Annotated in this window: 111 protein-coding genes, 1 tRNA gene and 1 pseudogene (2 of these 113 cut by a window edge); 59 read left to right on the forward strand and 54 right to left on the reverse strand. The window is 61.3% G+C overall.

Annotated elements, in window-relative coordinates; translation table 11 throughout:
* Positions 1-1332, reverse strand: partial view of an exopolysaccharide transport family protein gene (locus G9X68_RS00860; protein WP_171600903.1) — the 5' portion only. The gene continues 843 nt to the left of window position 1, outside the view; the window shows 1332 of its 2175 coding nt (coding positions 1-1332); its start codon is at positions 1330-1332; its stop codon lies beyond the left edge, outside the window.
* 188 nt (positions 1333-1520) lie between these two features.
* Between G9X68_RS00860 and G9X68_RS00865 the strand changes: the two genes are divergently transcribed.
* The 4 genes from G9X68_RS00865 to G9X68_RS00880 are packed head-to-tail and all read left to right on the forward strand — an operon-like array spanning position 1521 to position 6129.
* Entirely contained in the window at positions 1521-2096 is a 576-nt protein-coding gene (locus tag G9X68_RS00865) for a polysaccharide biosynthesis/export family protein (protein WP_017959905.1), read from the forward strand.
* 3 nt (positions 2097-2099) lie between these two features.
* The gene (locus G9X68_RS00870; protein ID WP_171600904.1) at positions 2100-3269 is read left to right on the forward strand and encodes a glycosyltransferase; all 1170 of its coding nucleotides are present in this window, start codon (positions 2100-2102) and stop codon (positions 3267-3269) included.
* Positions 3270-3325: 56 nt separating this feature from the next.
* Positions 3326-4888 carry an undecaprenyl-phosphate glucose phosphotransferase gene (locus G9X68_RS00875; RefSeq protein WP_171600905.1) on the forward strand — a complete coding sequence of 521 codons (1563 nt, stop codon included), beginning with the start codon at positions 3326-3328 and terminating at the stop codon, positions 4886-4888.
* Positions 4885-6129 (forward strand): O-antigen ligase family protein, encoded by a 1245-nt coding sequence (locus tag G9X68_RS00880; RefSeq protein WP_171600906.1) that lies wholly within the window; start codon positions 4885-4887, stop codon positions 6127-6129. Before G9X68_RS00875 ends, G9X68_RS00880 begins: the two co-directional genes overlap by 4 nt.
* Positions 6130-6154: 25 nt before the next feature.
* Here the strand turns inward: G9X68_RS00880 and G9X68_RS00885 are convergent, their stop codons facing one another.
* The 3 genes from G9X68_RS00885 to G9X68_RS00895 all read right to left on the reverse strand — a co-directional run bounded on the left by G9X68_RS00885 (position 6155) and on the right by G9X68_RS00895 (position 9343).
* Positions 6155-6988: a carbohydrate ABC transporter permease gene (locus G9X68_RS00885; RefSeq protein ID WP_171600907.1), complete on the reverse strand. Its 834-nt coding sequence runs from the start codon at positions 6986-6988 to the stop codon at positions 6155-6157.
* On the reverse strand, positions 6988-7881 hold the full coding sequence (locus G9X68_RS00890) for a carbohydrate ABC transporter permease (RefSeq protein ID WP_171600908.1): 894 nt from the start codon (positions 7879-7881) through the stop codon (positions 6988-6990). The genes G9X68_RS00885 and G9X68_RS00890 overlap by 1 nt, the downstream gene beginning before the upstream one ends.
* A gap of 124 nt (positions 7882-8005) precedes the next feature.
* The gene (locus G9X68_RS00895; RefSeq protein WP_171602125.1) at positions 8006-9343 is read right to left on the reverse strand and encodes an extracellular solute-binding protein; all 1338 of its coding nucleotides are present in this window, start codon (positions 9341-9343) and stop codon (positions 8006-8008) included.
* A gap of 177 nt (positions 9344-9520) precedes the next feature.
* Between G9X68_RS00895 and G9X68_RS00900 the strand changes: the two genes are divergently transcribed.
* The 4 genes from G9X68_RS00900 to G9X68_RS00915 all read left to right on the forward strand — a co-directional run bounded on the left by G9X68_RS00900 (position 9521) and on the right by G9X68_RS00915 (position 12440).
* Positions 9521-10135 (forward strand): GNAT family N-acetyltransferase, encoded by a 615-nt coding sequence (locus G9X68_RS00900; protein ID WP_171602126.1) that lies wholly within the window; start codon positions 9521-9523, stop codon positions 10133-10135.
* 548 nt (positions 10136-10683) lie between these two features.
* A complete protein-coding gene (locus G9X68_RS00905) occupies positions 10684-11865 on the forward strand; it encodes an ROK family transcriptional regulator (RefSeq protein WP_171600909.1) in 1182 nt (393 codons plus the stop codon).
* Positions 11866-11938: 73 nt separating this feature from the next.
* Complete coding sequence (locus tag G9X68_RS00910; protein ID WP_171600910.1) at positions 11939-12232, forward strand: helix-turn-helix domain-containing protein; 294 nt, start codon at positions 11939-11941, stop codon at positions 12230-12232.
* A 58-nt stretch (positions 12233-12290) separates the two neighbouring features.
* Complete coding sequence (locus tag G9X68_RS00915; protein WP_168316305.1) at positions 12291-12440, forward strand: hypothetical protein; 150 nt, start codon at positions 12291-12293, stop codon at positions 12438-12440.
* A 3-nt stretch (positions 12441-12443) separates the two neighbouring features.
* On the opposite strand, the gene G9X68_RS00920 is transcribed toward G9X68_RS00915, so the two are convergent.
* The gene (locus G9X68_RS00920; protein ID WP_003574001.1) at positions 12444-12659 is read right to left on the reverse strand and encodes a hypothetical protein; all 216 of its coding nucleotides are present in this window, start codon (positions 12657-12659) and stop codon (positions 12444-12446) included.
* Positions 12660-12852: 193 nt separating this feature from the next.
* On the opposite strand from G9X68_RS00920, the gene G9X68_RS00925 reads away from it, so the two are divergent.
* Complete coding sequence (locus G9X68_RS00925) at positions 12853-13086, forward strand: DUF982 domain-containing protein (protein ID WP_017990989.1); 234 nt, start codon at positions 12853-12855, stop codon at positions 13084-13086.
* A 5-nt stretch (positions 13087-13091) separates the two neighbouring features.
* Here G9X68_RS00925 and G9X68_RS00930 read toward each other — a convergent pair whose 3' ends face one another.
* Positions 13092-13313 (reverse strand): hypothetical protein, encoded by a 222-nt coding sequence (locus tag G9X68_RS00930; RefSeq protein WP_171600911.1) that lies wholly within the window; start codon positions 13311-13313, stop codon positions 13092-13094.
* Positions 13314-13868: 555 nt separating this feature from the next.
* On the opposite strand from G9X68_RS00930, the gene G9X68_RS00935 reads away from it, so the two are divergent.
* Positions 13869-14501: a class I SAM-dependent methyltransferase gene (locus tag G9X68_RS00935; protein ID WP_168316304.1), complete on the forward strand. Its 633-nt coding sequence runs from the start codon at positions 13869-13871 to the stop codon at positions 14499-14501.
* A gap of 184 nt (positions 14502-14685) precedes the next feature.
* On the opposite strand, the gene G9X68_RS00940 is transcribed toward G9X68_RS00935, so the two are convergent.
* The 7 genes and pseudogenes from G9X68_RS00940 to bcsN all read right to left on the reverse strand — a co-directional run bounded on the left by G9X68_RS00940 (position 14686) and on the right by bcsN (position 24700).
* Positions 14686-14762, reverse strand: a tRNA-Pro gene (locus G9X68_RS00940).
* Between the two features lie 98 nt (positions 14763-14860).
* Entirely contained in the window at positions 14861-15529 is a 669-nt protein-coding gene (locus G9X68_RS00945) for an HAD-IA family hydrolase (protein WP_171600912.1), read from the reverse strand.
* Positions 15530-15605: 76 nt separating this feature from the next.
* Positions 15606-17975, reverse strand: coding sequence for a cellulose synthase (locus G9X68_RS00950; RefSeq protein WP_342355309.1), 2370 nt, complete (start codon positions 17973-17975; stop codon positions 15606-15608).
* On the reverse strand, positions 17972-19018 hold the full coding sequence (locus G9X68_RS00955; protein ID WP_171600913.1) for a family 8 glycosyl hydrolase: 1047 nt from the start codon (positions 19016-19018) through the stop codon (positions 17972-17974). The genes G9X68_RS00950 and G9X68_RS00955 overlap by 4 nt, the downstream gene beginning before the upstream one ends.
* On the reverse strand, positions 19015-21471 hold the full coding sequence (locus G9X68_RS00960; RefSeq protein WP_171600914.1) for a cellulose biosynthesis cyclic di-GMP-binding regulatory protein BcsB: 2457 nt from the start codon (positions 21469-21471) through the stop codon (positions 19015-19017). Before G9X68_RS00960 ends, G9X68_RS00955 begins: the two co-directional genes overlap by 4 nt.
* Complete coding sequence (bcsA, locus tag G9X68_RS00965; protein WP_171600915.1) at positions 21468-23660, reverse strand: UDP-forming cellulose synthase catalytic subunit; 2193 nt, start codon at positions 23658-23660, stop codon at positions 21468-21470. The genes G9X68_RS00960 and bcsA overlap by 4 nt, the downstream gene beginning before the upstream one ends.
* A 59-nt stretch (positions 23661-23719) precedes the next feature.
* A pseudogene (bcsN, locus tag G9X68_RS00970) lies at positions 23720-24700 on the reverse strand (cellulose biosynthesis protein BcsN).
* 322 nt (positions 24701-25022) lie between these two features.
* Here bcsN and G9X68_RS00975 point away from each other — a divergent pair.
* Positions 25023-25337, forward strand: coding sequence for a DUF1236 domain-containing protein (locus G9X68_RS00975; protein ID WP_171600916.1), 315 nt, complete (start codon positions 25023-25025; stop codon positions 25335-25337).
* A 39-nt stretch (positions 25338-25376) separates the two neighbouring features.
* Here G9X68_RS00975 and G9X68_RS00980 read toward each other — a convergent pair whose 3' ends face one another.
* Positions 25377-27023, reverse strand: a complete 1647-nt coding sequence (locus G9X68_RS00980) for an ATP-binding protein (protein ID WP_171600917.1) — start codon at positions 27021-27023, stop codon at positions 25377-25379.
* A 377-nt stretch (positions 27024-27400) separates the two neighbouring features.
* On the opposite strand from G9X68_RS00980, the gene G9X68_RS00985 reads away from it, so the two are divergent.
* Positions 27401-27748: a response regulator gene (locus G9X68_RS00985; protein WP_171600918.1), complete on the forward strand. Its 348-nt coding sequence runs from the start codon at positions 27401-27403 to the stop codon at positions 27746-27748.
* Between the two features lie 7 nt (positions 27749-27755).
* On the opposite strand, the gene G9X68_RS00990 is transcribed toward G9X68_RS00985, so the two are convergent.
* The 6 genes from G9X68_RS00990 to G9X68_RS01015 form a co-directional block, all read right to left on the reverse strand.
* Positions 27756-28295 carry a MerR family transcriptional regulator gene (locus G9X68_RS00990; RefSeq protein WP_003558354.1) on the reverse strand — a complete coding sequence of 180 codons (540 nt, stop codon included), beginning with the start codon at positions 28293-28295 and terminating at the stop codon, positions 27756-27758.
* 151 nt (positions 28296-28446) lie between these two features.
* Positions 28447-28785: an integration host factor subunit alpha gene (locus G9X68_RS00995; protein WP_047616420.1), complete on the reverse strand. Its 339-nt coding sequence runs from the start codon at positions 28783-28785 to the stop codon at positions 28447-28449.
* A 105-nt stretch (positions 28786-28890) separates the two neighbouring features.
* Entirely contained in the window at positions 28891-29862 is a 972-nt protein-coding gene (locus G9X68_RS01000; RefSeq protein ID WP_011651317.1) for a beta-ketoacyl-ACP synthase III, read from the reverse strand.
* 20 nt (positions 29863-29882) lie between these two features.
* The gene (gene plsX, locus G9X68_RS01005; protein WP_130743515.1) at positions 29883-30929 is read right to left on the reverse strand and encodes a phosphate acyltransferase PlsX; all 1047 of its coding nucleotides are present in this window, start codon (positions 30927-30929) and stop codon (positions 29883-29885) included.
* A 98-nt stretch (positions 30930-31027) separates the two neighbouring features.
* Complete coding sequence (locus G9X68_RS01010) at positions 31028-31582, reverse strand: YceD family protein (protein WP_171600919.1); 555 nt, start codon at positions 31580-31582, stop codon at positions 31028-31030.
* Positions 31583-31593: 11 nt separating this feature from the next.
* On the reverse strand, positions 31594-32250 hold the full coding sequence (locus G9X68_RS01015) for a ubiquinol-cytochrome C chaperone family protein (protein WP_171600920.1): 657 nt from the start codon (positions 32248-32250) through the stop codon (positions 31594-31596).
* A gap of 137 nt (positions 32251-32387) precedes the next feature.
* On the opposite strand from G9X68_RS01015, the gene G9X68_RS01020 reads away from it, so the two are divergent.
* A complete protein-coding gene (locus tag G9X68_RS01020) occupies positions 32388-32921 on the forward strand; it encodes an outer membrane protein assembly factor BamE (RefSeq protein WP_171600921.1) in 534 nt (177 codons plus the stop codon).
* A 100-nt stretch (positions 32922-33021) separates the two neighbouring features.
* On the opposite strand, the gene G9X68_RS01025 is transcribed toward G9X68_RS01020, so the two are convergent.
* From G9X68_RS01025 to ribH, 3 genes are all read right to left on the reverse strand, one after another.
* The gene (locus G9X68_RS01025) at positions 33022-35160 is read right to left on the reverse strand and encodes a sodium-translocating pyrophosphatase (RefSeq protein ID WP_171600922.1); all 2139 of its coding nucleotides are present in this window, start codon (positions 35158-35160) and stop codon (positions 33022-33024) included.
* Positions 35161-35358: 198 nt separating this feature from the next.
* On the reverse strand, positions 35359-35841 hold the full coding sequence (nusB, locus tag G9X68_RS01030; protein ID WP_018241520.1) for a transcription antitermination factor NusB: 483 nt from the start codon (positions 35839-35841) through the stop codon (positions 35359-35361).
* Between the two features lie 3 nt (positions 35842-35844).
* Positions 35845-36300, reverse strand: a complete 456-nt coding sequence (ribH, locus tag G9X68_RS01035; protein WP_003558337.1) for a 6,7-dimethyl-8-ribityllumazine synthase — start codon at positions 36298-36300, stop codon at positions 35845-35847.
* A gap of 347 nt (positions 36301-36647) precedes the next feature.
* On the opposite strand from ribH, the gene G9X68_RS01040 reads away from it, so the two are divergent.
* The 3 genes from G9X68_RS01040 (at position 36648) to G9X68_RS01050 (ending at position 38259) form a co-directional block, all read left to right on the forward strand.
* Complete coding sequence (locus G9X68_RS01040; protein ID WP_171600923.1) at positions 36648-37007, forward strand: hypothetical protein; 360 nt, start codon at positions 36648-36650, stop codon at positions 37005-37007.
* A 206-nt stretch (positions 37008-37213) separates the two neighbouring features.
* Entirely contained in the window at positions 37214-37717 is a 504-nt protein-coding gene (locus G9X68_RS01045) for a cupin domain-containing protein (RefSeq protein WP_171600924.1), read from the forward strand.
* A gap of 26 nt (positions 37718-37743) precedes the next feature.
* On the forward strand, positions 37744-38259 hold the full coding sequence (locus G9X68_RS01050) for a GNAT family N-acetyltransferase (protein ID WP_171600925.1): 516 nt from the start codon (positions 37744-37746) through the stop codon (positions 38257-38259).
* Between the two features lie 31 nt (positions 38260-38290).
* On the opposite strand, the gene G9X68_RS01055 is transcribed toward G9X68_RS01050, so the two are convergent.
* From G9X68_RS01055 to G9X68_RS01085, 7 genes are all read right to left on the reverse strand, one after another.
* On the reverse strand, positions 38291-38902 hold the full coding sequence (locus G9X68_RS01055) for a riboflavin synthase (protein ID WP_171600926.1): 612 nt from the start codon (positions 38900-38902) through the stop codon (positions 38291-38293).
* Positions 38902-40239, reverse strand: coding sequence for a bifunctional diaminohydroxyphosphoribosylaminopyrimidine deaminase/5-amino-6-(5-phosphoribosylamino)uracil reductase RibD (gene ribD, locus G9X68_RS01060; protein ID WP_171600927.1), 1338 nt, complete (start codon positions 40237-40239; stop codon positions 38902-38904). Before ribD ends, G9X68_RS01055 begins: the two co-directional genes overlap by 1 nt.
* 3 nt (positions 40240-40242) lie before the next feature.
* A complete protein-coding gene (nrdR, locus tag G9X68_RS01065) occupies positions 40243-40719 on the reverse strand; it encodes a transcriptional regulator NrdR (protein ID WP_003547190.1) in 477 nt (158 codons plus the stop codon).
* 9 nt (positions 40720-40728) lie between these two features.
* Positions 40729-42027, reverse strand: coding sequence for a serine hydroxymethyltransferase (glyA, locus tag G9X68_RS01070; RefSeq protein ID WP_171600928.1), 1299 nt, complete (start codon positions 42025-42027; stop codon positions 40729-40731).
* 216 nt (positions 42028-42243) lie between these two features.
* Positions 42244-43545: a L,D-transpeptidase family protein gene (locus G9X68_RS01075; protein ID WP_168309846.1), complete on the reverse strand. Its 1302-nt coding sequence runs from the start codon at positions 43543-43545 to the stop codon at positions 42244-42246.
* Positions 43546-43988: 443 nt separating this feature from the next.
* Positions 43989-44504 carry a transcriptional regulator LdtR gene (gene ldtR, locus G9X68_RS01080; RefSeq protein WP_003547156.1) on the reverse strand — a complete coding sequence of 172 codons (516 nt, stop codon included), beginning with the start codon at positions 44502-44504 and terminating at the stop codon, positions 43989-43991.
* Positions 44505-44632: 128 nt separating this feature from the next.
* Entirely contained in the window at positions 44633-45070 is a 438-nt protein-coding gene (locus G9X68_RS01085; RefSeq protein WP_130694244.1) for a DUF6163 family protein, read from the reverse strand.
* Positions 45071-45301: 231 nt separating this feature from the next.
* On the opposite strand from G9X68_RS01085, the gene hemB reads away from it, so the two are divergent.
* The 6 genes from hemB (at position 45302) to G9X68_RS01115 (ending at position 49412) form a co-directional block, all read left to right on the forward strand.
* Positions 45302-46315: a porphobilinogen synthase gene (gene hemB, locus G9X68_RS01090; protein ID WP_171600929.1), complete on the forward strand. Its 1014-nt coding sequence runs from the start codon at positions 45302-45304 to the stop codon at positions 46313-46315.
* A gap of 92 nt (positions 46316-46407) precedes the next feature.
* Positions 46408-46866, forward strand: a complete 459-nt coding sequence (locus G9X68_RS01095; protein ID WP_171600930.1) for an RDD family protein — start codon at positions 46408-46410, stop codon at positions 46864-46866.
* Between the two features lie 205 nt (positions 46867-47071).
* Positions 47072-47848, forward strand: a complete 777-nt coding sequence (locus tag G9X68_RS01100; RefSeq protein ID WP_018241509.1) for an arginyltransferase — start codon at positions 47072-47074, stop codon at positions 47846-47848.
* Positions 47849-48736, forward strand: coding sequence for a DMT family transporter (locus G9X68_RS01105; RefSeq protein ID WP_171600931.1), 888 nt, complete (start codon positions 47849-47851; stop codon positions 48734-48736).
* 59 nt (positions 48737-48795) lie between these two features.
* A complete protein-coding gene (locus G9X68_RS01110) occupies positions 48796-49017 on the forward strand; it encodes an AbrB/MazE/SpoVT family DNA-binding domain-containing protein (protein ID WP_129418678.1) in 222 nt (73 codons plus the stop codon).
* Positions 49017-49412: a type II toxin-antitoxin system death-on-curing family toxin gene (locus G9X68_RS01115; protein ID WP_171600932.1), complete on the forward strand. Its 396-nt coding sequence runs from the start codon at positions 49017-49019 to the stop codon at positions 49410-49412. Before G9X68_RS01110 ends, G9X68_RS01115 begins: the two co-directional genes overlap by 1 nt.
* Here the strand turns inward: G9X68_RS01115 and G9X68_RS01120 are convergent.
* Both G9X68_RS01120 and parC read right to left on the reverse strand, forming a co-directional pair.
* On the reverse strand, positions 49396-49854 hold the full coding sequence (locus tag G9X68_RS01120; protein WP_129418676.1) for an SRPBCC family protein: 459 nt from the start codon (positions 49852-49854) through the stop codon (positions 49396-49398). The two genes, G9X68_RS01115 and G9X68_RS01120, sit on opposite strands and share 17 nt — an antisense overlap.
* Before the next feature lie 156 nt (positions 49855-50010).
* Positions 50011-52266 (reverse strand): DNA topoisomerase IV subunit A, encoded by a 2256-nt coding sequence (parC, locus tag G9X68_RS01125; protein ID WP_171600933.1) that lies wholly within the window; start codon positions 52264-52266, stop codon positions 50011-50013.
* A 235-nt stretch (positions 52267-52501) separates the two neighbouring features.
* On the opposite strand from parC, the gene G9X68_RS01130 reads away from it, so the two are divergent.
* A complete protein-coding gene (locus tag G9X68_RS01130) occupies positions 52502-53689 on the forward strand; it encodes a hypothetical protein (RefSeq protein WP_171600934.1) in 1188 nt (395 codons plus the stop codon).
* Between the two features lie 57 nt (positions 53690-53746).
* Here G9X68_RS01130 and G9X68_RS01135 read toward each other — a convergent pair whose 3' ends face one another.
* Positions 53747-54388 (reverse strand): TetR/AcrR family transcriptional regulator, encoded by a 642-nt coding sequence (locus tag G9X68_RS01135; RefSeq protein ID WP_171600935.1) that lies wholly within the window; start codon positions 54386-54388, stop codon positions 53747-53749.
* Between the two features lie 66 nt (positions 54389-54454).
* On the opposite strand from G9X68_RS01135, the gene G9X68_RS01140 reads away from it, so the two are divergent.
* Positions 54455-55621 (forward strand): serine hydrolase domain-containing protein, encoded by a 1167-nt coding sequence (locus tag G9X68_RS01140; RefSeq protein ID WP_171600936.1) that lies wholly within the window; start codon positions 54455-54457, stop codon positions 55619-55621.
* 62 nt (positions 55622-55683) lie between these two features.
* Here G9X68_RS01140 and aspS read toward each other — a convergent pair whose 3' ends face one another.
* A complete protein-coding gene (gene aspS / locus G9X68_RS01145) occupies positions 55684-57474 on the reverse strand; it encodes an aspartate--tRNA ligase (RefSeq protein WP_171600937.1) in 1791 nt (596 codons plus the stop codon).
* A gap of 86 nt (positions 57475-57560) precedes the next feature.
* Between aspS and G9X68_RS32140 the strand changes: the two genes are divergently transcribed.
* The 5 genes from G9X68_RS32140 (at position 57561) to G9X68_RS01165 (ending at position 63178) form a co-directional block, all read left to right on the forward strand.
* Positions 57561-57695: a hypothetical protein gene (locus G9X68_RS32140; protein WP_280526502.1), complete on the forward strand. Its 135-nt coding sequence runs from the start codon at positions 57561-57563 to the stop codon at positions 57693-57695.
* 32 nt (positions 57696-57727) lie between these two features.
* Positions 57728-59119 carry a multicopper oxidase family protein gene (locus G9X68_RS01150; protein ID WP_171600938.1) on the forward strand — a complete coding sequence of 464 codons (1392 nt, stop codon included), beginning with the start codon at positions 57728-57730 and terminating at the stop codon, positions 59117-59119.
* 162 nt (positions 59120-59281) lie between these two features.
* Positions 59282-60427: a ribonuclease D gene (gene rnd, locus G9X68_RS01155; RefSeq protein ID WP_017959852.1), complete on the forward strand. Its 1146-nt coding sequence runs from the start codon at positions 59282-59284 to the stop codon at positions 60425-60427.
* Positions 60428-60603: 176 nt separating this feature from the next.
* Positions 60604-61665 (forward strand): adenylate/guanylate cyclase domain-containing protein, encoded by a 1062-nt coding sequence (locus G9X68_RS01160; RefSeq protein WP_171600939.1) that lies wholly within the window; start codon positions 60604-60606, stop codon positions 61663-61665.
* Between the two features lie 154 nt (positions 61666-61819).
* Positions 61820-63178 carry an esterase-like activity of phytase family protein gene (locus tag G9X68_RS01165; RefSeq protein WP_171600940.1) on the forward strand — a complete coding sequence of 453 codons (1359 nt, stop codon included), beginning with the start codon at positions 61820-61822 and terminating at the stop codon, positions 63176-63178.
* Positions 63179-63466: 288 nt separating this feature from the next.
* On the opposite strand, the gene ppx is transcribed toward G9X68_RS01165, so the two are convergent.
* From ppx to G9X68_RS01185, 4 genes are all read right to left on the reverse strand, one after another.
* Positions 63467-64987, reverse strand: a complete 1521-nt coding sequence (ppx, locus tag G9X68_RS01170; protein ID WP_168309832.1) for an exopolyphosphatase — start codon at positions 64985-64987, stop codon at positions 63467-63469.
* Between the two features lie 12 nt (positions 64988-64999).
* A complete protein-coding gene (locus G9X68_RS01175; protein WP_171600941.1) occupies positions 65000-67204 on the reverse strand; it encodes an RNA degradosome polyphosphate kinase in 2205 nt (734 codons plus the stop codon).
* A gap of 66 nt (positions 67205-67270) precedes the next feature.
* Complete coding sequence (gene hdaA / locus G9X68_RS01180; protein ID WP_018241492.1) at positions 67271-67984, reverse strand: DnaA regulatory inactivator HdaA; 714 nt, start codon at positions 67982-67984, stop codon at positions 67271-67273.
* The gene (locus tag G9X68_RS01185) at positions 67977-69101 is read right to left on the reverse strand and encodes an AI-2E family transporter (RefSeq protein WP_171600942.1); all 1125 of its coding nucleotides are present in this window, start codon (positions 69099-69101) and stop codon (positions 67977-67979) included. Before G9X68_RS01185 ends, hdaA begins: the two co-directional genes overlap by 8 nt.
* Before the next feature lie 245 nt (positions 69102-69346).
* Between G9X68_RS01185 and purM the strand changes: the two genes are divergently transcribed.
* Complete coding sequence (gene purM, locus G9X68_RS01190) at positions 69347-70420, forward strand: phosphoribosylformylglycinamidine cyclo-ligase (RefSeq protein ID WP_171600943.1); 1074 nt, start codon at positions 69347-69349, stop codon at positions 70418-70420.
* Positions 70417-71088 (forward strand): phosphoribosylglycinamide formyltransferase, encoded by a 672-nt coding sequence (purN, locus tag G9X68_RS01195; protein ID WP_171600944.1) that lies wholly within the window; start codon positions 70417-70419, stop codon positions 71086-71088. The genes purM and purN overlap by 4 nt, the downstream gene beginning before the upstream one ends.
* Here purN and G9X68_RS01200 read toward each other — a convergent pair.
* A complete protein-coding gene (locus tag G9X68_RS01200; protein ID WP_171600945.1) occupies positions 71085-72254 on the reverse strand; it encodes an alpha-D-ribose 1-methylphosphonate 5-triphosphate diphosphatase in 1170 nt (389 codons plus the stop codon). The genes purN and G9X68_RS01200 overlap by 4 nt on opposite strands.
* Before the next feature lie 181 nt (positions 72255-72435).
* Between G9X68_RS01200 and G9X68_RS01205 the strand changes: the two genes are divergently transcribed.
* Positions 72436-72675, forward strand: coding sequence for a type II toxin-antitoxin system Phd/YefM family antitoxin (locus G9X68_RS01205; RefSeq protein ID WP_171600946.1), 240 nt, complete (start codon positions 72436-72438; stop codon positions 72673-72675).
* Entirely contained in the window at positions 72675-73079 is a 405-nt protein-coding gene (locus tag G9X68_RS01210) for a type II toxin-antitoxin system VapC family toxin (protein WP_171600947.1), read from the forward strand. The genes G9X68_RS01205 and G9X68_RS01210 overlap by 1 nt, the downstream gene beginning before the upstream one ends.
* Here the strand turns inward: G9X68_RS01210 and G9X68_RS01215 are convergent.
* Positions 73076-73666 (reverse strand): NUDIX domain-containing protein, encoded by a 591-nt coding sequence (locus G9X68_RS01215; protein ID WP_171600948.1) that lies wholly within the window; start codon positions 73664-73666, stop codon positions 73076-73078. The genes G9X68_RS01210 and G9X68_RS01215 overlap by 4 nt on opposite strands.
* On the reverse strand, positions 73663-75867 hold the full coding sequence (locus tag G9X68_RS01220; protein WP_171600949.1) for a molybdopterin-containing oxidoreductase family protein: 2205 nt from the start codon (positions 75865-75867) through the stop codon (positions 73663-73665). The genes G9X68_RS01215 and G9X68_RS01220 overlap by 4 nt, the downstream gene beginning before the upstream one ends.
* Before the next feature lie 16 nt (positions 75868-75883).
* On the opposite strand from G9X68_RS01220, the gene G9X68_RS01225 reads away from it, so the two are divergent.
* Both G9X68_RS01225 and G9X68_RS01230 read left to right on the forward strand, forming a co-directional pair.
* A complete protein-coding gene (locus tag G9X68_RS01225; RefSeq protein ID WP_168309823.1) occupies positions 75884-76753 on the forward strand; it encodes a 23S rRNA (adenine(2030)-N(6))-methyltransferase RlmJ in 870 nt (289 codons plus the stop codon).
* A gap of 59 nt (positions 76754-76812) precedes the next feature.
* Positions 76813-77409: a glutathione S-transferase gene (locus G9X68_RS01230; protein WP_171600950.1), complete on the forward strand. Its 597-nt coding sequence runs from the start codon at positions 76813-76815 to the stop codon at positions 77407-77409.
* Between the two features lie 85 nt (positions 77410-77494).
* On the opposite strand, the gene G9X68_RS01235 is transcribed toward G9X68_RS01230, so the two are convergent.
* Positions 77495-78130, reverse strand: a complete 636-nt coding sequence (locus tag G9X68_RS01235) for an outer membrane protein (RefSeq protein WP_171600951.1) — start codon at positions 78128-78130, stop codon at positions 77495-77497.
* A gap of 364 nt (positions 78131-78494) precedes the next feature.
* On the opposite strand from G9X68_RS01235, the gene G9X68_RS01240 reads away from it, so the two are divergent.
* The 5 genes from G9X68_RS01240 to G9X68_RS01260 all read left to right on the forward strand — a co-directional run bounded on the left by G9X68_RS01240 (position 78495) and on the right by G9X68_RS01260 (position 82996).
* Positions 78495-79262: an SDR family oxidoreductase gene (locus G9X68_RS01240; RefSeq protein ID WP_171600952.1), complete on the forward strand. Its 768-nt coding sequence runs from the start codon at positions 78495-78497 to the stop codon at positions 79260-79262.
* Positions 79259-81301: an excinuclease ABC subunit UvrC gene (gene uvrC / locus G9X68_RS01245; RefSeq protein ID WP_171600953.1), complete on the forward strand. Its 2043-nt coding sequence runs from the start codon at positions 79259-79261 to the stop codon at positions 81299-81301. The genes G9X68_RS01240 and uvrC overlap by 4 nt, the downstream gene beginning before the upstream one ends.
* Before the next feature lie 192 nt (positions 81302-81493).
* Positions 81494-82084, forward strand: coding sequence for a CDP-diacylglycerol--glycerol-3-phosphate 3-phosphatidyltransferase (gene pgsA, locus G9X68_RS01250; protein WP_003547103.1), 591 nt, complete (start codon positions 81494-81496; stop codon positions 82082-82084).
* Positions 82081-82335 (forward strand): molybdopterin converting factor subunit 1, encoded by a 255-nt coding sequence (moaD, locus tag G9X68_RS01255; protein WP_168316275.1) that lies wholly within the window; start codon positions 82081-82083, stop codon positions 82333-82335. Before pgsA ends, moaD begins: the two co-directional genes overlap by 4 nt.
* A 199-nt stretch (positions 82336-82534) precedes the next feature.
* Complete coding sequence (locus G9X68_RS01260) at positions 82535-82996, forward strand: molybdenum cofactor biosynthesis protein MoaE (protein WP_171600954.1); 462 nt, start codon at positions 82535-82537, stop codon at positions 82994-82996.
* 1 nt (position 82997) lies between these two features.
* Here the strand turns inward: G9X68_RS01260 and G9X68_RS01265 are convergent, their stop codons facing one another.
* Complete coding sequence (locus G9X68_RS01265; RefSeq protein WP_171600955.1) at positions 82998-83894, reverse strand: branched-chain amino acid ABC transporter permease; 897 nt, start codon at positions 83892-83894, stop codon at positions 82998-83000.
* 65 nt (positions 83895-83959) lie between these two features.
* On the opposite strand from G9X68_RS01265, the gene G9X68_RS01270 reads away from it, so the two are divergent.
* Both G9X68_RS01270 and G9X68_RS01275 read left to right on the forward strand, forming a co-directional pair.
* Positions 83960-84505 carry a CGNR zinc finger domain-containing protein gene (locus G9X68_RS01270; RefSeq protein ID WP_171600956.1) on the forward strand — a complete coding sequence of 182 codons (546 nt, stop codon included), beginning with the start codon at positions 83960-83962 and terminating at the stop codon, positions 84503-84505.
* Positions 84502-85005 (forward strand): hypothetical protein, encoded by a 504-nt coding sequence (locus tag G9X68_RS01275; protein ID WP_171600957.1) that lies wholly within the window; start codon positions 84502-84504, stop codon positions 85003-85005. The genes G9X68_RS01270 and G9X68_RS01275 overlap by 4 nt, the downstream gene beginning before the upstream one ends.
* Positions 85006-85089: 84 nt before the next feature.
* Here the strand turns inward: G9X68_RS01275 and ndk are convergent, their stop codons facing one another.
* Together ndk and G9X68_RS01285 are read right to left on the reverse strand one after the other, a co-directional pair.
* On the reverse strand, positions 85090-85512 hold the full coding sequence (gene ndk, locus G9X68_RS01280; RefSeq protein WP_004680549.1) for a nucleoside-diphosphate kinase: 423 nt from the start codon (positions 85510-85512) through the stop codon (positions 85090-85092).
* Between the two features lie 81 nt (positions 85513-85593).
* Complete coding sequence (locus tag G9X68_RS01285; RefSeq protein WP_171600958.1) at positions 85594-86283, reverse strand: glutathione S-transferase family protein; 690 nt, start codon at positions 86281-86283, stop codon at positions 85594-85596.
* A gap of 140 nt (positions 86284-86423) precedes the next feature.
* Between G9X68_RS01285 and G9X68_RS01290 the strand changes: the two genes are divergently transcribed.
* The 6 genes from G9X68_RS01290 to G9X68_RS01315 all read left to right on the forward strand — a co-directional run bounded on the left by G9X68_RS01290 (position 86424) and on the right by G9X68_RS01315 (position 93976).
* Entirely contained in the window at positions 86424-86933 is a 510-nt protein-coding gene (locus G9X68_RS01290) for a DinB family protein (RefSeq protein WP_171600959.1), read from the forward strand.
* 198 nt (positions 86934-87131) lie between these two features.
* A complete protein-coding gene (locus tag G9X68_RS01295; RefSeq protein ID WP_171600960.1) occupies positions 87132-88181 on the forward strand; it encodes a GGDEF domain-containing protein in 1050 nt (349 codons plus the stop codon).
* A gap of 117 nt (positions 88182-88298) precedes the next feature.
* Positions 88299-90182, forward strand: coding sequence for an ABC-F family ATP-binding cassette domain-containing protein (locus G9X68_RS01300; RefSeq protein WP_171600961.1), 1884 nt, complete (start codon positions 88299-88301; stop codon positions 90180-90182).
* A gap of 150 nt (positions 90183-90332) precedes the next feature.
* On the forward strand, positions 90333-92375 hold the full coding sequence (locus G9X68_RS01305) for a prolyl oligopeptidase family serine peptidase (RefSeq protein ID WP_171600962.1): 2043 nt from the start codon (positions 90333-90335) through the stop codon (positions 92373-92375).
* Positions 92376-92473: 98 nt separating this feature from the next.
* Positions 92474-93400 (forward strand): Gfo/Idh/MocA family protein, encoded by a 927-nt coding sequence (locus G9X68_RS01310; protein WP_171600963.1) that lies wholly within the window; start codon positions 92474-92476, stop codon positions 93398-93400.
* A gap of 72 nt (positions 93401-93472) precedes the next feature.
* Complete coding sequence (locus tag G9X68_RS01315) at positions 93473-93976, forward strand: hypothetical protein (RefSeq protein ID WP_168316265.1); 504 nt, start codon at positions 93473-93475, stop codon at positions 93974-93976.
* 116 nt (positions 93977-94092) lie between these two features.
* Here the strand turns inward: G9X68_RS01315 and G9X68_RS01320 are convergent, their stop codons facing one another.
* Positions 94093-94542, reverse strand: a complete 450-nt coding sequence (locus G9X68_RS01320; RefSeq protein ID WP_171600964.1) for a DNA polymerase III subunit chi — start codon at positions 94540-94542, stop codon at positions 94093-94095.
* Positions 94542-96032 (reverse strand): leucyl aminopeptidase, encoded by a 1491-nt coding sequence (locus G9X68_RS01325; RefSeq protein ID WP_171600965.1) that lies wholly within the window; start codon positions 96030-96032, stop codon positions 94542-94544. The genes G9X68_RS01320 and G9X68_RS01325 overlap by 1 nt, the downstream gene beginning before the upstream one ends.
* 144 nt (positions 96033-96176) lie before the next feature.
* Between G9X68_RS01325 and G9X68_RS01330 the strand changes: the two genes are divergently transcribed.
* From G9X68_RS01330 to rsmA, 7 genes are all read left to right on the forward strand, one after another.
* Positions 96177-96950 carry a phosphatase PAP2 family protein gene (locus G9X68_RS01330; protein ID WP_171600966.1) on the forward strand — a complete coding sequence of 258 codons (774 nt, stop codon included), beginning with the start codon at positions 96177-96179 and terminating at the stop codon, positions 96948-96950.
* Positions 96951-97050: 100 nt separating this feature from the next.
* Entirely contained in the window at positions 97051-98232 is a 1182-nt protein-coding gene (lptF, locus tag G9X68_RS01335) for an LPS export ABC transporter permease LptF (protein ID WP_171600967.1), read from the forward strand.
* Positions 98229-99317, forward strand: coding sequence for an LPS export ABC transporter permease LptG (gene lptG, locus G9X68_RS01340; RefSeq protein ID WP_171600968.1), 1089 nt, complete (start codon positions 98229-98231; stop codon positions 99315-99317). Before lptF ends, lptG begins: the two co-directional genes overlap by 4 nt.
* A complete protein-coding gene (locus G9X68_RS01345) occupies positions 99317-101644 on the forward strand; it encodes an LPS assembly protein LptD (RefSeq protein WP_171600969.1) in 2328 nt (775 codons plus the stop codon). Before lptG ends, G9X68_RS01345 begins: the two co-directional genes overlap by 1 nt.
* A gap of 184 nt (positions 101645-101828) precedes the next feature.
* Positions 101829-102773 carry a SurA N-terminal domain-containing protein gene (locus tag G9X68_RS01350; protein WP_168309802.1) on the forward strand — a complete coding sequence of 315 codons (945 nt, stop codon included), beginning with the start codon at positions 101829-101831 and terminating at the stop codon, positions 102771-102773.
* A 6-nt stretch (positions 102774-102779) separates the two neighbouring features.
* Positions 102780-103808 (forward strand): 4-hydroxythreonine-4-phosphate dehydrogenase PdxA, encoded by a 1029-nt coding sequence (gene pdxA / locus G9X68_RS01355; protein WP_171600970.1) that lies wholly within the window; start codon positions 102780-102782, stop codon positions 103806-103808.
* A complete protein-coding gene (rsmA, locus tag G9X68_RS01360) occupies positions 103808-104635 on the forward strand; it encodes a 16S rRNA (adenine(1518)-N(6)/adenine(1519)-N(6))-dimethyltransferase RsmA (protein WP_171600971.1) in 828 nt (275 codons plus the stop codon). The genes pdxA and rsmA overlap by 1 nt, the downstream gene beginning before the upstream one ends.
* Positions 104636-104682: 47 nt before the next feature.
* On the opposite strand, the gene gmk is transcribed toward rsmA, so the two are convergent.
* From gmk to fabD, 7 genes are all read right to left on the reverse strand, one after another.
* On the reverse strand, positions 104683-105345 hold the full coding sequence (gene gmk, locus G9X68_RS01365) for a guanylate kinase (RefSeq protein ID WP_171600972.1): 663 nt from the start codon (positions 105343-105345) through the stop codon (positions 104683-104685).
* Positions 105346-105348: 3 nt separating this feature from the next.
* Entirely contained in the window at positions 105349-106236 is an 888-nt protein-coding gene (locus G9X68_RS01370) for a YicC/YloC family endoribonuclease (RefSeq protein WP_171600973.1), read from the reverse strand.
* Between the two features lie 18 nt (positions 106237-106254).
* Positions 106255-107472 carry an endolytic transglycosylase MltG gene (gene mltG, locus G9X68_RS01375; RefSeq protein ID WP_171600974.1) on the reverse strand — a complete coding sequence of 406 codons (1218 nt, stop codon included), beginning with the start codon at positions 107470-107472 and terminating at the stop codon, positions 106255-106257.
* A gap of 182 nt (positions 107473-107654) precedes the next feature.
* Positions 107655-108917, reverse strand: coding sequence for a beta-ketoacyl-ACP synthase II (gene fabF / locus G9X68_RS01380; protein ID WP_018447415.1), 1263 nt, complete (start codon positions 108915-108917; stop codon positions 107655-107657).
* Positions 108918-109010: 93 nt separating this feature from the next.
* Entirely contained in the window at positions 109011-109247 is a 237-nt protein-coding gene (locus G9X68_RS01385; RefSeq protein WP_003547058.1) for an acyl carrier protein, read from the reverse strand.
* Positions 109248-109533: 286 nt separating this feature from the next.
* Positions 109534-110271: a 3-oxoacyl-[acyl-carrier-protein] reductase gene (gene fabG / locus G9X68_RS01390; RefSeq protein ID WP_171600975.1), complete on the reverse strand. Its 738-nt coding sequence runs from the start codon at positions 110269-110271 to the stop codon at positions 109534-109536.
* Between the two features lie 30 nt (positions 110272-110301).
* Entirely contained in the window at positions 110302-111246 is a 945-nt protein-coding gene (gene fabD, locus G9X68_RS01395) for an ACP S-malonyltransferase (protein ID WP_171600976.1), read from the reverse strand.
* 213 nt (positions 111247-111459) lie between these two features.
* Here fabD and G9X68_RS01400 point away from each other — a divergent pair, with 213 nt between their 5' ends.
* The 4 genes from G9X68_RS01400 to G9X68_RS01415 all read left to right on the forward strand — a co-directional run.
* Positions 111460-112503: an aldo/keto reductase gene (locus G9X68_RS01400; protein WP_171600977.1), complete on the forward strand. Its 1044-nt coding sequence runs from the start codon at positions 111460-111462 to the stop codon at positions 112501-112503.
* Between the two features lie 315 nt (positions 112504-112818).
* Positions 112819-113286 carry a 30S ribosomal protein S6 gene (gene rpsF / locus G9X68_RS01405; RefSeq protein WP_003547040.1) on the forward strand — a complete coding sequence of 156 codons (468 nt, stop codon included), beginning with the start codon at positions 112819-112821 and terminating at the stop codon, positions 113284-113286.
* Between the two features lie 14 nt (positions 113287-113300).
* Positions 113301-113549, forward strand: a complete 249-nt coding sequence (gene rpsR, locus G9X68_RS01410) for a 30S ribosomal protein S18 (RefSeq protein WP_168309793.1) — start codon at positions 113301-113303, stop codon at positions 113547-113549.
* A 157-nt stretch (positions 113550-113706) separates the two neighbouring features.
* A protein-coding gene (locus G9X68_RS01415; RefSeq protein WP_171600978.1) for a DUF2232 domain-containing protein crosses the window boundary here: on the forward strand, positions 113707-113911 show its beginning. 782 nt of this gene lie beyond the right edge of the window; 205 of the gene's 987 nt are visible here — the first part of the coding sequence; the start codon lies at positions 113707-113709; the stop codon falls past the right edge of the window.

Here is a 113911-nt window from a genome sequence, read left to right on the forward strand (position 1 = left end):
CGCGACGGCAGCGACGACGACGATCGGCACCACCTTGGGGAAATAAGGATCGACCGGCTCGACGGCCCTCGAAACGATACGGGCATCGGCTGGGCTCGAATTGCTGTCGGCGCGGGAGGCAGCCTCGCGGTAGCGCACCAGATAGGTTTCAAGCAACTGGCGCTGGGCGTTCGCCTCGCGCTCCAGCGCATTGAGGCCAACCTCATCCTCACCGGCGCGGGCACTGGTGGCCTGCACCGTGTCCGACTGGCGTTCGAGTTCACTTGCCCTCAAATCCGCGACCTTGGACTCATTCTCGATGCTCGCCAGGATCTTCTGCGTCTCCTGGCGGATCTGAGTGCGGATATCGGAAAGCTGGGCGCGCAGGCTTTTCAGCCGCGGATGGTTGTTGAGTAGGCTGGTCTGCAGATCGGAGATCTGCGACTGCAGGCCGGATTCCGTCGCCTTCAACCGCTGGATCGCCTGGGAGGACATGATGTCGGGCAACGTATCGGAGGCTTCGCCCGAAGACAGTGCATTGCGCACAGCCTGTGCCCTCGCCTCGGCATTGGCCTTGTCGCCCCGCACGCGGGTCAACTCAGCGGAAATATCGTTCAGTTGCTGGGCCGGAAAAGTGGTCGTGCCGTTCGTCTGCAGCAGCCCGTGCGAGGTGCGGTATTCGGCAACCTTCTTCTCCGCTTCGCTGACCTTCTGGCGCAGGCCCTCGATCTCCGGCTCCAGCCAACGGGTCGCCTCGGAATTGGAATCGAGCTTGGCGCCGCTCTGGGTCGAAAGATAGACATTCGCCATGGCATTCGGGATGGCGGCGGCAAGCTTCGGGTCCTTGGAGGTGAAAGTGATGCCGATGACGCGGGAACCCGGCACCTGATAGACCTGCAGGCGTTCGACGAAGGCGTCGATGACGCGCTCTTCCGGCGGATTTTCCAGCGGGTTCTTCTTCAGGTGCAGCTTCACCAGGATACTGCTCATCGCCGAGCCGCTGGCGGCATCGTCGAATTCCGGCAGGTTATAAAGCTTCAGATCGTTGATGACTTTCTTGAGGAGATCGGCCGATTGCAGAAGCTGCACCTGGCTGGCGATGTTCAGTTCGTCCATCAGCGGACCGGCGCTGGCGTCATTGGCCTGCTGCGTGCTGGCGAAAGCCGGCGCACGGGGTTCGATGAGTATGCGCGTTTCGCTGCGATATTGCGGCGACATGATCTTGGCGCCGGCAAAGGCGACGCCTGCCCCCACGAGGGTGATTGTCAAAATCCGCAGACGGCGCGCCCAGACCGCACGGACCAACTGGCCGAGGTCGATGTCCACATCCTGATCACGAGCTACGCCGGACATGCTCTTACTCCACTACAAAGGTGCCGTAAGTGTAAACGACCATGGTAACTCAACGGTTAATGGCGATCTCGCCGGGAAAGGGCGATGATCGATGAAGGAAACCGGGAAATTGCGGGCGTCCTTTACCGGGCATTAACCCTAACGGATCGATAACGACTGCACCGAGTTCATTTTGTGAGCACAAGCGGATGTCTGTCGTCCAGCCCAAAATCCTTTTGGCCCTGAGCCTTGCAGCCATGACGGCAGCACTGAGCGGCTGCACGACGTACAGGCCTGCGCCGAAGGCCTTCAACGAGGCCACCATCCAGCCCTACACGCTGGACAGCGGCGATCGGCTGCGCATTACCGTCTTCGACCAGCAGAGCCTGACCAATACCTATACGGTGGATCAGGCCGGCTATGTTGCCTTCCCGCTCATCGGCCAGGTCCCTGCCCGCGGCCGAACCCTGCAGCAACTCTCGGGACAGATCGCCCAGAAACTGCAGCAGGGCTATCTTCGCGATCCCGACGTCACCATCGATGTCGATCGCTACCGTTCGGTCTTCATCATGGGTGAAGTCGGCCAGCCCGGCCAGTATGCCTATGTTCCCGGCATGACGGTGCAGAATGCCATCGCGGTTGCCGGCGGTTTCACCAGCCGCGCCAACCAACGCATGGTCGATGTCACTCGCAAGATCAATGGACAGGTGCTGACCGGCCGCATCAATATATCGGGGCCGATCATCGCAGGTGATACGATCTACGTTCGCGAACGGCTTTTCTGAGCGATGGCAAAACAGCAGCCGCTCCGCATCCTTCACTGCTTCAGGTCGCCGGTCGGCGGAATTTTCCGCCATGTCCGCGATCTCGTCGAGGAGCACAGCAAGGCCGGCCATGAAATCGGCATCCTCTGCGACAGCTCGACCGGCGGCGAATACGAGGACAGCCTGTTCGACGATATCCGTCCCTATCTCTCGCTCGGCCTGACGCGCGTGCCGATCCGGCGCTCGATCAGCCCGTCCGATATTGCGACGATGTGGGATACATACAAGAAAATCAAAAGTTTGCGGCCGGATGTGCTGCACGGACACGGCGCCAAGGGCGGCGTGCTCGCGCGACTTGCCGGCTCAGCGTTGCGGGTGAACAGGTATCGCGTAGCCCGCCTCTATACCGCGCATGGCGGAAGCCTGCATTATTCGCGCTCCTCGCTCAGCGGACAGTTCGTCCTCAGGATGGAGCGCCTGCAGGAATATTTCACCGATGCGCTGGTCTTCATCTGCGAATATGAGCGCGACACCTATGCGCGCAAGGTCGGACGGCCGCGGACGAAGACGAGACTGATCTACAACGGCATCGGCGAGCGCGATTTCGAGCCGATCCCGACCCGCTCGGATGCCGTGCATTTCATCTATGTGGGAATGCTCCGGGACCTCAAGGGTCCCGATCTGTTTGTCGATGCCTTCGCCAAGACCGAACGGCTGCTCGGCAGGCCGCTGTCGGCGTTGATGATCGGCGACGGGCCGGATCGCGACCGCTACCGTGAAATGATGGTTGAACGCGGCCTTGGCAAACGCATCGGCATGCTGCCGGCAATGCGGGTCCACGAAGCCTTCTCCATGGCGCAAAACCTCGTCGTTCCCTCGCGCGCCGAAGCCATGCCCTATATCGTGCTCGAGGGGCTCGGCGCCGGCAAGACGATCATTGCAAGCCGTGTCGGCGGCATTCCCGAGGTGCTCGGCGCGGACAGCGCAGCACTGGTGGAGCCCGGCAATTCCGACGATCTCGCCCGCGTCATGGCGGAAACGCTGAGCACGCCCGGCTGGCACGCCAGGACGATGCCGAGGCCCGAGGCGGTGAAGGCGGTGTTTTCCTCCGCCGTCATGGCGCGTGATGTCCTGAAATTGTACCATGAACTCGTCGATCCCGCTGCCGGCCAAGCAGTGCCCGCCGCTTCGTAAATATTTCTTAGGGGCTTTCTGGTATTTCGCTTGATGTCAACGAGCGAAAAGCCCCCATGAACAAGCTGGAAAAAGGCGATCAATTCGACGTGGAGGCCCTGCGCAAGCAGGTCTCCGACATCGAGGCGCGCGGCGACGCGGGTCAGGAAAAGCCTTCCGACCCGACCGAAATCAACCCCTATGCCCGGCAGATCGCCGAACAGTTCCGCGACGGAACCAATTCGCCTGTGATCATCATCGGGCAATTGCGGCTGCTGGAATCCCTGGCGCTCTTCGCGATCGCCCTGATCATCCACTATTTCTGGCCCGGTGACGGCAGTGACTCCACCTGGATGCGGACGGGCATGGCAGCGATGGCTTCGGCCCTGACCGTCATCGGCCTGGAGCTTGCCGACACCTACACCATTCCCGCCCTGCGGGCGAAGCTGCGGCTGATGCCGCGCATCGTCGCCGCCTGGACGATCGCGCTTCTCCTGACCGTCGGCCTGTTCGCGCTCATTCGCGGCACCACATGGGCCATGGTCGATGCCTATATCCCGTGGTTCGTCGCAGGCGCGCTCTTCCTTGCGGCCGAGCGTTTCCTGGTTGCCTACGGCATCCGCAACTGGGCGCGCAACGGCATCATGGAACGCCGCGCCGTCATCGTCGGCGGCGGCGAGCCGGCCAAGGACCTGATCCGCATCCTCGAACAGCAGGCCGACAACGACATCCGCATCTGCGGCATCTTCGACGACCGCGGCGAGAAACGCTCGCCGATCATGGTCGCCGGTTATCCGAAGCTCGGCACTGTCGCTGAACTCGTCGAATTCGTGCGGCTGACGCGCATCGACATGCTGATCATCGCCCTGCCGCTGTCGGCTGAGGCCCGTATCTACGACCTTTTGAAGAAGCTCTGGGTTCTGCCGGTCGATATCCGCCTTGCCGCGCATGCCAACCGGCTGCGCTTCCGGCCGCGCGCCTATTCGCATGTCGGCTCGGTGCCGATGCTCGATATTTTCAAGAAGCCGATCCGCGACTGGGATTCGGTTGCCAAGCGCGGCTTCGACATTTTCTTCACCGTGGTCGCGCTTGCGCTGCTCTGGCCGGTGATGCTCGCAACCGCGATCGCCATCAAGGCGACCTCCAAGGGCCCGGTCTTCTTCATGCAGAAGCGCCATGGCTTCAACAATGAAGTCATCAACGTCTTCAAATTCCGCTCGATGTACACCGACATGGCTGACCCCACAGGCAAGGCTGCGGTGACAAAGGGCGATCCGCGCGTCACCCGTGTCGGACGTATCATCCGCAAGAGCTCGATCGACGAGCTGCCGCAGCTTTTCAATGTGTTGAGAGGCGAGCTTTCGCTGGTCGGCCCGCGGCCGCATGCCGTTCTCGCCCAGGCGCGCGATCGCGCCTTCTCCGATGTCGTCGAGGGCTATTTCGCCCGCCACCGCGTCAAGCCCGGCGTCACCGGCTGGGCACAGATCAACGGCTGGCGCGGCGAAGTCGACAATGACGAGAAGATCAAGTTCCGCACGGCCTACGACCTCTACTACATCGAGAACTGGTCGCTCTGGTTCGATCTCAAGATCCTGTTCCTGACGCCGATCCGACTGCTCAACACGGAAAACGCCTATTGACCGCGATCGAGGCGACATATCCCCGTGTCGCCCAGCCGCAGCGGATGACGCTGCGCCTGATCGGCTCGGCCTTCGTCGCCTTCGGCGTCTTCCTTTCCGGTTTCGTGATCGACGAGCCGGCACCTTATGAACTCTGGATGGCGGGGCTGATCGGCCTCTGGTTCATCCTGGGCCTCAGGATTTCGCGCAGCGTGGCGCCGCTGCTTGCCCTGCTCCTGACCTTCAATATCGGCGGCATGCTATCGCTGACTCAGATGAAGGACCTGGCAACGGCGCCGATGTATATCGCAGTGTCGACCTTCCTGGCGCTGACGGCAGTCTTCTACGCGGCAATCATCGAAGACAGCCACAGGCGGCTGCCACTGATCTTCAATGCCTGGACCTTCGCGGCCGTCGCCACCTCCGCGCTCGGCATACTCGGCTATTTCCACGCCTTTCCGGGCGCGGAAATCTTCACGCTCTACGACCGTGCCAAGGGCGCCTTTCAGGATCCGAACGTTTTCGGCCCCTTCCTGGTGCCGCCATCGCTCTATCTGGTTCACGGTATCCTGGTCGGCGACCTGAAGAAATCGCCGCTGAAGTCCGCCGCCCTGCTCGTGCTTGCGCTCGGCATTTTCCTCTCCTTTTCCCGCGCCGCCTGGGGGCTCTTCGCGCTCGGCGTGGTGCTGCTGATCTTCATCATGCTGCTGAAGGAGCGCAGCGGCGCCTTTCGCTTGCGAGTCCTGGTCCTGTCGCTGGCGGCGATCATCATGCTGATCGCGTCGCTGCTGGTGGCGTTGCAGATCCCGAAGGTCGCCGAACTGTTTTCGGCGCGCGCCCAGCTGGTACAGCAATATGACGGCGAGCATCTCGGCCGCTTCGAGCGCCACCGGATCGGCTTCACCATGATGATGGAGCGTCCGCTCGGCATCGGCCCGCTCGTGTTCGGCACGATGTTTCCCGAGGACGAGCACAATATCTGGCTGAAGTCGCTCACCTCCTATGGCTGGCTCGGCTTCGTCAGCTATGTCGGCATGCTTGTCTGGACGCTGGCTCTCGGTTTCCGAAACCTGCTGCTCGACCGGCCGTGGCAGCCCTTCCTGATGATCGCCTGGATCTCGGTTCTCGGCCATGCGACAATCGGCAACGTCATCGATATCGACCACTGGCGCCATGTCTATCTGCTGCTTGGCACGGTCTGGGGCTGCGCGGCGCTGGAAGTGCGCCACAAGCGCGAACGACGACGCCACGAGGCGGCGTGAAGTCTTGCCGTCAATGGGCGGCTGTCTATTTCGTCGCTCCTGCCGTCAAGCCAGCAATAAACCGCCTCTGGAAAATGAGATAAGTCACGATGAGCGGGAAAATGACAATCACCGCGCCGGCGGTCAGAACCGGCGTGTTGACGGTATAACGCCCTTGGAAAAACAGCATGCCGAGGGGCAGCGTCCGATAGTCGTCGTCGTTGACCAGGATGAACGGAATCAGAAACTCGTTCCAAGTCCATATGAACAGGAACAGCGCCAGTGTCGACATTGCCGGCACCATGAGCGGGACGACGATCTTGCGCAGGATATAGAAGCGTCCGGCGCCATCGAGAACCGCCGCTTCGAGAACTTCTTCCGGCAGTTGCTGCATCGCGCTGGCGAGGAAGATCGTCGAGAACGGTATCGACATCGCGATCTGCGGCAAGATCAGAGCCGCATAGGTATTGATCAACCCCAGATACCGCATTTCGTAATAAAGCGGGATGATGAAGGCTTCCGCCGGCACCATCATGCCGAGCGTCAGGATAGCGAACAGCGTGCGCCGGAACGGAAACGACAGGTAGGCGAAGGCAAAACCAGTCAGCAGGCCTAAAAAGACGCTTGCAGCAACGACGGGTATGACAACGATGATCGAATTCCAGAAGTAAATGTTGAAATGTCCGGCATTCCAAGCATCGACGTAATTTTCGAAATGTGGATATGCCGGCAGCGCGAACGCACCCTTCAGAACGTCGGCCTTGCTCTTTATCGACGTCAGAAGCAGAAGCAGGAACGGCGTGATCGTTACAAAAGCAAGAAGCCACAGGACAATGCGGAGGAATAGCGTACCGACGGGGATGTTAGACCAACGGCTCATCAAGCCCGTCCTTTGTTCTGCGATCCCACAAATCGGTGAATTGCATAGTTTATGACGAAGGTGAGTACTGCGCCGACAATGGCGATGGCCGCCGCGGCGCCGAAGCGATTGAGCTCGAAGCCGAGCTGATACATGTAGATGTTCGGCACGAGCGTGGCGTTGGCGGGTCCGCCCCGGGTCATTGTAAAAATCAGGTCGAAGCTTTTGATTGACGCTATGACCGTCAGGAGCAACACCACCCTTATTTCAGGCAAGAGAAGCGGCAGCGTTATCCAGAAGAAGGTTTTTCGCGCCGAAGCACCATCGACCTTGGCAGCGTCGAAAAGAGACGGGTCGATGCGCTGAATTCCGGTCAGGAAGATGACCATGCAAAAACCGAAGAAATACCAAGTGGCAACGATCCCGACCGCGGGAAGCACAAAATTGAAATCTCCCAGCCACGGAAGTGCGAAGGCGCCCAACCCTACTGCTCTCAGAAACTGATTGAACGGGCCAAATGCAGGGTTGTAGAGCCATGCCCAGATGATGCCCAACACGGCGGTCGGCATGATATAAGGCAGGAACAGGAAGGTCCGAAGCGCGAGTTGTTCGCGCTGCTTCAGATTCCAGACGCAAGCAGCAAGAGTTATGCCGAGCACGAGCGGCAGGACACAGTAGAAGATCATAAGCTCGGCATTGTTGCGCAAGGCAATATAAAAACGGCTGTCAGAAAAGAGAGCGACGTAATTGCCGAGACCAACCCACTTGGGCATGCTCAGGCCGTCCCAGCTGGTCAGGCTCAAACCCAAAGCCGCGATGATCGGTCCAAAGACAAAAGCCGCGTAGAACAGCAATCCAGGCAATAAATAGATAAAATTGGTCTGTTGCGAGCCATCAAGTGCGGAGCGTTTCATCCATTACTCCATAAAGCTAAAGCTGTGGTCATCGCGCAGCAAGCCGATCGCAGTGCTCATTTATGTGGATCGACGAGACTGAGGTCACGACCGCAGGGACGGCCGTGACCAGCACCTGCAATCTTTATTTCTTATCCTTGAGGTACGCCTGATAATCCTTGTCCATGGCATCGACAAAGGCTTCGGGCGTGATATTGCCGGACAGAAGAAGTGGCGTGTTGTCGTCTATTGTCTTCAGCATCGTCGGGCTCGACCAGTCGGGGTAATGGCCGAGAGCGTCGTTTGCGTTGAGTGTCTTCCACATTTCGATGCCGGAGCTGAGGAGCGGCGTGAGCTTTGGCTTTGCGTCAGCCGCGAGCGAAGTTGCCGGAAGATAGCCAGCATTGGCCCAGGTTTCAGCAGCCTTTTCCGAGACCATATAATCGATATATGCGCCGGCGACGTCCTGTGTCGGCTTCGTTTTGGCAAGGCTCGTTATCGCCCAGGCAAGATCCACGCCGCCGACACTCATGGGCTTGGAAATACCCTTCGGGGCGGGAATTGCCATGAAGCCGATATCCGGATTGTGTTGCATGTCACCGAAATACCAGGTCCCGGAGATCAGGAACGCGCCCTGCCCGGAAATGAAAAGCTGGACGGCGTCGTCACCCGATATGCCTTCGAAGCCGGGGAAAAAATAACCGCCCTGTGCCCATTGCTGCACGAGTTTGGCGGATTCGATGTTCCCCTTGGTGTTCCAGGAGCCGCCCCGGCCGTAAATCAGATCGTCAAGCTCGGCACGATTGCTCGCGTCGATATGCGCTTGCTCGATGGCGCCGATCATGTGCAGGGCCAGATGCTGCTTTGCCGAGCCCATCATGAAGGGTGGGACGCCCTTTTCCTTCAGCTTATCAAGACCGGCCAACAGCTCCTCGAAGGTTTGCGGCAGCGCTACTCCCGCATCGCCGAGGATCTTTTTATTGTAGTAGAGGCCAACGATCTCGCCGAGGCCTGATATGCCGTAGGTTTTACCGACCCCAAATTTTCCATCTTCCCAGCGGTCTCGCGCAAGCACCGAATCCGACTGGCGCTTATCCCAGCCATATTTTTTGATGTAGTCGTCGACGGGCAGGAGCAACCCTTCCTTGACCATCGCCCCCATGTCACCTGCACCCTGATTGACTTTCGTGATGACAGGACCATCACCTGCCGAAACCGCAAGCTTCAGCGTCAACTTCATGTCATCAAAGGTGCGGGCGGTGCGTTTGATCGTGACGCCGGGATTCGCAGCTTCGAACTCCTTGTTGAGCTGCTCTATGACCGCACTCTGACCTTCATAGGTTTGGTCATCCCACACGGCCAGATCGTCAGCGCGCGCGGCTGCCGAAAGGCCCAAGGTTATAAGCGCCGCACCAGCAAGCGCGACAGCTGCTTTCAATCGGTATTCCGGCAGTATGCTGATCGATTTCACGGTTCTTTTCATCTGCTCCACCTTATCTGGTTTATTCTCCACTCCCCGTTCAGGCCTTGCGCCAAGCAGCGGCCGAACGTTTTCTTTCCCCAGAGCTTTGCCTGGCTGGCGAATCTGAGGTAATCGTCAATGCATCGGCTCCTCTCGCGACCTAAAATGACAAAGCGCCACGCAGGAGGTGGCAAAGTGATGGACACCAGCTGCTTCATCCGCCCCGCGATTGAAGCGGATATCGACGCCCTTTTCGACATCTGCCTGAAAACCGCGAATGGCGGTGAGGATGCCAGCGCGCTTTATAGCGACCCGCATCTGCCCGGCTACGTGTGGTCGGTACCCTACCTCAAATTCGCCAAGGACTTTGCCTTTGTTCTCGTTCAGGACGGCCGGCCGGTCGGCTATGTCGTAGGGGTGCCGGACACCAGCAGCTTCGATAGAGACTTGCAGACAAACTGGTGGCCATTCGTCCGCCAGCAGATTGCGGGGCTGGCACCCACCCGTCCGCGCGACGCCGACGTGATGGAACGAATTCAAAATCCGCGCAGCGGAACGGCTTGGCTTCAAGACCAGTATCCCGCGCATCTCCACATCAACATCCTTCCCCGACTTCAGGCAAGCGGTTGGGGGCGCAGGATGATCGGCACGGAGCTTCAAGCGCTTCGAAACCACGGGGTTGGAGCCGTGCATCTCGGGGTCGACCCAAACAACCAAGGCGCCAGGGGTTTCTACCGTCACCTCGGCTTTTCCGAATTCGAGCAGGATGGCTCCGTCGCATTCGCAATGCGGATCGATGAGGGATTGGGTTGAAGCATTTCCCGGTTCCTCCGAGCCACGGAAAGGCCCTGTCTCCCGGGCATAAGCACCTTTGCTTGGAGAAAATCTCACACGCCCAAAGCTGCCTGCTCCCCATAAGATGAGGTCACAGTAACCATCCGGATGAACGTCCGCCTGAAGGCGTGATACTATCGGCAGTAAAACTGGCTGCTCGGCGAAAAGCTGTCCGTCAGTCGAGGGCTTCATCATGAGCAAATCCTCGCCAGCCAGGTTCAAGGAGTCCGCGGGACGCAAAAAAGGAAATAGCCAGGCAAGCCCGGGCCAGTTCCTCTTTGGGCGATCTTGGCAGGCGCACGGCTAACCAGACGATACGTATGGCGCATACTTCTCCTCGACCCTCTTTATTTCATCGCGCATTTTCATCGCACGTTAATTCAAGCCTACAGCTGGCCTCCCATTTGTCAAGGACATAGACAAATTGCCTGCTTCAATGTATTGAATTCCAGTTAGCCGCGATAGTTGTGGCCTAATATCGCGTCCATTAAGTATGCGCTCCGAACTAATTGGACTGAGCTAGCCGGATGGCAATGACATCTTCAGTCGCACAGACCCCGATCGCACGAAAAATATCAACCAATGCCGTCATCCGAACCGTGTTCGCGAACGGGTCGATCTCTCGCGCCGATATTGCCAAGCTGACCGGCTTGTCAAAGCAGACGATTTCCGATGTCGTGCGCGACCTTGAGGATGACGGATGGCTGAAACCAGTCGGGCAGACTGATGGCCGCCCGGGCCGGAATGCGATCACCTATGAAATCAATGCCAGGGCGGGACTGGCCGTCTCTATCGATCTCGGGAGCACCAAGATTGCTGCGGCTATTTGCGATCTGTTGGGGAACGTAGTTGCCGAAACCAAAGTACCCACCGACCCGCGCGGCGGAATGCATCTCGTCAATCAGTTCAGCGATCTTATCGGAGAACTCGCGTTTGCGGCCGGGACGACCGCCGACAAACTCCGTCTCGTCGTTCTAGGCAGTCCCGGTGTGCTCGATCCGGCCACCGGGCATATCAACGTCGCGCCAAGCATCCCCGGCATCGACGCCATAAATCTGCGGCAAGTCTTCAGCGACAGAATGGCCATACCGGTGATCGTTGAAAATGACGTCAACCTGGCGGCGCAAGGGGAGAGATGGCGGGGACACGGTATCGAAACCAGCAATTTTGCTTTCGTTGCTCTCGGAACGGGCGTCGGCATGGGCATCATCGCCAACGGGTCTCTGTTGCGCGGCGCGCGTGGGGCGGCCGGCGAAATCGCCTACCTTCCGATCGGCGGGGATGCTTTTGATCCTGGCGGATTTACGCTTGGAACCTTTGAGAGTGCGGTCGGCAGTGTCGCGATGTTGCGCCGCTACGTCGGTTTCGGCGGGCGTAACGCATCCACCGTGGCCGATCTCTTCGCCGCGTTTAATGCAGGAGAAACAAGCGCCGCTGCTGCCATCGAAGAAACGGCAAGGCTGGTCGCGGTTGCCATTGCTGCAATCGGAGCGGCTCTCGATCCTGAACTGGTGATCACCGGCGGCAGCATCGGCGCAAGACCGGAACTCGTAAACGCTATTCGCGGTTTCCTGCCGCGTTGTACGCCTTATCCGCCGCGCATCGAGATCAGTCGCTTTGGGAACCGGGCCGCCCTGATGGGAGGAATGGGGATCGCGGTCGAGCGCATGCATGACGATCTATTTGGTGTCAAATTGAGGGAAGTTTGAAGAGCGCATCCCGTAGGGCCAACGTGCGGTGCCGCTACTTGAGAAGCGCTGGAAATGCGCTAGATTTTCCCTCATGATAACAGCAACGCAGATACGCGGCGCCCGCGCCATGATCGGAATGAGCATCGAGGAGCTTGCCGCCGCCAGCGGCCTGCCGGTCGAGACTGTGACGGCGCTGGAAAACGGCGAATTTGCGGGCGAGCCGCACGCGCTGTTCGATGTACGCAGCACGCTCGAGGCGCACGGCATCATCTTCCTGTCCAGCGGCAATCAGGATGAAGGCGGTCCTGGCATCCGGTTGCGCGCACGCACCTTGAGCGATGACGGCATTCGGCCGGAAAACCTCAACGCCGCCAACGACGACTGACGGAACCAATCGGGCACCCGGGCGTTTCGCTGTCCCATGATATATTGGGGGCAGTGTCTTGAACCGCAGCAATGGTCTATACGTCATCATCGGCGTTCTTGTCGTCGCCGTCATCGGCCTCGGCGCCTATGTCTTCCACGAGGAAAGCAAGCCGCAAGGCATCGAGATGAGCATCGGTAAGAACGGTGTCTCGATCGAGCAGAACTGATCGTTAAAGATAGGTTTTTGCAAGGTCGGCAAGTTTGCCGCCGTCCTTCACGCCCTGTCTGTAGAGCTGAATGATGACCGCACCGATCCGCTCGGCCTCCGGCGTCGTCCTGGCGAGGCCGCGTTCGTCGCAGACCTTGTCGAGCACTTGCGAAAGCAGATCGAGATCTTCCGAAAATAGCGGTAAATCATGCGGATGAATTGATGACCGTAACATCATGCCCCAATCCTCCGAGGGCAAACGCATTCACGCTTGCATCGCCGGCCGCCCTCCGCAACCGACCATAAAGTCATTATGCGCGAGGGTCTGAACTTTAGCAACTACGCAAATTTCTATGGAACAAAATTATGGAACAAAATTTTATCCCGCGCGTTCCGGGCGCGTTTGGTAGCAGGTATCAGTGAGTGCAGATGTGAGTGAAAAACGCTTTCCCTCCCCCGTCCGGGTGGTTTCTCCAAACAGCAGCCTGATCGTTTCCACCGTCTGGGAGGCCGTCGAATATCTGAAGCGGTGGCCGAGCAAGCGCGGGCGCGATTATCGCGTTGCGCGCCAGCATTGCCTGGATGCGCTCGACGGACTGCGCAGCCCGCGCGCAGCACAGGCTTCCTTCATCACGGCAGCGAAAACGGCGGGGTTGCTGGTGTAAGATCGTTAGCCGTTGCGTCCACCGCCGGCAGCGATGAGCTGAGGATGGACGGAGCCTTCCATGATCACCTTGGCGGTAACCTCGATCACCCGCTCCTCGGCGAGTTCAGCAAGCGCGAGGGCGACATCGCCTTCCGACCAGCCGGCTTTGACGGCCTCGTCCGACAGAGCCTGGAACGCGCTGGCGAGGCTTTGCCTGCAAGTTAGATTGTGCTTCATATCCGCCATGCGCTCGACCAGGCTATCTGGGACAAGGACAATGTTAATCTACACATATTCACGAGAATGCGAAGAGGCTTCAGGTTTTTTTCAAATTCAAAATAGGGTTATTAACTTCCAAACTGCGTATAACCTTAACAAAAGGCAACAAATACCGCCCCTCCCAATTGAGGTAGTACCAAAAAGAACTAAATGATTTATTTGCGATACACCTTCAAAGGGTATTTCATCGCGTTATTTAGTTTAAATGGTCAAAGCGGCAGGAGCCGATGCAGGGGCCCGTTGAACCACGAGAACGCAGCAAGCCTGAACGCGGCCCGTTTTCAGCATCTTCAGGGCACCCCTGTCAATCAGCTTCGTCAATCAGCTTCGGGATCCGGCATTGGGCGAGCGTCGGGCGTGCCGGAGGATGTCTCGCGCAATCGGTGCAGCCAATCGGCGGTGACGCTTAGTCGCCGCGGACGCCTTCGGCGTTAATCACCTTAATACCACAACGACACCACACTCCCGTCAAAGTCCGCCGTACCATTGGCGGCTCACTTCTTCATGTTTTCAGGAGGTAAAATGTCTATCGAACTGGACGCTACTACCTATGTACACGCCAAACCGGCAACCGCCCATTCCTATATTTTGCCGGCCGTTGTCGATGTTCTCGATAACAGTTTCCAGGAGGCAAACGAAACTGCAGTCTTCGATCTCGGTTGTGGCACCGGCGGTGCTGCAGCCGTGCTTGCGGCAAAAGGATATGACGTCGTCGGTGTCGATCCCTCGAAGGACGGCATCGCCAAAGCGAGAACGGCCCACCCCGATCTTCCGCTGGAAATCGGTTCCGGCTACGAGGATCTTTCCAGCCGGTACGGGACCTTCGATGCGGTGATAAGTCTTGAGGTGGTGGAACATGTTTATGATCCCAAGGCTTTTTCGGCCACCATTTATGATCTGGTGAGGCCCGGCGGCATCGCGGTCGTCTCGACGCCTTTTCACGGTTACTGGAAAAATCTGGCGTTGGCCGTCAGTGGAAAGATGGATGACCATTTCATGCCGCTCAAGGACCATGGCCATATCAAATTCTGGTCTCCCGAAACGCTCAGCACGCTGCTCGTCGAAACAGGCTTCGAAGACGTCGACTTCGAATATGTCGGGAGGATTCCACTGTTGGCGAAATCGATGATCGCGATCGCTCAGAAACCACACTGAAGGCGGTCGAAGGCCACCACCCTTTGCAATGGCGGCGCTATAGCTCGCCGGCAACATGAACAAATGGCATTTCGTTCGGGACGTTCGGCTCCCGCTTCAGCATTTCTGCTTATGTCTCGTTCCGTTTTCCGCCGCTAGCGGGACGAAGAAAGTGACATTCTGACTGGGATTTCAAGGGGAAAAATGGTCGGGGCGACTGGACTCGAACCAGCGACCCCTTGACCCCCAGTCAAGTGCGCTACCGGGCTGCGCTACGCCCCGACCTGCCGAAACGGCTTGCTTCGTTTAGTTTTTCAGCGCGTGCAATGCAAGCGGAAAAACCTTGCCTTCAACAAAAAGGAGTCGGTTTGCCCGAATGGTCAGATCGCGGCGAGCGTCAACCGGCCTTCGGCTGTTTGGCGGGGCTGCCATGCCTGGTAGTTGGCGATCGAAAAATGTGGTGTTTCGAAAGGCGTGGCGTGGGTTTCGGTGATGACGGTGACGTCGGCGCCGGCGGCCTCGCCGGCGAGGATGCCGGCGACCGCATCTTCGAAGACCAGGCATTTTTTCGGATCGACGCCGAGACGGCTTGCGCCGAGCAGATAGCCTTCGGGGCTGGGCTTGCCTGATTTGACCTCTTGGCCGCTGACGATGACCTTCGGCATCGGGATGCCGGCCGCCGCCATGCGGCGCCTGGCGAGCTCGATCGGCGCCGAGGTGACGATTGCCCATCTGCCATCGGCGATGGCGCCGAGGAAGCGCACGGCGCCCGGGATCTCGACGATGCCGGAGACATCCTCCATCTCCTCGGCGAGCAGCAGATCCGCCTCATGGGCCGGATCGACGCCAGGCAGGCCAAGCCCGCGGATCACATCGGAGGCGCGGATGCCGTGGATCGTCTTCAGGAAGACCTCCGGCTCGAAGCCGTGGCGTATTGCCCATTCACTCCAGACGCGTTCGACGACAGCAATGGAATTCAGCAGCGTTCCGTCCATGTCGAAAAGGAAGGCGTCATAGGATCTGTCGAGGATGTCATGGAGAGCGGGCACGGGCTTTTCCTTGCAAGCATGAGGCCGAGGCGGCCTTTGCGCAGGCGAGTAGCGGAGAGCGGAAGCGGCGTCAACGTCAGTTGTTGGTGTCTGGATGGGTGACGTTACGGACGTCGGCAAGACCGCGGGCGGCGTCGCGGCTGCCGGTGGCGGCAGCGGCTTCGAAGATACGGGTAGCATCGCCGTACATTTTGAGATTGAGGTAGCTGTAGCCGCGCAGAACCATCAGGTCGATGCGCTCCTGCTGCAGCTGGGCACGCTGATCGAGATAGATGAGGGTTTCGCGGTAACGCCCGGCGTCGAAGGCTGAAAGCGCACGGTCGGCGAGGATTGCTACCTGAAGCTCGGCGGCGCGCTGGCGGTTCTGCGGCGCCTTGGTGGCCGCGACGGCGGCATTGCCGGAGAGACCGGCGCGCAGATAGGCAAGGCTCTGGCCGTAGGCTGCGTCTTCACGGACCTTGCGGGACGGGCTCTGCAATGCGGCCTCGAAGGCCGAGATCGCCTCCATCGGCCGGTTGATATCCATCAGGCACCAGCCGCGCGACAGCGCGTCGGCCGGCTTAAGCTGCCCCGCATCGATCGTCGTCGAGCAGCCGCGCGTCTGGCGTGGACCGCGCGGGACGGTCACCGTGTCCATCGCCGGTCTCGCCGCACGAACGACCACTTCCGAAACCGGTTGCAGGGTCACCCGACGCTCTGCCGGAAGCGGCTCGGCCGGGGGACGCTGCGTCGGTTGAGCCGGTTGCTGTGCGACAAGCGCCCCCTTCGCCGGCGGCGGCGTGACGACGTTTGGCGTCAGGGAGGACGTGTCTTCGAGATTGGTGATCCGGGTCGACCGGCCGGCCCAGGCGCGCTGGAGGTCGAGCACGCCCTTGCGGTCGCTCAATTGGTCGCGAGTGATGACAAGGCCATAGGCGGACGGTTCGTCATCGGGTTTCCAGGCAAGCGCCGTCTCGAACCAGCGCGCGGCGGTCTGGAACTGGTTGAGGGAGCGGGCATACCAGCCGAATTGCTGCGCTGTCGGCACGGATTTGCGGGCGATGACCTCGGTGGCGATGCGGTGCAGCACGTCTTCGGCCAGATCGGCCGGCGGCTGCAACGCCATCAGGTTGGCAGTAGCGGCGAGATAGGTTGATGTCGCGTCATCGGAATCGGCGCGCCAGCGGAACATCACCTCTTCGGCTTCCTCAGGCGCCTTGCGGGCGATCAGCGCCAGCGCCAGCCCCTGCGAAGCGGCCGCCGAATCTTGCTTGGCGCGGGCGGCGCGGAACCATTTTTCGGCATTGGCATCGTTGTTTCGGCGAAGCTGATACCAGCCGAGCAGCAGCGCATCGGAGGCAAGCCCCTCCGTCCCGGCGAGCTTTTCGAGGTGGGCGACGTAATCGGGCGCGATGGCGAGATTCGGATCGTCATTGCCTTCGGCCATGAAGCGCCGGGCGAGGTTATCACGGATCGCATCGAATTCCCTGCTGCCGTCGGCGGCAGGCTTCTCCAGCGCGAGCAGCGCCTGCATGGGTTGGTAGGAAAGCAGCGTCGAGGCCTTTTCGACCGTCGCCTGCCGCTCGGCGGGATTGGTGCAGTTCTTCAGGATATAGGTATAGGCGTCCTGGCCGCGCTGCACCCTCTCCGTCCGGATGAAGGCTTCGGCGACGCGCCAGAGAATATCGATCTCGCTGCAGGTGAGCAGGCTCGGCGTTGCGGCAGCGGTATCGACTACCGTCGCATATTGCTTGAGGTCCGAAGCATTGACGAGGCGGGCGCGGGCCTCGGCGACGTCGAGCCGGTCGAGCAGATCGGCCGGCGGCTGCCATCCGGCATCGGCTGCCTGGCGGTCGGCGATCGCCTTGCGCAGCTCCGCATAGCGGCCATCGGAATAGAGCTGCCACATGGCCTCGAGCTGCTTGTCGCCATTCTGCGGCACGGCGAGCGGATCGGCTGGTGGAACCCAGTTGGGGTAGAGCGCCTGAAGGCGGGAGATTTCGGCCTGCAAGCGCAGCTTGTCGCCGCGGCTGGCGAAATAACGAAGCGCACTTTCATCGACGGCGGGCGGCGGCGCGGCCGCCTGCTGCGGAGCCGGCGGCTCTGAAACGATGGGCGGTGTGACCGGCGCCGGCTGGGCGGCCGTCTGCGGTGCCGCAGGTTGCGATGCCACAGGCGGAGGTGCCGCAGGCTGCTGTGCTGCGGCATCCGGCTCGGGTGTATCCGGTGCCGACGGCGGCGAGGAGGTGATTGCCTCGATCTTATCGGCGACGAGCTGCGCATTGAATTCGGAATTGCCGGCGGGAGCCTCGGTCGGCTTGATGCGGCCCATCATCATCAGTTCCGGCGCCGGCTTGCCGGCAGACCCAAGGCCGAACCTTTCCTGCAGAGCGGCGCGGTCCTTCAGTCCGGTGACGAGGGTCGCCACCACCACTGCCGCTGAAACTGCCACGAGAGAAGACTTCACAGACACTCCGGATGCTTCTCCCCGATATAGGCCAGCCCCAGCAGCTGAAGGGTAGACGGATAATAGAGCGCGGGCGCAAATTGCAGGGCCGAGCTCGGCAGCTTGGTCCCATCGACAACACAGGCCACAACATCGTTAACAATTCGATAACCGGGGTCCGACAGGACGGTCTTCGGCCGGCCGGTGGTCAGATCGATGGTGGCGGGAACGCCGTCTTGCGACATCCCCTTTTGCAGGCGGACGAGCAGCGCCTTGTCGGTGATGCCGCCACGCGCGAGATAGAGCGGGATGCGGATGGCGTTATAGCCGAACTCGGCGTCGAACCCCTTTGCCGGCCGTGGCTTATCATGCAGGCTCACCCATTCGGCAGGAAGCTTGCGCGGGCCGAACTGCATCCTGTTCAACAGCTCCACGCCGTCATCCGAGAGTTTTTTCCAGGCATCCGACGGAGCGAGCGCAGCCATCACCGGGATCGCCTCGTAGATCCAGTAGGACGGGTTGACGACGGGACCGTCGTCACGGTCGCTGCCGGTAAAACCTTCGGTCCCCGGCAACAGCAAGGTGCGGCCCTCCGAGCTGGCGACGGTTTCGGCAAGCAGAGCCTGCGCCATGCGGGAGGCGGCGAGGATATAGTCGTCGCGTTTCCACGCCGTACCGGCAAGCGCCAGAGCATAGGCGATCAACATGTCGCCATCGGTGGCATTGTTGGTATCGGCGACGTGCGGCTTGACGTTCGGATCCCATTTCCAGACGGCCAGGCCGTCGTCGCGCAGCAGCAGTTCGGTGCGGGTAAAATACCAGATCTGCTCGAAATCGGCCGGGCTTGCTGCGAGATAGGCGAGCAGCAGGCCATAGCCCTGCCCTTCGCTGTGGCTGATATTGCCGTTGCCGTTATCGACGATGCGCCCGGTCGCATCGAGAAACTTCGCCTTGTAGGCCGACCATGCGCCGGCATTGATCATCGCCTGCTGCGCGACCGCGGGCTCGCCCGTCGGGGCAAGCGCGACCATTGCCGCCAGCAGGAGCGCGCGCCACCGCCTCATTTCGACCGGCCCAGCCTTTTGAGCATGCTTGACGTCGTGACGCCGATCAGCAGCACGAAGAGGACCAGCAGGAAGGCATAGGAGAGGATGTTCGTGGATAGCCAGTTGGCGGCGATCAGGCGGTAGTTGGCGATCGACCAGGGCATGGACGGCACAAAATCGAAACGGGTGACGGGCACCGCCTCGATCTTGCCCGTCTTGCCCGAATAGGTGGTGATGTGGCCCGATATCTGCGGCCAGTTCAGCTGCGCGGTTAGAACCTCGAGCCCTTCACGCAAATCCTTCGCCGACGGCGCCGTTACCACCGTCCATGAGCCCATTCCCGCAGGGCTGGAGCCCTGGGCAACCAGCAGCGTGGCGGCGTTGGGTGGCGTAAAGATCTCCTCGGCGCCGGGCACGAACTGCAGCGAACTGCGGGAGATGTCGAAATTGCGCGACAGCCACTCGCGAAAGGCCGTGACGCGGCTGCGCAACACACCGCCGCTGACCTTGGAATTCCACTCCTCGAAGGCCGTACCGGTATCGACGACAGCAGCCTGCGCGTCCGTCACGGGACGCCACGAGGCCTGGCTCGCCGTGGAGATATTGGTCTGCGACAGTGCCGTTGCCGGCATCTGCGAGATGGAGCCGATGAAGATGGCATCGCGATCGCCGATCATATTCGGCGAGGCGACGGATTCGACGGCGATCGGATGGCCGGCGGTGATCGCCATCTGACCAAGCAGGGTTGCGGCGGCCGAAAGTGTGTCGGCGTCGATGCGGTCGATGAAGAGCGGTGTCGGTTCCGTGGCCCGACCATAGGGATAGGCGGTGCCGGCCATGGCCGCCAGATTCGGACGCTGACCGACGCGGGCGAAATCCGGGATATGCAGCTCAGAGGTATCGAACAGGGCAAAGCGCGGGGTGGCGCCGGCGGTCGCGCCCGGCGCGCAAGCCGCATCGTCCTTGGTCATCAGGATCGCCTCGATCGCCACCGAATTGAGACCGGGCTTGAAGTGCCGCATCGTCACGCGGATCGGCAGATGACGGAGAATGCCGCCCGATGTCGTGGTGATCGGCACGGTGGAGGCGATGTTGTCGTTGACGTAGATATCGATGTGGCTGCCGGGCAGCACGTTATCGGTATAGGCCGCGTCAAGCAGCACCTTCGCCTCGCCATAGGCATTGGCATAAAAGTCAGCCGGCACGGCGATATGGAAGCTGGTCCGCAACCGCCGGCCGGAGAATTCGGTGGTCTTCACGCCGAGCTGCGACAGGGCGATGTCCGTATCGGAAAAGACCAGCGGCGCGTTCGGCGCGCTCCAGCGCTCGGTGGTCAGCACGTCGCGGCGGACATTCGAGGACCTGTCCGTCGGCGAGACGATGGTATCGATCGCCGAGGAGACCGCCTGCCAGGTGGGCCCGCTGATCAGAAGCACCGGCGAGCCGCTGCGCGGATCGGAGACGAAAGTGGCGAGTGCCGCACTTTCGGCGCCGGGCGGCAGGCCGGGAAAGATCGGCCGCAGTTCCGCCGCGGTACCAACGAGCACGCTGAGCTTACCAGGCCCGGCAGCCGGAAGCGAAGTGGCGCTGAAGGCAAAGATCTGGTTCGGCATGCTGCTCAGCACCGACAGGCCCTGCGCCAGCCGAAGCAGCGGCCTGGTGGTTCCCGGCTGCTCCAGCGCCGGGACGACGATATCGAACTCGGTCTTGCCGGCGCCATCGACGCCGATGGCACGGATGGCATCGGCGCCCGCCAGTAGTGCGGCGTCGGTGCCGGCGAAATTCAGATAGGTTCCGGACGGATCGATATTCGACCACAATTCATAGGTGGACTGAATGCTGCAATCGGTGCGGTGGCGCTGGGCGGCTTCAAAGGTGACGAGATTGGCGCCGGGCTGCAGCAGACCGGGCGGGACCTCGAAGGTGACGGCCGACGGGCCATCCGGCGAACCGACGCGCTGTTGGCCGATCGGGCGGTTGTTGAGATAGACGATCAGCGACGAGGCCTCAGGTGCGACGACGATCGCATTCTGGTATGCGAAGGTGAAGCTCGCCTTGGCCGCCGCCTGCTCCGGCGTCAGATAGACCGACCATGACCGGCGATCATATTCACCGCCGAGACCCAGTTTCGAAAAGGGCACGACATAGCGGCGGACATCGCCGGAGCGCGGCGGCGCGGCGGTATTTGCCGCCGCGCCCGGTTGGAGCGCTAGCGCCGTCGGCTGCGACTGGACGGCGATCGCCGGAGGAACGGGTGCTGGAGCGGCCGGAGTTGCAGGTGCGGGTATGACGGAAACCGGAGGCGTGACGGGAGCCGGCGCAGGAGCTGGCGACGGCGTGGGCGGCGTCAATCTCGGGGTAACGGATGCCCCGGGCGGCCGCTCGCCGGACATGTCGAAGGGTGCCGTCTGCGCCTGGGCGAAGGCGGAGGCATGCAGCAGAAGAAGCGAGGCGGCAACGATCCTTCTCATCCGGCGTTGACCTTTGCCGCCTGCTGCTGGGCCTCCCGCTCCGGCCGCATGCTGCGGAAGAAGTAAATGAGGCCGCGGCTGGTCTGATAGAGCGACAAGCCGAGGAACCAGATAGTGCCGCGGATCAGGCCCGGATTGCGGCGGCGCGCGGCCTGGAACTCAGTCCACTGGCCGGAATTGGCAAACATCAGGTCGGCGATCAGGCGATGGTCGAGCGCGCTTTTCGGCACATATTGGCAGCCGACATTGGAGATGTCGCCCGACGGCTCGATATTGCGGACGATGAGCGGCAGCGTTTCCAGATCCGCGCCGCTATAGGGCCGGAAACGGATTTCGCCGACGGCGCCGACCAGCATCTCGTCGAGATGCTTGTTGAAGATGTGAAGCCTTGCGCCATGGACGGAGACGTCCTCGATCGAGGCCGCGTACCATTTGCCGTTGGCGCCGAATTCACAGCGCCGGTTGACGCGGACGCGGCGGGACAAGGCGCGTTCGCCGCGCTCCGAGACGACGCCGAGCGCGCAGCCGGCCATGATCAGGTTGATGGCGTTCCAGCCGCCGACGACGAGCGTGACGTCGGCCTTATAGGGCTCGGCGTAGATCCTGTAGATGGTGATGACGAGCGCGATGATCTGCACCGCGAAAATGACGAAGAACGGACGGCTGATCTCCGACAGGCGGCTGACGGCGATCGATTCGTCCTTGGCGGTGACCTTGAAGGTCGGCTTGCGCGGATTGAGCATGACGGAGACGACAGCCGGCAGCAGATGCACGGTCTGGACATATTCGTAGAGCTCGGAAATCCAGGGCCAGCGGAACGACCCGTAGAGGTAGTTCTGCATCATCAGGTTCACGAGCATATAGGCCAGCGTATAGGCAAGGAACTCGCCGCCGGAGGCGGTGAAGATTTCCAGGTCGAAGAACAAATAGAAGAGCGGCGCAAACAGGAAGATCGTGCGCGGGAACGGGAAGAGCCAGAAAAGCGTGGAGGACATGTAGCAGAGGCGCTGCGGGATCGTCAGGCCGCGCTTCAGAAGCGGGAAGCGGAAGCGCAGGATCTGCATCATGCCCTGCGCCCAGCGGCTGCGCTGGCCGATGAAGCTTGCGAAGGTGGCCGGCTGCAGGCCGGCGATCAGCGGCTTGTCGACATAGATGCTGTTCCAGCCGCTGCCGTGCAGCGCCAGCGCCGTCTCGCAATCCTCGGTGATGCTGATGCCGGAAAAGCCGTTCTGGGATTCAAGCGCCTTGCGGCTCAAAACCGCGGCCGAGCCGCAGAAGAAGGCGGCGTTCCATTTATCCAGGCCGCGCTGGATGATGCCGTAGAACATTTCGTTCTCGCTCGGCATCTTGTCGAAGGTGCGCAGGTTACGCTCCAGCGGGTCGGGATTGATGAAGAAGTGCGGCGTCTGGACGAGGAAAAGCTTCGGGTCATCTTCGAAATAACCGACGGTCTCGAGCAAGAAATCGCGGGCCGGTGCGTGGTCGGCATCGAAGACGGCGATGAGTTCGCCGGTCGAATGTTTCATGCCGTTGTTGAGGTTGCCGGCCTTGGCATGCTCGTTGCGGTCGCGCGTAAGGTAATTGACGTCGAGATCGTCGCAGAGCTGCTTCAGCTCGATATGGCGGGCGGCCGCCGCCTGGGCTTCGAGCAGCTTGCCGGAGTTGCGCTTCTGCAAGGTGCCGCCGTCGTCGAGCAGCCAGACATGCAGCTTCTCGGCCGGATAATCCATGGCCTTGGCGGCGGCCAGCGTGTTTCCGAGCAGGCCGGCATCCTCATTGTAGGATGGCACGAAGACGTCGACATGAGGAAGGCGCCCGGGATTGGCAGCACGCGAGGGGCGCGACGGCAGCGGTGTAGCAACGATGAACAGGCTGAGCGCCAGCATCGCGACGCTATACATTTCGGCCAGATAGAGCAGTAGGCCGGGAATGAAGTTTTCCAACTGATTCAGAGGCGGCAGCGTGTTGGTGGTGCGCCAGTAAACATAACGCAGCACGATCGACGTGCCGAAGGCGAGTGCCACCAGGCGCCACGTCCCCTCGCCCTTCAGGATCTTGATCACCGCCATCACAGTCACGACCGTGATGCTGGTGATGAGCTGGGTCTGCAGGTTGACCGGCAGCGTGATCAGCACGATCATGCAGAGCGAAACCACGGCCCATATGATGACACTGCGGGCTTTGCGCATCGACGTTCCTTCGAAATTGCTCAACCGGGGGCACCATCTGGCGCCCACGGACATGCTCATTATCGTCGGCAGGCGGCCGTCATGGCCGAGTCGCCTATGCAGTCCGGCGAAGGCACGGTGACGCCGATCGCCCTTACCGATTGTTCGTTCGGCGCGGGCGCCGCATCCGGCTTTGCACTCGTCTGTGGCGCCTCGCCCGGCAGCGGTACGCGCGGGCCGATGGGCGCGGGCATGGGTGCTGCGCCTTGAGCCGGTTGTGAGGTCGAGGCCCTGCGAACAGGCGTTGCCCGCGGCCGGCTGACAATCGCGGGCGCCGGCTCATAGCCGATCGGCATAGGGCTGGCGCGTTAACCGCCCTCGTCGGGATAGATCGGCGCGCCGGTGCGTCCGAGCGCACCATCGGCAGGCGGCGGATTGCCGTAAGGGTTCCAGACCTCGCCGTCGAAGATGCCGGTGACGGTATAGCCATAGACGATGCCGAGGAGCTGGCGCTCGCTCGCTCTCGCATCGCAAAGGCGCAGGCGCAGCTGGATCATGCCGAAATTGCGCGCCTGGGTATTGGCAGCCGTGCTCGAGCGGATCTGCTGCCAGGCATAGACACAGGTGTCGCCGGCACGGCTGCGGCCGGAGGCGTAGCCGAAGGGGCCATAGGCGTTCTGCAGGAAGGTCGCCGACGTCGCCATCGGCACGCTGGGGGCCGAACGCGCCACCTCGCGGGCAATGCCGCTCTCGTTGATCATGCTGAAGCCCGCATTACCGGCGCCGGGATTGGCCCCGGAAGCGCCGAAGAACTGGACCTTCAGAAAATTCTGACCGGGCACGGAGGATGAGGTAAACAGCGAGATCGTCTGCTCGACGCCGTTTCCACGCTTGCGCTCGACAACGCTGACGATCGACGGGCCGCCCGGCGGCGGCAGGACCAGCGCCTTTTCAGGCGCCACGGTTTCCGGCCCGGAGGGCTGGCGCACACCGCCCGTCGATGTGCAGCCGGCCATCACGCCTGCTACGACCACCAACAATATCGTCTTCCGCAAGCGCATGTCTCGAGCCGCCGCAATCGTCTTCTAGAGATCCGTTCGCAAGCCGAAACGCGACGGATCGTCGAATCAACGACCGGTTGGTCGTCCGTTCAGAATAAACGTCCAACATGGTTAGCGAAAAGTAAACAAGCGAGCTCCAACATCACCATCTGGACTCTTTTCGAACGCTGTTCAGGCGGCTCAACCGTATGATGCAGAAATTAATTTAGTAACAACTTAATTTCTCTCATTGCGCCTGTCTTCCGCTGTGGCGAAAGCCCGCGGGGAACTATGCCGCATGGCCAGCGTTGCCTTGATGTCTGATAGAAAAGGAGAACATCCCATGCGCAAGATCATGCTGGCTGCGGCCGCCATGCTGACCATTAGCTCAGCCGCCTTCGCGCAGAGCACCGTCATCGTTACCGATCCCGCACCGACGGGCTCCGTCGTATTACCTGGTGAGGTGCGCACCTATGTGATGGAGCAAACCACGCCGTCCGTCGTCTATGAAGGCGATATCGCGGTCGGCGCGACGCTTCCCGATACCGTCGAAGTGCATACCGTGCCCAATATCGACGGCTACGGCTACACCGTCGTCAACGAGCGGCGCGTGATCGTCGAGCCGAAGACGCACCGCATCATCCAGGTCCTGGAATAATGCGATCTTGAACTGTGGACGTGCGGCGGCAATCCGGCTTCACGTCCGCTCATCTTCCATCCTCATCGGCACATTCAGAAGCTCACGGATCTTGTGGGCGAGCTGCTCCAGGCTGAAGGGCTTGGCGAGCAGGGAAACACCGTGATCGAGCACACCATTGTGGACGATGGCATTGCGGGTATAACCCGTCGTGTAGAGGATCCGGATCGTCGGCCATTTTTCCTGGACGACATCGGCAAGTTGGCGGCCGCTCATCTGCGGCATGACGATATCGGTGAAGATCAGGTCGACTGCCGGATTTTCTTCGAGCAGAAGGAGCGCCTCTATACCGCTTGCCGCCTGCAACACGGTGTAACCGAGTTCATGCAAGCTTTCGGCGGTCATGGTGCGGACGTGCTCATCATCCTCCACCACCAGGATCGTGTCATTGACGCTGCCCTGAGGGATAGGCTTGGCGCCGGCCGTGCCCGACCGGGCGTCCGCCGTGCCGACATGACGGGGAAGATAGATCTTCAACGTCGTGCCCCTGTCGATCTCTGAATAGATCTTGATGTGACCGCCGCTCTGCTTGATGTAGCCGTAGACCTGGCTGAGGCCGAGACCGGTGCCTTTGCCGGGTCCCTTGGTCGTATAGAAAGGGTCGAAGGCACGCTCGATCACCTCCGGCGACATGCCGGTGCCGGTGTCAGTCATGCTGATCATTACATATTGACCTGCTTCGACCTCCGAATGCATGCGCGAATATCGCTCGTCGAGTTCGGTATTGGCGGTCTCGATCGTCAGATTTCCGCCGCCCGGCATGGCATCGCGGGCATTGACGGCAAGGTTCAGGATGGCATTCTCGAGCTGGCTCAAATCGGCAAAGCTCGGCCAGAGACCGCCGGCAAGCACGGTCTCGATCCGGATCTGCTCGCCGAGCGTGCGCCGCAATAGCTCAGACATACCGCCGACCAGCTTGTTAAGGTCGATCACCTCCGGCGCGAGCGGTTGCTGGCGCGAGAAAGCGAGAAGACGCGCAGTCAGCACCGCCGCTCTCTGCGCACCGTCTTTGGCATTCTGGATGGAGTATAGCAGGCGAGGATCCTCGCTGCCGGTCAGGCGCCGCTGGGCGAGATCGAGGTTGCCGATGATGATTGCCAGCATATTGTTGAAATCATGGGCGACGCCGCCGGTCAGCTGGCCGATCGTCTCCATCTTCTGTAACTGGCGGACCTGCGCCTGAGCGGCGGCATTCTCTTCCATCTCGTGCCTGAGCTCGGCAGTGCGCTGGACCACTGTCTGTTCGAGGCGCGTGTTGAAGCTGTTGAGCTCGCTGCGAAGGCGGCTCTGCCTGCCATGGGCGATGAGGATCATCTCCATCAGGCCGACGATGATCACGGCATTGATGAGGTAGCTGGCAAGGCCGACCCATTGGCCGGCGGTGGCCGGCCAGAAAACATTGTGCGGCTCGACGAAAAACTGCTGGACAATGAAACCGGCAAACAAGGCCGCGACAAAGCCCGGCCCGGCGCCGCCTATGAAACTCGCGAGCAATATCGCCGGAAGGAAGCTCAGGAAGGGAAAGCCGGAGAGAGTATCGCTGGCGGCAAGCCTCAGAAGAAACGTCAGGCCAACGAAAGCAACGGCAAGCGGATAGGTATAACCCGGCCTGTGACGCAGCCAATCCGTGGCACTCAGCAAATCCATTCGACACCCCTTCTTCCAGCGCCGCCATGTCTTTCCAGACGGGCAAATGACGCTGTAGCGCTTTGAATTGCTGCATAATTTTATCCTTAAATCGCTCCGATTTAAGGAACTACGCAGGAGCCGATGCGGAGACGGCATTCCAGCTTTTGCACATCGAATTTCAACCGGCAATATGCTGTTTCTCGTACTGCCGGCCACAACGTCTTGACGAGCGGTGCAAGCAGTCCACATAAACCTCCATGCCTAAAGCGTGTCGCAATCTTTCAGATTCGCTCCTTGCGCTTTAGGTCTTTGTTTTTACGCATGTCGTTATCGCAAAACCGCGGCACACTTTTGCGCGACATGCTTTAGCAAGGGGGCAATGGGTGAACCGGATCATGAAAGACATATTCATCGTCGAAGACGACGCACTGATTGCCATGCTGCTCGAGGACATGCTCGCCGATCTGGGCTACCGGGTCTGCGCCAGCGCGCCCGACCTGGAGCGGGCGCTGGCAGCCGCCAGGGATACGGAGTTTGACGCGGCCATTCTCGATGTCTCGCTTGCCGGGCAGAGTTCGCTGCCGGTCGCAAAGCTGCTCGACGAACGCGGCAAACCCTATCTCTATGCGACGGGATACGGTACCGCACCTGACGGCAGCAGCCCAAGCACGCTGCCCGTGCTGCAAAAACCCTTCCAGCTCAGCGAACTCGAACAGGCGATGAAGCAACTTACCGAAGCCTGATTCCTCTTCAGCGCACCTGATCGAGCAGACGCTTGCATTCCAGGAGGTCGTAGAGCGCCTCCTGCAGCAGCGCCCTGTCTTCCTTGCCGACGCTCGACTTGCCGATCGAGACTTCCTGCTCGTCGTCGCCAGCGACGAAATTGAAGAACCGGCGGGTGATCGGCGGCTTGGCGCGGCCGACAATCTGGTCTTCGTCAGCCATGCCGACGCGCGGTTCCCCGGCACCCGTGTCCTGCACGCCCGACGCAAGCGCCTCGACGCTGGCGAGGTCGCCATGACCGACCGATATGACGAACTTGTTGCCGTTGGTCTTCAGGAGCTTCTGCACACCCTTGATCGTATAACCGTGATCATAGAGCAAATGCCGAATGCCTTTGAGGAGGTCCACGTCCTCCGGTCGATAGTAGCGACGGCCGCCGCCGCGCTTCATCGGCTTTATCTGGGGAAAACGCGTCTCCCAGAAGCGCAGCACATGCTGCGGCAGATCAAGATCGTCTGCGACTTCGCTGATGGTGCGAAAGGCATCGGGGCTCTTGTCCAACGTCATGCTGCTACGCGACCTCGCGGCTCGATCCTACGGCGACTCATCATATTTCAACGGTTTGGCGCCGACAATTCAAGTCATGTCTCGACGTTGCGCACAAGGATGGGGGAGTGCGAGAGAGAAAAAACACCGTTCCGAAACGGGAAGCCGATGATCAGGGAGCCGGATTCTGCGGCTTCAGCTTGATCTTGCGAGCGACATGCGCCTTGAGGATGCGCGTCTTCAGCACGTTCGACGCCTTGAAGGTCATGACCCGGCGGGGGGAAATCGGAACCTCCTCGCCGGTCTTCGGGTTGCGGCCGATTCGTTCGTTCTTGTCGCGCACCTGGAAGGTGGCAAAGGAGGAAAGCTTGACGGTTTCACCACGCACGATGGCGTTGCAGATCTCGTCGATGACGGTTTCGACCAGTTCGGCAGATTCGGTCCGGGAAAGCCCAACCTTTCGGAAAACGGATTCCGCCAGGTCTGCTCGCGTCACTGTTTTTCCGGTCATGGTTTCCCCGCCCATACAAAATATTTTGTGAAATCGCACGAAGAGTATTTGTCTTGCGCCTTACGGTCAAGCTCTTGTTCGCCGCCAGTTTTTTAGGATTCGTGCCTACCAGCGCAGCAGAACCGCACCCCAGGTAAAGCCGCCGCCCATCGCTTCGAGCATCACCAGGTCGCCCTTCTTGATGCGGCCGTCGCCGGCAGCGGTCGCAAGTGCGAGCGGGATGGAGGCGGCCGACGTATTGCCGTGCAGGTCGACGGTGATGACCACCTTCGCGGCATCGATGTTCAGCTTCTTCGCCGAACCGTCGATGATGCGGCGATTGGCCTGGTGCGGCACCAGCCAGTCGAGATCGTCGGCGGTGGTGCCGGTCGAATCGAAAGCCGCCTGGATGACGTCGGTGATCATGCCGACGGCATATTTGAAGACCTCGCGGCCTTCCATGCGCAGCTTGCCGACAGTGCCCGTCGTCGACGGTCCGCCATCGACATAGAGCTTTTCCTTATGCGAGCCGTCGGAACGCAGATGTGCGGTCAGCACGCCGCGATCGGCAACGGTGCCCTCGCCTTCGGTCGCTTCGAGTATGATCGCGCCGGCGCCGTCGCCGAAAAGCACGCAGGTGGTGCGGTCGTTCCAGTCGAGAATGCGCGAAAAAGTTTCGGCGCCGATAACGAGAACGCGCTTGGCAAGCCCGCCGCGGATATAGGCATCCGCCGTCGTGACCGCATAGACGAAACCGGTGCAGACAGCCTGGACGTCGAAGGCGAAGCCATGGCTCATACCGAGCCGGTTCTGGATGTTGACCGACGTGGCCGGAAACGTGTTGTCCGGCGTCGAGGTGGCACAGATGACAAGATCGATATCGGCAGGCGTCAGGCCGCCATTGGCAAGGGCTGCGCGCGCGGCGGCTTCGCCGAGCGACGCCGTCGTCTCGTCATCGCCGGCGACGTAACGCTGGCGGATGCCGGTGCGCTGGACGATCCATTCGTCTGAAGTGTCGACGATGGCCTCCATATCACGATTGGTCATCACGCGCTTCGGAAGTGCGGCTCCGAACCCGCGAACCACTGAACGGATCATCTTTGATTGAACCCCATCGCTCATGCCGCTTCCGGGCCCATCGGGGGCAGCCGCTTGGCATGATATTTCTTAAGATCGTTTTCTATTTTCTGATTGAGGCCGTTCTTGGCCATGTCATAGCCGACTTCGATGGCGGCTGCGATGCCTTCGGCATTCGCCCCGCCATGGCTCTTGATGACGATGCCGTTCAGGCCGAGAAACACGCCGCCATTGACCTTGCTCGGATCGAGCTTCTCGCGAAGCATGTCGAAGGCGCTTTTGGCGAAGAGGTAGCCGATGCGGGCGAGCAGCGTGCGCGACATGGCGGCACGCAGATATTCGCCGATCTGCTTGGCGGTGCCTTCGGCGGTCTTGAGCGCGATATTGCCGGAAAATCCTTCAGTGACGACGACGTCGACCGTGCCCTTGCCAAGGTCGTTGCCCTCGACGAAGCCGGAGTATTCGAGCGAATCGATGTTCGCCTCGCGCAACAGCCGGCCGGCCTCCTTGACCTCCTCCTGGCCCTTCATCTCCTCGACGCCGACGTTGAGAAGGCCGACCGTCGGGCGTTCGACTTCGAACAGCGCGCGCGCCATGGCGCCGCCCATCAGGGCAAAATCCATCAGCTGTTGCGCATCGGCGCCGATCGTCGCCCCGACATCGAGCACGATGCTCTCACCTTTCAGCGTCGGCCAGATCGCGGCGATCGCCGGACGCTCGATATTGGCCATGGTGCGCAGACAGAACTTCGCCATCGCCATCAGCGCGCCGGTATTGCCGGCCGAGACCGCGACATCGGCGTCACCTGTCTTCACTGCCTCGATCGAGCGCCACATGGTGGAGATGTAGCGGCCACGGCGCAGCGCCTGGCTAGGCTTCTCATCCATGGCGACGGCAAGCTCGCAGTCGTGAAAGATCGATTTTTCCTTGAGCTTCGGAAACTTGGCGAGAACCGGATCGCACTGTTCCTTGAGACCATAGAGAACGAAGGAAATATCCGGATGCCGATCCAACGCCTTGGCGGCGCCGGGGATGACAACCTGGGGACCAAAGTCGCCACCCATGAGGTCGAGAGATATTCTGATCACGCGTCCCTGATCCTTCTTTTCGCCGAGGGCGAAATTTCGGCCAAAATACCGGTTTTGGCGTCGCTTACAACTGAATTGTGTCAAATGCCAGAGGGGCTTCAGTCCTTTTTCCAGTCCTTGAGGGCTGCGAAAGCGGAGGGCTTTTTATCGTCCTCGCCGCTGTCTTCGACGTGGCCGGCGAATTCGATACCCTGCTTGCGCGGATAGGGATCGATCGCCAGAGCGGCGAATTCGGCAACCACCTCGCCGGCGTCGATCGTATCGCCGACAAAGTTTTCGGGCAGATCAGGACCGTCGGGATCGAGCAGCATCTCGCCGGCGTCGTTGCCGGCCTGGCGGGCAAGCTTGGAGCCCTCCGGCACGAAGATCTGCTCGAAGCTCTCGTCGATGGCGGATTCGACCGGTTCCAGCGTCACGACGCAGGATTGGACGATCTTCGCCCGTACGCGGCCCTTGATGCGCACGCCGTCGCGCTTCCAGCGGGCAATCTGCAGATCGGCGCTGAGATCGTCGACGGAGACGACGTTCCAGGTCTTGGCAAGCGCCTTCAATTCGCTGGCGTCGGCCTCGACATGGACCTCGACGGGGTTGGCCGAGATGTGGCCGACCTTGACTTGATAGGAGAAGGGAACATCGTCCCGATCACTCTGCATCGTTTCCTCCTTCAGATGACCGGTGGGCAGGCGACCGGCGGGAGCGTCGCCGAACCGGTGGCGATTACCTCTTCGGCAACGGCGGACAGATGCGATTCTGCAGCCATCATCCATCCGGCGAGACCGGACATATCGGCCGGCGCCGCGGTTTCGGGGTAGATATTGCGCTGAAGGGCAAGAGCGAGGGCCTCGGCATCGCCTGTGTCCATCGCCTTCGAATAGGCTTCGAGCCGGCCGTAAAACATGCCGGCAAGCTTTTTCATGCGCTTCGGCACGCTGTTGTCGCCGATGCCGAGTTCGCGGATCGAATAGTCGATATCCTGGAAGAAGGCGTCGACGATCTCCTGGGCGATTTCCTGGCCGCTGGTGGCGGAAGCACGGGTGCGGCGAAAAAACAGAATCATGGCGATCGACAGCATCTCGAAACGGCCCATGACCGTATCCGGCACATTGAGCCGCTCGTAGAGTTCCGGCATGCGCGCGGCCGCCGCCAACGCCGCATATTGCCTGTCGACGATCGCCTGATTGTTGTTTTTCTTACGGAAGAGCCCGAAGATCATTGTTTTTTCCGGAAATGCCTCATTCTTCATGCCGGCTGGCGTCTGGCCTTGTTGCATGATTTCGAAAGCTGGTTTACCGAAGCAGGCGCGAATTGCAATGCCGATCATGGCCTGTTTCGGGACGACTCCTTCGATGCGTCAGCGAAGCGAATTCGGGATATTCGACCCGGAATGGCCACAATGGTTTTGCAGGAGGAAAGCGTGCAAGGCCCCAAATGGCTGCTATCGACACTCACAGGGAGTAGATGTCGTTGAAGAAACGGTATTTCAAGTCTGACATGAAATTCTTCAGCAGTGCGGCCATTGCCCTCATAATTGCCTCCACTACCGCTCTCTCCGGTTGCCAGACCAGCACCGTGCTCAACGGCGGCTACGTCGCCGACCAGCAGTCGTTGAACCTCGTTCCGGAAGGCTCCAGCCGCGAGCAGGTGCTGCTTTCGCTCGGCACTCCGTCGACGACGGCGACCTTCGACGGCGAAGTCTTCTATTACATCTCGCAGCGGCGCACGCGTGCGGTCGCCTTCCAGAAACTGAAGGTCGTCGATCAGAGCGTTCTGGCGATCTATTTCGACAAGGACGGCGTCGTCAGCCGCCGCGCCAACTATACGCTGCAGGACGGCAAGGTGTTCGACACGATCGGACGCGTCACGCCGACCGGTGGCAAGGAACTCACCTTCCTGCAACAAATGCTTTCCGGCGGCAGCGCCGCGAGTGCTGCCCGCAGCCTGTTCGGCGGCGGCGCCGGCGGCACGCCGCAGAACCCGAGCAGCCTGCGCTGATCGGACACGCCTCACACGAAAAACCCGCCGGATCGCTCCGGCGGGTTTTTTAATGGCGCTGCTTGGGCGTGAAATGCACCAGCCAAGCCGGCGGCGTTTTTTATCCGGCGAGAACGGCGAGCAGCAGAAGTGCCACGATGTTGGTGATCTTGATCGCCGGGTTGACGGCCGGGCCGGCGGTATCCTTGTAGGGATCGCCGACGGTATCGCCGGTGACGGAGGCCTTGTGCGCGTCCGAACCCTTCATGTGACGCACGCCGTCCTTGTCGACAAAACCGTCTTCGAAGCTCTTCTTGGCATTGTCCCAGGCTCCACCGCCCGATGTCATCGAGATGGCGACGAAGAGGCCGTTGATGATGACACCGAGCAGCGATGCGCCGAGGGCGGCAAAGGCGGAGGCCTTGGAACCGGAGATGAGAAGCACGCCGAAATAGACGACGATCGGCGCCAGCACCGGCAGCAGCGACGGCACGATCATCTCGCGGATGGCGGCCTTGGTCAGTAGGTCGACCGCCCTGCCGTAATCCGGCTTTTCCGTGCCCTGCATGATGCCGGGCTTTTCCTTGAACTGACGACGCACTTCTTCGACGATCGCGCCGGCTGCACGGCCGACGGCGGTCATCGCGATGCCGCCGAAGAGGTAGGGAATGAGACCTCCGAAGATCAATCCGGCCACCACGTAAGGGTTGGAAAGATCGAAGGAAATTTCGCCGATGCCGGCAAAATAAGGGAACTTGTCGCCATTCGCCGCAAAATATTTGAGGTCGTAGGAGTAGGCCGCGAAGAGCACCAGGGCGCCGAGACCGGCAGAACCGATGGCGTAGCCCTTGGTGACGGCCTTGGTCGTATTGCCGACGGCATCGAGCGCATCGGTGGATTTACGCACCTCCGGCGGCAGATGCGACATTTCGGCGATACCGCCGGCATTGTCCGTCACAGGCCCGAACGCGTCGAGCGCGACGATCATTCCGGCGATGCCGAGCATGGCCGTAACCGCAATGCCGGTGCCGAACAGGCCGCCGAGCTGGTAGGTGGCGAGAATGCCGCCAACGATGACGATCGCCGGCAGTGCCGTCGATTCCAGCGAGACGGCCAGGCCCTGGATGACGTTGGTGCCGTGACCGGTGACCGAGGCTTGGGCGATCGAGACGACCGGGCGTTTGCCCGTGCCGGTATAATATTCAGTGATCACGACGATCAGCGCGGTGACGACGAGGCCGATGATGCCGCAGAAGAAGAGGTTCGCGCCTGATATGTCGGCGCCTCCGACGGAGCCGATCGATCCCCAGCCGATGGTGAGCGAGGTGGCAGCGCCAAGACCGACGATCGACAGCAGGCCGGTGACGATGAGGCCCTTGTAGAGCGCGCCCATGATCGAGCCGTTCGAGCCGAGCTTGACGAAGAAGGTGCCGATGATCGAGGTGATGATGCAGGCGCCGCAGATCGCCAGCGGATAGACCATCGCAGACTGGAGGATCGGCACGCCGGCAAAGAAGATCGCGGCGAGAACCATGGTGGCGACGACCGAGACCGCATAGGTCTCGAAAAGGTCGGCCGCCATGCCGGCGCAGTCGCCGACATTGTCGCCGACGTTATCGGCGATCGTTGCCGGGTTGCGCGGATCGTCTTCGGGAATGCCGGCTTCCACCTTGCCGACGAGATCGCCGCCGACATCGGCGCCCTTGGTGAAGATACCGCCGCCGAGACGGGCGAAGATCGAGATCAGCGACGCGCCGAAGCCGAGTGCCACCAGCGCATCGATGACTTCGCGCGAGCCGCTCTCATGGCCGAGCCCGATGGTCAAGACTGTATAGTAGATGGAGACGCCGAGCAGCGCCAAGCCAGCCACCAGCATGCCGGTGATCGCACCCGACTTGAAGGCGATGTCGAGGCCGGCGGAAAGGCTCACGGAAGCCGCCTGGGCGGTGCGCACATTGGCGCGGACGGAGACGTGCATGCCGATGAAACCGGCAGCACCTGATAGTACGGCGCCAATCAGGAAGCCGATCGCGGCCTCGCCGGAAAGGAGCAGCCAGGCTAAAATGAAAACAACAACGCCGACAATGGCAATAGTTCTGTACTGGCGCGTCAGATAGGCTTGCGCACCTTCGCGAATATAGCCCGCGATCTCCTGCATGCGGCTGTTGCCCTGATCGGCGGCAAGCACCGACCGGGTTGCCCAGGCGGCATAAACCACCGAGAGCAGACCGCATGCGATTACGCATAAAAGAATCGTCATTTCGCTCTTTCCTCCCATAGGCCGGAACTCACTCCTTCTCCGGCAAAAACGCCGCCGAATCGCCTTCCTCTCCACAGAAACGCCACAGCTAAGCGGTGCGGAGATTGCGTGGTCGATCACGTGGCGTCAAGACCGCAAATGGGGGAAAACTATTGCGGTGCGAAGAAAGATACGGGAGGCTGTTTGGCGGCGAATGACCTACTTCTTCGCCTCGCCGCGGACCTGCTTTGCGATGCGGTCGAGCACGGCGTTGACGAGCTTCGGCTCGTCGTCATCGAAGAAGGCCTGGGCAATCTCGACATATTCGGTGACGATGACCGCCACCGGAACGTCCTTGCGGTCGGTGATCTCGAAAACGCCGGCGCGCAGGATGGCGCGCACGGTGCTGTCGAGGCGCGACAAGGCCCAATCGTCCTGCAGGGCTGCGGCAATCAACGGATCGAGACGGACCTGATCGCGCACGACGCCCGAAACGATGGAACGGAACCAGGCGGCATCGGCCTTCAGATAGGTCGCGCCGTCGAGTTCCTGGCCAAGACGGTGCGCCTCGTATTCGGCGACGATTTCCAGAACGCCCGTGCCGCCGACATCCATCTGATACAGTGCCTGAACGGCAGCAAGGCGGGCAGCGCCCCGCTGGTTTGCAGTCTTGACCGGCCGTTCCGTCTTGTCGTCGTTCATTCGTTATGCACCCAGTTTCTGCTTCAGCTCGATCATGGTCAGAGCTGCACGAGCGGCAAATCCGCCCTTGTCCTTGTCCGAGCGGCGCGCGCGCGCCCATGCCTGTTCGTCGTTTTCGACGGTCAGGATGCCATTGCCGATGGCAAGGGACTCGCTGACCGCGAGATCCATCAAGGCGCGCGAGGATTCGTTCGACACGATATCGAAGTGATAAGTCTCGCCGCGAATGACCATGCCGAGGGCGACATAGCCGTCATAATGCGTTCCGCCATTGTCGTCTCCATCGAGCGACATGGCAATCGCCGCCGGAATTTCCAGTGCGCCGGGAACGGTGACGACCTCGAAGGTGGCGCCGGCCTCTGTCAATGCGAAGGTCGCGCCTTCGAGCAGGGCGTCGGCCATGTCGTCGTAGAAGCGGGCCTCAACGATCAAAATATGGGGAGCGGTCTCTCTCGGCATGGTTCACCTTCGGTTGGCGGGACATTTACCCACTCGGCAGCCCGCGGTCAAAACATGCCTTCGTCCGAATGGCAAGCAATTTCGCCCGATGCCGCATAGCGAAAGAGGAAATATCTGCAAGGGGATAGGGGCGGCCTGCATGCACAGCTGAGCAAGCCTCTGAAGTCAACTTTCCCGGTCGCCATGAAAGCGGCAATTCGAAGGCCGTTTTCATGAACAATTCTTAACGGATTTTCAGTGGCTTAACCTATTGAAACGCGAATGGGAGAACGCCAATTCCATGTCGTGACGCAGACGATCCCCTGCAATGACAGCCGACCGTCTAAGCAGATGAAAGGATACAAATCATGCACCGCGTTCTCGCTATCACCGTCGCTGCCGCCCTCTCCTCCATCGCCTTTGCCGGCGTCAGCCAGGCCGGAAGCCTTGGGATGAACACTGCTCAGGGTATCGAGCAGACACTCCGGACCTTCCACGGCAATGATTTTAATGTCGAGCAGGTCTACAACTGGCGCAATCGCGACGACGAGACGACCGGTCCGCGCTCGGCACCGGAACGTTCCGGCCAGGCCGTTCACGGCATCCAGGCCTCGATCGACGCCAACCGGTCGCTTGCCCACCGGCTTAACAACAAAGGCGTCGACGTCCGCAACATCGTCAACGCCGAGCAGGCAGCTGACGGAAGCTTGACCTTCTACGTCCGCTGACGCTCCAGCGCATACCCCCGAAATTCGGAATGATCTTCGGGGATATGCGTGGGTTGAAGTGATCGAGCGTCCTTATCGCGTACTATTCGACGCACGGCGCTCAAAGCATGGGCGGCGGTCTCCTCTCCGCCCATGTTGGGGATATCAGAGATAAGCATTGAATTTTCCCGGGATGACGGCTTCTCTCCTGGAAACAGGAGGACGTCATGGCAACGGAACAGAAGGCGGTGATCAATACCGCCGATCTCAAGCTCGAGCACTGGACACAGGGCGAACTCTTCGAAAGTACCGACACCTCTTTCGGCGCGCTACTTGGCCTGACCGGCCTCGGCGTCAGCTACAACGAGGTACCGCCCGGCAAATCCGGCTGCCCCTTCCACAACCACCACGTCGAAGACGAGCTGTTCTATGTAATCGCCGGTACCGGCGAATACCGCTTCGGCGACGCGCGCCATGCGATCAAGGCAGGCGACGTGCTCGGTGCGCCAGCCGGCGGACCGGAAACGGCGCACCAGATCATCAACACCGGCACGGCCACACTCGTCTATCTCGGCATCTCGACGATGGCGAAGACTGAGATCGTCGAATATCCCGATTCCGGAAAGTTCCTTGCCAAGACGAATAGAGACGATACAAAAATCGGGCGCTTCCGCCACGTCGGACGGCCGCAAGGTGATCTCGACTATTGGGACGGCGAGCCCGGCGCCTGAGAGTGCGATTTCCATAGGGACCCATCGTGACCGACATTCCGACCCTCGAAACGGCGCGGCTGACGCTTCGCCCTCACCGCCTTGACGATTTCGACGCGCATGCAGCGCTGTGGGCGGACGAGGACGTCGTGCGCTTCATCACCGGCCTACCATCGACGCGCGAGCAGAGCTGGAGCCGCATGCTGCGCATTGCCGGCATGTGGCACCATATGGGCTTCGGCTTTCTGGCGATTGTCGAAAAGGAGAGCAGCCGGTTCATCGGCGAAGCGGGCTTCCTGGAAGCCCGCCGCGAGATGGAACCCTCGATCGAGGGGACGATGGAGGCCGGCTGGGCGTTGATGCCTTCGGCGCACGGCCGCGGTTATGCCACCGAGGCGCTGACCGTCCTGATCGGTTGGGCGGAAACGCATTTCCCCGGAAAACCGATGAGCTGCATCATCAGCCCCGAGAACCAGGCCTCGCTGCGGGTCGCAGCCAAGCTCGGCTTTCGCGAGACGGCGCGCACGCAGTACAACGGCGAGATCATTCAGTTTTCGAGGTAAGGCGCCGCGCGTCCAACAGGACGGCTGTCACTTATGCGCTCGGGAATTCGGCCAACCGGGCGGCGTAACGCGCCATGGTGTCGACTTCGAAATTGACGAAATCGCCGGCCGTGCGATCGCCCCAGGTGGTGACCTCGAGCGTGTGGCGGATGAGCAGCACATCGAAATCCGTGCCGTCGACCGCATTGACCGTCAGCGAGGTGCCGTCGAGCGCGATCGAACCCTTGGGGGCTACGAATTTCGCCAGATGTTCGGGCGCACGCAGGCGGTAGCGCGTGGCGTCGCCCTCTGCCGTCACAGAGAGGATTTCCGCCTTGCCGTCGACATGACCGGAAACGATGTGGCCGCCGAGTTCATCACCGATCTTCAGCGACCGTTCGAGATTGATGCGGCTGCCTTCCTGCCAGGCACCAATCGTCGTCAGCCGCAGCGCCTCTTCCCAGGCCTCGACCTCGAACCAGCGGCCGTTGCTGCCTTCCTGCGGCAGGCCGGTGACGGTGAGGCAGATGCCGGAGTGAGAGATGGATGCGCCCATATCGATGGTCGCCGGGTCGTAACTCGTCGCAACGCGGAGCTTGATGCCCTCCTTCAGCGGCGAAACGGATTCGATCGTGCCGATATCGGTGACTATTCCGGTGAACATCAAAGCCCTCTTTCGTATTCGTCCAGGCGATCTTCGCCGAACATCCGCGTGCCCGTATGGGCAAAACCCGATGGTATGTCGGTTGCATCAAGCGGGGATTCAATACCGCGCTCGCCGATGACAACGGGCGCCTGATAAAGCTGGATGCGGTCGACGAGGCCAGCCTCGAGGAAAAGCCGCGCCGTCTTTGCACCGCCCTCGACCAGGAGCGAGGAAATACCGCGCGTCGCGAGTGCCGGCAGCAGGACTTCCGGATGATAGGGATTGCAGTGGACGACCTCGACGCCGGCGGCTTCGAGGGCTGCGCGGCGGGAGTCCATGTCAGCGGGTGAGGCACCCCCCTCTGCCCTGCCGGGCATCTCCCCCACAGGGGGGGAGATCGGATCGGGGTTAGCCCCTTGCCCTACGTCTTGCCTCAAGGCGAAACCATCACCATCGGAAACTGGGGAATTCGGATCGCCCCTCTTGCCGATCTCCCCCCTTGTGGGGGGTTCGAAGGACGGGTCGAGACCCGTGGCTCGACCCCGGTAGCCCGGCAGGGCAGAGGGGGGTAACCCCTCCGCCTCCAACAACGATGTTTCCTCACTCGCCACCACGATCACCGGCACTTCCCGCGCCGTCTCGACCAGCTTGCTGGTCAGCGGCAATGCCAGGGCGGGATCGAGCACGATGCGGATCGGCGACTGGGCTTCGAGACCAGATGTCCGTACCGTCAGCAGCGGATCATCCGCAATCGCGGTACCGATGCCGACGAGGATCGCATCGGTTTCGGCGCGCAGCGCCTGCACCTGGGCGCGGGCGAGCGGGCCGGTGATGGACACCTGCCCCTCACCTTGACGGCCGATCATGCCGTCGGCGGAAACGGCAAGCTTGAGAGTCACATAAGGCCGGTTCTTCGTCTGGCGGGTGAGATAGGCGGCAAGTGAGCGCCGGCCCTCCGCCTCCAGCACGCCGGCATCCACCTCTATGCCGGCTTCGCGCAGCATGGCGATGCCGCGGCCGGAGACACGCGGATCGGGGTCGGTGACGCTGATGACGACGCGGGCGACGCCATAGGCGATCAGCGCCTCGGCGCAAGGCGGCGTCCTGCCGTGATGCGAGCAGGGTTCGAGCGTCACATAGGCAGTGGCGCCGCGGGCGAGCGCGCCGGCTTCAGCGAGCGCCTGCGTCTCGGCATGCGGGCGGCCACCGAGCGCCGTCACGGCACGGCCGACGATGATACCCTCCCTGACGATCAGGCAGCCGACGGAAGGGTTGGTGGCGGTGCGTCCGATATGCCAGCGCGAAAGGCGGATCGCCGCCGCCATGAAACGTTCCTCATGCGGCGTGATGCTCATGGCTCACCTGTCCAGCGGGTCGCGGGCGATCTTGGCGTTGATTTCGGAAATGACCTTTTCGAAATCCTCGGCAAGCGAGAAATCCCGATAGACCGAGGCATAGCGCACGAAGCCGACATCATCGAGGCTCTTCATGGCTTCCAGCACCTGCAGGCCGATCTGTTCGGAGGAGATCTCGGTCTCGCCGGAGCTTTCAAGCCGGCGGACGATGCCGGAGACGGCGCGCTCGATACGGTCCCGCTCGACCGGGCGTTTGCGCAGCGCCACTTCGAAGGAGCGCACCAGCTTGTCGCGGTCGAAGGGCACCTTGCGGCCGGTCTTCTTGATGACCATCAGTTCGCGCAGCTGCACACGCTCGAAGGTGGTGAAGCGGCCGCCGCAATCCGGACAGATACGCCGCCGGCGGATGGACGTGTTGTCCTCCGCCGGACGCGAATCCTTCACCTGGGTATCTTCCGAACCGCAATAGGGGCAGCGCATCCCTACTCCTTATCCCATGTAGCCATACATGGGGAAGCGGTCGGTGAGGCTGACCACCTTGCCGCGCACAGCGGCTTCGACGGCGGCGTTGCCTTCATCGGAATTGGCGACCTTGAGACCGTCGAGAACCTCGACGATCAGATTGCCGATCTCGCGGAATTCCGCTTCCTTGAAGCCGCGGGTCGTGCCGGCCGGCGCGCCGAGACGCACGCCCGAGGTGACGAAGGGCTTTTCCGGATCGAAGGGAATGCCGTTCTTGTTGCAGGTGACGTAGGCGCGTCCGAGGGCTGCCTCGGCGCGCTTGCCGGTGGCATTCTTCTTGCGCAGGTCGACCAGCATCAGGTGGTTGTCGGTCCCGCCGGAGACAACGTCGAGGCCACCCGATATCAGCGTTTCGGCAAGCGCCCGGGCGTTCTTCACCACCTGGGCGGCATAATCCTTGAATTCCGGCTGCAGCGCCTCGCCGAAGGCCACAGCCTTGGCGGCGATGATGTGCATCAGCGGGCCGCCCTGCAGGCCCGGGAAGACGGCCGAATTGAACTTCTTCGCCAGATCCTCGTCATTGGTGAGGATGACGCCGCCGCGCGGGCCGCGCAGCGACTTGTGGGTCGTCGTCGTCGCGACATGGCAATGCGGGAACGGCGACGGATGAACGCCACCGGCGACAAGGCCGGCAATGTGGGCCATGTCGACCATCAGATAGGCGCCGACGCTGTCGGCGATCTCGCGGAAGCGCTTCCAGTCCCAGATACGGGAATAGGCAGTGCCGCCGGCGATGATGAGCTTCGGCTTGGTTTCCTCAGCCTTGCGGGCGACTTCATCCATGTCGAGCAGGTTGTCGCCTTCGCGCACACCGTAGGAGACGACGTTGAACCACTTGCCGGACATGTTGACCGGCGAACCATGCGTGAGGTGGCCGCCTGAATTCAGGTCAAGCCCCATGAAAGTATCGCCGGGCTGCAGCAGCGCCAGGAATACGGCCTGGTTCATCTGCGAACCGGAATTCGGCTGGACGTTGGCGAAATTGACGCCGAAAAGCTTCTTGGCGCGCTCTATCGCCAGTTCCTCGGCGATATCGACGAACTGGCAGCCGCCGTAATAACGCTTGCCGGGATAACCCTCGGCATATTTGTTAGTCATGATGGAGCCCTGGGCTTCCAGCACGGCGCGGGAGACGATGTTCTCAGAAGCGATCAGTTCGATCTCGTGCCGTTGGCGACCGAGTTCCTTTCCGATCGCGCCGAAAATGTCCGGATCGACGTCCGCAAGCGAGCGATTGAAGAAGGATTCGGTGGAAGCATTGGTCATGGGCGGGCTCCTCAACTGGAATGCGCTGAGGTATTAGCCTTCCGCCGTGGCGAGAGCAATACGAAGAACGACATTTGCTGAGCAAAGCGCGCGCTCACGCTCTTTTGCGGTCGTACGACGCCTAAGCCTGGCGACTATCTCAAGGAGCGCCCTTCCCGGCACAAAAAAACCGCGCCCGAAAGCGCGGTTCTCAAATAACAATGCAGAGGTCGCCGCTTACTGGACCGGCTGTTCCATGCCAGCCGTGGTGTCGAGCGCCAGCTCGGCATTGCCGTCCATCTGATAGATGTCGTCGCGGAACTGGACGATGCCGTCGGGCATGCCCCAGGCAGAGATATAGACGAAATAGACGGGAACTTCCGTGGCGAGCTTGATCGGCGTGTTGACGCCGGTTGCGATCACTTGCTCCATCTGCTGGCGGTTCCAGCCGGGGGTTTCGCGCAGCAGCCAGTTCGTCAGGTCGCGCACGTTCTGCACGCGGACGCAGCCGGACGATTCGAAGCGCATCAGCTTGTTGAACAAGCCCTGCTGCGGCGTGTCGTGCATATACTCGCCGTTCTTGTTGTAGAAGTTGATCTTGGTCGACGCCATGGCGTTGGTCTTGCCGGGGTCTTGGCGGAACATAAGGTTCGGCGCCTCGCCGTTCCAGTCGATAGTCTCGGGGGCGACTTCGTTGCCCTTGCCGTCGATCAGGCGGATGGCGTTCTTTTCGAGATAGGTCGGATCCTTGCGCATCAGCGGCATGATGTCCTTCTCGACGATCGAGCGCGGCGAAGTCCAGTAAGGGTTGAGGATGACCTCGTAGATCTTCGAATTGACGAGATGCGTCGGCCGGCTCAAGCGGCCGACAACCGCGGTGTGGCGCGTCGCGACACTGCCGTCTTCGACAGCCTCCACATAGGCGGCCGGGATGTTGACCATCACGTGACGGCGGCCCAGGTCTTCCGGGAAGGTCTGCAGACGGACGACATTGGTGTTCAGCTGCTGCAGGCGGACATCGGCGGGGATGTTCATCGCCTTCAGCGTGAATTCGCCGAGAACGCCATCGGCCGGCAGGCCGTGACGCGCCTGGAAGCGCTTGACGGCGCCGTCGACATAAGAATCGAAGGCGTTGGACAGGCCGGCCTCACGCGGCAGATCGCCGGTGATCGCAAGACGCTGGCGCAGCGCCTGGACGGCAGGAGAGCTGACGCCGAGTTGCAGACGCTGGTCACCGGGGTTGACCTCAGGCCAGCCGCCGGCTGCGGCGATCTGCTGATACTGCATAATTGCCTGCTGGGCGCTCGCGACCGATTGGGGCCCGAGGATCGGCGTGTTGGAAACCATGGCGGTCGCCGTGCGCGACGCCGCCTTGGCGTCGAACTGGTCGTCCCAGTTGCCGCGGCGCGGCGCATTGATCAGCGTATCGAGCGCCGATTGCGCGAATGCCGGCGCGGCCAGCGCACTGGCGCCGACCGTTGCCGCAGACGCAAGGAAGGCGCGGCGCGAGAGAGCTTCAATTCCGTTTTTCTTCGACATAGTCCCAACCACTGAATGCCGCTATAAGGAGAATCCGCGGCCTTTTGCGATATCACTGCGCTTTAACGCAGATCCCAGTCCATTCGTTGTTCCGGCGCACCGAAAAATTCCGCTTGCCCCATCACAAGATTGCGATGCGGCAGCCTGAACATCCTGATCGGTCTATTGAAAGCGCCGGTTGTTAAGCCTTCCGCTGCCACACCAATATGGCCAATTCGTGTTGCCGGGCCGGAAGACGGACTTGCCGACTGCCGGAAACAGGACGCAACGAACCATATGACGGGTAAAGCGTGCCGGTTAATAACGGCTAAAAAACGGCTTGAATACCGGGCTTTGCGCTTGCCTGCCATGCGTTGCAAAGATGCCACGCGAGGGCAAACGGCAAAACCGGACGCGCAGGGACGCATCCGGTTTTGGTCAACCCTGGAAGGAGGTCAGGGGTCTCAGAGACGATACAAAATCTGGTCGTTCCAGAAACGGTCCAGACGCTGGAGCAGTTTGTTCATCTGGGTGAACTCGTCGGTGCCGATGCCGCCGACCTTGTCGATCGAGGCGATGTGGCGTTCGTAGAGCTTGGCCACTGTTTCGGCGATGTCCTGGCCGGTTTCGGTCAGGCTGATGCGGACCGAGCGGCGGTCGATGCGCGAGCGCTGGTGGTTGATGAAGCCGAGATCGACCAGCTTCTTGACGTTGTAGGAAACGTTGGAGCCGAGATAGTAACCACGCGAGCGCAGCTCGCCGGCGGTCAGCTCGGAGTTGCCGATGTTGAAAAGGAGCAGCGCCTGGATGGCGTTGACGTCGCTGCGACCCTGGCGGTCGAATTCGTCCTTGATGACGTCGAGAAGACGACGGTGCAGACGTTCAACGAGATGAAGGGATTCCATGTAAAGATCACGGATGTCGTGGTCCTGCTGGTCACGGAAGGTCGATACCGCCTGCGGCTTGATTTTCGTGTTCATATTGACTGCCTCACTGTTTGTTTGGCGGTGTGTTTTCTTCCCGCCTTGAGTGAGACCCTATCGAATACATATAAAATTCGACTTAAACCGCAGGCTTAACGGAGCCTTACCGGTAACTCCACGTTGTCTCAGGGTAAATCAACACTTACCTGGCGGCGATGCCGGCGCTTTTCCAGCCAGAGCAGCAGGCGGAAAATCAAGTAGACCACGGCGACGATGACATGCAGCAGGATGATCAGCTGGTTGGGGCCGAAAATATCCGGCAGCAGGCCATACATGAGGATTTGCCCGCCGGCGGCCAGCACCCAGATGACCGGTCCCCAGGAGACGGTCAGCCAGAGACCGAGGGAGGCAACGGGGAAGAGCACGGCGAGGCTGGTGCTCGCCACCTTCCACGGCAAGCTCAAAAGATCGAAGCGGCCGGCGCCGACCAGCGAATAGCCGACGAGCATCGCCCAATATTGCAGGCCAAACCAGAAGCAAGATACGGCAACCAGTCTCAGGAAGAGAATGAAGAGGATATCCGCCAGTGTGCGTTTCGGTATCGTCGAGGATTCGGTTTCCATAGCGCAAACATCGGTTTGGGGTTGCATCTTCGCAAAAGCGCTGCGCGTCGGACAAGACGCGCCAAGGACGCTCTATAACATTGAGTTTGCGCATACCCCCGAAAAATCGATTCCGATTATCGGCATCATGCGCCAAAGGTTCTTCCGCCGCGGCCAATCGTCCGGTTTGGATTTTCCAGGCGCCATGATAATGAGCGCTCCGATAAATGGAATGGGCCAGGGACAGATATCATGCAGGACAGGACTCATCTCGTCGACGACATCACCGGCCATCGCCGCATGCGGCGCAACCGAAAGGCGGATTGGACACGCCGGCTGGTGCAGGAAAACCGACTGACGGTCGACGACCTCATCTGGCCGATCTTCATCGTGCCGGGTTCCGGCATCATCGATCCGATCCCGGCCATGCCCGGCGTCAACCGGATGAGCATCGACAAGGCCGTCGAAGCCGCGCGGGAAGCGGCCGGCCTTGGCATTCCCGCACTCGCCACCTTTCCGAATATCGAGATGGAGCTGCGCGACGAGACCGGCTCGAACAGCCTCGAAGCCAACAACCTGATCAATCAGGCAACAGTGGCGATCAAGAAGGCGGTGCCTAATATCGGCATCATTACCGATGTCGCGCTCGATCCCTTCACCAGCCACGGCCATGACGGCATCCTCAGAGACGGCGAGATCGTCAATGACGAGACGGTCGACCAGGTGGCGCGCGCCGCCGTGATGCAGGCAGATGCCGGCGCCGACATCATCGCGCCGTCGGAAATGATGGACGGACGCATCGGCGCGATCCGCATGGCGCTCGATGCAGCCGGCCACCAGAGCGTCGGCATCATGAGCTATGCGACGAAATTCGCCTCCGCCTTCTACGGTCCCTATCGCGAGGCGATCTCGACGGGCGGGCTGCTGAAAGGCGACAAGAAGACCTATTATATCGACCCCGCCAACGGCACCGAAGCGATCCGCGACGCGGCCCTCGACGTCGAGGAAGGCGCCGACATGCTGATGGTCAAGCCCGGCCTGCCCTATCTCGATATCTGCTGGCGGATGAAGGAGGCCTTTGGCCTGCCGACCTTCGCCTACCAAGTTTCCGGCGAATATACGCAGATCAAGGCGGCGGCGATGAATGGTTGGATCGACGGCGAACGGGCGATGCTCGAAACGCTGCTGTCGTTCAAGCGGGCGGGATGCGACGGTGTCCTCACCTATTTCGCGATCGAAGTGGCGAAAATTCTCGCGAAACGGTAATTGGGGGGCGGATTGGCGATTTCGGGGCAGATTATTGCATTTTGCCCTGCCGATACCATATCAGCGGCATCGTTTTTTCGCAGGAGATTGAGATGAGCTACAACCCCAATCCGCTTTATGCCGCACCGGAGGACTGGCGCGCCTATAGCGGCGTGTTGAGCCGCCGGGTCTTCGCGTTCATCCTCGATTACGTCATCGTGGCGCTGCTCTGGATTCCAGCCGCGGTCGTGTTGTTCTTCCTGTCGATCCTCACGCTCGGGCTCGGCTTCCTGCTCTACCCTGCCCTCTTCGTCATCGTCGCCGGCATTTACTTCGGCCTGACTGTCGGCGGGCCGAGCCAGGCCTCGCTCGGCATGCGCGCCATGGGGATTGCAATCGTGCGCGTCGATGGACGGCCGATGGATTTCATGACAGCGATCGTGCATCTGGCACTGTTCTGGATCCTCAACTCGGTGCTGACGCCGCTCATTCTGCTTGCCGGCCTGTTTATCGAACGCAGCCGTCTGGTTCACGACCTGCTGGTGGGCACGGCGACGGTGCGCACAGCCTGAGACCTTGGCTGAAAGCCTAACTGCGATCCCGGGCGGAGACGAAATAAAGTCTCCGCCTTCTCTTTGCCGGCGGGCGCCAGCGCTCCATATCTAAAATTAGAAGACTGATATGAAGGGCGAAAAGCGCCCCGCTGTTGACGTTTTTTATTCTTAGGTCATGCTGTCAGGAAACGGCACGGTCTCGACAAGGAAATTTCCGCGACAAATGAATACGCAGACGACGCCATCCCCGCAGTTTTATCTGACGGCTCCGGCTGCGTGTCCGTACCTGCCGCATGAGATGGAGCGAAAGGTGTTCACCCATCTGGTCGGCCCGCGCGCCGCCGAGATGAACGACATCCTGACGCAGGGCGGTTTCCGCCGCTCGCAGAACATCGCTTATCGCCCGGCCTGCGAATCCTGTCGCGCCTGCGTTTCCGTGCGAATTCTCGCCCAGGAATTCGAGCCGACGAAATCGATGAAGCGCGTGCTTGGCGCCAATTCCGACGTCATCGCCACCGAATTCGCAGCCCAGCCTTCCAGCGAGCAATATTCGCTCTTCCGACGCTATCTCGATTTTCGCCACCAGCAGGGCGGCATGTCCGACATGACCGTGCTCGACTATGCAATCATGGTGGAAGACACGCATGTGAATACGAGAATCATCGAATATCGCCGGCGCGAGGAAGGCTCGGGACTGGAGCAGCGGCCAAAGGGCGAGCTGCTCGCCGCCGCCCTCACCGACACGATGAGCGACGGGCTGTCGATGGTCTATTCCTATTTCAATCCGGCGCTTGAGCGGCGTTCGCTCGGCACCTTCATGATTCTCGACCATGTCCGGCGCACCAAAGCGCTGGGACTGCCGCATGTCTACCTCGGCTACTGGGTTCAAGGGTCGCGGAAAATGGACTACAAGACGCGCTTCCAGCCGCAGGAGCATCTGACCCCGCGCGGCTGGGAACGCTTCGATCCCTCATCCATGCCCGAGAGCACCCACGACTGAATGTTTCCGACCGCTCTTTCCAACCATCGGAAGGGCCTGCTGCTGACGGCGATCGGCGGGCTGGCGCTTTCGGTGGATATCCCGCTGATGAGGCTCGCTGACGGCGAGCTGTGGCCGATCCTGGCCGCGAGAAGCATCGCGACCCTTGGCGTGACGCTTCTGGTCGCCACGGCGCTCCGGATCGCCAAGGGGCGATGGCCAGTGCTGGTGCCGGGCTGGCCGGGCCTGGTCACCGGTCTGCTTTACGGCCTGACGACGGTGATCTTCCTTCTCGCCGTTTTCAACACCTCGACGGCCAATGTCGTTTTCATCGTCGCCTTCAATCCGATGTTTGCCGCCCTTCTTTCCTGGATTTTCCTCAAGGAGCGGCCGGCGCTGGCAACGCTGATCGCCATGGCGGCGATGATCTTCGGCGTCGGCCTGATCGTGCGGGACGGGCTTTCGGGCGGCCATCTCTTCGGCGATACCATGGCGCTGCTTACCGCCTTCATCATTGCCGCCGCCATCACCATCAGCCGCGCATCCCGCCGGGAGATGGGCTTCGTCTCGCTGCTTTCGACGGTGTTACCGGCGGCGGTCGGCCTGATCTCGGTCATGCCGGCAGGCGGTTTTTCGATCGAGCATCCGACCTGGATCCTCTTCAACGGCGCGGTCATGATGCCGCTTGCCTTCTGGTGCCTGGCAACCGGGCCGCGTTACCTTTCCGCGCCGGAGGTGGGCATGTTCTACCTGCTCGAAACCGTGCTTGCACCGATCTGGGTCTGGCTGATCTTTGCGGAAACGCCGGCGACCATGACGCTCGTCGGCGGCGGCATCCTGGTGGCGGCGATCGCAGTGCATTCCGTCTGGATGGCGCGAAGGAAAAGCATCAGGCAAATGGCAGGATAGGAAGTTGTCGCCTGCTCGGCCTCATGTTATAACTCCGTTATCACACAGAGGATGAAGCGATGAACGTCACTATCCGCAAGATCGGCAATTCCGAGGGTATTATCATCCCTAAGGAAACCCTCGACCGACTTGGATTGAAGACCGGCGATTCATTGGAATTGCAGTTGGAAAACGGCGGCATCACTTTGAAGCCGGCCGATGAGGATTTGTCTCGTCAGCTCGAGGCGGCACGATATTTCATGGACAAGTATAAGGTCGCCTTGAAAAAGCTGGCCGAATAATGGCTTTCAAATTCCTGACGAGACCATTGGTGGAGGGCCTGCAGAAAATGCAGATCGAGCGCTTCGGCGGTCTCGCAGGACTGCGTGACGAAGGCGCGCTGGAATCCGCTCTCGGCCGGCCGATGCACAAGGCAAATTACGGCTGCGACGACGTCATCGAACTCGCCGCCGCCTATCTTTTCGGCCTTGCCCGCAACCACGCATTCGTTGACGGCAACAAGCGCATCGCGATCGTAACCGCCGGTGTGTTCCTTCTGGAAAACGGCTACGAGATCGAAACGACCGATGCCAATCTCTACGCTTTCGTTCTTGCCGTAGCCGCCGGCGAGATCGACGAAGGAGGCGCGACCCGCTTCCTGCGGGATTTCAGCATACCCCTCAGCCCGTCGCCTTGAACTGCTCCTGCTCTAGTTCCCTGCCAAGACCTTCGACCACATGCGCCCAGCCTTGCCGGGTCTTTTCCTCGTGTTCGGCCCATTCGGCGCACATTTCATGGGTCAGCGTCAGACGGCTGCCGCCGCCGAGAGGCTCGATGTTGATCTCGACGCGGTCGCAATTGTGGTCATGCTCCTCGACGGAGAAGCTGAAGACCATGCGCTGCGGGCGCTTCAATTCCAGGAAGACGCCTTGGTGAAAGGCGTCGCCGGTCGGGCGGCGGTCGACGACGAAGAAACGGCCGCCGACACGCGGATCGATATCGGCGCGGATGACATGACCGTCATCCGTCGCAAACAGAAAGCGGCGCGCGATTTCAGGGTTGAGCCAAGCGTCGTAGACAACAGCAGGCGGTACTTTGTAGGTGTGGCTGACATGCAATTTTATGGTGCTGGCGGGCATCGATTTTCCTCCGGTAGTGGCGCGCACACTCCTCCCGTGCACGGCCTGCGGCCATTCCGTCCGCCTCCGGAGCCGGCCTTCTCTTATTTTTGGTAACAGGAATGAGATAGAGAAGTTCCCGCGCCCGCCAAGAGCCGACCGCGGAATTTTTAAGCCTCAGCCGGCGAATTTGCCGCTGCGCGGGAAGCCCTTCGGCACGGTCCGGCCGGCGGTGGCGCGGTCGGCCAGCCATTCGGCGAGCTCGTCCTTGTTCTTCGTGAAGGTGCGGCCGGCGCTGTCTTCCCAGACGAGGCCGTCTGATATCGCGAAGCAGCGGACATCGGAAATGCCGCCATCCTTATAACGCTGCAGACGCACGCCCTTGCCGCGCGACATTTCCGGCACCTGCACCAGCGGGAAGACCAGAAGCTTGCGGTTTTCGCCGACGACGGCGACATGGTCGCCGCTGACGGGCACGAGCAGCTGCGTTTCCTCGGGCAGCCCGACATTCATGATCTGCTTGCCCTTGCGCGTATTGGCGACCAGCTCGGCTTCGGGAACGACAAAGCCGTTACCGGCGGTCGAGACAATGAGCTGCTTGCGCGAGGGATCATGGACGAAAGCGGTCAGCACCGCCTGGTCGTTATCCATGTCGACGATGATACGCAGCGGCTCGCCGTGACCGCGGCCGCCCGGCAGCTTGTCGCCGCCGAGCGTGAAGGCTTTTCCGCCGGTGGTGACGATCAGGATCTTGTCCGTGGTCTGCGCCGGGAAGGCGATCTTCAAGCCGTCGCCTTCCTTGAAGGTCAGCGTCGCCGTGTCGGCGATATGGCCCTTCAACGCGCGGATCCAGCCCTTCTCGGAAATGACGACGGTGATCGGTTCCTTCTCGATCATCGCCTGCTGGATTGCTTCCTCGTCGGTCTCGGGCGCATCGGCGAACTGGGTGCGGCGCCGGCCGACCTCGGTCGCCTTGGCGAATTTCTTCTTCACTTCGCCGATTTCCCAGGCGACCGTCTGCCACTGCTTGTCGTCGGAGGAAAGCAACGCCTCGATCTCGCCCTTCTCCTTGGTGAGTTCGTCGAATTCCTTGCGGATCTCGAACTCTTCCAGCTTGCGCAAGGCGCGCAACCGCATATTGAGGATCGCCTCGACCTGATTGTCGGTGAGATCCCAGCGCGCCATCATCACCGGCTTCGGCTCGTCCTCCTCGCGGATGATGCGGATCACCTCATCGATGTTGAGGTAGGCGACCAGCAGGCCGCCGAGGATTTCAAGGCGTCTGTCGATCGCGGCCAGACGGAAGCGCGAACGGCGCTGCAGAACTTCGCGGCGGTGGTCCAGCCACTCCTTCAACACCTCGTTCAGCGCCATGACCCGCGGGATGCGGCCCATGGAGAGCACGTTCATGTTGAGCGGGAAGCGGCTTTCGAGTTCCGTCAGCTTGAACATCGACTCCATCAGGATCGTCGGATCGACGCTGCGGGTCTTCGGCACCAGCACGACACGGATGTCTTCGGCCGATTCGTCGCGAATATCTTCCAGCAGCGGCAGCTTGCGGGCGATCAGCAGCTCGGCGATCTTCTCGATCAGCCGCGATTTCTGCACCTGGAAGGGAATTTCGGTGATGACGATCTGGTAACCGCCGCGGCCAAGATCTTCCGTCTGCCATTTCGCCCGCACGCGGAAACCGCCGCGGCCGGTGCGGTAGCTCTCGATGATGCTGTCGCGGTTGTCGATGATGATGCCGCCGGTGGGGAAATCCGGGCCGGGGATGAATTCGACCAGCTTTTCGACGGTCGCATCGGGATGCTTGATCAGATGCAGGGCGGCATCGCAAAGCTCGTGGGCATTGTGCGACGGGATCGAGGTCGCCATGCCGACGGCGATGCCGGAAGAGCCGTTGGCGAGCAGGTTCGGGAAGGCGCCGGGAAGGACGACCGGCTCGGTATTCGATTCGTCGTAAGTATCACGGAAATCGACGGCATCCTGATCGATGCCTTCGAGCAGCAGTTCCGAGACCGCCGTCATCTTCGATTCGGTGTAACGCATGGCGGCGGGGCTATCGCCGTCGATATTGCCGAAATTGCCCTGGCCGTTGACCAGCGTGTAGCGCTGCGAGAAATCCTGGGCGAGACGGGCAAGCGCGTCGTAGATCGACTGGTCGCCGTGCGGATGGTAGTTACCCATCACCTCGCCGACGATCTTGGCGCATTTTCTGAAGGCTGTATTCGGCCTCAGCCCCATCTCGTTCATCGCATAGACGATGCGGCGATGGACAGGCTTCAGCCCGTCGCGCACATCAGGCAAAGCGCGGTGCATGATGGTCGAAAGCGCATAGGCAAGGTAACGCTGCTCGAGCGCCGCCTTGAGGTCGACCGGCTGGATGTGATCGTCGTCTCCGCCTGAAGGCGGCAAAATCTCTTGTCCCATAGGTTCTGACTAGCTCAGAAGAGGCCGGCGGGCAAGGAATCGGGGCCATTGCAGCTGTGGATGAAGTCTTGGGACCGACATCAAAGGATGAGACAAACGCTCCGCCCCAATTTGGACTTCGTTTGCCGTTCCTCTCAACAAAAATTTAGAGGTCGGCAAATATAAAGCAGGCCCAATCCGTAGTAGCGTCACTGCAGATTTCCAACCGCCACCACGCCACCAGAGGAATCACCCCATGAACTTTTACCGGACAACGCGGCTGATGCTATCGGGCGCAGCCTTTTTCTCGCTTGCCGGCTCGGCTTTCGCTCTCGACGGCGCCGATCTGCTGAAGAAGCTGAATGCCGCCTATGCCGCACAGGGCGGAACGATTTCGGCTGACAGCGTCGATATCGACGGCACGACCGCGACGCTGAAGAATGTCAGCGTCAAATCGGCAGGCGGCGAAAGCCTGGCTGTCGGCGAAGTCACCCTTTCCGGCGTCGAAGAAGACGAGGATGGCGGCTATTACATCGAAGAGGCCGCCTTCCCCGATATCAACACCACGAAAGACGGCGTCACGGTCACCGCGCAGGAGCTGACGCTCGGCGGCATCTCGATCCCGGCAACGCCGGGCGGCGATACCCTCGATACCATGATGCTCTACGAGACTGCTCATACCGGCCCACTGAAGGTGGTCAAGGATGGGGCGGAATTGTTCTCGGTGCTCGAAAGCAACGTCAACCTGACGCTGCGCGAAGACGAATCCGGCTTCGATTTCGACGGCGCCTTCAAAAGCATGAAGGCCGATCTCAGCAAAGCCGAGGATCCGCAAAGCAAGGACGCCATTGAGAAGCTGGCCCTGCAGCACATCCAGGGCGACATCACCATGAAGGGCGCCTGGGAACTCGCGCCCGGCACGATCGACATTTCAGAATTCGCCTTCGACTTCACCAACATCGGCAAGCTGAACCTTGGCTTCAAGATCTCGGGCTACACGATGGCCTTCGTGAAGTCGCTGCAGGATGCGATGAAGCAATCCGAAGCCAACCCGAACAAGGAAGAATCGCAGCAGGCGCTCGGTCTTGCCATGCTCGGCCTGATGCAGCAGCTTTCCTTCGAGGCCGCGCAGGTGCGTTTCGAAGATGCCTCGATCACCAAGCGCGCGCTCGATTATGCCGGTGCACAGCAGAACATTTCCGGCAAGCAGATGGCGGATTCGCTGAAGGCGATGACGCCGATCATGCTGGCGCAGCTCAATATCCCGGAACTGCAGAACGCCGTTTCGGCTGCCGTCAACACCTTCCTCGACGATCCGAAGAGCCTGACCGTCAAGGCCGCTCCTGAAAAGCCGGTACCGTTCCCGACAATCGTGGGCGCCGCCATGGGCGCTCCGAACACCCTGCCGCAAGTGCTTGGCGTCAAGGTTACCGCCAACGACTGATTGCTTCGACCTTCAGATGAAAGGCCCGGCCGCCCAAGCTGCCGGGCCTTTTCGTTTTCAGGCGCGGTGGCGGCCAACCTCGGCGATGGCGAGGGCTGCAAGATCAAGCAATTCCTCTAGCGATGCACCGTCCCTCGCCTGCACCGACATGCCCTGGATGATGGCGCCAAGAAACCGCGCCAGCGCGCGAGCATTCGTCCCGGCCTTCATGTCGCCCTCGCGGATGCCGCGCTCGATCCTTGCCGAGAAGGCATCCAGAGACCGACGACGCAGCGCCGCAACATGGTCGGCGATCACATCGTTCTCGCTGGCGCAGTTCAGCACGGCCGTCGAGATCATGCAGCCTTTCGGATGCTCTGGAGCCGAGAAAATCGCCGCCGAACCCCGTAATATGCGCTCGAAGGCGGAGACGGTGTCGATCGGCTCACCGAGCGCGGAAAACGTGTCGGAGCCCAGCGTTCGGTATTGTTCCAGCGCGGCGCGATAGAGATCGGCCTTCGAGTTGAAGGCGGCATAGAGGCTTTGCGGCGTGATGCCCATGGCGGCGGTGAGATCGGCGATCGAGGCGCCCTCATATCCATGCGCCCAGAAGGTCTCGCGCGCCGCCGACAGCACGGTCTCGCGGTCGAAAGCCGGCGGTCGGCCGCGGCGGCGTACGGTAGGATTTTCCACGTCTCGGCTATTTTTCACAATGATCACTCTAGAAATTAGAAGCGGCTTTCTGTATTCAGGAACGGTCATTGTGATTATAGAAGGTTTAATCTGATGAGTCTTCCCCTCGAAATGGCAGACGCCGACAGGAATTCATCGCTTGCAGCTGCAGTCGATGCGGCCATCACAAGTGCTCTCGACGACAAACGGCTTGTGGGAACGGTGGTGCTTATCGCCCGCGACGGAGAGATCGTCCATCGCCGCACCGCCGGCCTTGCCGACCGCGAAAGCGGTCTGCCGATGCGCGAGGACACCATTTTCAGACTTGCCTCCATCACCAAGCCGATCGTCACCATCGCCGCGATGCGGCTCGTCGAGCAGGGAAGAATCGGGCTCGACGACCCGGTGACGAGGTGGCTGCCGGACTTCCGACCGAGGCTGCCTGATGGCAGCGAAGCAACCATTCGCATTCGCCAGCTGCTGACCCATACCTCCGGCCTCAGCTACAGCTTCTTCGAAGAGGACGGCTCTTATACCCGCGCCGGCGTTTCCGACGGCCTCGACGAACCGGGACTGCCGCTGGCCGAGAACCTGCGGCGGATCGCCAGCGCACCGCTGCGCTTCGCGCCGGGCAGCGACTGGCAATATTCCGTCGCCATGGATGTTCTGGGCGGCGTCATCGAGGCGGAAACCGGCGTGCCGCTGGGCGAGGCCGTCGCTGAACTGGTGACGAAACCGCTTGGCCTTGCCGATACGGCGTTTTCGGTTCGCGATCGCAGCCGGCTTGCCGCGGCCTATATGGATGCTTCACCGGAACCGGCGCTGATGGGCGAGACTGCGCTGGTGATGTCGCTGATGGGTCCCATCCGCTTCGCGCCGAACCGCATCTTCGACCCCGCCTCCTATCATTCGGGCGGCGCCGGCATGGCGGGAACGGCGGGTGACGTGCTCGCCATACTCGAAACCATCCGTAGGGGTGGCGCACCGCTGCTCTCGACCGAAACCGTAGGGATGATGATGACGGACCAGGCTGACGGCCACCGCCAGCAGCACGAACCCGGCTCCGGCTTTGGCTTCGGCTGGTCTGTTATCACCAATCCGGCCGAGGCAGGCGTCCCCTTCCCCAAGGGCACGTTGAAATGGGGCGGCGTCTACGGCCATAGCTGGTTCATCGACCCGGTCAACGGGCTGACCGTCGTTGCGCTGACCAACACGACGCTGGAAGGCATGTGGGGCAAGTTCACAGTCGATCTTCGCGAGGCGATCTACGCGTCATTGTGAGCGAGCGAACAAAATGAAAAGCCCGGCGATTTGCCGGGCTTTTCATTTGGGATCAGATGATCTCAGTCTTTCTTGACCGGCGGGATCGGTCGGATCGAGAGCTCGCGCAGCTGCGTCGGGGTTGCCGGGCTCGGCGCGCCCATCAGCAGGTCCTGGGCCTGCTGGTTCATCGGGAACAGCGAGATTTCGCGCAGGTTCTTCGCGCCGACGAGCAGCATGACGATACGGTCGATGCCGAAGGCAGCACCACCATGCGGGGGCGCGCCGTACTGGAAGGCGCGGTAGAGGCCGCCGAAACGGTCTTCGACGTCCTGCTGGCTGAGGCCGACCTTTTCGAAGGCGGCGACCATGGTTTCCGGCGACTGGTTACGGATCGAGCCCGAGGCGATTTCGAAACCGTTGCAGACGGCGTCGTACTGGAATGCCTTGATCGTCAGCGGATCCTGGTTCTGCAGCGCATCGAGGCCGCCCTGCGGCATCGAGAACGGGTTGTGCGCGAAATCGACCTTCTTTTCTTCCTCGCTCCATTCGAAGAACGGGAAGTCGACGATCCAGCAGAGTTCGAAACGGTCGCGATCGACAAGGTTCAGCTCTTCGCCGGCCTTGGTGCGGGCTTCACCGGCAAACTTGTAGAACTTCGCCGGATCGCCGGCAACGAAGAAGCAGGCGTCACCGTCATCGAGGCCGAGTTGGGTACGGATCGCGTCGGTGCGCTCCTCGCCGATGTTCTTTGCAAGCGGGCCGGCACCCTCGAGCTTGTCACCTTCCTTGCGCCAGAAGATGTAGCCGAGGCCAGGCTGACCGGTCGACTGCGCCCAGGCATTCATGCGATCGCAGAACGCTCTGGAACCGCCGGTCTTGGCCGGAATAGCCCAGATCTCGACCTTCGAGTTGGAGGCGATCATGCCCGCGAAAACCTTGAAGCCCGAGCCGGCAAAATGCTCGGTCACGGCCTGCATGACGATCGGGTTGCGCAGATCGGGCTTGTCGGAGCCATATTTGCGAATCGCTTCGTCATAGGGGATGCGCGGCCATTCCTTGGTGACCGGCTTGCCTTCGGCGAACTCTTCGAAAATGCCGGTCATCAGCGGACCCATCGTGTCCCAGACATCTTCCTGGGTGACGAAGCTCATTTCGAGGTCGAGCTGGTAGAATTCGCCCGGCAGGCGGTCGGCACGCGGGTCTTCGTCGCGGAAGCAGGGCGCGATCTGGAAGTAGCGGTCGAAGCCGGCAACCATCAGCAGCTGCTTGTACTGCTGCGGCGCCTGCGGCAGCGCGTAGAAAGTGCCGGGATGGATGCGCGAAGGCACGAGGAAGTCGCGCGCGCCTTCCGGCGAGGAGGCCGTCAGGATCGGCGTCGTATATTCGGTGAAGCCGACATTGCTCATTTCGCGGCGCATGGCCGAGATGACCTGGGTGCGCTTGACGATGTTCCGGTGCAGCGTTTCGCGGCGAAGATCGAGGAAACGATACTTCAGGCGGACGTCTTCGGGATAGTCCGGCTCGCCGAAGACCGGCAGCGGCAATTCCTTGGCGGCGGAGAGGACTTCGATCTCCTGTGCGTAGAGCTCGATTTCGCCGGTCGCCATGGTCTTGTTGACCGTGTCTTCGGTACGGGCCTTGACGAGGCCATCGATACGGATGACCCATTCTCCACGCACGGTTTCCGCCATCTTGAAGGCCGGGCTGTCGGGATCGGCAACGACCTGGGTGATGCCGTAATGGTCGCGAAGGTCGATGAAGAGAACGCCGCCATGGTCGCGAACGCGGTGAACCCAGCCGGAGATACGGACGGTCGAGCCGACATCCGACTTGCGGAGGGCGGCGCATGTGTGGCTGCGGTAGCGATGCATGATCTCAAATCCTGGATGTGGCTTAAGACGGCAGCAAGGGTTCCAAGACCCTCAAGCGCCGACAAGAAAATCGGGCGGAAAAGCGCATGGACGCTCCGATTTGTCAAGGCTTGGCGCAAGCGGCCGAGCGTTTGACACGCGTTTATGGCGAGGCTGCGACCCGCATGCTGCGGCAGTTTGGCCGCGCTTCCTGTATTGATGAAGATGCCGGTCAACTTTAAAAGGATCGGCATTCTCACCGTGGAGCATCCGCATGCCTCTCCTTAGCCGCCGCAACCTTCTCAAGGCATCCGCTGTGGCGGGTGCCTATGGCGTCGGCATCGGCATTGCCGGAAAATTCGGGTTTGCCGAGGCGGCTCCCGAGCCGCAGCTGCTAACGGCGGTGAAGACCGAAGCCATGCTGACCGAGGCGGGACCGACCAGAGATATCATGAGCTGGGGCCATGACGGCATGCCGCCGGTCCTGCGGATGAGGAAGGGGCGCGCCTATGCGGCGCGGCTGAAAAACAGGCTCGACGAGCCGACGACGATCCACTGGCACGGGCTTCGCATCGACAACCGCATGGACGGCGTGCCTTTCATGACGCAGCCCTACGTCTATACCGGCGACAGCTTCGACTATGCCTTCACACCGCCCGATGCCGGCACCTTCTGGTATCATCCACATTGCAACACGCTGACGCAGATGGGGCACGGCATGACCGGCGTCATCGTCGTCGAAGATCCGGCCGATCCGGAATTCGATGCCGAGGTGGTGCTGAACCTGCGTGACTGGCGGCTCGGCGGCAACGGACAATTCATCGCCCCCTTCCGGCCGCGCGACGCTGCCAAGACCGGCACCTACGGCACGGTGCGCACCGCCAACTGGCACCAGGAACCGCGATATGACGCGCCGGCCGGCGGACTGGTGCGGCTGCGCATCGCGGTCACCGACGTGACGCGGATCTTCTCGCTGAAGATGGAAGGCGCCGATGCCACCGTGATTGCAATCGACGGCAATCCGGTGCCGAAGCGTTTTTCCCTCGACCTCCTGCAGATCGGACCGGGTCAACGGCTCGATCTTGCCGTGCGCATGCCGGATGGCGAAGGCGCGGTCGCGACGCTCGAGGATATCCGCGGCACGGCGCCGAAGGTGATCGCCAGCCTGCGCGCGGTCGGATCATCGTTGAAGCGCGATATCGGCGATCTTGGGCCGCTTGTCGACAATCCCGTCCCGAAGGCCGATCTAACCGCTGCCGAGCAGATCCCGCTGGTGCTGAGCGCCACTGCCGAGAATGCCGCCGTCGAAAGCATCTGCGGCACGCTGGGCTACAGTTTCTGGGCCATCAACAAGGTGCCGTGGCCGGGCGACACGCCCGATCCGACGGCGCCGCTTGCGGAATTGAAGCTCGGCAAGAGCTATGTCTTCAATCTGGAGAATACCACGCCGCATGCCCATCCGATCCATCTGCACGGGATGAGCTTCACGGTGATCTCCTCCTCGACGCGGGAGGTGATGCCGCTCACCTCCGATACCTATCTCATTCAGCCGGACGAGAAAGTGCAGCTTGCCTTCGTCGCCGATAATCCCGGTGACTGGCTGCTGCATTGCCATATCATCGAGCACCAGAAGACGGGGATGACGAGCTATCTCAGGGTGAGCTGAGGCCGCTGCACTTTCATCGCGATTGCCGCCGTGCACAAGCCTTGCCTCAGTTTGGACGTGATTCTTAGCCAGCAATGCTCGAAGCGTATGCTGTTGTATTGACATATCGAACCGAAAGGAGAAGGAAGGTTTAACCGACCTTTTCCTTGCGAATGAAATGATATGATCGAAACCACCGCCGATTTGGCGGCCGCCTGCAAAGAGCTGGCCAAGTCCGACTTTATCACCATCGACACCGAATTCCTGCGCGAAACGACCTTCTGGCCGGAGCTCTGCCTGATCCAGATGGCAAGCCCGACGACGGAAGTTCTCGTCGATCCGCTGGCCAAGGGCATCGATCTCGCCCCCTTCTTCGAGCTGATGGCCGATACGAAGGTGCTGAAGGTCTTTCATGCGGCCCGCCAGGACATCGAAATCATCTTCAATCGCGGCAATCTCATTCCGCATCCGATCTTCGACACGCAGGTCGCCGCCATGGTCTGCGGCTTTGGCGACAGCGTCTCCTATGACCAGTTGGTCAGCCGCATCAAGAACGTCCATATCGACAAGTCGTCGCGCTTCACCGACTGGAGCCGCCGGCCGCTCTCGGACAAACAGCTGGATTATGCGCTGGCCGACGTCACCCACCTGCGCGACGTCTACCTGTCGCTGAAGGCGGAACTCGAACGCGAGGGCCGCACCTCCTGGCTCTCCGAGGAAATGGATATTCTCGAGTCGCGCGAAACCTACGACATGCATCCCGACGATGCCTGGCAGCGGCTGAAGATGCGCCTGCGCAAGCCGCAGGAGCTGGCGATCCTGAAATATGTCGCCGCCTGGCGCGAACGCGAGGCGCGGGCCCGCAACGTGCCGCGTTCGCGGGTGCTGAAGGATGATGCGATCTATGAGATCGCCCAGCAGCAGCCCAAGGATACTGAGGCGCTCGGCCGTCTGCGCACCATTCCGAAGGGTTGGGAGCGTTCGACTTCCGGCGCCGCTGTCATCGAGGCCGTCAACACGGCGCTTGCTCTACCGAAGGCCGATATGCCGCATGTGCCACGCCAGGCGCAGGCGCCCGAAGGGGCCGCTGCTGCCGTCGAATTGCTGAAGGTTCTGCTGAAGCTGATTTCGGAAAAACACGGCGTGGCACCGAAGGTGATCGCCAACAGCGAAGATCTCGACAGGATCGCCGCCGAGGGCGAGAAGGCCGAAGTCGCTGCCCTGCACGGCTGGCGGCGCGATCTTTTCGGCGAGCCGGCACTGCAACTGATCCAGGGCGCGATCGCCCTGCGCTTCGTCGACCGGAAGGTCGAAACCGTCAGCCTCTGAGGCGACTGCATTACGCCTTAAATCGGCATCGATTTAAGGATAGATTATGCAGTCATTCAAAGTGCTACAGCGCCGCGCGTCTGAAAAGACGCGTGGCGCTGTAATTTCGAATTCGCTTGACGGTTTTTTCCGGCCTGAAACAATGGCGGCAAGAAACATCACGGCGCAGAGGCGGCATGCGGGAAATATCTCCGACACAGAATTGGATCCTGATCACGATCGTCCTTGCGGCCAGCGGCGTCATCTATGATCTGATGTTCTACTCCAATCAGACGCCGATCATCGGGGCGATCTTCGCGCTCTTCATCGGCATGCCGATCCTCGCCTTCGAGCGTAAGGTGCTGTTTCGAGCACTCTACAGGCGCATCCAGAAGCTGCCGACCTTCGCCTTCATCATCACCGAGCTGCTGATCTACGAAATCCTGATGAGCATCGGCTTTGCCTGCGCCGGCCTGCTGCTCTGGTGGCTCGGCATGGTGAAGCCGGCGTCGCTCCTCGACCTCGTCATCATGCCGTTCGAGGTCTTCCTCTATGCGCTTGCGGTCTGCACGATGCTGATTTTCGTCTTGCGCGTGCGGGAACTGCTTGGTCGTGAAGTTTTCCTCAGCATGCTCATCAGCCGCTACCGCAATCCGGTCAAGGAAGAGCGCGTCTTCCTGTTCATCGACCTCGTCGATTCGACGGCTTTTGCCGAAAAGCACGGCGACCTCAGGGCACAACAGCTGCTGAGCTCGCTGTTTGCGACCTTCGCCGAGCCCGTCAGGCGCCACAAGGGCTTGATCAACGACTATGTCGGCGATGCGGCGATCATCACATGGCCACTTGCCCGCGGCGTCAAGGATGCGCGCTGCGTGCGCTGCATCTTCGATATCCTCGCCGATATCGACGCCAATGCCGCGGGCTGGCGGAAAAATTATGGGCAGGTGCCGAAGCTCCGCGTCGCCCTTCACGGCGGCGAGATCATCACCGCCGAAATCGGTGTCGATCATCATAAGATCAGCTATTTCGGCGATACAGTGAACACCACCGCCCGGCTGGAGGCGCTCTGCCGCAGTCTGAACCGATCGGTTCTGATCTCCACCGAGCTTGCCCGGCGCATGGAATTTCCCGACGACATATCCTGCGAGGATCTCGGCACCCATGCCGTGAAGGGCCGCGGCCAGGCGCTCGGCGTCATGGCGCTTTCCTCGCGCGCGGTCACCGTGCTGAACACGCCGGCGGTCATTCTGCACGGCTGATGCGTAAATTCAAAATGTTACAGCGTCCTTTGCGCGTCTGAGAAAGACGCGCGGCGCTGTAAGTACGTCACCAAAGCTTCACCCAACCGTCAATTCGCTGACACGGAAGCCCTGCTAAGCGGAAGGCCTTTGCAATCCGTTCCACGGGGATATTATGAAGAACGTCCTTTTTGCTTCCGTATCGCTTTTCATCCTGGTCGCGGGCGCCGCTTCGGCCGACCAGCAGCAGTTTCCGGCCAAGCTCGCCGGCCAGGCGATCCTACCTGCCAACACCATGGTTCCGGCGCCGGCCGATGCCCCCGAATTCCTCAAGCATTCCGGCAAGTTTACAACGCCGGACCGCAAGCGCACCGAGGCGCTCGGCACCGTTCCCGGCAAGGACGGCGCCCGCATCACAGATCTGAAGCTTCCTTTCGACGGCCAGCCGATCCAAGGCTTCTCCAGCGTCAAGACGATGGCCGACGGCACCTTCTGGACGCTCTCCGACAACGGCTTCGGCTCGAAGTCCACCTCGTCGGACTCCATGCTCTTCCTGCACCAGATGAAGTTCGACTGGGCCGGCAACAAGGCTGAAGTCGTCAAGAACCTCTTCCTCTCCGATCCGAACAAGATCGCTCCGTTCCCGATCGTTCTCGAAGGCACCGACACGCGTTATCTCACCGGCGCTGACTTTGACATCGAATCGATCCAGCCGGTTGCCGACGGCTTCTGGCTCGGCGACGAATTCGGTCCCTACATCCTGAAGTTCGACACATCAGGCCGCCTCACCGACGTCATCCCGACGACGCTCGACGGCAAGCCGGTGCTTTCGCCCGACAATCCGCTTGTCTCGGTCCCGGCCAACCCGGCCGCCAAGATGCCGGTCTTCAATCTGAAGCGCTCCGGCGGCTTCGAAGGCCTCGCCATGTCGAAGGACGGCGCCAAGCTCTACGGCCTGCTCGAAGGCGCCATCTACAAGGATGACGGCACGGTGGAAACGGTCGACGGCCACACCGCCGTCCGCGTCATCGAGTTCGATGTCGCTTCGAAGAAGTGGACCGGCCGCAGCTGGCTCTATCCGTTCGAGGACAAGGGCGTGTCGATCGGCGACTTCAACATGCTCGACGACACGACCGCTCTCGTCATCGAGCGCGATAACGGCGCCGGCACGACGGACAAGGCCTGCGCCGACCCGAAGCAGCCGAAGCCGGATTGCTTCGAAGCTCCGGCCGTGCTGAAGCGCGTCTACAAGATCGAGTTCAACGATGCCAATGTCGGCAAGGCCGTCCGCAAGATCGGCTATATCGACCTCCTGAACATCCAGGACCCCGACAACAAGAAGAAGGCCGGCAGCAAGGACGGCGTCTACGACATGCCGTTCGTGACGATCGAAAACGTCGACCGCGTCGACGCCACCCACATCATCATCGGCAACGACAACAACCTGCCCTTCTCGGCCGGCCGCGCGGTCGACAAGGCCGACAATAACGAGTTCAGCCTGCTTGAGGTTGGCGAGTTTTTGAACGCGAAGTAATTCGAGGTTCTGGTATGAAATGCGGAGGGCGGCGCGAAGGTGCCGCCCTTTTGGGTTTATGGCGGTCGATTGGCGGCATGCCGTGTGATACCCCCTCTGCCCTGCCGGGCATCTCCCCCACAGGTGGGGAGATCGGCTGGGCGCACTGGCTTCCCCAAACAATGAGCGTCCAGCACGGAGAAACGGTAGAGGGGCACGAAGTTCAAGTCACTTGTGATCTCCCCACCTGTGGGGGAGATGCCCGGCAGGGCAGAGGGGGGCTGGCACGGCACAACACCGCAAATGAGACTACTCGAACCGAAACGCCAGCCGCTTGTTGGTCAGCCTCGACAGTTGCTGCAGGCGGCCGTCCAGGCGTTCGCCGGCAAAGTCGCGATACTCGGGAGGCACGACGAATTCGAGGTCGAGGTCCGGGTTCGACGATTTGCGGAAGGTCAGGTTCTTGACGATGCCGGGCATCGATGCCGAGAAGAGGTAGACGACGCGCAGCATGCCGCCGAGCAGCTTGGCGCGCTCGATGAGCTGCGGCGTGGCGATCTGCGCCAGCGGGCCGGTGGCGCCGTCGTCATGCAGGCCTTCGAAACGATAATAGTTGGAAAGCGCGATGAAGGCGCGGCCGGGATGACTGATGCCGACGAAGGAAGAGTGGGCGATGACATTCAGCGCCTGCAGACCGCGATAATCAGGATGGGCGCGCCAGCTGATATCGGCCAGCAGACAGGCGGCCTGACGGTAGCGGCTTTCCTCGTCGGTTTCCTGAATGCCGAAAAGGGGCATCATGCGGCCGGTCCATTCCGCCAGTTCGCGAGCATGCTCCGGCGAACGGGCACGCAGGATCGCCAGTTCGCCGGCGGCGGCAAGCAGCGGATCCAGGCGGCGCTCGGACTCCGACAGCAGCGAATAGAGATATCCCTCGCGCACGCCCTGCGCCGAGAAGGAAATCAACGACGGCTTCATCGCGCTCAGGACTTCCTTCATGGCGATGGCGCCGAAGGGCAGCAGCGAACGGCGGTGCTTGGACACGGCCTGCAGCGCCGGCTCCTTAGAATCGCGCGCGGTCACCACCTGTTCGAGGAACAACATCATGGCTTCGAGAGACACCTCATAACCCTGCATCATGTGCAGGGGATATTGGGTGATTTCCATGTGCAGCTTGGCGATGTTTCGCCAGGTGCCACCGACGGCGTAGAAGGTGCGCCCCTCGCCTTTCGACAACAGCTTTGCCGTCTTCAGCTGCTTGCGGGCAAAGGTCTGTGCCTTGGAAAGCGAACCGCCGGCATATTCCGACAGGCGCAGGCCGCCAAGCGGCAGCGTGATGCCCTTGCCGACTTCCTTGCCCTTGATATCGATCAGCTCCAGCGAGCCGCCGCCGAGATCGCCGGCAATGCCGTCAGGATTGTAGAAACCGCTGATGATGCCGAGCGAGGCGAATTTCGCCTCCTCCTCGCCCGAGAGCACGCGGACCTTGCGGTTGAGGATGGTTTCCGCCTGATGAATGAAATCAGGGCCGTTGCTCGCCTCGCGCGCGGCCGCCGTCGCCAGCACATACATGGTGGCAGCGCGCGCCTGGTCGGACAGAGCCTTGAAACGGTGCAGCGCCGCCAGAGCCCGCCCGACACTGTCTTCATCCATCTTGCCGGTAAGGGCGACGCCCTTGCCGAGACCGCAGAGGACCTTTTCGTTGAAGAGGACGGTCGGCGAACGGGACATGCCTTCGTAGACGACAAGACGAATGGAATTCGATCCGATATCGACGACGGAGACCGGGGCGATTCCCGGAAGGCGCCCCTGGGCTTCAGATTCAACCATTTAGGTCCAGTATTACTTGTTGTTGCGACCTTCGAGCAGGCCGGCGATCAGCTTCGGCGCACTGGACTTCAGAGCTTCACCACGGCCTGACAGGCTCGGATTGGTCATGAAATACTGCTGCGCATTGAACGGTTCTTCGCCCCTGCGCACTTCCATGCGACGCGACGTACCGTCGGGCAATATCTCGTAGCTTTGTTGATTGTCAATCACGTTGCCGAGCATAATCTGTGACAAGACCTGCTCGTGAACGGTCGGATTCGTCAACGGAACCATGGTTTCGACGCGGCGATCGAGGTTTCTCGGCATCATGTCGGCCGAGCCGATGTAAACCAGCGCCTTGTCGGACGGCAGGCCGTGGCCGTTGCCGAAGCAGAAGATGCGGCTGTGCTCGAGGAAACGACCGACGATCGACTTGACGCGGATCTTTTCCGAAAGGCCGGGCACCTGCGGACGCAGGCAGCAAATGCCGCGCACGACGAGATCGATCTCGACGCCGGCATGGCTGGCGCGATAGAGCGCGTCGATGATGTCGGGATCGACAAGCGAATTCATCTTCATCCAGATCGCCGCCGGCGCGCCGTTCCTGGCATGCTGGACCTCTTCCTCGATGTGACGCAGGATGCGCGAGCGCATCGTATAGGGCGAGATTGCGAGCTGCATGCCCTGTTCCGGCTCGCCGTAGCCGGTGATGAAGTTGAAGATGTTCGCCATGTCGTGGGCGATGACCGGATTGCAGGTGAAGTAGGAGAGATCGGTATAAATCTTCGCGGTGATCGGGTGATAGTTGCCGGTGCCGAGATGGCAATAGGTGCGCAGTTTGCCATCCTCGCGACGGACGACCAGCGACATCTTGGCGTGGGTCTTGAGCTCGATGAAGCCGAAGACGACCTGGACGCCGGCGCGTTCGAGGTCGCGCGCCCAGCGGATGTTCGCCTCTTCGTCGAAGCGGGCCTTGAGCTCGACCAGCGCCGTCACCGACTTGCCGGCTTCGGCGGCATCGATCAGCGCACGAACGATCGGGCTGTCGTTGGAGGTGCGGTAAAGCGTCTGCTTTATCGCCAGGACGTCAGGATCGCGCGCAGCCTGGAGAAGAAACTGGACCACCACGTCGAAAGATTCGTAGGGGTGATGGACGACCATGTCCTTTTCGCGGATGGCGGCGAAGCAGTCGCCGGCATGTTCGCGGACGCGCTCGGGAAATCGCGCATTGTAGGGAAGAAACCTGAGATCGTCGCGCGGCGCCTTGGTGATCTCGGACAGGGTGTTCAGCGCCAAAAGGCCCGGCAGAACGGCGACGCGATTGTCGGGGATATTGAGCGCCTGAACCACGAATTGGCGCAGCGACGCTGGCATTTCCGAATCGGTCTCGATGCGGATGACCTTGCCGCGGCGGCGGCGTTTCAGCGCCGTTTCGAAGAAGCGGACGAGATCCTCGGCCTCTTCCTCGACTTCGATATCGCTGTCGCGGATGACGCGGAACGTACCGGAGCCCTGCACCTCGTAACCCGGGTAGAGCCGATGGATGAAGATGTTGGCGACATCTTCCAGCGTGATGTAGCGGATTGTGCTTCCCTCATCCGGCAGGCGGACGAAGCGGTCGAGCGCCACCGGCAGGCGCAGCAGCGCCGTCATCGGCTCGCGACCGTTCTTGCTCACGAGCTGCAGACCGATCGAGAAGCCGAGATTCGGAATGAAGGGGAACGGATGGGCGGGATCGATCGACAGCGGCGTCAGCACCGGGAAGATCGCCTGTTCGAATTCGGCGGCCAGCCACTGGCGGTCGCCCTCGCTCAAGGCGCCGGGGCGCACGATCAGGATGTCTTCCTTGGCGAGATATTGTTGCAGCACGGCGAGCGAGGCCTGCTGCTCCATCTGCAGATGGTCGATCTCCTGCAGAATCGAATCGAGCTGCTCTGCCGGCGTCTTGCCGTCCGGGCTGCGGATAGCGATATTCTGGCGTACCTGGCCCTCGAGGCCGGCGACGCGCACCATGAAGAACTCGTCGAGGTTGGCGGCCGAGATCGACAGGAAGCGGACGCGCTCGAGCAACGGGTGCTCGGTATTCAGCGTCTCTTCCAGGACACGGCGGTTGAACTGCAGCCAGGAGAATTCTCGGTTGATGAAGCGCTCGGGGCTCTTGAGCAGCTCTTCCAGCGAGGGGGTGTTGTCGTTGGTTTCCGGAGTGAGTTCCTGATGTTCTGCGACTGCGCTATCCATGGTCCGCTTACCCCGTTTTCAATCGCCGAAGGCAATTATATCAGTTTCACGACGGAACTGTGACAGTCAATCGGCTGGTTCCGAATTTCCCAATTCATTCAATACTTCGGCAGCAAGAGACCGGGTGATTTTCGTGCCCCGCGACAGGGCCAGCCGGTCAAGCCTTTCGACGATTGTCTGGGCCGCGTTCAGCGACCGCTCCATCCGGTTAACGATATAGAGCACGAGTTTGTCATCTATATAAAGCTGCCGGTCGGCAAAGAGCTTGACGATCACCTGCGACAGCAGCGCCTCATCGGGTTCGCCGATCTCGACGACGGTCGCCGCTTTCAGGCGCGAGCGAAGATCCGGCAGCAAAACCGGCCACGACATTGGCCAGAGACGGCTGGTGATCAACAGGCTGGTGCCGTTTTCGCGCACGCTGTTGATGACGTGGAACAGCGCATTATCGTCGAAGCCGAGGCGGTCGGCGTCCTCGAACAGCACCGGTCCGGCGGCGGCGGCAACCGCAGCATCCGAGCCAAGCTCGGGATGGATGTCGACGGCGCCGCTCAATTCCCGCCAGATGCGGGCGAGATGCGATTTTCCCGAGCCGACGGGGCCGGCGAGCACGACGACCGGCGACGGCCATGCCGGCCAGGCATCGACGATCGAAACGGCGGCAGCGAGACGCTCCGAGATCAGGAGGTCGTCGCGCCCGCTTGCGGCATCGTGCGAAAAGACCAGCGGCAGCTGCTCTCCGGCCTTGCGCTTCGGATCAGCGTTCTTCACGTCATTCATTGGGAACTGATTTCGTCTTCCGAGCGCGGGCGCTCGGCGCCCCGCCAAAATAAAGATCGCTCTGAAGGTAGCGTGAAAGCGCGAAACGGACAAGGACGCCGACGGCGGCGGCAGCCGGCACGGCAACCAGAAGACCGACAAAACCGAAGAGCGCGCCGAAGGCAAACAGCGCAAACATCAGCCAGACCGGATGCAGGCCGACGCTGGAGCCGACGAGCTTCGGCTGCAAGATATTGCCTTCCAGGAACTGGCCGCTGAAGAAGACGACGAGCACGAGGCCGATCCAGGGATAATCCGGCCAGAACTGCACGAGCGCCACGCCGACGGACAAAACGAGACCGACCAGCGAGCCGACATAGGGAATGAAGCTGATCATGCCCGCGAAGAGGCCGATCAGCAGGCCGAAATTCAGGCCGACGAGAGAGAGGCCGGCGGCATAATAGATGCCGAGGATCAGGCAGAGCGAGCCCTGGCCGCGGATGAAACCGGCGATCGCCTGGTCGATTTCCCTGGCGATCTGGCGGACATCGCTGACATAATCGCGCGGGATCCACTGATCGACCTTGGAGACCATGCGATCCCAATCGAGCAGAATATAGAAGGCGACGACGGGGGTGACGACGAGCAGCGATATGACGTCGACGATCGCCTTGCCGGAATTCCAGATCTGCGCGAAAAGACCAGTCAGAAAGCCCATGCCTTCGGAGAGGATGCCGGAGAAATTGTCCTTGATCGTACCGGCCTGGCTCCTGATCCATTCCGGCAGCAGCGAGTTCTTCGAATTGTCGATGAACTGCTGCAACTGGCTGATATAACCGGGCAGCCGCTCGGCGAAATCGTTGAACTGGCTGACGAGCACGGGGATGAGGATCATCAGCGCCAGTGTGAAGATGATGATGAAGGCAATCAGGATGACGATCGTCGCCATCATGCGGCTCAGGCCCAGCCGCTGTAGCCGGTCTGCCACCGGATCGAGGAAATAGGCGATCGCCATGCCGGCCACGAAGGGCAGCAGGATCGAGCTGAAGATATAGAGAAAGACGATGAAGAAGACGAGCACCGCCAGCCAGAAGAAGATCTGGCGCTTGAGACTGTTGCCGCTGACTTGCTGTGGCATTGCTTCCCCGCTGATCGCTCGCCGCTGCCTGATGCCGCATCCGATCCGAAGCGGCCATTGAGCACATAGGATGCAGGTGCAAAGATGGTCAACCCTGTCGCGCCAAATCCCGGAAAGGCCGGAAGAAGAAGCGGGAAATTGGGGGCTTTCGCCATGCAACGCTTGCATAAAAGCCCCTGTCATGCAATTGCGACCGGCAGATGACGCGGCACGTTTGCCGCCTGAAATAGCCATCGGAGACCAGCATGAGCCAGTCTGGGAAAAACGGCCTGACATATAGCGATGCGGGCGTCGACATCGATGCCGGCAACCTCCTCGTCGAGAAGATCAAGCCGGCGGTGCGCTCGACCCGCCGTCCCGGCGCCGACGGCGAGATCGGCGGCTTCGGTGGACTTTTCGACCTCAAGGCGGCGGGCTTTACCGATCCGGTTCTCGTCGCCGCCAACGACGGCGTCGGCACCAAGCTGAAGATCGCGATCGATGCCGACTATCACGACACCGTCGGCATCGACCTCGTCGCCATGTGCGTCAACGATCTCGTGGTACAGGGCGCCGAGCCGCTGTTCTTCCTCGATTATTTCGCGACCGGCAAGCTCGACCCCGACCAGGGCGCGGCTATCGTCGGCGGCATTGCCGCCGGCTGCCGCGAGGCGGGCTGCGCGCTGATCGGCGGCGAGACGGCCGAAATGCCCGGCATGTATTCCTCCGGAGATTACGATCTCGCGGGCTTTGCCGTCGGTGCTGCCGAACGCGGCAAGCTCCTGCCGTCAGGCGATATTGCCGAGGGTGACGTGATCCTCGGCCTTGCCTCCTCCGGCGTCCATTCCAACGGTTTCTCGCTGGTGCGCAAGATCGTCGAATTGTCCGGCCTCGATTGGGATGCGCCGGCGCCGTTCACCGAAGACAAGAAGCTCGGCGAAGCCCTGCTCGAGCCGACGCGTATCTATGTGAAGCCGATTTTGAAGGCGATCCGCGAGACCGGCGCCATCAAGGCGCTGGCGCACATCACCGGCGGCGGCTTCCCGGAAAATATTCCGCGCGTGCTGCCGAAGCATCTGGCGGCCGAGATCGATCTTGCCGCCGTCAAGGTGCCGCCGGTGTTTTCATGGCTCGCCAAGACGGGTGGCGTCGAATCCAAGGAAATGCTGCGCACCTTCAACTGTGGCGTCGGCATGATCGCCGTCGTCGCCGGTGAGAATGTTGCGGCGGTTTCCGCCGCACTCGAAGCCGAGGGCGAGACGGTTATCACGCTCGGCCGCATGATCGCCCGCGACGAGGGCACTGCCGGCACGGTCTACAAGGGCACGCTTGCCATATGAGCTCGCCGCGCAAACGCGCCGTCGTCTTCATATCAGGCAGCGGCTCCAACATGATGGCGCTGGTTGCGGCGGCAAAGGCAACCGACTATCCGGCCGAGATCGTCGGCGTCATCTCCGACAAGGCGGATGCCGGCGGGCTTGCCAAGGCCGCCGCCGAAGGCATCGCCACCTTCGCCTTTCCCCGTAAGGACTATGCCAGCAAGGACGCGCATGAAGCGGCGATCTTTTCGGCGCTCGATGAGCTTTCGCCCGACATTCTCTGCCTGGCAGGCTATATGCGACTGCTGACACCGACCTTCATCCAGCGTTACGAGGGCCGGATGCTCAACATCCACCCTTCCCTGCTGCCGCTGTTTCCCGGCCTGCATACGCATCAGCGGGCGATCGACGCCGGCATGCGGATCGCCGGCTGCACGGTGCATTTCGTCACCGAAGGCATGGATGAGGGGCCGGTGATCGGCCAGGCGGCCGTACCGGTTCTTTCCGGCGACACGGCCGAAAGCCTTGCCGCGCGTGTGCTCACCGTGGAGCACCAGATCTACCCACAAGCGCTGCGGCTTTTTGCCGAAGGCCGTGTGACGATGGAAGGCGGCAAGGCGGTGGGCGCTGAGGCTTCGATTGTCGCGCCCAAAGGCCAGCTGATTTCGCTGATCGGCGACCGCGCTTAAGCCGCCAAAGCCCGCAACGGATGCAGCGTGCCGTCGCTGTAGACGAAGCGGCCGGCGCGGAAGGTGGCGCGGATGCGGTTGATATCGCCCGGCTCGACCACGACAAGATCGGCGCGCTGGCCGATGGCGATCTCGCCGCGGTCCAGAAGCCCGGCGGATCGGGCCGCGTTGCCGGTCGCCATGGCAACGGCTGCCGGCAAGCCGCCTTCCACCATGTCGGCAAGCTTGAAGATGCCGGGCACGAAGGCAGCCGGATGATAGTCGGCGGCGATGACGCTCAGCATGCCTGCCCTTGCAGCATCGAGCGCGCTGAGATTGCCTGACATCGACTGGCCGCGCAGCGCGTTCGGCGCGCCCATCAGCGTCCAGAGGCCACGGCGGCGCGCCTCTTCTGCGGCGGGTGCGGTGACCGGAAACTCGCTGATGGTGACGCCGAGATCGTGCATCTCTGCGACCTTTTCGACGCTGTCGTCGTCGTGCGAGGCAAGCGACAGCTTGTGCTTCAGCGACAGCGCGACAATTTCTTTCAGCTTGGCTTCGATGTCGGGATTGTTGCGCATGGCGATGCGCTTGGCAACGATCTCCGCCGCCATGTCCTCGGAGATGGCACGGCGCTCGGAAATGCTGAGGATGTAGCTCTGCAGGTTGTTGTACTGGCCCTGGCCCGGCGTGTGGTCGGTGAGCGAAACCATGTCGATCTGATCGGCATTCAGCAGGCGCTCGAGTGCCGCGGCTGCACCGACATTGGTGATTTCGTAGCGGGCATGGACGCGGTGGTCGATCAGCAGATCGTCACGCAGGCGGTTGATGCCTTCGATCACCGCGGATGTCGTCTCCAGCGAGCGGACGTGGCCGTAGACGCTTTCGGTCGCAAAGGAGACGGCGGCAAACGCCGTGGTGACACCGGCAGCGGCAAGCTTCTTGTCGAGTTCGTGGATGCCGAAATCGATCGGCATATGCGCATTCGGCCGAGGGGCGATCTCGCGCTCGATCATGTCGCCATGCAGATCGACGAATCCGGGCATCAGAAGCCGTCCGCCGCCGTCGATAACAGCACCCGCGACCGGCTCCGGCCTGATCTCGGCGATGACGCCATCCTCAACACGCACGGCACCTTCCCTCACCACCTCGTTTGGGAGAACGAGGGTGAAATTGCTGAGCCACATGGGCTTTCTCCTGACCGCATCCGATGATTGATAAACCGCAGCGCATAGAACTGCTTCGTGACAACTGCATGAAGAACTTCCAAACTTCTTACTCTGTCCGTTCTTGCTTTGCCATACATGACCAATCAGTTGACCAAGTTTTGGCGCGACATTACATTGGAGAGAGAAGTGGACGGTGGCTATGACGATCAAAGTGAAAGTGGCAGAGGCAAAAACGCATCTCTCGGAGCTTCTGACCAAGGTGGAAGCAGGCGAAGATGTGGTGATATCACGCGGCAACAAGGCGGTCGCCCGCATGATCAAGATCGATGACCGTCGCCAGAGGCTCGACGCCATCCGGGCACTCCGCAGCGAACGGGTAGAACGCGCCGGAGCGACCGCGGCTGAAATTCACGCATGGCGGCGCGAAGGCCAGCGCTGATGCCATTCGTGGTCGATGCTTCGGTTGCGGCGGCTTGGTTGCTGGCCGATGAGGAAAGCCGGACTGCCGAAGAAGCCTTGTCGTTTCTCGAAACGGAAGATGCCTTGGTGCCCGATCTCTTCTGGCATGAGATACGCAACATCCTGTTGACCGCGGAACGGCGGAAACGCATCTCCAACGAGGATGTGCTCGCTTGCCTCATGCGCCTCACCAGCCTGCCGCTGCGCACTGTCGCAAGCGATGACCATCTTCCGATCTTGCGACTGGCCGGAAAATATCAGCTATCGGCCTATGACGCCGCTTATCTGGCACTTGCGGTCGCAGAGAACGTATCGCTTGCGACGCTGGACGCCAAACTGGAACGTGCCGCATCAGCGGAAAATCTTGCCTTCGCCCGAGGTTAGGAAAGCGTTCCCCTGTTCAACAGCGCCCATTGCAGAAGCACGATCGTTTTGACGTCGAAGATTTCGCCGGTTTCGATCATCGCCGCAGCCTCGTCGAGCGGGATTTCGAGGACTTCGATATCCTCGTGCTCCTCGTCCAGACCACCGCCTTCGGCGACGCGATCGGCGGTGTCGATGAGGGCTGCGAAGAAATGCACGACCTCGGTGACGGCACCCGGAGAAGTATAGGATTTGAACAGGAAGCGCGCATCGCGCAGGCGATAGCCGGTCTCCTCTATCGCCTCGCGACGGATAGCCGCTTCGGGATGGTCGTCGTCGAGAAGGCCGGCCGGCACCTCGATCATCCAGGCGGGATCGCCGTTGAGATGAACGGCGAGGCGGAACTGGCGGACGAGAACGACGAGGTCGCGCCTGGGATCATAAAGCAGGATGCAGGCGGCAGGCGTGCGGTGGTAGACCTCCCGCTTCAACCGCTGGGTTGCGCCCTTGCGGTCGATATAGTCGAGGAGATAGCTGCTCAGCCGCGTCCACCCATTCGACAGGGTTTCCTCGCCGGCGATCTTCACGCGTGATTTCGGCTGCATCATGCTGCGTCCCTGCGAAGCCAGACCTTGTTGTCGTGCACGGCCGCCCCGCCATAGGGCGCGACGGGGTCGGCGCCGGTCAAGACGTTGATGCCCTCGCCGTCGACATGCGCCTTGTTCGGCCAAAGCCCCTCGGCAATCAGCACGCCTGCTTTCACTTCGGTAGTGATGCGGGCGTGAATGCGCAGATCGCCGCGGCTGTTGCCGATGCGGACGAGATCGCCGTGGGCGATGCCGTTGGCTTCGGCATCGGCCGGGTTGATCATCACTTCAGGGCGGCCTTCTTTCTGGCGAGAGGTCTTGGTCTCGGAGAAGCTCGAATTCAGGAAGTGGCGCGCTGGCGACGTGGCGAGGCGGAAGGGATGCTCTGGATCGGCGACTTCGATGACATCGACCTGATCGGGGAAGGCCGGTAGCGCAGCGTGCGGACCGAGTGCGCCGATCGCGGCCGGCGGCTTGTTCGGCGCCGGCTGATTGATCCAGTCCGGGCGGAAATGGAACTTGCCATCCGGATGGGCAAAGCCGTTCAGGTAATGCGCTTCCTCGAAAGCAGGCTGGCGATCGAACCATTTATGTTCGAGGAAATGGTCGTAATCCGGCAGGCCGCTCGAATCGAGGATGCGGTCGACCATTTCGCGGGCGGTGAAGCCGAAGCCGGGGCGATCGGCGACGCCGAGGCGTTTGGCCAGTTCCTCGATGACGAAGAGATTGGTGCGCACGCTCGGCGGCGGCTCGACCAGCTTCGGCCCCAGCAGGATATGGTTCTGGCCGCCGGCGCGATAGATGTCGTCATGCTCGACGAACATCGTCGCCGGGATGACGATATCGGCGACCTCGGCCGTTTCGGTCATGAACTGCTCGTGCACGGCAACGAAGAGATCGTCGCGGGCGAAGCCTCGTTTGACGAGGCGCTGTTCGGGGGCGATGTTCGCAGGATTGGTGTTTTGGATCAGCATAGCCGTCACCGGGCCGCGATGGCGCAGCGCCACGGCATCGCCAGTCAGGACGCGGCCGATCTGCGACTGATCGAGCATGCGGATATCGGCATCCTTCATCGACCGGCCGGTCAGTTCGGCACTATTCATGCGGAAGATGTCGCTGTTTGAATGGAAGGCGCCGCCGCCTTCATACTGCCAGGAACCGAGAACGGTGGCGATCGAGGCGGCCGCATGCATGGCGACTGCGCCGTTGCGCTGGCGGGTGAAGCCATAACCCAGGCGGAAGAAGGTCTTCTTCGTCGTGCCGACGAGGCTGGCGAAGGCTTCGATCTCCTCGACCGAAAGGCCGGTGATAGCGGCGGCCCATTGCGGCGTCTTCGTCTTCAGATGCGCCTCGAGACCGGCGGGATCATCGGCATATCTCGCCATATATTCGCGGTCGGCGTAACCGTCGCGGAAGGCGATGTGCATAACGGCGCAAGCGAGTGCGGCGTCGGTACCCGGCCTGACGATCAGCGCCATGTCGGCCTGCTTCATCGTCGGATTGTCGTAGATGTCGATGACGACGATCTTCGCGCCGCGCTCCTTGCGCGACTTGATGGCGTGGGTCATCACATTGACCTGCGTCGAGACCGCGTTGGTGCCCCAGATGACGACGCAATCGGTGCGGCCCATCTCGCGCGGATCGGGGCCGCGCAATGTGCCGGTCGCCATGGTAAAGCCGGTCCAGGCGGGGTTGGTGCAGATCGACGAGAAAAAGCCGGAGTAACGCTTGGCGTGACGCAGGCGATCGATCGAATCGCGCTGCACCCAGCCCATGGTGCCCGCGTAAAAATACGGCCAGATCGCCTCGCTGCCGTCCCTTGCCTCGGACTTCACAAAGGCTTCGGCGATCTCATCCAGCGCATCGTCCCAGGAAATCTGCTGCCACTGCCCTCCCCCCTTGGTGCCGGTGCGACGCAACGGATGCATCAGGCGATCGGGATGGTAGAGCCGCTCGGCGTAGCGGGCGACTTTGGCGCAAATGACGCCCGACGTGTAGGAATGGTCGTTCGCGCCGCGCACACGGCCGATGCGACCATCCTCCGATATCTCGACCTCCAGCGCGCAGGTGGAGGGACAGTCATGCGGACAGGCCGTGTGGCCCACCCTGTTGTCCGGCTTTTCTGATTTGGCGTGGATGGGGGTCGCAATGTTCATGGCATTTGTATATTCCAAGGCTTGCACGGCCAAAAGCCACAAAAATTCCCCATGACGCGAATTCATACGGACATCAGCAAAAATGAACTACCGCCACATCTATCACGCGGGCAACTTTGCCGATGTGCTGAAACATGTCGTGCTGACGCGGCTGATCCGTTACATGCAGAAAAAGGATGGCGGGTTCCGCGTGCTCGACACGCATGCCGGCATCGGCCTCTATGACCTCTCCTTAGAAGAAGCGCAGAAAACCGGCGAATGGCTCGATGGCATCGGCAAGCTGATGGAGGCAGACCTCGGTCCTCAGGTTTCCGAACTGCTGGAGCCCTACCTTTCGGCAATCCGCGAACTCAATCCTGAGGGCGGCATCCGCTTCTATCCCGGATCGCCGAAACTTGCGCGCATGCTGTTCCGGCCGCAAGACCGGCTGTCGGCGATGGAACTGCATCCCGAGGATTACGTCAGGCTGCACCGGCTGTTCGAGGGCGATCACCATGCCCGCATCACCGAGCTTGACGGCTGGCTGGCGCTCGGCGCGCATCTGCCGCCGAAGGAGAAGCGCGGCATCGTGCTCGTCGATCCGCCCTTCGAGGAAGAGGACGAATATCAGCGGCTGGCCGAGGGGCTGGAAAAGGCCTATCGGCGCTTTCCCGGTGGTACCTATTGCCTGTGGTATCCGCTGAAGAAGGGCGCGCCGATCAAGGAATTCCACGAGAGGCTGCAGGCGCTCGACATCCCGAAAATGCTCTGCGCCGAACTTGCCGTTCGCAGCGACCGCGGCATTACCGGACTGACCGGCTCAGGCCTCGTCATCGTCAACCCGCCCTTCACGCTGAAGGACGAGCTACACCAATTGCTGCCCGCATTGAAGGACCATCTGGCGCAAGACCGTTTCGCCTCGCACCGCGCCTTCTGGCTGCGCGGCGAGAACAAGGCGGTCAAGGACGATTGACCACTTAAGCTGCTTGCGGAATAGTCCGCGCCGCAGTCCAAAATCTCATCAGGTGTCCCATGAAGCTCCTTTGTTCGCCCGCCTCGCCCTATTCCAACAAGGTGCGGATGGCCGCGCATTTTCTGGGGCTGGAGTTGAACGCCATCCGGGTCGACACCAATACCGGACCGGCGATCCTGGTGGACAACAATCCGCTCGGCAAGATCCCGACGCTGCTGACCGATGACGGGGTCTCGATATATGACAGCGTGGCGATCATGCATTATTTCGACCGGCTGACGAAGGGCCGGCTCTACCCCTCCAAGAAGGGCAAACGCACGGATGCGGAAATCCTCGAGGCGCTCTGCGACGGCATCTGCGACTGCCTGCTGGCGATCGTCTACGAGCGGCGCTTCCGCGACGAGGAAAAGGTCCATCAGCCGTGGATAGACCGGCAGTGGAAGAAGGCAACGAGCGGGCTCGCTCATCTCAGCGCCAATCCGCCGAAAACGGGCAAGAAGCTCAATGGCGGACATTTCGCGCTGGCCGCGACGCTCGATTATCTCGAGCTGCGCTTCAAGGACCAGTGGGAAGCCGATCATGCGCCGCTCATCGACTGGCTGCGGCAGTTCGACAAGAAATTCCCTGCCCATAGCGAGCTCAAGACCGAAGGCTGAGCGGGCTCAGCGCCTGGAGCAACGAGCGGACAGCAAAAAGCCGGGCGAGGTGCCCGGCTTTTCCATGTCAGGATATTCAACCAGCTTAGAACTTGACGCCGATACCGAGCTTGACGCTGTTCTCGTCGTAACCGCGCGAGAAGCTGCCGGAGTCGAGGTCGTAATCCTTGCTCTGGTAGTCGGTGTAGCGATATTCCAGGCGCGTCGTGATGTTGTTCGTCACGAACGCTTCGACGCCGGCGCCGACCGTATAGCCGAAGTTAGTCTTGCTTTCGTCCGAGGTGTCGTCGGAAACCTTGACGTCGCCGATGGCAAGACCGGCCGTGCCGTAGAGCAGGAAGGGGTTCATGTCGTAGCCGACGCGGCCACGGACGGAGCCGTTCCAGCCATACTTGTTCTCGACGCCGCCAGAGGTGACGTCGTCGCCGCTGTAGCCAAGATCGGATTCAACGCCGTAAACGATTTGGCCGGCCTGCCAGTTGTAGCCGGTGAAGACCTGGCCGCCGAAACCGTAGGTGTGACGGTCGGAACCGAAGTCACCCATGTTGTAGGTGCCGGCGCCGCCGAGGTAAAAGCCTTCCCAGTTGCCTGCCGGCTTGACTGGTGCGTCCTGGGCGACCGGTGCTTCCGGAACCTGGTCGACGGCATCGGCCGCCTGAGCTGCCGAGACGCCCGCAATTGCAAAAACGGAGGCCATGAGGCCAGCAATGAGTACACGCATACTTAGTCTCCTTTCAGTCCCGCGCCGCTTGTCATCTGTCTATCAGTGAAGCATTGGCGGGATATTGCCAGATGTCCCTTCCGGATCGAGACTGAAATTGGAACTCAAATGCGGATTTGAAAGAGCCAAATTGTGATATCATTGTGGCTGCCGCATGGCCGAAATTCGATGTTGCTTTGGCGCAACATACACTTCATTAACCCTACTGAAGCGTTAAACTGAAAATACTTATTTTAAGAAATCGCATTCTTAAATAATACATAGAATATCGGCTTCTGGACGCAACCGCAACGGCCTATTTATATAATCTCCGTCGGCCCCTATATAGTCTGCAGACAGACTCGCGGGATCAGAAGGCAAGATTTTGAAGCACAAAAGACTTCGCTCGGCCCTTATAACAGGGGCTGCTAAAAGAATAGGCCGGGCAATCGCCGAAGACCTTGCTGCAAATGGCTTTTCCGTTGCGATCCACGCGAACGGCTCTATCGGTGAGGCCGAAGAGTTGGTGGCGGAATTGCGGCGGAAGGGACATGGGGCGGTCGCCCTGCAGGCCGACCTTAGCGATCTCGGCGAAACGGGCGCGTTGGTCGCGAAGGCGTCGGAAGCGCTCGGGCCGCTCGATCTGCTCGTCAATAATGCGTCGGTCTTCCAGCATGATTCAGCGCGTAGTTTCAATGCCGCCACCTGGGCATTGCACTTCGACCTGCATGTCCGTGCGCCCTCTATCCTTGCGGCGGCCTTCGCGCAGCAGATGCCCGCTGAGGCAGCAGGGCTGATCGTCAATATCATCGACCAGCGGGTTTGGGCGCTGAGGCCCAGCTTCTATTCGTATACCCTCTCCAAATCCGCGCTGTGGACGGCGACACAGACGCTTGCACAGGCATTGGCGCCACGCATCCGCGTCAATGCCATCGGCCCCGGCCCCTCGATGCCGAGCGAGCGGCAGGCGATGGAGGACTTCCAAGCGCAGGTCTCAGCCCTTATCTTGCAGCGAGGGCCGGCGCTGGAGGAATTCGGACAAACGATTCGCTTCCTTTACGACACTCCCTCGATCACCGGCCAGATGATTGCCCTCGACGGCGGCCAGCACCTCGCCTGGCAGACGCCCGATGTGGCGGAGATTACGGAATGAACGGACGAAAGCTGCCGGATGGCGGCGTTCTCTACGACGACACGGATGAGAGCGAAGACGATATCGAAGTGGAAGGCGACGTTTCCGCCGCCGCCCCGCTTGCGGCGACGGTCGACTGGAATGCGGGCAGCCTCAATGAAACCGGGCTCATCGGCGCGGAATTGATCGGCGAATTCGTCAAGCGGCTGCCGAACAGCCCCGGCGTCTACCGCATGTTCAATGCCGAGGGCGACGTGCTCTATGTCGGCAAGGCGCGCAGCCTGAAGAAGCGCGTCAACAATTACGCCGTCGGCCGCGTGCATTCCAACCGCATCGCCCAGATGGTGCGCCAGACGGCGAACATGGAATTCGTGACGACGCGCACGGAAACCGAAGCGCTGCTGTTGGAAGCGAATCTGATCAAGCGCTTGCGGCCGCGCTTTAATGTGCTTTTGCGCGACGACAAGTCCTTTCCTTATATCCTCATCACCGGCGACCACCGGGCGCCGGCGATCTTCAAGCATCGCGGTGCGAGAGCGCGAAAAGGCGACTATTTCGGACCCTTCGCTTCGGCCGGCGCGGTCGGGCGGACGATCAATTCGCTGCAGCGCGCCTTCCTGATTCGAACCTGCACCGACAGCGTCTTCGAAACGCGCACCCGACCCTGCCTGCTCTACCAGATCAAGCGCTGTTCCGGTCCGTGCACCCACGAGGTCAGCGATGAGGGGTACGGCGAACTGGTGCAGGAGGCGAAGGACTTCCTGTCCGGCAAGAGCCAGAAGGTGAAGTCGCATATGGCCGAAGCGATGAACCAGGCCGCCGAGGACCTCGACTTCGAGCGGGCGGCGATCTATCGCGATCGCCTGGCGGCGTTGTCGCATGTGCAGAGCCATCAGGGCATCAATCCGGCCGGCGTCGAGGAGGCTGACGTTTTCGCCATCCATCACGAGGGCGGCATCTCCTGCATCCAGGTGTTCTTCTTCCGCACCGGCCAGAACTGGGGTAATCGCGCCTATTTCCCGAAGGCCGATCCACAGCTTTCCAGCGCCGAAGTGCTGAATTCCTTCCTCGCGCAGTTCTACGACGACAAGCCGGTGCCGAAGCAGATCATGCTGTCGCAGACGGTGGAGGAGCTGGAACTGCTCGCCGCAGCACTCAGCGAAAAGGCCGGCCACAAGGTTTCCATCCTCGTGCCGCAGCGCGGCGAGAAGCGGGATCTGGTCGACCATGTCGTCGGCAATGCACGCGAGGCGCATGGACGAAAGCTTGCCGAAACGGCGTCGCAGTCGCGGCTGCTCGAGGGTTTCAAGGAGACGTTCGGGCTTGCCTATGCACCGCAGCGCATCGAGATCTACGACAACTCGCATATCATGGGCACCAATGCCGTCGGCGGCATGGTGGTCGCGGGGCCGGAAGGTTTCGTCAAGAACCAGTATCGCAAGTTCAATATCAAATCGACCGACATCTCGCCTGGCGACGACTTCGGCATGATGAAGGAGGTGATGACGCGGCGGTTCTCCCGGCTGATCAAGGAGGAAGGCATTCCTGACCGGACGGCGCAGGTGGCCACGCCCGATGCAGCCGACATGCCCTTCCCGACATGGCCCGATGTGATCCTCATCGACGGTGGCCAGGGGCAGATGACGGCGGTGCGTGCCATCCTTGCCGAACTCGGCATCACCGACAGCGTGACGGCGATCGGCATCGCCAAGGGCGTCGACCGCGACGCCGGGCGCGAACGCTTCTTCCAGCCGGGACGCGAGAGCTTCACCCTGCCGCCGCGTGATCCGGTGCTCTATTTCATCCAGCGCATGCGCGACGAGGCGCACCGTTTCGCGATCGGCTCGCACCGGGCACGGCGCAAGAAGGAAATGATCAAGAACCCGCTCGACGAGATCGGCGGCATCGGCCCATCGCGCAAACGCGCGTTGCTCCAGCATTTCGGCACTGCGAAGGCGGTTTCGCGCGCCGCCCTGTCCGACCTGATGGCGGTGGAAGGCATATCGGAAGCCGTCGCCAGGCAGGTCTACAATCATTTCCACGACGACGCCGCCAAATAACCGGCGTCCGTCGCAAATTCCACGCAAAGGCGGTGAAAAGACAGAAAGAATATTGACGGTCCGTAGCCAAAGCCGTCATCTACCGCATCGGCCCGAGCATGATGCGGAGGGTCTAAAGTGTTACAGGGTCCTTTGCGCGTCTGAAAAGCAGCGCGGCGCTGTAGCAGCGCATCAATTCAGAGAAACGATCCCATGGCATCGCGTGCGTACAGCATTCCCAATCTTCTGACCTACGGCCGTATCCTCGCCGTACCGCTGATCGTTCTCTGCTTCTTCATCGAGGGCAGGCTGTCGATCAGCAATACGGCGCGTTGGGTGGCGCTGTGGATCTTCGTCATCGCCTCGCTCACCGATTTCCTCGACGGTTATCTCGCGCGCATCTGGAACCAGACGTCGAATATCGGCCGTATGCTCGATCCGATCGCCGACAAGCTGCTGGTCGCCTCGATCCTTCTCCTGGTCGCGGCCGACCAGACCATCGCCGGCTGGTCGATCTGGGCGGCGATCACCATTCTCTGCCGCGAGATCCTGGTGTCGGGACTGCGCGAATATCTGGCGGCGCTGAAGGTCAGCGTACCGGTGACGCGGATTGCCAAGTGGAAGACGACGCTGCAGCTCGTCGCCATCGCCTTCCTGCTCGCCGGCCCGGCCGGCGACGAGATTTTCCCCTATACGACGCAGACCGGCATCGCGCTGCTGTGGATCGCGGCGCTGCTGACCATCTATACCGGCTACGACTATTTCCGCGCCGGGGTGAAACATATCGTGGATGACGAAGAATGACGCGGCTTGTCTATTTTGCCTGGGTGCGCGAGCGCATCGGCAAGGGCGAGGAGGAGATCGACCTCCCCTCCTCCGTCGTCACCGTTGACGATCTGTTGAATCATTTGAAGACGCTGGGCGAAGAATATGAGACCGCACTTCAATATCCCGACGTGATCCGCGTGGCGCTCGACATGGAGCATGTTGAGCATGACGAGCCGATATCAGGGGCGAAAGAGATCGGGATATTTCCGCCGATGACGGGGGGATGATTGGGATGAGGTCGGGCGCGGCATATTCCTCTCCCTTCTCCCCAGCGGGGAGAAGGTGGCCCGAAGGGTCGGATGAGGGGGCCGCTGCCACTGGGGCTGCCCTTCGCTTGCGCTCAGTGCGTTCGCGGCCTTCGCCGCTCACCCCCCTCATCTGTCCTTCGGACATCTTCTCCCCGCTGGGGAGAAGGGGGAGGTCGCATTGACCATCACCCCCACCATCCGCGTCCAGCATGAGGATTTCGACCTGCAGGCCGAGGTCGATCTGCTCTCCAAGGGCAAACCCGGCATCGGCGCCGTCGTCACCTTTTCCGGCCTCTGCCGCGATGAGGGCGGCACGCTGGCGGCTCTCGAACTCGAGCATTATCCCGGCATGGCGGAAGCGGAGATGCGGCGCATCGGCGATCTCGCCATCGCCCGTTTCGGGCTTCTCGGGCTGACCGCCATCCACCGCTACGGAAAGATCGCAGCCGGCGAGAATATCGTGCTCGTCGTCGCAGCCGCGCCGCACCGGCAGGCGGCGTTCGACGGCGCCAATTTCGTCATGGATTTCCTGAAAACTGCAGCCCCCTTCTGGAAGAAGGAGCACGGCAGGGATGGCGCCACCGGCGACTGGGTCTCGGCGAAGGACGCCGACGACGCAGCCCGCGACAAGTGGAAATAAGTTAGAGAACGACACGCTCCCTGCGGCTCATGACCAAGAGCAGGACGAGCAGCGAGAAGACGACCAGATCCCGCCAGACGAAGGGGCCGTAGGCGCCCCATAGGGTTTCGACGATGGCGAGCCCGGCAGCGCCGCCTGCCGAGCGCAGCGGATCGGAATAGCCGCCGACGGCTGCGATCAGCAGCACCTTCAGCCCGAACATCAGACCGGCGCCGAAATCCATCGAGCCGTAATAGAAGGTCGCGAGGATGCCGCAGATCGTGGCGACGAGGGCTGCGGCCCCATAGGCGACCAGAAAGACGCGGTCGGCGCTGGTGCCGCAGAGTTCGGCTGCCACCGGATCATCGGTGACGGCGCGCCAGACGCGGCCCCAGGCCGTGCGTCTGAGGATCAGCGTACCCACCCCGACAATGGCACACATCAGTGCGGTGTCGATCAGCTGGATATGGGTGAGCGTCACCTTGAACGGGCCGTCGCTCCAGAAGACGACCGTGTCGTTCAGGAATGGCGGCAACCAGATGGCGCGGGTATTGGCAGCAAGCCTGGCCGTTTCCATCAGTACGATCATGATGCCGAGGGCAGCGACGATGACCGTATTCGGCGATTTGTTGACCAGCGGCAGCATGATCGAACGGCCGATCCATAGGCCCGCCGCCAGCGAATAGACGATCGAAGCGGAGGCGCCGACGGCAAGCGCCGCCGGCAGCACCAGCCAAAACCTGACATAGGCGAGTTCGGTGAAGAGCAGCAGGATCTGGCCCGCGAAGGCAAAGATCGCCCCATAGGTGATGTCGGCCCGCTTCGTCACGCCGAAGGCTACGGCATAACCGAAGGCAAGCGCGGCATAGAGGGCGGCCAGCGGAACCGCATTCGCCAGTTGCTGCAGAAGATAAGCCATTCCAGACACTCCGCGTCACCAAAATTATAACTGGTAAAACCTATTTCACCAGTTATAATTTCACCATGAGCTTTTCCTGGACCTCTCACCGCTTTGCCGGCGGCGCACTGGCGCTCGATGTCGTCAACAGCGTGGTTCTGCGCCACGATGCGACGCGGCGGATCGACCGCTTCGCGGTCAGGGACCAGATGCGGAGCTTTCCGCGCGCCGCCGCCGAATTCTGCGCCGAGCGCGCCCTCTTCGGCGACATCGCGCCGGTGGCGGCGGAACACGAGGCGGATTTCATCGCGCTACGGGAAACGATCGACCTCTATTTCCGCGAGCGTATACTGAATGGCGGCCACGACCAATTGCTGGCCAAGCTGCTGGGAGCGCTGGCGAAGACATTGCGCGACGCCGGCCCCGACAGCCTGGCCGCGGCAACTGCCCATTCGACGCTGCGGCTGATCGTCATGCCCGATCCAGAGCGCATGAAGATCTGCGGCAATTGCGGCTGGCTGTTCATCGACCGCAGCAAGAACAGGAGCCGGGCCTGGTGCGACATGGCGGTCTGCGGCAACCGCGCCAAGGCCAACCGGTACTATCGCCGCAAGAAGGAGGAGACGCCATGAAGAAACACCTGATCGCAGCGGCGGCCGCAACCGGCCTTCTGCTTTCAGCCTGCCAGCGTCAGGCGGAAAACCTGGTCGAGGTCACCGGCCATCTCTTCGTCTTCAACTATCGGGTGGCGAGCGCCACCTATCTGCTGACGCTGAAGAAGACAGGGCCTATACCCGACGGTTCGGTCATCATCGCCGAATTCGAAAATCCTGAAGGTGGCGATCCGCTGGTGCTGAACCAGAAGATCTACCCGATCGACGACAAGATCTCGCTGCAGAGCGAGAACCTGCACTGCGTGCGCAAGGACCGTCCCTATTCCGTCAGTGTCCGGCTGGTGGACAAGGATGGCAAGGTGCTTCAGGAGTTGAAGACTGAGTTCCGCTCCGACCTCGACCAGACCGTCTTGCCGAGCAAGCCGCTCGTCGTTGGTGCGCTCTATGAAAAGAACCCGGAGGTCTTCAAGCCTGACGGCAGTGTCGATTTCTCGAATACCGACAAATGCCCGACATAGAGAAATACATGGAAAAAGCCGGGGCAAGGCCCCGGCTTTCGAGAGTCAATTCAAGGCATTGCCGGCAAATGCCGAAGCGTGGCCTCAGCCGACGATTTCGGTATCGGAAAACCAGTACTTGATTTCCTGGGCAGCCGTTTCAGGAGCATCCGAGCCGTGAACGGAATTTTCGCCGATCGACAGCGCATGAACCTTGCGGATCGTGCCTTCGTCAGCGTTTGCCGGGTTGGTCGCGCCCATGATCTCGCGGTTCTTGAGGATCGCGCCTTCGCCTTCCAGCACCTGGACGACGGTCGGGCCGGAGGTCATGCCTTCCACCAGTTCGCCGAAGAAGGGACGGTCCTTGTGAACGGCGTAGAAGCCTTCGGCTTCGCGACGGCTCATCCAGACGCGCTTGGAAGCGACGACGCGCAGGCCGGCATCTTCGAGCATCTTGGTGATGGCGCCCGTCAGGTTGCGCTTCGTTGCGTCCGGCTTGATCATCGAGAAGGTGCGTTCAATCGCCATAGTCAAATCCTCTGTTTTCTCGGGAAAAGTGGGCGGTCTTTACCCGCCCCAACGCCCGAAAACAAGAGGTAGGCGGCAATTTCACGCCGCTGTCACAGTCCTGCCGCGGCTTTGGTGAAGATCGAGGCAGCGTTCGAACCAGGCCATGACGGGATCGGCGGCGGCCAGCATGGCAAGACCGGCGGACACACGCAGCCATTGCAGCGCGCCGAAGACGATATAGTCGGCAAAGAGCGGTGTCTGCCCGCCGATGAAGGGCTGGAATTTCAACATGTGGCGGAGCGGCTCCAGCTTGGCGCCGAAGGAAGCCTTCTCCGCCTCGCTGTCGGCGGCAACCACTTCCAGCGGCTTGCCCAGACGAACCTCCCGACTTTCGCGGAAATAGGCCTTATCTCCCTCGTCGAGGTTCGCATGAATGTCGAGAAGGGCGATGCGCATGATCGCCGGATGGACGATCATCTGCGAATAACCTTCCACCATCCGGGACAGCGCCTTGCCGCCCTCGCCGTTGAACAGTGACGGTCGCTCAGGATAGGCCTCCTCCAGATAAAGGGCGATGTCGAAACTGTCGGGGATCAGCCGGCCGTTGTCGTCGAGCACCGGCACGGTCGACGAGACGCCACCGCCGATCGCGCGGATGCGGGCGTATGTGGTCGGAATCTCCTCGAAATCGAGCCCCTTATGCGCCAGCGCCATCACCGCCTTCCAGCAATGGGGCGAAAAGAAGCGCCGCTCGTCGGCACCGCAGAGGGAATAGAGGGCTCTGGTCATGACAGTCCTTTCGAGATCACGGCTCCATCCATTCCACGACAGAAAGCGCCGGCGATCAAATCAGGAAATTTCATGGGCACATCACTGCGATTTGCGGGGAAAACGGGCTAGACTGCCGCGACCAATCCGGGAGGGACGGAATGCTCAGACATTACAGGATGTTTGCCGCCTATAATCGCTGGGCCAACACGCAAGTTTATACGGCCGCAGCCGAACTCAGCGATGCAGACTTCCGCAGCGACCGCGGCGCTTTCTTCGGCTCGCTGCATCGCACGCTCAATCATCTGCTCGTCGCCGACCGGATATGGATGAAGCGCTTCACCGGCACCGGCGAAGCGCCGACGACACTCGATGCCGTGCTCTTCGAAGAGTTGGACACGCTAGCCGCCGCCCGCAAGGCAGAGGACGAGCGGATCATTGCCTGGACGGGCATGCTGGACGAGGCAACGCTTGCTGCCAACTTCACCTATGTCACGGTGGTAAAGCCGGCCGAGATCACCCAGCCGCTGGCATCGGCGCTCGCGCATTTCTTCAACCACCAGACCCATCATCGCGGCCAGTGCCACATGACGCTGACGGCGCTCGGCAAGCCGAGCCTCACACTGGATCTCATATACTTCCTGCGCAGCGAGGGCCGCGAATGGATGTGAGGCCCGATCTAAGTTAAAAGCTAAAATATGATGACCACTCACAATTTTCGGTATCATGTTCCGGCCATCAAGACTGAATTAACCGCCTTTGCCAGTTCCACCCGCCAATCCCGGGCTTCCCGTTGAAAATTCAGCCTCTCTTAAAAGCTTGCTGGCATAGCGGATGTGAGAGATGAGGCCGGGTCGCGAGGGATCGTTATGCAGAATGCAAGCGCAAACGCATTGGTGCCGCGCGAGGCGCTGCGCGCCGCGCCGATGGCGAATATTCAGAAGATCGCCCAGCACATGGCGCGCCTGAACGTCGCCGCGCTGCCGCGCAATTACGAACTCTTTCACGAGGCGATCGTCGGGCTCAATGCCGGCCTTGCGCAGGATATCGCCGCACTCGGGTCCCAGCCACAACAGCCGATGCTCGACGAACTCGGCCTGAAATACCGCCTCGTCGGCCATTGCGGGCTGGCGGGCGAGACATCCCGAAACGAGGCGAGCCGGATGCTGCGCGACGTGGCGGAAAGGCTTGCCGAAGGGCTGAAGCACAAGAATGCCTTTGCGCGCGCCTGCGGCACTATCCTGAAATCCGTTTCCGGCCATGACGATCAGAGCCTTGCCGCCTTCCTCAGCGAGATCGACTATCTCACTGCCTCGCTTTCGACCGTTCTTGCAGCGGAGATGGAAATCGGCGCGAAGCTGCAGGACGATATCAAGACGCTGGAAACGCTAGAGCGCGGCATTTCGGCGATGCAATCGGCGGCGATCGCCGACAGGATCACCGGGCTTCCGAACCGCATCGCGCTGAACCGGACGATGGCCGATCTCTACGCGCGTGAAGAAGGTGCCGCCGGTAGCGCGCTGATCATGGTCGATATCGACAATTTCACCGATCTCAACGACAAATACGGCACCCAGGCTGGCAATAAGCTCCTGAAGAAGCTCGCCGGCCTGTTCAGCAAGTCGGTCAAGAAAAACGATTTCGTCGCCCGCACAGAGGCTGACGAATTCGCCCTGTTGTTTTCCAATGTCGGCATGCAGGATGCGATGACGATTGCCGAGCGCCTGCGCGCCTCCGTCGAAGACAATCTGGTCTTTGCGACATCCGACAAAGCCGATCCCGGCAGGCTCACCATCTCGATCGGCGTGGCGCTCAGCACCGATGCGGCAACGCCGGGACAATTGCAGGCCAATGCCCGCGTGGCGCTTCTCGCCGCGCAGTCGAACCCCCGGCAACCGGTGCAGGCTTTCGGCCGCTGAGGCGGCGGACAAAGCACGCTTGTCCCGGGGACAAGCAAGCTTGTCAGCGCACAAGCAAGCTTGGCGCGGGGATAAGCGCTCTTGCCTTGGCGAGCGCTTTCGGCCAAAACGCCGGCCATGATCACGCTCACCGATATTTCCGCCCGCATCGCCGGGCGCCTGCTTCTCGACAATGCCAGCGTTTCGCTGCCTTCAGGCACGAAGGCCGGGCTCGTCGGGCGCAACGGCGCCGGCAAGTCCACGCTTTTTCGCGTCATCACCGGCGATCTTGGCTCGGAGAGCGGAACGGTGTCTATCCCCAAGGCCGCACGCATCGGCCAGGTGGCGCAGGAGGCACCGGCAACCGAAGACGCCCTGATCGAAATCGTGCTTGCCGCGGATAAGGAACGCACCGCCCTCGTTGCCGAGGCGGAAACGGCAACCGATCCGCATCGCATCGCCGAAATCCAGATGCGCCTTGTCGATATCGACGCGCATTCGGCCGAAGCGCGCGCGGCGAGCATTCTTGCCGGCCTCGGCTTCGACAAGGAAGCGCAAGCCCGCCCCGCCTCCTCCTTTTCCGGCGGCTGGCGCATGCGCGTCGCCCTTGCCGCCGTGCTGTTTTCCGAGCCGGACCTGCTCCTGCTCGACGAGCCAACCAACTATCTCGACCTCGAAGGCACGCTGTGGCTGGAAGATTATGTCAGGCGCTATCCGCACACTGTCATCATCATCAGCCACGATCGCGACCTGTTGAACAACGCGGTCAATGCGATCGTCCATCTCGACCAGAAGAAGCTCACCTTCTATCGCGGCGGATATGACCAGTTCGAGCGACAAAAGGCTGAGGCCGACGAGCTGCAGACGAAGGCCAAGGCCAAGAACGACGCGGCACGCAAACATCTACAGGGCTTCATCGATCGCTTCAAGGCCAAGGCTTCCAAGGCCCGGCAGGCACAATCGCGCGTCAAGGCGCTCGAGCGCATGGGAACGGTTGCGGCGGTGATCGAGGACCACGTACAGCCGATCACTTTTCCCGAGCCGGAAAAGCAGCCGGCCTCGCCGATCGTCGCGATCCAGAGCGGCGCCGTCGGCTACGAGCCCGGCAATCCGATCCTCAAGAACCTCAATCTGCGTATCGACAATGACGACCGCATCGCCCTGCTTGGCTCGAACGGCAACGGCAAATCGACCTTCGCCAAGTTCATCTCCGGCCGGCTTGCGCCTGAGAGCGGCGAAGTGAAGCTCGCGCCGAGCCTGAAGATCGGCTTCTTCGCGCAGCACCAGCTCGACGACCTCATTCCCGAGCAATCGCCGGTGGAGCATGTGCGCCGGCTGATGCCCGGCGCGCCGGAAGCCAAGGTGCGCGCCCGCGTCGCCCAGATGGGGCTTGCGACCGAGAAGATGGCGACGGCCGCCAAAGATCTCTCCGGCGGCGAAAAAGCCCGGTTGCTGATGGGGCTTGCCGCCTTCCATGCACCCAACCTGCTGATCCTCGATGAGCCGACCAACCACCTCGACATCGACAGCCGCCGTGCGCTGATCGAGGCGCTGAACGACTACGAAGGCGCCGTCATCCTGATTTCGCATGATCGTCACCTGATCGAGGCGACGGTCGATCGGTTGTGGCTGGTCAATGGCGGCACGGTGACGACCTTCGAAGGCGATATGGATGAATATCGCGACCTCATCGTCACATCCGGTAAAAAAAAAGAAGAAAAGCCGCAGCTAGCTGAAGACGCGACGTCGAAGGCCGACCAGCGCAAGCTCAATGCCGAACGTCGCGCCTCGCTGACGCCGCTCAGGAAAAAGATCAACGAAATCGAATCCTTGACGGCGAAGCTGGAGAAACAGATTCAGGCGCTTGACGCGGAACTTGCGGATCCGGCCCTTTATGAAAAGACGCCCGCCAAGGCGGCCGAGAAGGCAAAGCAGCGCGGCGAAGCTGCGGCGAAATTGGCTGCCGCCGAGGAAGACTGGCTGATGCTGTCTGCCGAATACGAAGAAGCGATGGCGGGTTAGCCACAGGGTGACGCTGAAGTTCAAGAAGACCGATGTGCCCAACACCGTCGTCGCCTCGGCCGACTTCGTGACGATCCGCTAAGGCGGGTTGCCAAATCGGGACCGGCTGCCTAGATCTGTCCGACGTCAACGGAAGCCGGCAGGTCGGATATGAACCTTCATCTCGAAACGGACGACGATCCGCGCACCCGCCAGTTCATCGACGAGCACAACCGGGTTTCCGACGCGGCACTGAGAACACCTGAATTCGAGAGGGATCGCGACGCGATCAAGGCGCTGATCGAGCGGCAGGACAGGCTGATCGTTCCGATGCGCCGAGGCGAGTGGCTGTTCGATTTCCGCCAGAGCAAGGACAATCCCCTTGGCATCTGGCTGCGCCTGCCGGCAGATCAGGAGCCGCTGCCGGACGCCGCCTGGGAGCCGGTCTTCGATCTCGACGCCTTCTGCGTCAGCGAAGGCAAGCGCTGGAATTGGCGCGGCGCCGTCACCTGCCCATGGGAGCCGACGCGGGTGCTGCTCACGCTTTCGGACGGCGGCTCCGACCTTCTCCGGCTGCTCGAATTCGACGCGGAGCGAAAACAGGTCGTCGAGGGCGGCTTCGATACACCGGCCGCACGATCGCATGCCACCTGGCTGAGCCGTGACGAAATCTGCTATTTCGGTTCCATCGACAGATTTTCGGCGACCCGCTCCGGATGGCCGCGCGTCGGACGGCGATTGAAGCGCGGGCAGCGACCGGAAGATGCCGCCGTCATGTTCGAAGCTGCAGACGAGGACGTCTACGGCTTCAATCTCGTCATCGACCCTGCCCTATCAGGCGCTTCGGCGGATCGCGGTTTGATCGATATTTTCGTCGCCGCCCACGAGATCGGCGTCGCGAGCGCTTTCCTGATCGCCAACAATGGCACACAGCGGCGCATCGATCTGCCTAAGGAAGCCGATTTCCAGTTCAATCATGATCATTGCCTTTGGCGGGCAAAGACCGATGAGCGCGTTGCGACCGGCAGCCTCGTGCTACAACGCTTCGATCCCGCCTCGGAGACGGCCCTGCTCGGGCCGGAGCGGATCCTGTTTCAGCCTGCCGAGGGCCAGTCCATCGCGCAGATGATGCTGATGCAGGAGTGGTGCGTCTTCATCATCTCCGATCGGCTGCGTCCGCGTCTCATGGTGCTGGACCTGACAAGGCCCGATGCCGAACAGCGCGAGATCGCACTGCCGGCGGATATGCAGACGGTTCACTTCAGGCCGCTTCATGCAGATCTGCATCTTGGCGACGACACGCTCCACATCGTCGGCCAGGGCTTCCTGCAGCCGCCCGTCTGTTACCGTCTCGCGCTGTCGGATCGCAGCAAGCTGGCCGAGCCGATTTTCGTCGCCGCGGCGCCGAGCTATTTCGATGCGACCGATATGTCATCCGAACTGCTGGAGGCTGTTTCCGAGGACGGAACGAGGGTTACCTATCGGCTCGTCCTGCCGAAGCAGTGGACCAAGGGCGCGCTGCCGGTATTGCTTTACGGCTATGGCGGCTTCGATGTCCCGTTGTCGCCAAACTATTCCGGCGTGACAGGACGCTGGCTGGAACAAGGCGGCGCCTATGTGCAGGCTTATATTCGCGGCGGCGGCGAATTCGGGCCTGACTGGTATCGCAGTGCCAAGCGGCAGGGGCGAGACCGGGCCTTTGCCGATTTCGTCGCCATCGCTCGCGATCTCGTCGCCCGCGGCTATACAGTGCCGTCGCGGATCGCCTGCCAGGGCGGCAGCAATGGCGGTCTGCTGACCGGCGTGATGCTGACGCGCTATCCCGACGATTTCGGCGCCGTCTGGTGCCAGGTGCCGGTCCTTGACATGACCCGTTTCCACCTGTTCAGCGCAGGGCAAGCCTGGATGGACGAATACGGCGATCCGGAGACGCCGGTGGACCGGGATTTTATGCTCGGCTATTCGCCGCTTCACAATGTCAGGCCGGCGACCGAGGTCAGCTATCCGCCGATCTATGTCGAAAGCTCCGCCAATGACGACCGCGTGCATCCCTCGCATGCGCGCCGCTTTGCCGCGCGGCTGGAGGAAGAAGGACACCGGCCGCTCTTCCATGAATTCGGCTCCGGCGGGCATGGCGGCGACGGTAATTCCGAAGAGCGCGCCGCCCGCGCGGCGATGGGTTACAGCTTCCTTCGCCAAACCATCATGCGATAGGATGCCATAGAATGGAGGAGGAGAGCTTGTCGGCACGCCTCTTTCTGATACAAACGCGTCAATAATCATACTTTTCATACAGGCTCGAGCGAAACACCATGTCTCCTATCAATCTCGCCATCGTCGGCGTCGGCAAGATCGTCCGCGACCAGCACCTTCCCTCCATCGCCAAGAACCCGGATTTCGAACTCGTCGCCACGGCAAGCCGCCACGGCACGGTCGAAGGCGTCAAGAGTTATACGACGATCGAAGCGATGCTCGACGCCGAGCCCTCGATCGATGCCGTTTCGCTCTGCATGCCGCCGCAATATCGCTACGAGGCGGCCTATAAGGCGCTCGTCGCCGGCAAGCACGTCTTCCTGGAAAAGCCGCCCGGCGCGACGCTCAGCGAAGTGGCCGACCTTGAAGCGCTGGCAAACAAGCAGGGTGCGTCGCTCTTTGCCAGCTGGCATTCGCGCTATGCACCGGGCGTCGAGGCTGCCAAGGCGTTTCTTGCCTCGACGACGATTGAAAGCGTGCATGTGATCTGGAAGGAGGATGTCCGCCATTGGCATCCGAACCAGGAATGGATCTGGCAGGCTGGCGGCCTCGGCGTTTTCGATCCCGGCATCAACGCGCTGTCGATCGTCACCCATATCCTGCCGCGGCCGATCTTCATCACCGAGGCCGTGCTCGAATTTCCCGACAACCGCGACGCGCCGATCGCCGCCGACATTCGCTTCCGCAATGCGGACGGCCTGCCGGTTCACGCCGAATTCGACTGGCGCCAAACCGGCAAGCAGAGCTGGGACATCGTCGCGGAGACGGCAGCCGGCCAGATGGTGCTCGCCGAGGGCGGCGCCAAGCTTTTGATCGACGGCGCGCTCAGATTCGCCGAGCCGGAGCAGGAATATCCTTCGCTCTACCGTCGCTTCGCCGAAATCATCAAGGCCGGCAAATCGGATGTCGACCTCGCGCCGCTGCGCCACGTCGCCGATGCCTTCATGCTCGGCAAGCGCAAATTCGTCGACGCCTTCCACGACTGAGCGTCGCAATAACGTCATGGAAACCGGCAAGATTTGCCGGCCTATGGCAATAGTGTTCGGGGGCAGCCGCTCATGAGCAACAGAATTGGCCGCAAGGGCCGATTTTTCCGCGTGTTGAAGATTGGCATTCTTGTGGTGCCGCTTCTCAGCCTTGCAGCATGTTGGGGCGAAGAGGTCGTCATGCCGCCTGATGCACCGGGCGTTTCCCGATCCGAGGAATATTCCTTCGGATCGGCGACCCAGGCCCAGGATTGGCAGGCCACCAGCAAGGTGCTGGGCCAACTGGAAGGGCGGTTCGGAGAGAAGTCCATGCGTATCCTGTCGCGCAATCTCGCCAGCACCACCGAGCCGCAGACCATCAAGACTTATTATGCCGAACGCCTTGTCCATCAAGCCGGCTGGGCGGAAATGCCGGTCAGCACCTTTGCCGACAAGGCGTGGGCATTCGCTTTTGTCAGTCCGAATGGAAAGCAGGTTTTGGCAGTCGAGGCGCTCGACGCGTCGGAAAGTGCTGGCGGGATCGTGCCCCTCAATATCCTGACGAACCTCGACGAGGACAAAGGTTCGAAACGGTAGCGGTATTCGCTCGCCGGGAGAGCGAAGTTGGACGGCTTCATACAGCAATTCAAAGTGTTACAGCGTCCTTTGCATGTCTGAAAGACGCGCGGCGCTGTGGCGTCGTGGCGAAACGCTCAGGCCTTCTTCTCCCACCGCCCTTCCGGTGTCTGCTGCCAATAGGTGAGGTTATGCCCCTCGCCTTTCAGCTTCTTCCATTGCGCACGGGCGGCTTCCAGTTGCTCCTGGTCGTGACCGTCGAACATGAAGACGATGCGCTCATAGGCATCGGCCGGCGGCGGCTCGGCGCCGTCGACGATGAAACGCACGGTCGCCGCATTGGCATTGTCCGGCGTCACCGTCAAAAGCACCGGCTGGCTTTCGGCGAAATCCGCCTCGTCGGTGCCGTGCGGCAGGAAGCTCTCCTCGCGGAAAGTCCAAAGATGCTGATCGAGAGCATCACGCCGCGCCGGCTCGCGCGTCTGGACGGCAACGCGCCAGCCGCGCTCGACGCTTTTGTCGATGAGCGGCGGAAGCGCGTCCTCCAGCCTGGATTCGGTCAGATGATAGAAGAGAACGTCCGTCATCAGGATTCATAATGGGCGCGAACGAGCTCGTCGAGCAGGCGCACGCCGAAGCCGGAACCCCAGGATTGATTGATCTCGTCCTGCGGCGAGCCCATCGCCGTGCCGGCAATATCGAGATGCGCCCAAGGCGTGTCCTGCACGAAGCGCTTGAGGAAATGCGCGGCCGTGATCGAGCCGGCCTGTCGGCCGCCGGTGTTCTTCATATCGGCGAACTTGCTGTCGATCAGCTTGTCGTAATCCCTGCCGAGCGGCATGCGCCAGAGTTTTTCGTTGCTCGAAAGACCGGCTGCCGTCAGTTGGGCGGAAAGCTGGTCGTCATTGGAGAACAGGCCGGCATGCACATTGCCGAGCGCCACGACGATCGCCCCGGTCAGCGTGGCAAGATTGATCATGAACTGCGGCTTGAAGCGGTCGTTGCAGTACCAGAGCGCATCGCAGAGCACGAGGCGGCCTTCGGCATCGGTGTTGATCACCTCGATCGTCTGGCCGGACATCGAGGTGACGATATCACCAGGACGCTGGGCGTTACCGTCAGGCATGTTCTCGACCAGGCCGATGATGCCGACGGCGTTGACGGCGGCCTTGCGGGAGGCGAGCACATGCATGAGGCCAGTGACGGCTGCCGCACCGCCCATATCGCCCTTCATGTCTTCCATGCCGGCGGCCGGCTTGATCGAAATGCCGCCGGTATCGAAGACGACACCCTTGCCGATGAAGGCGACGGGGCGATCCTTGCCCTTGCCGCCCTTCCACAGCATGACCGCCAGGCGCGGCGGACGCACGGAGCCCTGGGCGACGCCCAGAAGGGCGCCCATGCCAAGACGGCGCATCTCCTTTTCGGTCAGGATTTCCACTTCGACGCCGAGCTTTTCCAGCTCCTTCGCCTTGGCGGCGAACTCGACGGGACCGAGCACGTTCGGCGGTTCGTTGACGAGGTCACGGGCAAGATTGACGCCGCCGGCAATCGCTTCGGAATCGGAAAACGCCTTCTTGGCTCCACTCGGATCGGCGGTGACGATCGTCACCTTGACGGACTTCACCGGTTTTTCTTCCTCGTCGCTCTTCTTCGTCTTGTAGGTATCGAAGCTATAGGCGCGCAGCAGCATGCCCAGCGCAAAATCGGCGGCTGCCCGCGCGCTGGTCTCGAGGCCAGGCACGTCGATGAAGACAGCGGCCTTGTCGGTGTTCTTGATTTTCGAGGCCGCAGCGCCGCCGGCCTTCAGCCAGTCATGGGCGGTGAGTTCGGCGGCCTTGCCGAGCCCAATGACGACGATGCGCTCGACGGGCGCGCCTTCGGGGGCAACAATATCGAGCCCGCTCATGGATTTTGCGGAGAATCGGGCGATCCTCGCAGCCTTGGCGATCACACCTGCCGGGTCGACTGTTTCAGCGCCGGCAGCGCTGTCGGCCTCCGCAGTTTTCAACAGGATCGCCAGGCCGCCATTGAGCTTTGCCGACTTCGAGAATGAAATTTCCAACCTTACTGACATGTCTTCTCCGCTGGGATTCTTTGAAATCCGTCCCTCGCGGATAATTTCGCGTTTGGCGGGTCTGTCAATGGCTTGCGACAATTGTTATGGTCGCCCGCAGCCATCAGGGCTCTCATGTTTTCGTCAGTTTCGTAGATATTCGCGTTGACAGTTTTTTCGAAAAATCGATGTCGGGGTCGGGCAATCCGCCTGCCGAAAACGACTTTCGGCGCATTCATGCTGCTGTTTTGGATGTGGTGGGCGCTGCTTGCCGTCTTCCGCGCCTTTCCCGGAATAGACATCTATTTTTCCCAGCTTTTTTTCGTGGGCGCAGATTGCGACGCGACTGCTGCTGCCGGGAGCATCTGCGGCGGCTTTCCCTATCGCGACGTTGCGACCTTCGACCTGCTGCGCACCGTCTTCTTCCGCCTGCCCTATGTGGTGGCGATCGTGATGGTGTGGAAACTCGTCGAATGCTACCAGCAGCATGGCGCGACCTTCAACGCCGCGCGGGCGCAAAAGCTCAAAGTCGCGCTCGGAACGCTGCTGATCGGGCCGGTGCTGCTCGTCAATGTCGTCCTGAAGGAACATTGGGGCCGGCCGCGACCGATACAGACGGACATTTTCGGCGGTGCGCTGCATTTCGTCGAGGCCGGTTCGCTTGCCGGAAAATGCGTTTCGAACTGCTCGTTCGTCTCCGGCGAGGCGGCGAGTGCCGGCTGGCTCCTCTGCCTTCTGCTCTTCGTTCCGAAATCCCTGCGTTATGCGCTGGCGCCGCCCGTGGCCGCGATCTCGATCCTCACCCCGGCGATGCGGCTATCCTTCGGCGCACACTACCTTTCCGACGTCGTTCTTGGATGGCTTTCCTCGCTTGTCGTCTTCGCCGCATTGCTGGCGTTAACTGAGTCGCAACAGCACCAAAAAAATTCTGAAATTTGAATGAATTTTTGACACCAGCTTGTCGCAAAAGCGCGACAAAGAGCGTAGAGGGATTCTCCTGCAAAGCCGTTTGGGCGTGCAGGTGCTTTCAAGGGCAGGCATGAAACTACTCGAAACATACATATTGCGGCGCGTCGGCCAGATGTTTCTCGTGGCGCTCCTGCCCGTTCTGGCGATCATTTGGACGACTCAGGTTCTGCAGCGCATCAATCTGGTCACCGACAGCGGCCAGTCGATCGGCTCGTTCGCCAAGCTGGCGACGATGATTCTGCCGTCGATCATTCCTGTCGTGCTGCCCTTCGCCCTCGTTATCGCGATCACCCAGACGCTGACGACGATGAACAATGATTCCGAGCTCACCGTCATCGACGCGGCCGGGGCGCGGCGCAGCGTGCTGATCCGCCCGATCCTGCTGCTCGCCGCTGTCATCAGCGTCTTTTCCTTCTTCGTCGACAACGTCGTCGAGCCGCGCGCAAAGACCGTCGTGCGCCAGATGATCGCCGAGACCTATGCTGACCTCCTCTCTTCGGTGATCGAAGAAAAGACCTTCCGCAAGCTCGATGAAGGCCTCTATGTGCAGATCTCGCAGCGGATGGCGGGCCGCATGCTGAAAGGGCTTTTTGTCGCCGACGAGCGCGACCCGGCCTACGAACTGATCTATTATGCGAAGGAAGGCGCCGTCGACGACACGGGCACGACGCTGATCATGCATGAAGGCGAAGTGCATCGCAAAACGCCCGATGGCAACGTCTCGGTCATCAATTTCGATTCCTATTCCTTCGACCTCTCGGACATGACGGAGAATCGCGGTCAGGCGACGCTGCGCGCCAGCGACCGTGACCTGTGGTTCCTGTTCAATCCGGATCCCACCGACAAGGACTATACGATCCGGCCGCAAAGCTATCGCGCCGAACTCCATCGGCGGCTGACCGACTGGATCCTGCCTGTCGTTTTTGCGCTGTTTTCACTGGCGATCGCCGGCGATGCGCGCTCGCACCGCGAAGCGCGGCTGCATCCGATGGTGAGCGCTCTCGCCTATGCCTTCGCGATGCGATGGGCCGCCTTCTACGCGGCCAATCAGATCGACACCGACCCTGAATATATCGCCGTCCTCTACGCCATCCCGATCGTCAGCAGCATCGTCTCGATCGTCTTCCTCGGCCTGCACAAACGACTGGTCATGCCTTCGTTCATCCGCGACCGGATTTCGTCGTTCTGGAGACGGATGCAGGAAAGGCTGCTTGCCGCAACCGGCCGGACCGGCGGGGGCGCTGCCCAATGATGTTCGGGACATTGTCGCGTTATTTCTTTCGCCGCTACCTGGTGACGATGGGCTGGTTCCTGATCGGCGTCTCGGCGATTTCTTTCCTCCTCGATTTCAGCGAGACGGCCGGCCGCATGTCCGGCCTTCCCGGCTACACGATCGGCGGCGGCATCCTGATGACCGCCGTGCGCCTGCCGCTCATCCTGCAGCAAACAGTACCCTTCATCGCGCTGTTCGTCGGCATGACGGTGCTGATCGGGCTCAACCGCAAATATGAACTCGTCGTGACGCGCGCCGCCGGTATTTCGGTCTGGCAGTTCATGTTCCCCTTCATCGCCGGCTCGCTGCTGCTCGGCCTGCTGACGATGACGGCACTCAACCCGCTTGCCGCCTGGGGACAGCGCCAGGCGCTGTTGGTCGAATCCGACTGGCGCGGCGAGAACGCGGTTCTGCGCAAGGCGCCGCAGATCCCGTGGCTGCGCCAGATCAGCGGCCGGGACGATGTCATCATCGGCGCCCAGACGGTTCAGGAGAACGGAACCAAGCTGATCGACGCGGTGCTGATCCATTTCGATTCACGCGGTCAGGTCATTCTGAGACAGGACGCCGCCACGGCAAAATTGGAAGATGGTTACTGGCAACTTAACACCGTTGTCGAGCGCAAGCCTGGCGAAATCCCCGTGCGTAAAGCTTCGGTTCAACTTCGCACCAATCTGAAACAGGACTTCGTCCAGGAGCGGCTGACAGCGCCGGAAACAATTGGTTTCTTTGACCTTTCTAACCGTATTGCGGCGGCCAAATCCTTCGGCATCTCGACCAAGGCGCTTGAGACGCAATTCAACTCCCTGTTGTCCCAGCCATTGCTGCTGGTGGCCATGACTTTCATAGCCGCAACAGTGTCCCTAAAATTTAGCCGGTTCAACCAATCCCGCTCCGTGATTCTGGGTGGCATCCTTTCGGGCTTCATGCTTTATGTCATCACCGTGCTTGTAAAGGCATTCGGAAGCAGTGGAGTCGTGCCTCCCTTCGTGGCGACGTGGATACCGGTGGTCGTCGCGCTGGCCTTGGGTGCGACTATTCTGCTTCATCAGGAGGACGGCTAGTGGCGGCAGGCGACCGCAAGTATTTTAGTAAACAGCTGGTTGCCCTGCTTGTCGGTGCGGCTTTATGTTCCTATTTCGGCAGCGCCCCGGCCTCTTTCGGCCAGGCCAGCGCGCCCGAACAAAATATAGAGAAGAATATTCCCGAAGGGGCCAAGCTCCTGCTTTCGGCCAATGAACTCGTCTATAACCGTGACGCCGACCTGGTGTCGGCGGTCGGCGGCGTGCAGATCAACTATGGCGGCTATAAAATGGTCGCGCAGAAGGTCGAGTACAATCAGAAGACCGGCCGGATGATGGCGCTCGGCAATGTCGAGCTCGTCAGCCCCGACGGCAATCGTATCTATGCCGATAACCTTGACGTGACCGACAATTTTGCCGACGGGTTCCTGAACTCGCTGCGCATCGAGACCGCCGACAACACGCGTATCGTTGCCGAAAGCGGCGAGCGCGTCGGCGGCACGTTGATGATTCTCAACAAGGGCGTCTATACGGCCTGCCTTCCCTGCGCCGAAGATCCGAAGCGCGCCCCCTTCTGGCAGGTCAAGGCCCAGCGGGTGATCCAGAACGGCGAGACGCATACGATCCGTCTGGAGAGAGCGCGCTTCGAGCTGCTCGGCCATCCGATTGCCTTCCTGCCGTTCATCGAAGTTCCCGACAATACGGTGAAACGCAAGTCCGGCTTTCTGTTTCCGACGATGAGCCTGTCGCAGAATCTCGGCTTCGGTCTTTCCGTTCCTTATTACTATGTGATCTCGCCGAGCATGGACGCGACGGTTACCGCCACGGGCTACACCGCCCAGGGCTTCCTCATCGAAGGCGAATTTCGCCAACGATTCGAAAATGGCACGCATATTCTGCGCGTCGCCGGCATCGACCAGGCAAAGCCGGGCAACTTCAGCTCAGGCACCAGCGATGCCGAAGCCGGCCAGCGTGGCATGGTGGCATCGAAGGCCGAATTCCGCATCAATCCGCGCTGGACGTTCGGCTGGGACGTCATGATGCAGAGCGACAACAATTTCTCGAAAACGTACAAGCTGCGGGGCCTGACCGGTACGGATCGTACCAACCAGATCTACCTGACAGGGCTCGGGAAACGCAATTATTTCGACATGCGGGCGTTCTATTTCGACGTCCAGGATGCCGATCGGACGAATACCGCTGAAAAGCAGCAGGCGATCGTCTATCCGTCGCTCGACTATCACTATGTGGCGCCGCAGCCGCTTGCCGGCGGCGAGCTTTCGGCGGATGTCAACCTGACGAATATTTCGCGCACACATGATGACTTCTATACCGTCGACGGCTTCGACCGTTTCCGTGGCCTGAAAGGCCAGACTTCGCGGCTGACTGCCGAGCTGCAATGGAAGCGCACCTACGTCACGCCGACCGGCCTGGTGATTACGCCGCTTCTGGCCGCGCGCGGCGATGCCTTCGCGCTGAACATGGATGATCCGACCGGCTACACCGGCAACTATATCGACGGCAATTCCGCCACCCGCTCGATGTTCACGGCCGGGCTGGAGATGCGTTATCCGATCTTGATGACGACGGATAACAGCACCCATATCCTCGAGCCGATCGCACAAATCTATGCCCGCCCCGACGAGCAGCTGGCAGGCCGCCTGCCGAACGAGGATGCGCAAAGCTTCGTTTTCGACGCCACCTCGCTGTTCGACCGCGACAAGTTCTCGGGTTACGACCGGGTGGAAGGCGGTACCCGCGCCAATGTCGGCGTTCAGTATACCGGTACATTCGACAGCGGTTACAAGCTGCACGGCATCTTCGGCCAATCCTATCAGATCGCCGGCCAGAACTCGTTTGCGACCGATGACCTCGTCAATGTCGGCGCGGATTCGGGCCTTGAAACCGACCGCTCCGATTATGTCGGCCTTGGCGGCATCGAAACACCGTACGGCGTTTCCGTCGCTGCCTCCTACCGGCTCGACGAAAAAGATTTCGAATTCCGCCGCGGCGATCTGACGACGGCCTACCAGAACGACACCTTCTCGACGCAGTTGACCTACACTCATCTCAGCGCCCAGCCGGCATATGGCTTCGCCGAGGACAATGACGAGATCCAGACCAACAGCAGCGTCAAGTTCAAGGATTACTGGTCGATTTTCGGTGGCATTGCCTGGGATCTGAACAATGATGTGATCAGCCGGCGGACGATCGGTCTCTCTTATGACGACGAATGCACGATCTTCACGATCGCCTATACGGACAGCAGAGATTCCGACGACGAGTCGGGAAGCGACTGGACGATCGGCGCACGGCTGACCTTCCGCACGCTCGGCGACATCAAGATCGGTACCGACACTCTCGAATGACGGGCGATCAGCGCAAACATGGCCTGAAGCCATTCTTTCGCCGTAAGCCTGTGCAGGACATTGCCGCCAGTCGGTATCTGAGGCATAGGGGTTTCGCGCCGTGATGGAAGCGATTTCAGCGTGTCTCGCACTGTGGTAAGAACGCCGCGAACAACGTCTCGCGGCGCTATCGGGAGGTCAACAGATGATTGACGCGAAAAAAGCCATAACCAAGTTCCTCGCCGGGGCAGCGCTTGCATTGCTGACGGGCCTTGCCGGTCCAGCGCTTGCGGCCAGTGAAGTCAAGGCCGTGGTGAACGGCACCGCCATCACCAGCGGCGATGTCGCCAAGCGCCAGGCCTTCCTGCGCCTGCAGCATACGAAGGCCGATGCCAAGACCGCTCAGGAGCAATTGATCGACGAGACGCTCAAGCGGCAGGAAGTCGCCCGCGTGCGTATGTCGGTTTCGCAGCAGGACGTCGATGCGTCTTTCGCGCGCTTTTCGAGCGGCAACAAGCTTTCCCCCGAGCAGATGTCGCAGATCCTCGATCGCGCCGGCGTCGGCGTCGATCATTTCAAGGGTTTCATCGCCGTGCAGATGAGCTGGCCGCGCGTCGTCAACGCCCGCTACGGCTCGACCTCGCGGCTGTCGAACTATGATCTCGTCTCGCGCATGATGCAGAACAACAAGCAGAAGCCGGTGACGACGGAATATATGCTGCAGCAGATCATCTTCGTCATTCCGCAAGCCAAGCGAGGCGCCATCACCGGCAAGCGCAAGGGCGAGGCCGAGGCGTCGCGCTCCAAATTTCCGGGTTGCGATCAGGCAAAGGTGTTTGCGGCGACGATGCGCGACGTTTCCGTGCGCGATCTCGGCCGCATGCTCGCCCCCGAGATCCCGCCGGATTGGAAGCCGCTGGTCGAGCAGGCCAAGGGCAACACGACAGGGACCCGCGTCACCGACAAGGGCGTCGAATATCTGGCGATCTGCAGCCAGCGGCAGGTCTCCGACGACCAGGCCGCCGAAATGGTCTTCCGCCAGGAAGATCTCGACAAGTCCAAGGCCGGCAAGGATGCCAGCCCGGAAAACGAAAACAGCAAGAAATACCTGGATGAACTGCGCAAAAAGGCGCAGATCGCCTATCGCTGACCGACAATGGCGATACCGTTTTCGCGACCGCTTGCGCTGAGCCAGGGCGACCCCGCCGGCATCGGGCCGGATATTACTCTGATGGCCTGGCTCCGGCGGCGTGAACTCGGACTGCCGCCTTTCTTCCTGATCGGCGACCCCGATGTTCTGGCGTTGAGAGCCCGCCAGCTCAATCTGGCGGTTTCGATCCGCGAGACCGATGAAGCCGGCAGGGCCGCCGGCATGTTTGCCGATGCGCTGCCCGTCATGACCATACCGGCCGGTATCGAGGTCGTGGCCGGCGAACCGCATGCGGCAACGGCGAAAGGCACGATCGCGTCGATCGAGAAAGCCGTGTCGCTTGTCATTGACGGCGAGGCGCTCGCAGTCGTTACCAATCCGATCGCCAAGGCAGTGCTTTACGAGGCGGGTTTCCGGTTTCCCGGCCACACCGAATTTCTCGCCGATCTCGCCGCCAGGGCGACCGGCCGGCCGGTGACACCGGTGATGATGCTGTCTGGACCGAAGCTCCGGGCCATTCCCGTCACCATCCATATTCCGGTCCGCGACGTGCCGCAGGCGCTGACGGGCGACCTGATCACGGAAACCTGCCGGATCGCCCATGAAGATCTGAGGCAGCGCTTCGGCATCGAGGCGCCGCGGCTCGCCGTTGCCGGCCTCAACCCGCATGCGGGCGAAGGCGGGGCGATCGGTACGGAGGACGAGGACGTCATCCGTCCGGCGATCGAGCGCCTGCGCGACGAGGGCATCGATGCGATCGGCCCCCTGCCCGCCGATACGATGTTCCATGACGAGGCGCGGGCGCGATACGACGTCGCCGTCTGCATGTATCACGATCAGGCGCTGATCCCGGCCAAAGCACTTGGTTTCGACGACAGCGTCAACGTGACGCTCGGTCTTCCCTTCGTGCGCACCTCGCCGGATCACGGCACCGCTTTCGGCATTGCCGGCAAGGGATTGGTGCGCGAGCACAGCCTCGTTGCGGCGCTGAAGCTCGCCGCCCAGCTCGGCCGCAGCGCGGAAAGCCGCCGCTGATGGCAGCACTCGATGGCCTGCCGCCGCTTCGCGACGTCATCCAGCGTCACGGCCTCGATGCACGCAAGGCGCTCGGGCAGAACTTCCTGCTCGACCTCAACCTCACGCAGAAGATCGCCCGCACGGCGGGAGCGCTCGAAGATGCGACCATCTTCGAGGTCGGCCCCGGCCCCGGCGGGTTGACGCGCGCGATCCTGGCACTCGGCGCCAGGAAAGTTATCGCCATCGAGCGCGATGCCCGCTGCCTGCCGGCGCTCGCCGAAATTGCCGATCACTATCCCGGCCGGCTGGAGGTGATCGAAGGCGATGCGCTGAAGACGGATTTCGAGGCGCTGGCGCCGGAAGGCCCGGTCAAGATCATTGCCAACCTGCCCTACAATGTCGGCACGCAGCTATTGGTCAACTGGCTGTTGCCGAAAGCCTGGCCACCCTTCTGGCAGTCGCTGACGCTGATGTTTCAGAAGGAGGTCGGTGAGCGTATCGTCGCCAACGAAGACGACGACCATTACGGCCGTCTCGGCGTGCTCTGCGGCTGGCGGACGGAAGCACGCATGGCCTTCGACGTGCCGCCGCAAGCCTTCACGCCGCCGCCGAAGGTAACCTCGACGGTCGTGCAGCTGACGCCGCGCGAAAATCCCATCCCCTGCGCTGTCGGCAATCTGGAAAAGGTGACACAGGCGGCCTTCGGCCAGCGTCGCAAGATGCTGCGCCAGAGCCTGAAGCCGCTCGGCGGCGAGAGCCTGCTCCTCAAGGCTGGGATCGATCCGGCGCGGCGAGCGGAGACCCTGTCCGTCGAGGAATTCTGCCTTCTCGCAAACAGCCTGTAGGCAACTCCAGCAACGTCTGAAGCGGCTTTCCCAGGACATGCGCTAATTTAAAGCGACGGCGTCTCTTCCAGCAACTCGCGGACGAAGTCGAACATGCCATGGCGGCGGTCGCGGCGCAGGCGCTCGGCCTTGACGATCGACTGGACGGCGTCGAGGGCGGCGTTGAGATCGTCATTGACGATGACATAGTCGTATTCGCGCCAGTGGGCGATCTCGGCGCGGCTGTTGGCGAGGCGCGTCTGGATGACCTCTTCGGAATCCTCGGCACGGCGGTGCAGCCGCGACTGAAGCTCGGTCATGGTCGGCGGCAGCACGAAGATCGAGACGACGTCGGCCGACATCTTCTCCTGCAATTGCTGGGCGCCCTGCCAATCGATGTCGAAGAGCATGTCGCGGCCTTCGGCCATGGCCTGCTCGACCGGCTCGCGCGGCGTGCCGTAGAAATTGCCATGCACCTCGGCCCATTCGAGCAGCGCGTCGCTATCGCGCAGCCGCTCGAACTCGCGCACACTCTTGAAGTGGTAATGCACATCCTCGACTTCGCTCGGGCGACGCTGGCGCGTGGTGACGCTGACGGAAAGGCCGATTTGCCTGTCGGTCTCCAGCAGCGTGCGCGCGATGGTGGACTTGCCGGCGCCGGACGGCGACGAGATGACAAGCATCAGACCGCGGCGGGCGATCTGCACGGGCGAGGAGTTCGCCGGTTTCATGTCTTACTCCAAATTCTGGACCTGCTCGCGGAACTGGTCGATCACGACTTTCAGCTCGATGCCGGCGGCGGTGACCGCCGAGGCATTCGACTTCGAGCAGATGGTATTCGATTCGCGGTTAAATTCCTGTGCAAGGAAGTCCAGCCGGCGCCCGGCGGGGCCACCTTTCACCAGGAGATCACGCGCTGCGGCGATATGAGCCTTCAGACGATCGATTTCCTCGCGCAGATCCGCCTTGGTCGCCAACAGCGCGGCTTCGGCGTGCAGCCTTTCGCGGTCGAGCGCGGCCATGCCGTCCATCAACAAGGCGACCTGCGCGGCAAGCCGGGCCGCGATCTCCTGTGGCGAGCGCGACGGATCGGCCTCGATCGTCCGCGTCAGGCCTTCGATCGTCGTGACGTGGTCGTGAAGAATGCGGGCCAGCGCCGACCCTTCCTGTTCGCGCATTGCTCTCAGATCGGCAAGCGCGGCCAGCAGGCCGGCGGCGATATCGGCGTCACGGGCAGCAAGCGCCTCCTCGCCATCCTCGCTTTCGCGGAATTCGACGATGCCGCGCACTAGAAGCAGCGTATCGAGCTTCAGCGGCGCCGGATCGATGACACCGTCCAGCTGCTCGCGCATGGCCAGCACGGCGGCAAGCGCTTGCCTGTTCAGCACCGCCTCGAAACGGTTCTCGTCGGCGGTGACGGATAGCGATGCCTGCAGGTTGCCGCGGCTGAAGCTTTCACCGGCAAGGCGCCGGACCTCTGCCTCCATACGCTCGAGGCCGGGCGGTAGGCGCAGACGCAGGTCGAGGCCCTTGCCGTTGACCGAGCGCAGTTCCCATGCCCAGCGCCAGCGGCCGCTCGTTCCCTCGCGCCGCGCAAAACCGGTCATGGACTGCAAAGCCATGCGAGCCTCCCGAAAGTCTCAGTTGATCTTCTTTTTCTTCGGCGGCGCTACGGTCGCGCCATTATCCGCCGGCTGCTCTTCCGGCTGGCCGTCGACTGCGATGTTCGGGTCCGAACCCTTGTCAGCTTCGAGCTTGCGCCAGCGCTTGACGTTGGCATTGTGCTCCTCGAGCGTCGCAGCGAAAACATGGCCACCGGTACCGTCGGCGACGAAATAGAGATCCTGCGTCTTCCAGGGATTGGCGACGGCTTCCAGCGCATCCTTGCCGGGATTGGCGATCGGCGTCGGCGGCAGACCCTTGATGACATAGGTATTGTAAGGCGTGTCCCGCTTCAGGTCCGACTGGTAGATCGGCCGGTCAGCCGGTTTGCCCTCGCCGCCGAAGAGGCCGTAGATGATCGTCGGGTCGGACTGCAGGCGCATGCCCTTGCCGAGCCGGTTCAGGAAAACGGAGGCGACATGGGCACGCTCGTCGGGAACACCGGTTTCCTTTTCGACGATCGAGGCGAGTGTCACGAACTCCTCCTTGGATCGCAGCGGCAGCGAGGAGTCGCGCTTGTCCCAGATCTGATCGACGAGCTTCTGCTGCGCAGCCGCCATCTGTTCGACGATCTCCGAGCGTTTGGTGCCGCGCGAGAATTTGTAGGTATCCGGACGCAGACTGCCCTCGGTCGGCAGTGCCGCCGGCAAATCGCCTTCCAGCACGGTATCCTGCAGCATACGATCGAACATCTGGCGGACCGTCAGCCCCTCGGGGAAGGAAACGGAATAAAGAATGGACTTGCCCGATTTCAGCAGCTCCATGATATCCCTCATGGAGGCCCTCGCCTTGATCTCGTATTCACCCGCCTTCAAGCTCTCACCGGCAGAAAGATGCGTTGCCGTGAGATAGCGGAAGATGCGGGCATCGCTGATGATCGCGTTGCGCTCGAGGTTTGAGGCGATTTCGGTCAGACCAGCGCCGTTGCGGACGATGAAATTGGTGTTGGTCTGCAGCGGACCCGGGTTCCGATAGGTCGATGTGGCGTAGTAGAAGCCGATGACGGCGACGACGCAGACCAGAACCGCCATCGTCATGATGAAGTTCAGGAAAAGAACGACCTGGCCGCGGGCTTTCTTGGACCGCTTCGGCGGCTCCGGAACGCGCTCCGGACGCAGGGCTTCGCTCGGCGACTTCGGGATAATCGGTCCCTTCTGCGCCTGGGTATCGTTGCTCTGGTTCGTCGTATCGCTCACCGGCAATCCTCTAAAACTTGACCCTCACTTCGCTATTTCGCGAAGCAATGCGGCAAAAGCAGGTTCTGCCGCCGTTCAACGAGCCGCTGACGGTCGTTATGCTTTCGCACGCCCGCTTACGCAACGTAGAGGACGGCCGGTCTGCGGTGCAAGGGAGACCCGTCACACCGCTTGCAGAACTCTTATTGCGCGTAACGGCGCAGTACGAGCGATGCATTCGTGCCGCCGAATCCGAATGAGTTGGACAGGGCCACGTTGATTTCTCGTTCACGTGCCTTGTGCGGAACAAGATCGATCGCCGTCTCCCGTTCGGGATTGTCGAGATTGAGCGTCGGCGGCGCGATATTGTCGCGAATGGCAAGCGTGGTGAAGATCGCCTCGATAGCGCCTGCAGCACCGAGAAGGTGTCCTGTCGCCGACTTGGTCGAGGACATGGAGATCTTCGACGCCGCATTGCCGACCAGCCGCTCGACGGCGCCGAGTTCGATCGTGTCGGCCATGGTCGAGGTACCGTGTGCATTGATGTAATCGATATCGGCCGGCGTCAGCCCGGCGCGCTTCAGCGCCATCGCCATGCAGCGGCCGGCGCCCTCGCCATCTTCGGACGGCGCGGTGATGTGATAGGCGTCGCCCGACAGGCCATAGCCGACGATTTCGGCGTAAATCCTGGCGCCGCGCGCCTTGGCGTGTTCCAGTTCCTCGAGCACGACGATGCCGGCGCCCTCGCCCATGACGAAGCCGTCGCGGTCGCGGTCATAGGGGCGTGACGCCTTCTGCGGATCGTCGTTGTGCTGGGTCGACAGCGCCTTGCAGGCGGCAAATCCTGCAAGCGAAATGCGGCTGACAGGGGATTCCGTGCCGCCGGCGACCATGACGTCAGCATCCCCCAGCGCAATCAGCCGCGCCGCATCGCCGATCGCATGCGCACCCGTCGAGCAGGCGGTGACGACCGAATGATTGGGTCCGCGCAGCTTGTGGCGGATCGAGACCTGGCCGGAGACGAGGTTGATCAGGCGACCGGGAATGAAGAAGGGGGAGATGCGGCGCGGGCCTTTGTCGCGCAGGGTATAACCCGCTTCGACGATGCCTTCGATGCCGCCGATGCCGGAGCCGATCAGCACGCCGGTGGCGATCTGGTCCTCATCGGTTTCAGGATGCCAGCCGGCATCGGCAAGCGCCATGTCGGCGGCGGCCATGCCGTAGATGATGAAGGGATCGACCTTGCGCTGCTCCTTCGGCTCCATCCACTGATCGACATTGAAGGTGCCGTCGGTGCCGTCACCGATAGGAATGCGGCAGGCGATCTTGGCGGGAAGGTCGTCGACCTCGAATTCGGTGACGAGGCGGGCGCCGTTCTGACCGGCAAGCAGCCGGGACCACGTCACCTCGGTTCCGCATCCCAAGGGTGATACCATGCCGGTACCGGTGATGACGACACGTCTCATCGCGTGCTTTCCCCCGTCTCTTATGTTCTATGGAGAAATATGCCGAAAAGAAAAGGGCGGACTCCAGGCCCGCCCTTTCTCAAATTCACAGGATCAGGCCTGGGCCTTCTCAATAAACTTCACGGCATCGCCGACCGTCAGGATCGAGTCGGCAGCGTCGTCAGGAATTTCAACGCCGAATTCTTCTTCGAAAGCCATGACAAGTTCGACCGTGTCGAGCGAGTCAGCGCCCAGATCGTCGATAAAGCTGGCGCTCTCGACGACCTTGTCGGCATCAACGCCAAGATGATCAATAACAATTTTCTTTACGCGTTCTGCGATATCGCTCATGTCGGTTTCCTCGACCTTATGTCCTGATCGGAATGCCGTTGCGGCACCCCTACCCTGTTTCAGCCTGCGATGTTTTCAGACATCCTCGGCAAACTCGTTTACCCGGCTTCAGAGATGTCCCAGGCTTGCAAAAAGCCCGCCGGTCCGTCTGCTTTCTCGGGACGACTGTTGACAGTCATGGCCCGCTTAACATGCTTTATGTCTGCCGCAAAGCCAGAAAATCAACGCTTCGTGATTGCTCAACATGCTATTGGTGGAAATATTCCCATGCCAACAGTTTGTCGTTTCAGATCATCGCCATGCCGCCGTTTACGTGCAGCGTCTGGCCCGTCATATAAGCGGCCTCGGAGGACGCAAGGTAAGCGACTGCCGAAGCGACCTCGCCGCCCGTGCCCATGCGCTTCATCGGGATCGCTCCCATGATCGCTTCCTTCTGCTTGTCGTTCAGCTTGCCGGTCATGGCGCTCTCGATGAAGCCGGGTGCCACGCAATTGACCGTCACGTTGCGGGTGGCGATCTCCTGCGCCAGGGACTTGGTGAAGCCGATCATGCCGGCCTTGGAGGCGCAGTAATTGGCCTGGCCCGGATTGCCGGTGACGCCGACGACGGAGGTGATGTTGATGATGCGGCCATAGCGGCGACGCATCATCGGATGCGTCAATTCGCGCGTCAGGCGGAAGGTCGACGTCAGGTTCACTTCGATGACGCTGTCCCAGTCCTCGTCGCTCATGCGCACGAAGAGGCCGTCGCGGGTAATGCCGGCATTGTTGACGAGGATGTCGACGCCTTCGAGGTCGGCTTCGGCCTTCTGGCCGAGCGCCTTGACCTCGTCGCGGTCGGAGAGGTTTGCCGGGAAGATCTTGACGCGCTCGCCGAGATCGGCGGCCAGCGCTTCCAGCTTTTCGACGCGGGTACCGTGCAGGCCAACGACGGCCCCCTGCTTATGAAGAAGGCGGGCGATTTCCTCGCCGATACCGCCCGATGCGCCGGTGACGAGAGCCTTGCGGCCGGAAAGATCGAGCATGGAAGCGTTCCTTATATCTGGAGATACCAATCAGGCCATGAGGGCGGCGATGGCCGCGTCGATATCCGCCGGACCGTTGACGGAGATGCCGTTGATCGTCTTGTCGATGCGGCGGGCAAGGCCGGTCAGCACCTTGCCGGAACCGAGTTCATAAAGCGTCGTTACGCCATTTCCGGCGAACCATTCCACCGTCTCGCGCCAGCGGACCTGACCGGTCACCTGCTCGACCAGCAGGCTGGCGATCTCGTCGGCGCCGGTCACCGGGGCGGCACGGACATTGGCGATGACGGGCACGACGGGATCGGACTTGGCGACCTTTGCCAGCGCTTCGCGCATGGCATCAGCGGCGGGCGCCATCAGCGTCGAATGGAACGGAGCAGAGACCGGCAACAGAATGGCGCGCTTGGCGCCCTTGTCGGTCGCAAGGGCCGCCGCCTTTTCGACGGCTGCCTTCTCGCCCGAGATGACGATCTGGCCGCCGCCATTGTCGTTGGCGATCTGGCAGGCGCCGACGGCGGCCGCTGCCTCACAGACGGCAACGACGTCGGCATGTTCGAGGCCGATGATCGCGGCCATGGCGCCGACGCCGACGGGGACGGCGGCCTGCATGGCATTGCCGCGGATGCGCAACAGCCGCGCGGTATCGGCGAGCGAAAAGGTGCCGGCGGCGCAAAGTGCCGAATATTCGCCGAGCGAGTGGCCGGCGACGTAGGCGACCTTGGACTTCAAATCCAGCCCTTTGGCTTCGAGAACGCGGATAACGGCGATGGAGACGGCCATCAGCGCCGGCTGGGCGTTCGCCGTCAAGGTCAACGTATCCTCGGGACCGTTGAACATGACGTCCGAAAGCTTTTCACCGAGCGCCTCATCGACCTCTTGGAAAACGGCGCGGGCTTCGGTAAAATTCTCGGCGAGATCCTTGCCCATGCCGACGGCCTGGCTGCCCTGACCGGGAAAAGTGAAAGCAATGGTCATTCTCATGTCCCTGGCTGATGCCCTGATTGCGCCCCTTAAGGCTGTTTTGCCTCCAATTGACATTCTTTCCGGCAGAGTCAAGTGGCGGCTCATTCTCCGCAAAGCCTTTCGCGCGCGCGCGAAAGGCCGGTTTTTGCTCTTGCGCTCCGCCAAATCCAGCCTAGATTTGCGCAGACCTTCCCAAGGCTTTCACCTCTCTCCCAAGGTTTCTCCATGAAGTACAATTCACTAGGCCGCACCGAGATTTCCGTTTCAGAGATTTGCCTTGGCACCATGACCTGGGGCTCGCAGAACAGCGAAGCCGATGCCCATGCGCAGATGGATTACGCCGTCGAAAAGGGCGTCAATTTCTTCGATACGGCCGAACTTTATCCGACGACCCCGGTTTCGGCCGCGACACAGGGCTGGACGGAAGACTATATCGGCAGCTGGTTCGAGAAGACCGGCAAGCGCGGCGATATCGTGCTCGCCACCAAGGTCGCCGGCCGCGGCCGCGATTATCTGCGCGGCGGCGAAGGTGCCGATGCGAAGAATATCCGCCTGGCGCTCGAGGCCAGCCTGACGCGGCTGAAGACGGACTATGTCGACCTCTACCAGATCCACTGGCCGAACCGCGGCCATTTCCATTTCCGCCAGAACTGGAGCTACAATCCGTTCACCCAGGATCGCGACAAGGCCATCGCCAATATGCTCGACATCCTGGAAACACTCGGCGCTCTGGTGAAGGAAGGCAAGATCCGCGCGATCGGCCTTTCCAACGAAACCACCTGGGGCATACAGAAATATCTGACGCTCTCCGAACAGAAGAGCCTGCCGCGGGTCGCCAGCGTCCAGAACGAATACAACCTGCTCTACCGCCATTTCGATCTCGATCTCGCCGAACTCTCGCATCACGAGGATGTCGGGCTGCTCGCCTATTCGCCGCTCGCCGGCGGCATCCTGTCCGGCAAATATATCGACGGCGGCAGGCCGAAAGGTTCGCGCGGCTCGATCAACCACGATATCGGCGGTCGCCTGCAGTCGCTGCAGGAGCCCGCGACTAAAGCCTATCTGGAGATCGCCGCAACATATGGCCTCGACCCGGCAGCAATGGCGCTGGCCTTCTGCCTGTCACGTCCCTTCATGGCCTCGGTCATCATCGGCGCCACCGCGATGGAGCAGTTGAAAATCGATATCGGCGCGGCCGACATTACGCTTTCGAACGAGATCCTGGCGGAAATCGCCAAGGTGCACCGGCAGTATCCGCTGACGCTTTGATCATATTTGTTTGGCGCCTGCCCGATGCCGACCATTGGCCTGCATCGGGTTCGGGTGTCCGATTGCGCTTGCCTTTGCCCAAAAAATCCGTATAAGCCGCCCTGTTCGTTAACCCGGTCTTCTGGCTGGTGGCTGAACGGAGGGCCGGTTTCCTCACGGAAATCGTTCGGAACGGAAGCGTTCCAGCCTCCCGTGTCTCCGCTCTCGACCGTCTCGGAAACGCTTTCTTGCCTGGGCCCGCCCAATCAGGAGCAGTCGTTGAGGCTTAGCCGCCGAATATCGGGTTGAACCAAACGCAAGAAAGGCAAAGCTGTCATGGCTCTTTATGAACATGTATTCCTTGCCCGGCAGGATATTTCCGCTCAGCAGGTCGATGCCCTCGTAGAACAGTACAAGGGTGTGATCGAAGCGAATGGCGGCAAGGTCGGGCGTATCGAGAACTGGGGCCTCAAGTCCCTCACCTACCGCATCAAGAAGAACCGCAAGGCGCACTACGCCCTGATGGACATTGATGCACCGGCTGCTGCCGTCCAGGAAATGGAACGTCAGATGCGTATCAGCGAAGACGTTCTTCGCTACATGACGATTGCCGTCGAGAAGCATGAAGAAGGTCCGTCTGCCATGATGCAGAAGCGCGACCGTGACGACCGTCCGCGCGAAGGCGGCCGTGGCCCGCGTGAAGGCGGCTTCGGCGATCGTGACCGCGGCCCGCGTCCGCCGCGTGAAGGTGGCTTCGGCGACCGCGACGACCGTCCGCGCCGTCCGCGCGAAGACCGTGTATAAGGGAGATCTGAGATATGTCTGAAACTTCCTCCGCTCAGGTTCGCCGCCCGTTCCATCGCCGCCGCAAGACGTGCCCGTTCTCCGGCGCCAACGCGCCGCGGATCGACTACAAGGACGTACGCCTGCTGCAGCGCTACATTTCCGAGCGCGGCAAGATCGTTCCGTCCCGCATCACGGCCGTTTCCCAGAAGAAGCAGCGCGAACTCGCCCAGGCGATCAAGCGCGCCCGTTTCCTCGGCCTGCTGCCTTACGTCGTCGCCTGATCGGCTGACGTGACCAAGTCATGAGGGAAGGCACTCGTGCCTTCCCTTCTCCCTTCCGCGATGGGCGCGGATCGGAACTCTTAAAACCCATGTTGAGACGTTTCTGAATTCGATTCAGCAACATCCTCTAACTGCTTGATGAAGCAGGACAGCGACCTTGAAACGACCGAACATTAAAACGCTGCTGATCGGCGCACTCGCCGGATTGACCGCCGCCCTGCTGGTGCTGGGCGCGAGCATGCAGCCGTCGTTTTTCAGCGCGCTTCTCTACACCGCCTCGGCTCTGCCGATCCTGATCGTCGGGCTTGGCTGGGGCAATACCGCCGCGGTCTCGGCCGTCGTCAGCGCCGCAGCACTCGGCG

It is taken from the genome of Rhizobium changzhiense (assembly GCF_013087625.1).
GTDB classification, from domain to species: Bacteria; Pseudomonadota; Alphaproteobacteria; order Rhizobiales; family Rhizobiaceae; genus Rhizobium; species Rhizobium sophorae.

Coding starts and splice junctions, on each gene's coding strand:
- G9X68_RS00865 (WP_017959905.1), top strand. CDS start 1,521: ATGTCTGTCGTCCAGCCCAAAATCCTTTTGGCCCTGAGCCTTGCAGCC.
- G9X68_RS00870 (WP_171600904.1), top strand. CDS start 2,100: ATGGCAAAACAGCAGCCGCTCCGCATCCTTCACTGCTTCAGGTCGCCG.
- G9X68_RS00875 (WP_171600905.1), top strand. CDS start 3,326: ATGAACAAGCTGGAAAAAGGCGATCAATTCGACGTGGAGGCCCTGCGC.
- G9X68_RS00885 (WP_171600907.1), bottom strand. CDS start 6,988: ATGAGCCGTTGGTCTAACATCCCCGTCGGTACGCTATTCCTCCGCATT.
- G9X68_RS00890 (WP_171600908.1), bottom strand. CDS start 7,881: ATGAAACGCTCCGCACTTGATGGCTCGCAACAGACCAATTTTATCTAT.
- G9X68_RS00895 (WP_171602125.1), bottom strand. CDS start 9,343: ATGAAAAGAACCGTGAAATCGATCAGCATACTGCCGGAATACCGATTG.
- G9X68_RS00900 (WP_171602126.1), top strand. CDS start 9,521: ATGGACACCAGCTGCTTCATCCGCCCCGCGATTGAAGCGGATATCGAC.
- G9X68_RS00905 (WP_171600909.1), top strand. CDS start 10,684: ATGGCAATGACATCTTCAGTCGCACAGACCCCGATCGCACGAAAAATA.
- G9X68_RS00910 (WP_171600910.1), top strand. CDS start 11,939: ATGATAACAGCAACGCAGATACGCGGCGCCCGCGCCATGATCGGAATG.
- G9X68_RS00920 (WP_003574001.1), bottom strand. CDS start 12,659: ATGATGTTACGGTCATCAATTCATCCGCATGATTTACCGCTATTTTCG.
- G9X68_RS00930 (WP_171600911.1), bottom strand. CDS start 13,313: ATGGCGGATATGAAGCACAATCTAACTTGCAGGCAAAGCCTCGCCAGC.
- G9X68_RS00935 (WP_168316304.1), top strand. CDS start 13,869: ATGTCTATCGAACTGGACGCTACTACCTATGTACACGCCAAACCGGCA.
- G9X68_RS00955 (WP_171600913.1), bottom strand. CDS start 19,018: ATGAGGCGGTGGCGCGCGCTCCTGCTGGCGGCAATGGTCGCGCTTGCC.
- G9X68_RS00960 (WP_171600914.1), bottom strand. CDS start 21,471: ATGAGAAGGATCGTTGCCGCCTCGCTTCTTCTGCTGCATGCCTCCGCC.
- bcsA (WP_171600915.1), bottom strand. CDS start 23,660: ATGCGCAAAGCCCGCAGTGTCATCATATGGGCCGTGGTTTCGCTCTGC.
- G9X68_RS00975 (WP_171600916.1), top strand. CDS start 25,023: ATGCGCAAGATCATGCTGGCTGCGGCCGCCATGCTGACCATTAGCTCA.
- G9X68_RS00980 (WP_171600917.1), bottom strand. CDS start 27,023: ATGGATTTGCTGAGTGCCACGGATTGGCTGCGTCACAGGCCGGGTTAT.
- G9X68_RS00985 (WP_171600918.1), top strand. CDS start 27,401: ATGAAAGACATATTCATCGTCGAAGACGACGCACTGATTGCCATGCTG.
- G9X68_RS00990 (WP_003558354.1), bottom strand. CDS start 28,295: ATGACGTTGGACAAGAGCCCCGATGCCTTTCGCACCATCAGCGAAGTC.
- G9X68_RS00995 (WP_047616420.1), bottom strand. CDS start 28,785: ATGACCGGAAAAACAGTGACGCGAGCAGACCTGGCGGAATCCGTTTTC.
- G9X68_RS01000 (WP_011651317.1), bottom strand. CDS start 29,862: ATGATCCGTTCAGTGGTTCGCGGGTTCGGAGCCGCACTTCCGAAGCGC.
- G9X68_RS01010 (WP_171600919.1), bottom strand. CDS start 31,582: ATGCAGAGTGATCGGGACGATGTTCCCTTCTCCTATCAAGTCAAGGTC.
- G9X68_RS01015 (WP_171600920.1), bottom strand. CDS start 32,250: ATGATCGGCATTGCAATTCGCGCCTGCTTCGGTAAACCAGCTTTCGAA.
- G9X68_RS01020 (WP_171600921.1), top strand. CDS start 32,388: ATGTCGTTGAAGAAACGGTATTTCAAGTCTGACATGAAATTCTTCAGC.
- G9X68_RS01025 (WP_171600922.1), bottom strand. CDS start 35,160: ATGACGATTCTTTTATGCGTAATCGCATGCGGTCTGCTCTCGGTGGTT.
- nusB (WP_018241520.1), bottom strand. CDS start 35,841: ATGAACGACGACAAGACGGAACGGCCGGTCAAGACTGCAAACCAGCGG.
- ribH (WP_003558337.1), bottom strand. CDS start 36,300: ATGCCGAGAGAGACCGCTCCCCATATTTTGATCGTTGAGGCCCGCTTC.
- G9X68_RS01040 (WP_171600923.1), top strand. CDS start 36,648: ATGCACCGCGTTCTCGCTATCACCGTCGCTGCCGCCCTCTCCTCCATC.
- G9X68_RS01045 (WP_171600924.1), top strand. CDS start 37,214: ATGGCAACGGAACAGAAGGCGGTGATCAATACCGCCGATCTCAAGCTC.
- G9X68_RS01055 (WP_171600926.1), bottom strand. CDS start 38,902: ATGTTCACCGGAATAGTCACCGATATCGGCACGATCGAATCCGTTTCG.
- ribD (WP_171600927.1), bottom strand. CDS start 40,239: ATGAGCATCACGCCGCATGAGGAACGTTTCATGGCGGCGGCGATCCGC.
- nrdR (WP_003547190.1), bottom strand. CDS start 40,719: ATGCGCTGCCCCTATTGCGGTTCGGAAGATACCCAGGTGAAGGATTCG.
- glyA (WP_171600928.1), bottom strand. CDS start 42,027: ATGACCAATGCTTCCACCGAATCCTTCTTCAATCGCTCGCTTGCGGAC.
- G9X68_RS01075 (WP_168309846.1), bottom strand. CDS start 43,545: ATGTCGAAGAAAAACGGAATTGAAGCTCTCTCGCGCCGCGCCTTCCTT.
- ldtR (WP_003547156.1), bottom strand. CDS start 44,504: ATGAACACGAAAATCAAGCCGCAGGCGGTATCGACCTTCCGTGACCAG.
- G9X68_RS01085 (WP_130694244.1), bottom strand. CDS start 45,070: ATGGAAACCGAATCCTCGACGATACCGAAACGCACACTGGCGGATATC.
- hemB (WP_171600929.1), top strand. CDS start 45,302: ATGCAGGACAGGACTCATCTCGTCGACGACATCACCGGCCATCGCCGC.
- G9X68_RS01095 (WP_171600930.1), top strand. CDS start 46,408: ATGAGCTACAACCCCAATCCGCTTTATGCCGCACCGGAGGACTGGCGC.
- G9X68_RS01100 (WP_018241509.1), top strand. CDS start 47,072: ATGAATACGCAGACGACGCCATCCCCGCAGTTTTATCTGACGGCTCCG.
- G9X68_RS01105 (WP_171600931.1), top strand. CDS start 47,849: ATGTTTCCGACCGCTCTTTCCAACCATCGGAAGGGCCTGCTGCTGACG.
- G9X68_RS01110 (WP_129418678.1), top strand. CDS start 48,796: ATGAACGTCACTATCCGCAAGATCGGCAATTCCGAGGGTATTATCATC.
- G9X68_RS01115 (WP_171600932.1), top strand. CDS start 49,017: ATGGCTTTCAAATTCCTGACGAGACCATTGGTGGAGGGCCTGCAGAAA.
- G9X68_RS01120 (WP_129418676.1), bottom strand. CDS start 49,854: ATGCCCGCCAGCACCATAAAATTGCATGTCAGCCACACCTACAAAGTA.
- parC (WP_171600933.1), bottom strand. CDS start 52,266: ATGGGACAAGAGATTTTGCCGCCTTCAGGCGGAGACGACGATCACATC.
- G9X68_RS01130 (WP_171600934.1), top strand. CDS start 52,502: ATGAACTTTTACCGGACAACGCGGCTGATGCTATCGGGCGCAGCCTTT.
- G9X68_RS01140 (WP_171600936.1), top strand. CDS start 54,455: ATGAGTCTTCCCCTCGAAATGGCAGACGCCGACAGGAATTCATCGCTT.
- aspS (WP_171600937.1), bottom strand. CDS start 57,474: ATGCATCGCTACCGCAGCCACACATGCGCCGCCCTCCGCAAGTCGGAT.
- G9X68_RS32140 (WP_280526502.1), top strand. CDS start 57,561: ATGGACGCTCCGATTTGTCAAGGCTTGGCGCAAGCGGCCGAGCGTTTG.
- G9X68_RS01150 (WP_171600938.1), top strand. CDS start 57,728: ATGCCTCTCCTTAGCCGCCGCAACCTTCTCAAGGCATCCGCTGTGGCG.
- rnd (WP_017959852.1), top strand. CDS start 59,282: ATGATCGAAACCACCGCCGATTTGGCGGCCGCCTGCAAAGAGCTGGCC.
- G9X68_RS01160 (WP_171600939.1), top strand. CDS start 60,604: ATGCGGGAAATATCTCCGACACAGAATTGGATCCTGATCACGATCGTC.
- G9X68_RS01165 (WP_171600940.1), top strand. CDS start 61,820: ATGAAGAACGTCCTTTTTGCTTCCGTATCGCTTTTCATCCTGGTCGCG.
- ppx (WP_168309832.1), bottom strand. CDS start 64,987: ATGGTTGAATCTGAAGCCCAGGGGCGCCTTCCGGGAATCGCCCCGGTC.
- G9X68_RS01175 (WP_171600941.1), bottom strand. CDS start 67,204: ATGGATAGCGCAGTCGCAGAACATCAGGAACTCACTCCGGAAACCAAC.
- hdaA (WP_018241492.1), bottom strand. CDS start 67,984: ATGAATGACGTGAAGAACGCTGATCCGAAGCGCAAGGCCGGAGAGCAG.
- G9X68_RS01185 (WP_171600942.1), bottom strand. CDS start 69,101: ATGCCACAGCAAGTCAGCGGCAACAGTCTCAAGCGCCAGATCTTCTTC.
- purM (WP_171600943.1), top strand. CDS start 69,347: ATGAGCCAGTCTGGGAAAAACGGCCTGACATATAGCGATGCGGGCGTC.
- purN (WP_171600944.1), top strand. CDS start 70,417: ATGAGCTCGCCGCGCAAACGCGCCGTCGTCTTCATATCAGGCAGCGGC.
- G9X68_RS01200 (WP_171600945.1), bottom strand. CDS start 72,254: ATGTGGCTCAGCAATTTCACCCTCGTTCTCCCAAACGAGGTGGTGAGG.
- G9X68_RS01205 (WP_171600946.1), top strand. CDS start 72,436: ATGACGATCAAAGTGAAAGTGGCAGAGGCAAAAACGCATCTCTCGGAG.
- G9X68_RS01210 (WP_171600947.1), top strand. CDS start 72,675: ATGCCATTCGTGGTCGATGCTTCGGTTGCGGCGGCTTGGTTGCTGGCC.
- G9X68_RS01215 (WP_171600948.1), bottom strand. CDS start 73,666: ATGATGCAGCCGAAATCACGCGTGAAGATCGCCGGCGAGGAAACCCTG.
- G9X68_RS01220 (WP_171600949.1), bottom strand. CDS start 75,867: ATGAATTCGCGTCATGGGGAATTTTTGTGGCTTTTGGCCGTGCAAGCC.
- G9X68_RS01225 (WP_168309823.1), top strand. CDS start 75,884: ATGAACTACCGCCACATCTATCACGCGGGCAACTTTGCCGATGTGCTG.
- G9X68_RS01230 (WP_171600950.1), top strand. CDS start 76,813: ATGAAGCTCCTTTGTTCGCCCGCCTCGCCCTATTCCAACAAGGTGCGG.
- G9X68_RS01235 (WP_171600951.1), bottom strand. CDS start 78,130: ATGCGTGTACTCATTGCTGGCCTCATGGCCTCCGTTTTTGCAATTGCG.
- uvrC (WP_171600953.1), top strand. CDS start 79,259: ATGAACGGACGAAAGCTGCCGGATGGCGGCGTTCTCTACGACGACACG.
- pgsA (WP_003547103.1), top strand. CDS start 81,494: ATGGCATCGCGTGCGTACAGCATTCCCAATCTTCTGACCTACGGCCGT.
- moaD (WP_168316275.1), top strand. CDS start 82,081: ATGACGCGGCTTGTCTATTTTGCCTGGGTGCGCGAGCGCATCGGCAAG.
- G9X68_RS01265 (WP_171600955.1), bottom strand. CDS start 83,894: ATGGCTTATCTTCTGCAGCAACTGGCGAATGCGGTTCCGCTGGCCGCC.
- G9X68_RS01270 (WP_171600956.1), top strand. CDS start 83,960: ATGAGCTTTTCCTGGACCTCTCACCGCTTTGCCGGCGGCGCACTGGCG.
- G9X68_RS01275 (WP_171600957.1), top strand. CDS start 84,502: ATGAAGAAACACCTGATCGCAGCGGCGGCCGCAACCGGCCTTCTGCTT.
- ndk (WP_004680549.1), bottom strand. CDS start 85,512: ATGGCGATTGAACGCACCTTCTCGATGATCAAGCCGGACGCAACGAAG.
- G9X68_RS01285 (WP_171600958.1), bottom strand. CDS start 86,283: ATGACCAGAGCCCTCTATTCCCTCTGCGGTGCCGACGAGCGGCGCTTC.
- G9X68_RS01290 (WP_171600959.1), top strand. CDS start 86,424: ATGCTCAGACATTACAGGATGTTTGCCGCCTATAATCGCTGGGCCAAC.
- G9X68_RS01295 (WP_171600960.1), top strand. CDS start 87,132: ATGCAGAATGCAAGCGCAAACGCATTGGTGCCGCGCGAGGCGCTGCGC.
- G9X68_RS01300 (WP_171600961.1), top strand. CDS start 88,299: ATGATCACGCTCACCGATATTTCCGCCCGCATCGCCGGGCGCCTGCTT.
- G9X68_RS01305 (WP_171600962.1), top strand. CDS start 90,333: ATGAACCTTCATCTCGAAACGGACGACGATCCGCGCACCCGCCAGTTC.
- G9X68_RS01310 (WP_171600963.1), top strand. CDS start 92,474: ATGTCTCCTATCAATCTCGCCATCGTCGGCGTCGGCAAGATCGTCCGC.
- G9X68_RS01315 (WP_168316265.1), top strand. CDS start 93,473: ATGAGCAACAGAATTGGCCGCAAGGGCCGATTTTTCCGCGTGTTGAAG.
- G9X68_RS01320 (WP_171600964.1), bottom strand. CDS start 94,542: ATGACGGACGTTCTCTTCTATCATCTGACCGAATCCAGGCTGGAGGAC.
- G9X68_RS01325 (WP_171600965.1), bottom strand. CDS start 96,032: ATGTCAGTAAGGTTGGAAATTTCATTCTCGAAGTCGGCAAAGCTCAAT.
- lptF (WP_171600967.1), top strand. CDS start 97,051: ATGAAACTACTCGAAACATACATATTGCGGCGCGTCGGCCAGATGTTT.
- lptG (WP_171600968.1), top strand. CDS start 98,229: ATGATGTTCGGGACATTGTCGCGTTATTTCTTTCGCCGCTACCTGGTG.
- G9X68_RS01350 (WP_168309802.1), top strand. CDS start 101,829: ATGATTGACGCGAAAAAAGCCATAACCAAGTTCCTCGCCGGGGCAGCG.
- pdxA (WP_171600970.1), top strand. CDS start 102,780: ATGGCGATACCGTTTTCGCGACCGCTTGCGCTGAGCCAGGGCGACCCC.
- rsmA (WP_171600971.1), top strand. CDS start 103,808: ATGGCAGCACTCGATGGCCTGCCGCCGCTTCGCGACGTCATCCAGCGT.
- gmk (WP_171600972.1), bottom strand. CDS start 105,345: ATGAAACCGGCGAACTCCTCGCCCGTGCAGATCGCCCGCCGCGGTCTG.
- G9X68_RS01370 (WP_171600973.1), bottom strand. CDS start 106,236: ATGGCTTTGCAGTCCATGACCGGTTTTGCGCGGCGCGAGGGAACGAGC.
- fabF (WP_018447415.1), bottom strand. CDS start 108,917: ATGAGACGTGTCGTCATCACCGGTACCGGCATGGTATCACCCTTGGGA.
- G9X68_RS01385 (WP_003547058.1), bottom strand. CDS start 109,247: ATGAGCGATATCGCAGAACGCGTAAAGAAAATTGTTATTGATCATCTT.
- fabG (WP_171600975.1), bottom strand. CDS start 110,271: ATGCTCGATCTTTCCGGCCGCAAGGCTCTCGTCACCGGCGCATCGGGC.
- fabD (WP_171600976.1), bottom strand. CDS start 111,246: ATGACCATTGCTTTCACTTTTCCCGGTCAGGGCAGCCAGGCCGTCGGC.
- G9X68_RS01400 (WP_171600977.1), top strand. CDS start 111,460: ATGAAGTACAATTCACTAGGCCGCACCGAGATTTCCGTTTCAGAGATT.
- rpsF (WP_003547040.1), top strand. CDS start 112,819: ATGGCTCTTTATGAACATGTATTCCTTGCCCGGCAGGATATTTCCGCT.
- rpsR (WP_168309793.1), top strand. CDS start 113,301: ATGTCTGAAACTTCCTCCGCTCAGGTTCGCCGCCCGTTCCATCGCCGC.